This window comes from Flavobacterium sp. AK-301, assembly GCF_058310215.1.
Map to the genome: position 1 here is coordinate 1 of NZ_JBZEES010000009.1, position 98,205 is coordinate 98,205.

Sequence of the window (98,205 nt, forward strand, 5' to 3'; positions counted from 1 at the left end):
GTATGTATAAGTATTTCAATGAGAACAAAGGAGCTTTACCGTTTATCATTGATGTAATTGCAGATGTCGTTAACAACCTTAAGAATAGTACAGAGATTGCTAACGAGATCGTTAATAATTCTGATATCATTAACAAAATCGCAAATAGTTCAGAGATCATTAATCAGATTACAAACCTTGTTCAGGCATCTGAAACTGTTACCCGTATTGAAAACGGCGGACGAGACGGTATGTATAAGTATTTCAATGAGAATAAAAAAGCTTTACCATTTGTTATTGATGTAATTGCTGATGTAGTTAATAATATTAATAACAGTACCGAAATAGGAGGAGCTATTACTAATAGTACAGAGATTCTAAATGAAATCGCTAATAGTTCTGAGATAGTTAATCAGATCAATAAGCTTGTTAAAGCATCCGAGACTCTTACCTATATTGAAGGGCAGAAAGGTAAGTATAAGTATTTCAGTGAAAAAGCAATAAAAGAGGGAGCAGATGGATTTACTATTGATGTTATTTCTGATGTAATCCATAATGCGAGTGAAATATTGAATAGTTCTGAAGTAACAAATATTCTTAAAGGAAAAGAAGCTTTAACGGAGTTAAAAGTTGCTACTAGTGTAGGAAAAGATGAAAATGACGTGGATGTTACAGTATATACACTAACTTATAAAGATGAGAAAGGGAATGTTAACCCAATTGAGATTAAAGATTTAGTAGGTGATAAAGAAACAGTAACTAAATTGGAATCTGATCTTAATACCGTTACTCCTACTTTAACCTATTATCCTGAGAAAGGAGATCCACAGGTTATAAACCTTAAGGATGTAGCTAGGAGTGCTGAAACTAGGACAGAATTAAAGGTAGATGCTACTAATACTTATTTAGAATATATAAATGAGAAAGGAGATAATCCTAGGATAGATATTACTTCTTTAGTGAAAGAGCCATGGGTTAAAGCAGGTACTACAAATGTACCGGCAACTGAACAAAATGGAGATATGTGGGCTAAAGGTTGGGTTGGTATTGGAGTTGATAAACCAGCAACAATTGTTTCTAATGAGAAATTAAGAGTAGGTGGAGCAATAGTAACAACAAATAGCTACTATGCGGATTATGTTTTTGAAGATTATTTTGAAGGATCATCGGAATTAAAAGTTGATTATAAATTTAAATCATTAGATCAGGTGGATCAATTCATTAGAACTAATAAACATTTACCAGGTATTACACCAATTCATGAATTAGAGAAAACAGTAGAAGGATATTCTTTCAATGTAACTGAGTTATCTATTCAGTCATTAGAAAAAATTGAAGAGCTATATTTACACGTAATTGAGCAACAAAAATTAATTGATGCAAAAGACAACGAGTTGAAAGAGCTTAAAGATAGAATGGACAGAATGGAAAAGTTGCTTTTAGAAAAAATGTAATTATTAGAGAATTAATACTGATTAGTTTTACTGAAATATTAAATTAAAAAACTCGTATTTTATTATCTAATTTTATTCAAACTAAATATAGAATGAATAGAATAAATAAAAAGAGATAGAATACGAGTTTATATGATAAAAATTTTATCATATAAGTTTGGTAAATTAAGAAACTTATCATGTAGTATTTGTTTTAGGAGATTAGGATTATTAGTTATAATGATTTTAGAATCACTTAGAAATTGCAATTTGTTTGCCGAATATTTTTATAGGTGATTATTTACATTGTTCGTTAAAATAAATATTAATAAAATTAATAATATAATTTTTTAATTAATGTCTTTAAAAGGAAATAGAATTTAAAACTATTCTTTAAAAAGACTATTTAAAAGGGAGAGTAAAGTTGATATTAAAGATGGATTGGGATTTACTTTTTAATGAAAACGAGGGGAGCTCTCCCTCTTTAATAAAAAACATAATAAATATTTTATATGAAAATAGTATTCAAGCCAAAATTATTACTTTTTACATTCTTATTAATAGTTTGTAATATTTCTGCACAGATTAAGGTAATCAATGAAGGAGATGCTTATATTAGTCTGAATACGCCCGTAGCTATTATTGCAGACTTTAAGAATACCGGATCATTTATAAACGATGGAGATGTATATTTTCATTATGATTTTAAGAATGATGGAGTAGTGAGTTTTATTAAAGAAGATGTTGAAAACCCAGGTTATACTCGGTTTATAGGAGAAAAAATTCAAGAAATTTCAGGAACAGGATCTACTGAGTTTAAGGATGTATTATTTCAAAATCCAGGGTCTAATCTTACGGAAGCAGGGATTACTGTTTCAGGAAATGTAGAATTTAGGAATGGTATTGTGCATAATGAAATAGAAAAAGGAGGAGTTTTTTCTTTTACAAAAGTAGCTACTCACAGTCATGCTTCAGATGTTAGTTATATACAAGGGAGAGTTGATAATTTGGATGTGAATAATGATGATGAATTTGTTTTTCCTACAGGAGATAAAGATGGGTTTTATAGACCATCAAGAGTAGTTGGTTCTTCTTTAGAAAAGCACTTGCATGAAAGTGAATATTTTAATGAGAGTTCAGATATTGCTCCGCATTTACATTCTAAAAGAGATCCGTTAATAGATTTTATTGACAATCAGGAATATTGGAATAAAACAAGTTCTGTTGCAGAACCCGATATAGCTTTATCTCTTACTTGGGATTTAAGGACTACTTCAGCGGAAGTTCTTAAAAAGAAAGAAGGGACATCCTTAAAGATTGTTAGATGGGATGCTTCTCAAGGAATTTGGGTTATAGAAAAAAGTGTGGTAGATGTTGCCAATAAGACAGTAACGGCAGCAATTAAAGGTTATGGCATTTTTACGCTAGCAAGAGTGCTAAATGATGATGTAGAGGATAATATTATAGTTTATAATGGAGTTTCGCCTGATGGAGATGGTATAAATGATTATTTTTATATTAAAGGATTGGAGAGTTTTCCGAATAATACTTTGGAAATATATAATCGTTGGGGATCAAAAATATTCAAAACTTCGGGGTATGGTATAAACGGAAATTGGTTTAGAGGTATTTCAGAAGGTAATGGAACCGTTAATAAAGGAGAAAAATTGCCTACAGGTACTTATTTTTATGTTTTGGAGTATAAAACTCCGGGAGGTAAAAGAAAAGATAAAACAGGTTATCTGTATGTCAATTAGATTGATTAATTTGAATGTTTGGGGAAGTTTTGTAGGATTCAATTTGTTTGGTATTCTATGATCTTCAAAAAGAAAGAAGATGAAAAAAGTTATAGTTTTACTATTTATTATTGTTGGACTACCCTCTTTATACGCCCAACAAGAATCACAGTATACTCAGTATATGTATAATACAATGACCCTTAATCCCGGTTATACAGGAACAAGAGATGCGATTAGTATACTGGGATTATATAGAGCCCAATGGGTGGGATTGGACGGTGCTCCAAAAACGGCTTCCGTTTCTGTAGCTGCTCCGATTAATCCAAAAGGTGATGGTTTAGGATTAACAATTGAGAATGACCGAATTGGTCCTGCAGATGAAACCACTTTTGGTGTTAGTTATGCATACGCTTTGCATCTGCGTAATAATGTTATTTTATCTTTAGGTATCAAAGCAGGCGGAACCTCAATGAAAGTAGATTATAATAAGCTTACTATTTATGAACCAGATAATCAGTTAGAAGGAGTTTTAAGTAAATTTTCTCCAAATATTGGCACAGGAGCTTTTCTTTATACAGAAAAATGGTATGTTGGTCTTTCCGTGCCAAATATTTTGGAAACTAAATTTTATGATGATATAAAACGATCGGTAGCTTCCGAAAAGATGCATTTTTATCTTATAGGAGGTTATGTTTTCGATGTAACCGATGATATTAAATTTAAACCGGCAACTCTTATAAAGAGCGTTAGCGGAGCACCTTTATCAGTTGATTTATCAGCTAATTTTTATTTCAACGATAAGTTTACCTTAGGTGCTGCCTATAGAGTAAACGCTTCTTTAAGTGCTTTAGCTGGCTTTAATATTACAGAAGGATTACACATCGGTTATGCATATGATTATGATACTCATGATTTAGGAAGATATAATTCAGGATCTCATGAAATTTTCTTACGATTTGAAATTATGTCTACGGTTAGAAAATCTAGTTGTAATTGCCCTAGATATTTCTAGTAAATTTTATTTGAAGAATTCTCTTGTTTTTACCAAGGTTTGTATGTATAATATAGATAAAAGGAGTCTATTTTACGTAGTAGGTAATTCTTTTTTAGAAATTAATATAAGGTATTTATAAACTTGTTTGATTCTATAAAATAATAGAATAACTATTATTGAATTATAGGTTACTAAAGAAATATTTATAATGTTCAAAATAATAAAAATATAGATGAAAAAGATTATAGTAATACTATTTGCTGTTATAAGTGTTTCTGAGCTATATGCACAACAGGAGTCACAGTATACACAATATATGTATAACACAATGAGTATTAATCCCGGTTATACAGGAACAAGGGGTGTCATTAGTGTTTTGGGATTATACAGAACCCAATGGATAGGTTTAGACGGTGCTCCAAAGACAGCCTCTTTTTCTGCTCATACTCCTATAAATTCCAGAGGAGATGGAGTGGGAATTAGTATTGAAAACGATCAGATAGGTCCTTCGGATGAAACTAGCTTTAATGTAAATTATGCTTATGCGTTACCAATATCTTATAGTACGACTTTATCATTAGGTATAAGAGGTGGAGGGAATGCAATGAGAGTAGATTATAATAAACTGAATCTTACTGATCCGGATCCAAATATGGAAGGGGTACTTAATAAATTTTCTCCAAATATCGGTGCAGGAGTCTATCTTCATTCAGAGAAATGGTATGCAGGAATTTCTGTTCCAAATATTTTAGAAACTAAATTTTATGATGATGTAAAAAGATCGGTTGCTTCCGAAAAAATGCATTTTTATATAATGGGAGGTTATGTTTTTGATTTAAGTGAAGATATTAAATTTAAACCGGCAACTCTTATTGGAGCAGTTAATGGCGCACCTTTAAAATTTGATTTATCTGCCAATTTTTTATTTAGTGATAAGTTTACCATTGGGGGTGCCTATAGATGGGATGCTGCAGTAAGTGCTTTAGCTGGATTTCAGATTACAGAAGGATTACATATCGGTTATGCTTATGATTATGACACTCATAATTTAGGAAAATATAATTCAGGATCTCATGAGATTTTCTTAAGATTTGAACTTATTGCTTCTTCAAAAAGTAGGATGTTAACACCAAGATTTTTCTAATATTAAATTATACTAAATGATGATTCGTAAAAACTTAGTGCTAATTTTTGTTTTTTCATTAATAAGTAATTTTACTTATTCACAAAAGGAAAATAAAAAATTGATCAAAGCAAATGCAAGATATGAAGATTTTTCTTTTCTGAAAGCTAATAAATTATATAGAGAATTAATAAAAAATGGTCATATTTCAGCAGAAATATATGCTAAACTGGGAGATACTTATTATTTTAATTCGAATTATTCAGAAGCGTTAAAAGTTTATTCTGACTTGATTAACCTGAAAGAGCCATTTGCTCCGGAATACTATTATAGATATGCACAATGTTTAAAAACAGTAGAGAATTATACAGAAGCTTCAAAAATGATAGAGCTTTATTATAGCGCTATTGGTCAAACAGGAAAAAGTGATGAAATAAGGGATATTGCTTCAGCAAAAGATGGTATTAATAAACAATCAGGTAGATATACTATTGCTCAGGTAGGGATAAACACTCCTTCTTCAGATTTTGGTATTGTATTTAATGGAGATAAAAGTGTTATTTATACTAGTTCAGGTCGTTCTAATATATTTGTGAAGCGTAATCATAGCTGGAATGAAAAGCCTTTTTTGAAATTATTTTCAGCTGTTAATGCAAATGGGAATTTATCAAAACCTGTTCGGTTAAAAGGAGATATTAATTCAAAACTTCATCAAAGTACGCCTGCTATTACTAAAGATGGAGAAACGATTTATTTTACCAGAAATAGTTATTTAGATAAAAATCTTAAAAAAGATAATATTTCCGGAATTAATAAACTTAAAATTTACAGGGCTCGTAAAATAGGAAATAAATGGAGGAATATAGAAGAGCTTCCGTATCCGATTAATAGTGACGTATTTTCTTCAGGACACCCTGCTTTAAGTCCTGATGAGAAAAAACTTTATTTTGTGTCAGACAGGGATAATGAGCCTGGTAATACAGATATTTATGTTGTAGGAATTACTAAAGACGGTACTTTTGAAAATAATTTACAGGCTTTGAGTAATAAAGTAAATACAGTAGGAAGAGAATCCTTCCCCTATATAGATGATTACGGTATTTTATATTTTGCTTCAGATGGTCATGTTGGACTAGGAGGGCTAGATGTATTTGCAGCTGTAGAAGACAGGGAAGGAGAATATCATGTTTTTAATATAGGAGAGCCGATTAATTCTACAAGTGATGATTTTGGTTATATTTTTAATCATGATACAAAAAAAGGGTTTTTCTCCTCTAATAGAGAAGGAGGTGTTGGTGAAGATGATATCTATTCTTTTATAGAGACAAGATCACCTGAATATCCATTTGATTTAAGACCTGAAGTTAAAGGTGTTCTTAGAGATAGCATTTCAGGTGCACCTATTGTCGGAGTAGAGATGACTGTTCTTAATGATAAAAAAGAGAAGATTACAACTGTTATTACAGATGAAAAAGGTGAGTATTCAGTAACTCTAACACCTTTAAGAGATTATACTTTTGTTTTTGAAAAACATGGATATACTAAAGATGAGATTGAAGTTAAAGGTTTGAAAATACAGGCTGAAAAAGAGCTATCGGTTGCCTTGTTTAATGAATTAGTAGTTATTGTAGATGATTCAGTAGTTATATTGAAAGATGGGGATGATCTTACTAAAAAGCTGAAATTAAAACCGATTTATTTTGATTATGGCTATGCAAATATCAGAAAATCATCAAAATTGGAATTGGATAAAGTAATTGATATATTGAGACATCATCCAAATGTTACTATAGATGTTCGATCCCATACTGATAGTAGAGGTAAGCCTGAGTTTAACTTAAAACTATCCGAAAAAAGAGCTAAAGCTACTGTTGATTACATTATTAAAGAAGGAGCTGTTTCTCCAAGTAGAATTACCGGAAGAGGTTATGGACAGTCACAATTATTAAATGATTGTCAAAAAGGGGTAAGATGTACAGAAGAGGAACATCAGTTAAACAGAAGATCAGAATTTATTGTTAAAATAAATAAATAAGAATTTAGATTCCCGTTTGTTAGCATTGTTTTATGAAGAGGTCAGCTATTATCTATATTAGATAATAGTTGTTTTCTTCTTAAACAACAGGATTTTATTTAATGAAGTTTTATTAAATTTAAAATCTCGTGATCAGTACTAGAGTATTTTTTAAAGTACAGGTAGAGATATATAAGATTAATAAAAATAAGAAGATAATTTTTTAAATGGTAGTAGGCGTAAGTTTGCTACTATTTTTATTATATAAGTTCTCAGACAGAACAATATCAAAAAAAGTCGTCTCAAAATATAAATTGAGACGACTTTTTTATTTAATTTATTTTTCTTTCTAACAAAGCCATGTAAAAACCATCAAATCCGGATTGTGAGGCTAGTACTTTAGTTTCTTTTATAAAAGTGAATTCTTGTCCTATTTTAGTATTTTGTAGAAAATTCTGTATTTGCTCTTGATTTTCAGAAGGTAATATAGAGCAGGTTGCATATACTAATTTTCCTCCTGGTTTTACTATTCTAGAATAATTTTCTAAAACTTCGGCTTGTGTCTTTTTTATATTATCAATGAATTCAGGTTGTAGTTTCCATTTTGCATCAGGATTTCTTTTTAAAACACCTAAACCACTGCATGGAGCATCAATTAAAACGCGATCTGCTTTTTCATGAAGTTTTTTAATTACTTTAGTACTATCAATGATACGGTATTCAATATTAAAAGCACTATTACGTTTCGCACGTATTTTTAATTGCTTTAGTTTACTTTCATATAAGTCCATAGCAATCAATTGCCCTTTATTTTGCATTAAAGAAGCTAAATGCAGGGTTTTTCCTCCAGCTCCGGCACAAGTATCCACAACGCGCATTCCGGGCTCTACATCTAAGTAAGCGGCTACTAATTGAGATGAAGCATCCTGTACTTCAAAAAGTCCTTCTTTAAAGGCATCTGTCAGAAAAACATTAGCTCTTTCTGTTAGTACCAAGGCATTAGGCTGATCTTTTAAAAATTCAGTAGCAATATCAAGATCCATTAGAATAGCTCTCAATTTTTCTTTGGTTGTTTTTAAAGTATTAACTCTTAAAATAACTTTAGCTTGTTGGTTTTGTGAGGCGATTTCAGTAGTCCATAAGTCCTCACCTAATTCTTTAACTCCTAGCTCATCCATCCAGTCAGGAATAGATTCTCTGTATTTTCTGATTTTGGATAATTCTTCAAAACGTCCTTTTATTTTACGTGCAGGAGTTCCTTCAAGTTGTCTCCAGTCTGGTATTGGATATCCTCTTAATACAGCCCATACAGCAAATATCCTCCAAAGATTATCTCTGTCAAAAGGTTCTTTGACATCAGCTATTTCTGTATATAATCTTTTCCAGCGGACTATTTCATAGATGGTTTCAGCAACAAATTTCCGATCTGTACTTCCCCAACGTTTGTCTTTTTTTAAGGCTCTTGCTACTACTTTATCAGCATATTCACCTTCATTAAATATAGCATTTAACGAATCAATAGTAGTATAAACTAAATTTCTGTGTAATCTCATTTTTTGTAATTGAAGTGCAAAGGTAATTTTTTTTTAGTTATAAACTTATAGATGATACAGACCTTACTGTAAGAACTATACTTTTGTTCTTTTAATAATAGTTTAAAATAATAAAACACTATCCTAAAAGATAGTGTTTTATTAAATAATTTATAAAACTCAGGTCTTATCGTCTGCCACTATTTGTAGTAGATCGATTACTATTACTAGAAGTTGGCCTTGTTGTTGGAGCAGATACTGATCTTGTTGTATTATTATTTGTTCTGACAGAAGATTCTCTTGTTGTGTTTGTATTTCTTCTAGTAGAAGAAGTTGGCGTTTCTCTTGTGGTGCGAGTTGTCGTGTTACTATAATTTGTATTTGTGTTTCTTCTGTTGGAAGAAGTTGACGTTTCTCTAGTAATAGGGGTTGTTGTACTATTATAATTCGTGTTTGTGTCTCTTCTGCCGGAAGAAGAGCTTGTTTCTCTGGTTATAGGAGCTGTAGTATTGTTATAATTGGTATTTGCATTCCTTCTGCCAGAAGAAGAAGTGTTATTAGAATGATTTGTGTTGTTAGAAGAATTATTTCTTCTATTTTCGTTTAAAGCATATCTGTTGGTAATATTATTATTTCTTTCTGAAAAAGATCTGTTAGGATATTGTCTTTCGTAATCATTTCTACGATAAGAATTTTGTAATGTTACTGCTCTGCTGCTACTTCTTGTATTTACATAATTATAAGAATTATTCACATTAATATATACATTTACATTATTTCGGTATCTGTATGGAGAATAAGGTGTCCATGCATAATAATAAGATGGACGATGTCCCCAATGCCAAGGAGAATAATATGGGCGGTATTTTCTTACCCAAAAAACATTGTAAATTATAGGTGTATGAACATAAACAGGTTCATAGATATAGTTTGATCCATACATATAAACATTTCCAACGACCTGTATCTGAACTCTGTTATTTCTTCCTTTTTCAACTTCAATTGTTGCAACATCCTGAAATAAATCTCTGCCGATTACTGCTTGTATTGTAATTAAATGAGTACCACGATCCACGACTTCAACAACTCTTAAATAATCTACCTGATTATCATAGTTTAAGTCTAAATTTGAAATTTGTGTATTAGGATCGTTTAGTCTTCTTTCAAAATCCTCTAAATTACGAGAATCTCCAAAAATAGAAGCAACAGCTCTTAAGTCTAAATTATCACTAATTTCCTGATTTCTTGCTTCAACAATAGTTCTGTCTTGTGCAAATGCAGAGTAAGTTATTGTTAAAGAAAATAATATGAGTGTAAGTATTTTAGTTTTCATAAATATTGTTTTTTATTCTTTGTTACTACTTTTTAATTTAGTAATTAATTGTATTAACAGATAATATTCAATTTCTATGCCAATAAATTTTAAGCAACATGGTTTATTTGTAAGATCTTTATGTGTAGTTATTTATAAGATAAGTTATATTGAAATAAATTTACTTTTTATATTTACTAATTATCATTTTAAATTATATAAGATGACAAAGCAAATTGTTTTTTATTTGGCAATAACTTTTGGAATACTATAAACTAAAAGAGGCTGTTTCGCAATTAGCGAAACAGCCTCTTTTAGTTTATAGTATTCGGGCTCCTATCGGAGACTATGTCCCTAATATTCAATTCTCATATACTTAATTTTAGTTGTGAGACCTCCTCTTTGGTTTTATTTACAAATTTTTGGATAAATTTCTATAGCTTTATCTAGTTTTTTATCTTTTGCAATTTTTAAAAGGTTACATCCTTGTGTTTGTTTTCCTAAAGCAACATAGGCAACTCCTAAAAAGTATTCTACTCTTCCATTATTTGTAGTTTTAGATTGTTCTACTTGAGCTAGATAGTATGTTGCAGTCTTAAAATCAGATAGAAAAAAGTAGCAGACGCCCAAATCTAATTTTATCTGAAAGTTATTTTTGTCTTCCAATTCTGCTTTTTTAAAGTAGGGGATTGCTTCTTTAAATTCTTTTTTATCAAAATATTTATAAGCTTTGATAATAGATTCATTTTTTATTTTTATTTCTTTTTTTACATAAAGTTTGTATTTTTCAACTAATAAAATACTGTCGTTTGGAAATTTAGTTAAAGCAGTATCTATAAAATCTAATGTTTTGTCAGTATTATAGTTGGCTTGTGATAATGCTTTGGAGGTTAGTTTCCAGTTTTCTAATATTTTTGGATATTCATTGTGAATTTTCCATATTGTTGCTGTGTCTTTTTTTAATCCGGCAAAATATATTGCATTTTGAAAATAAGAAGAATTTCTTGGTCTTCTGTTGAAGGCTTCTTTATAATAGTAATAAGTACTATCGATCTCTCCCTTTTTTAATAAAATACTGGCTTTATACCAATCTGCTTCTCCTATATAGGGATTAATCTCTTTTGCTTTTTTTAAGTTTCTTAAGGCATCGTCATAGTTTTGCTCTTGTATATAATAGCGTGCAATTATTTCTGTTATAGGAATAGTATTACCATCTATGTTTGGTAAAAGAGGCATGTTTTTTTCTAAATCTTTAGCTTTAAATGAATACTTTTCTTTTCTAATATTATAATCTACTAAGGCAAGCCATTTATAAGTTTGATGAGCAAGGAAAGAGGAATAAATAGTAATACAGCTTAAGATCAATATTAAGATCCCTATTTTTTTGAAATGTGGTACTTCTTTTATTGATAGATTATTTTTAGAAGCATAAGAATTCACAACACTTAGTGCTAAAAAGAGAATAAATGACAATTGCATGGTAGGGCGATACATGGGGAAGTTAAAACTAGCATCAATAACATATCCTGTTAGAGATAATAGGATTATTAGGCTAATCATTTTAGAATATAAATTCTCTTCTTTTGAAAAAATATTTTTAATATTTGTAAAAAAAACAAATAGAAAAATGCATAAATAAATGATTCCATTTAATATTCCTGTTTCTGACATGATTTGTAAAAAATCATTATGTGAACTATGAGAAACTGTACTATTAGTTCCAATTCTTTTCTCATAAGGTATAGATTCAATTTTCCAATTTCCGGTTCCTAAACCAAGAAAAGGTTTTTCTTTAATTATTTGGATAGCATTTTTCCAAAATTGAAGTCTTAGTTGAGTAGAAGCATCTGCAGTAGCTTCAGTTATGGGAAGCTCTGTTAATCCTACACCAACAGATCCAAAACGACCGGTAACTTCTGTTTTACTTAAGATTGAATTTGAAATATTGAAACTAATAATAATTGGAAGAAGAATATAAAAGAGATTTAAAAGGTGTTTTTTTTCTTTATAAAATAAAAAGATAGAACCTGTTATAAAAATTAGTATTTCAAAAGTAAAAGCAAGAAGACCTGCTCTGGCATTGATTAGGAAAATAGTAATGGATCCAGCAGCAAGTGCTATCATAAAGAATATTTTTCTCCAGTTTTTAAAGACAAAAATCCCATATATTATAAATGGTAATTTAACGTTAAAACTAGAAGTTAAAATATTGATATTTCCTGCATTTCCTTTCATTTGACCTAAAAACTGCATTAATTTAGATCCTGTTAATTGTAACATCGATTTATCTAATACAGTATAAGCCTGTAAGAATACACTAATTGAAATTATAACAGCCAGTTGATTAAATAAATAAAGACGATTGTATAATAGAATACTGAAATTTAAAAAAGCAATTAATATAATTATTAGATAAGTAAGACTTAGTAAGCTTTCTGTGGGGTTTCGGGAAACAATTATAGATAAACAACATATTCCTATAAATAATAGATATAGTTTTGTAGGAGTATTTTTTAAAATTTTAGATTCAAATTTATTATAGAGGATATAGATACCAACCAGAGTGTTTAAAACTGCAAAATATAAATAGTGTAAACCAATGATGTTAGAACTTTTCATTACAGGTATAAAATCTACTGTAAAATAAGCTATAAAAATAGCCAGAATTATATAGTCAGTTCTTTTTAATTTTGGATTAGGTTTTGGTGTGAAATCTAATTTATTATCAATTGAATACATTGTTTTCTTTAGTTTTAATATCAGATTTTGTATAGATGCGATATTATTAGTTTAATAAAAATTTCTGCAAAAATAACTAAAATAGGTAGATGTTAGGAGTAATCAATCTAAATTTTCAATTTAAGATATATTTTGATCCAAAAAAGATTAATATTTTGAATTTTAAAACAAAATTATTGTTTAAACAGAAAAAGAGAGAAGATAAAACTATGATAAAGCAAAATCACTTTATCATAGTTTATAGAATATATTATTTTTTTAGTATTCTGGCTCTGTTGTATTCCCAGTTCATTCTGGCAATATTCAGAACGGATATATTTTGAGGGCATTCTACCTCGCAGGCTTCAGTATTAGAACAATGTCCAAAACCTTCTATATCCATCTGATAGACCATATTAAGTACTCTTTTTTCTCTTTCTTCTTTACCTTGTGGTAATTTTGCTAAATGAGAAATTTTTGCGGAGGTGAATAATGCAGCACTTCCGTTTTTACAGGTTGCTACGCAGGCACCACAGCCAATGCAGGCAGCAGAGTCAAAAGAGTCTTCGGCTATTTCATGGGTAATGGGAATACTGTTTGCTTCAGGGGCTTGTCCTGTGTTTACAGAGACAAATCCTCCGGATGCTATAATTCTGTCAAAAGCAGAACGATCTACTTTTAAATCCTTTTTAACGGCGAATACCTGGCTATTAAAAGGTTCTATAACAATCGTTTCTCCATCAGAGAATTCACGCATGTGTAGTTGGCAGGTAGTAACATGCTCAATGGGACCATGTGCCATTCCGTTGATCATAACACCGCATTGTCCGCAAATCCCTTCTCGACAGTCATGGTCAAATTCTACTGCTTCTTCGCCAAGTAAAACTAATTTTTCGTTTAATGTATCAAGCATTTCAAGAAATGACATATGTGGGTTTACATTATCTAATGTATAGTCAACTAATTTTCCTTCTGAAGAGCGATTTTTTTGACGCCATATTTTAAGATGTAGTTTCATAAGTGTCTTTTTGTAATTATTATTTTAATTCTATACTCAATTATAAGTTTACTTATAACTTCTCACGGTTGGCTTAACATATTCAAAATTGAGTGTTTCTTTATGTAAAATAGCCTCAGTATCTTTACCGGACCATTCCCATGCTGAAATAAAACTAAATTCATCATCGTTTCTTAACGCTTCTCCATCTGGTGTCTGGAATTCTTCTCTGAAATGAGCTCCGCAGGATTCATTGCGTGTTAGGGCATCTTGACACATCAATTCTCCAATTTCTAAATAATCAGCTACTCTTCCTGCTTTTTCCAGTTCGGAATTCATCCCTTCACTTTCTCCGGTAATGCGAACTTGTTCATAGAATTCTTTACGGAGTTTTTGTATGTCTGTAATAGCCTGTTTTAAGCCATTTCCAGTCCGTAATAAACCACATTGGTTATATAGTATCTTACCAAGTGTTTTATGGAAATAATCAACTGTTTTGCTTCCTTTGATTTGTAAGAGTTTATTCAGTTGTTCATTTACATTTTGTTCGGCATTGGCAAATTCCGGATGATCTGTACTAATTTTTCCGGTGTGTATCTCTGAAGATAAATAGTTGGATAAAGTGTAAGGAATAATAAAATATCCGTCTACACATGCTTGTAATAAAGAGTTGGCGCCTAGTCTGTTTGCGCCGTGGTCAGCAAAATTAGCTTCACCTAGAGCAAAAAGTCCCGGAATGGTAGTCATTAGTTCATAATCTACCCATAGTCCACCCATAGAAAAGTGAGCGGCAGGGGAGATCATCATAGGTTCTTTATAGGCATTAATATCTGTTATTTTTCGATACATATCGAAAAGATTACCGTATTTTTCCTTAATCTTGTTGATTCCTTGTTCTTTTATGGCTTTTGAGAAATCCAGATAAACAGCATTTTTTTGAGATCCTACACCGTAACCGGCATCTATACGTTCTTTTGCTGCTCTGGAAGAGATATCTCTTGGGGCAAGGTTACCAAAGGCAGGATATCTTCTTTCCAGGTAATAATCGCGTTCTTCTTCGGGGATGTCATTTGCTTTTCGGGTATCATTTTCTTTTAAGGGTACCCAGATACGACCATCATTTCGTAAAGATTCTGACATTAAAGTCAGTTTTGACTGATAATCTCCTGATTGAGGTAGAGAGGTAGGGTGGATCTGTGTCCAGCTTGGGCTGGCCATTAAGGCGCCTTTTTTATGAGCACGCCAAATAGCGGATCCATTGCATCCCATAGCTAATGTGGAAAGGTAATATATTTTACCAAAACCTCCGGTAGCTAGTATTACTGCATGAGCGGCGTGTCTTTCAATTTCGCCTGTATCAAGATTTCGGGCAATAATCCCTCTTGCTTTTCCATCAATAATAACTAAATCAAGCATTTCATGACGGGTAAAAATGGAAACGGTTCGTGCTGCTTGTTGTCTCATTAAAGCCTGATAGGAGCCTAGAAGTAGCTGTTGACCGGTTTGTCCGCGGGAATAGAAGGTACGGCTCACTTGTACACCTCCAAAGGAACGGTTGTTTAAATAACCTCCGTATTCACGACCAAAAGGAACTCCTTGTGCAACTGCCTGATCGATTAAACTGAGAGAACATTCTGCTAAACGATAAACATTTGCTTCTCTTGCTCTGAAGTCTCCACCTTTTAAAGTATCAACAAACATACGATACACACTGTCACCATCATTTTTATAGTTCTTTGCGGCGTTTACTCCGCCCTGAGCGGCAACAGAGTGTGCTCGTCGTGCGGAATCCTGAAAACAAAAACTTTTTACATTGTATCCCATTTCTCCTAAAGAAGCTGCTGCGGAACTTCCTGCTAATCCTGTTCCTACAACAATCACATCTAATTTTTTACGGTTTGCAGGGTTTACTAGTTTAGACTGACTTTTATATAGATCCCATTTCTCCTCTAGGGCTCCTGTGGGAATTTTTGCATTTAATTTCATATGGTAATATATAGTTTTTTAATGATCATATGGTATCGCCCTATCTTCATTGGTGTTTGTTTGCAACAAACTAGTTGTTAGTAGCGATTTCATAATATTAAGAGTTGGTTAGGTAGATATAGATAGGGATAACTGCAAATCCAATTGAGATTCCAATTGAAAAAACAACACCAAAATATTTAAGCCATTTAACATATTTTGGATGATAAATACCCAAAGTACGACAGGCGCTATAAAAACCATGTAATACATGGTATCCTAATGGGATCATACATACTGCGTATAATATTACATACCATATATTACTGTAAGCACTTACTACTATACTGTACAGATCTTTTCTGCCCCATTGATCTATAGGAATGGTACCAAATTTATAGACATACCAAAAATCTTTAAAATGTATTACTAAAAAAACAAGAATAATGGTTCCTAACATTCCCATATTTCTGCTGTACCATTTGCTGGCTCTTGAACGACGGTCTTTTTTAAAATTTCCGCCTGACTTTCTATTTTTTAATGTAATGATTAGTGCATAAAAAGCATGTGCCAGTATTGAAAGATAAAGTCCATAGGAAACTACTTTAATCAATAAATTTTTTGAAAGTAATTCTGAATAGTAATTAAACTGTTCATGAGCCTGTTCTGTCGGTAAGAATAACTGTGTATTTCCAAGAAAATGTATTATCAGAAAAAAACAGAGAAACAAACCGGTTAAGGTCATAATGATTTTGTGTATTAATGTTTTGTCTTTCATATTTTTATTATAATATTTTTTATTTACAACAAGTATTTTTTAATAATACACGGTTTGTAAATAATATTCAAAATAAGTTTTTTTATTTTATAATCTGGATTGTAGTTGTATTATAAATAGTTGGTTATTATATGTGGAGCTGTCGGCTATATTTCTTTTATATTTATCAATTTGTACTCCAACTTGTATACGGGCATTGTAATCTTTAAGAAATTCTAAGCTTAACATAGGTAACCAGGTTTGTCTTTCATTTGAATCTTGTCTGAAACTGGAATCAAAAACTTCATAACGACAGGAAAACTCAATAGAATTGATTCTGTTGGAATTAACTTCATATCTTATATTAGGTAATATATAAACTCCACGCATTAAGTACTGATTAATTTCAGGGAGTCTGTCTTCGGGAAGCATTTTGAAATATAAGTTATGGTTTGTTCCTTGTTTTGCTTCAACTTGTAGTTCAAAAAACAGATTTTCTTTTAAGCGAAAGTAACTTGTCATATCTAATCCTACAGCATAAACATCTTTATTGAAGACTCTTCCTGTGCCACCGTTTAAGCCTAGTCTTATGTTGTTAGCTTTTGATAGTTCCATTACGAAACGCCCTGCATATTGTTTACCGTTATCTTTATCAGATTTTTGATTTCGTCCATTTCCGTTAAATATGGAAAGTCCATAGGAAACAGGCATATTTTTTATTTTTGCATTTCCGGAAAAACCTATTCCAGTTTGAAAACTTTCCCAACCGTTATTTCCAAATTCATAATACTGATTAGAAAAATCCATTGATTTGATAATATCAACAGGGTAGGTGTTCTCTAATCCGAAGAAAGGACGGAACTGACCAACTGTGATCTTCATATATTTATTGAAAGTATATCCGATATAAGCATTTTCAAGGACTTTGTTTTTTGGATCAGATTTAAAATCCGCCAGATTCATTAATAGTACGGCTTCTGTACGATTACTGATAGCTGCTCTTACCTGAATTCGGGCACGTTTTATATCAAAAGAATTATTTACGGCATTTTCAGGATTGCTATGATGAAGTCCTTCAACATCAATATTTTTTTTAAATCCTTCTAAATAACGAGCCTGAAATAATCCTTTGAATGTTATTTTTGGCTGAGGAGGTTCTTTTGCTATAACATTAGCTGATACACTAAGACTGTCATTTTGAGCAAATATAGGAGAGGCTAATAATAACAATAATCCTATTGAGAGGTTAATAATCTTTTTTTTGTTTTTAGGCAGAAATTCTTTCATAGGTAAATATTTTAATACTATCTGGTTTATATAGGTAATTTTGTAAATAATCTTATTGTACTGTTATTGTAATGGAGGTGTTTTATTTTGTTAAAAATAACATAAAATAATATTTTAAAAATGGTTTTTATCAAATATTTTTTAATGGATAGTGAGTTCATTTGAAAGTGTTTTATATTAGGTGAAATTGCTGTTTTTAGTGTTAAAAAAGGGATATTAGTTTATTTTTTTACAATTAGAAAACACCTATAATTTTCATCCATCCACAACCAATAATCATATAAATTAGTAACAGAGCTATTCCGGTAATTAATCCTTTGATCCACCAGTTTTTCAGATCTACATAACCACTACCAAAATATACAGGGGCAGGACCGTGACCATAATGTGTAAGGGTTCCGTATAAAGAGCCACAGAATCCTAAGATAAAGGCTAATAATAGTCCGGGTATTCCGACAGATATTCCTACGGCAAGTAAAGCAGCATACATTGCAGCGACATGGGCTGTGGCGCTTGCAAATATGTAATGGCTCATGAAATATATTCCAACGATTATAGGAAAAGCAATTTGCCAACTCATTTCTCCAATTTGGAGTTTGATTAAATTGCTGAACCAGCTTATAAAGCCTAATTTATTTAAAGAACTCGCCATCATAACTAATGCTGAAAACCAGACAATTGTATCCCAGGCACCTTTTTCAGCTTTTACATCTTCCCAGGTTAGAACAGAGGTTAATAATAGAAGTACTAATCCTATGAAAGCGGTTGTTGTGGCATCAATACTAAAAATATCACCGGTAATCCATAAAAATAGTAGTATAAAGAATGCTGCCAGCATTAGCCATTCGTTTTTTGACATAGCTCCCATTTCTTTTAATTTTATTTTTGCTAATTTGGGAGCGTCTTTTGTGTTTTTTAATTCTGGAGGGTAAATTTTATACAATAAAAGGGGAATTGCTAAAAAGGCTACTAAACCGGGTACTATAGCGGCTTTAGCCCACGACATCCATGAAATACTGATACCTAAATCAGCAGCAAATTTTTGGCACATTGGATTACTTGCGGTACCTGTTAAAAACATGGAAGAAGTAATTAAGTTGATATTATAACTACTTAAGGTTAAGTAAGAACCTAGTTTTCTATGGGTTTCCGGTTTGTCAGGATCGGAGCCAAAGTTTAATGACATTGATTTCATAATAGGATAAATAATGCCTCCTCCTCGAGCTGTATTACTTGGTATAGCCGGAGCAAGTAGTAGATCTGCTAAACCTAGTCCATATGCTAAGCCCAGTGAGTTTTTACCAAATATTCTTATAAACAGATAGGCAATACGATTCCCTAATCCTGTTTTTATGAATCCTCGAGCAATAAAAAATGAAATTCCAATTAACCAAATTACTTTATCTCCAAAACTTTGTAATGCTAATGTAATTGATTGACCGGGTTTACCAGGTGCAAGTACTCCAGTTAGCGCAACCATAGCTATGGCTATCATGCACATGGTTCCCATACTTGCTGCTTTTAAGATAATGCCTAAAATAGTAGAAATGAAAATGACAAAAAGAAGCCAAGCTTCCGAAGTTAAACCTTCTGGTACTGGAATCATCCATACTATGGTCCCAAAAACAAAAGTAATGAGTAATTGAACTGGTTGAATTTCTTTCATAATGATTATAATTTAGTTTTATTTATTTAAATAATTGATTTTCAGTTATGTATTTTGTGTTCTTTATTTTTGAAGGCTTGTGTGTATACATTAAGTCAAAGTATTGATGTGGTTAGAAATATTAATATTTATTTAAAAATCATTTTATTATGTTAAATATAGTTAAAAATCATTATTTAATTACTGTTTTTTGATGTTTTATTACGATAAATAATAAATTTTCTTTTTTTAGATTATATTATTTTGTTTACTTCTTTTTTTATGTTAAAAAAAGAGGTATTTTAAAACTAAAAAATATTTACTGTAGTCATAGTATTTTCCTTTTTGGTATTTTAGCGGAATTAAATTAATAATAAGAAACATGAAATATTTTGTACAGAACACTTTGTCTTTGATATTATTTTTAAGTTTAGGAGGGTTGCTTTATGCTCAGGAAGTAGAGAAAAATAATCAGGATAAGTTTGATGATTTTATGTACCGTAGAGGTAATGTTTATCGTTCAGCATCAGGAGTACCGGGACCGAATTACTGGCAGAATTATGCTGATTATATGATTGAATCGGATATTGATGATGTTACTGGTGTATTGAAAGGTAAAGTAACCATTACTTATCATAATAACAGTCCTGAGGTTTTAAACTTTGTATGGCTTTATGTGGAGCAGAATCGTTTTACGCAAGATTCTAGAGGTACATTGACTACTCCAACGTCTGATCGTTATGTAGGTGATACAGACGGAGGTTTTAAGTTGAGTAATGTAGAAGCAAAAGCGGAAGGCAGAACTTCTTCAAAATATTTAATTACAGATACACGTATGCAAGTCTTTTTTGATACGCCAATTAAGGCTAATGGGGGGAAGGCTGTTATATCAATGAATTTTGAATTTAAGATACCTAAGGATGGTGTTGACAGAATGGGACAATTGAGAACAAAACAGGGAACGATCTATTCAATTGCACAATGGTATCCGAGATTAGCTGTTTTTGATGATGTGGTTGGATGGAATATTGAGCCTTATTTAGGGGCAGGTGAATTTTATTTGGAATATGGTAATTTCGATTATAAAGTAACGGTACCGTATGATTATATAGTAGTAGGGTCAGGAGAATTGATGAATGCATCTGAAGTACTTACAAAAGAACAGTTAAACCGATTGAATAAAGCTTCGCAAAGTGATAAAACCGTTTATATTATTTCACCTGAAGAAGTAGGGAAAACTTCTGTAATAAGACCCAAAAAATCCGGCAAGTTAACATGGCATTTTAAAATGAAAAATTCTCGTGATGTTGCTTTTGCCTTTTCAAAAAGTTTTATCTGGGATGCAGCAAAAATTAATATTCTAAGTGGAAAAAAGGTACTTGCTCAATCTGTTTATCCAAAAGAGAGTAATGGAAATAAAGCTTGGACACGTTCAACGGAGTATACAAAAGCTTCTATAGAGCATTACTCAAATAGATGGTATGAATATCCTTATCCTAATGCGGTTAATGTTGCTTCAAATGTGGGAGGTATGGAATATCCGGGAGTTTCTTTTTGTGAGGCTAATTCTGAAGGGGAATCATTATGGGGAGTAACAGATCATGAATTTGGACATAACTGGTTTCCAATGATTGTGGGATCTAATGAGCGTAGATATGCATGGATGGATGAAGGATTCAATACTTTTATTAATTATTACAGTACATTGGCTTTTAATAAAGGGGAATATTCATCTTATGTTGCTTCAAGTCGTGACGTAGTAAGTTGGTTAAAAATGAAAACACGTGAAGGAATTAATACTTATCCGGATGTATCTAAAGATTATAATTTAGCTTATACTGCCTATTATAAACCTGCTATCGGGTTAATTATGTTACGTGAATATATTCTAGGACCTAAACGTTTTGACATTGCTTTTAAAACCTATATCAAAACATGGGCTTATAAACATCCACAGCCAACGGATTTTTTTAATCTTATGGAAAATGTGGCCGGTGAAAATCTGAACTGGTTTTGGAAAGGGTGGTTTTATGGTAATGGAAATATTGATCTGTCAATAAAAAATGTTACAGTAAAAAACAATCTTTATCTGATTACTTTTAATAATTTAGGTGATATACCGATGTCGGTTCTTTTTGAAATTACCTATGATGATGGAACTAAAGAAAGAAAGACACTTCCTGTTGAGGTATGGGAAAGAGTTAATGAATGGGATTATATACTGAAAGCAACTAAGAAAGTCAAAAGTATAGAAATTGATCCGGACAAATTATTGCCGGATGTAAATGGAGCTAATAATAGTTGGATCAATCCTTGATTGATTTTTAGATGGTTCGATTGTTTGAAATAGAGATCAGATAAAATAATAGAATCTTTTTTGAGTTTTTATTCTTTTTATTATAGACGAAAGACTTATACGATAGAATGATCTAAAAATCGAACAATATCGCTATAAAAAAAATCAACCTTTTTTATAGCGATATTGTTTTAATAATTTTCTATTAAAGTCATCTTCTGCTTTTTTCAGTTTGATAATTTTGACAGAACCAATAATTGGTTTTAAATCTGTGGTCAGTTTCTTTCTGTTTTGATAAATATCATCTTCAACAGCTTCTAACTGACTTAAAAATACGGCGGCCTCTTTTTCGTTCATATTTTCTGTGGAGCCATCTTTTATTTTACGCATCAGTTGTTTCATTCTGTTATGTCTCATTTCAAACTGTCTGTCATCATAAGCTTTATAGATCGGCCAGAATTTTTCAGCCTGTTCCGGTGTAAGAGATAATTCAGTAGTAAAGAAAGCAGATTTAAGAGCCTGAATATTCTCTTTCTTTTCTTTATTCTGAGCAAAACTTATTACTGAAAAAAGAAACAGGAACAGAGGTAAAAGTTTTTTTAATTTCATATTTATTCGTTTAAATAAAGTTCAAGGTTATCATTTTCTACCAGGATATCTTCCAGATCGGAATCATTGATTTTCATGTCAATATTGATTTCCTGTATATCATTATTATTTAGTAAATTAATGATTTCATACTGACTTATATCAGGTTGGTAATTTAAATAGTTTTCTAAAGAAGCTAAGTCCATATTTTTACTTTCCTGAATCTGCTGATTGAAGAAAGGAACCATCAAAGCAACAATTAAAATTGCTGCTGCTACCATTATCCATTTCGTTTTGTTTCTGAAAACAGAAATAACCTTTGTTTCTTTTTCAGGAAGTTTTTGCATTAACTGCTCTGAAAAATGGTCAAAATAATTTTCCGGGACTTTAAAGCCCGATTTGATCTTTTTGTGGTTATTTAAATTAAAAGGTTCCATATATATTAGATGTCTTTTTTTATAAAAGGTTTAATTATGATTCATAAAATCTTCTATTTTTTTTACTGCATGATGGTAAGAAGCTTTTAAAGCACCAACGGAGGTGTCTAAAATTTCAGACATATCTTCATATTTTATTTCTTCAAAATATTTCATTTTGAAAACTAACTGTTGTTTTTCAGGTAGCATAGTAATTGCTTTCTGGAGTTTTATCTGGATTTCATTTCCGTCAAAATAGGTATCGGCAGCTAAATTAGTAACGATCTTACTTTGTAAAGCTTCAGTTGTTGTACTGTGTTTTTTAGCTTTCTGATTTATAAAAGTAATAGCTTCGTTTGTAGCAATTCGGTATATCCATGAAAACAGTTTACTTTCTCCTTTAAAGTTTTTTAAATTCTGAAAAACTTTAATAAATGTATTCTGCAGAACATCATGTGTATCATCATGATCTAAAACAATGTTTCTGATCTGATTGTACAAAGGTCTCTGATATTGGGATACAAGATTCTGAAACGCTTTATTCTGCGTTTCAGGTTCTAATAATTCCTTTATAAAAGCTTGTTCTTCCTGCAAGAAAATATGATTTATAAATAAGACTAAAGGTATTCTAAAAGGTTTAATAGGTACTGTATAAAAAGAGAAAATTATTTTATTCTGTTATTTTGAATTTTTCAGATTTCCCCAATATTCAAATTAACCTTACTTTTGCATCAAATAAAAAAAAGAAATGATAAAGACCGTGATTTTTGATATGGATGGTGTAATCGTTGATACGGAACCTGTACACCGATATGCTTTTATGGAACATTTTAAAGAATTGAATATAGAGGTAAGTGATGAACTGTATGCTTCGTTTACAGGAAATTCTACTAAAAATGTTTATGAAAAGATCAAAGCGATTTTCCATCTTGATCAGGATGTACAGGCTTTAGTGAATAGAAAAAGAGATATATTCAACGAGGCTTTTGATACAAAGGAAGATTTGGAGCTATTAGAAGGGGTAGAGAATCTGATAAAGGATTTACATGAGAATGGGATTCAGTTGATATTAGCCTCTTCTTCAGCAAAAGTAACAATAGACAGAGTTTTTCGTAGGTTTAATCTGTTTCCTTATTTTACTGATTTAGTAAGCGGAGAAGATTTTCCTCAGTCCAAACCACATCCGGCTATTTTTCTTCATGCCGCTTCATTATCCGTTGCTCCCAAAGAGAATTGTATTGTTATTGAAGATTCGACCAATGGAATAAAAGCTTCCTGTGCTGCCGGTATTTTTTGTGTTGGTTATAACAGTGAACATTCAAAATTGCAGGATTTGTCTCAGGCAGATAAGGTTATTAATCATTTCAGTGAACTGGATTTTAAAAAGGTTCAGAATATCAAATCATAATTTAGGGTTAATTATTGTACTTTGAAATGAACTACAGATGGATTTAAATAAATTGTCTTTATGAGAAATGAATCGATAATTATTGAAGAGATTTCAGACTGGGCTTTAAAAAATGAAGAAGTCAGGGTAGTACTGCTGACTAGTTCTCGTGCAAATCCTACTGTAGTTGCGGATAAGTTTTCAGACTATGATATTGAGTTAGTGATTCGTAATTATGATTCATTTATTAGAGATAAGGACTGGTTCTCTTTTTTTGGAGAAGTTTTGATTACAATTGACGGAGAAGAAGAGAACCATTATATGCGTATGGTAATCTATAAAGATCATATACGGATTGATTTTAGAATTTATTCTATAGAAAATTTCATACAAACAGTAAACCGGGAAAATTTAATAAAAGACTGGGATATAGGATATAAAGTTCTTCTGGATAAGGATAATTATACAAAAACAATGAAAGAGCCTACTTATATGGCTTTTATCATAGTTAAACCTTCACAGAAAGAGTTTACAGAACTAATTACTGATTTTTGGTGGGATATAACCTATGTTGCAAAAAGTCTTAAACGTGATGAACTATTCTATGCTAAATATATGTTTGATTCAGTGATCCGTTTTTCATATCTGCAAAAAATGGTTGAGTGGTATATAGGATCACAGAATAATTGGCAGGTTACTACTAATAAAAAAGGACGTTATTTTAAACAGTATTTAGATGCTGAAATTTGGAACAGATTAGAAGAAACTTTTGCAGGAGCAGCTATTGAGGAAAACTGGAAAGCCTTATTTTCAATGGTTACTGTTTTTAATGAGCTGACAGTTGTTATGGCAAAAAAGCTGTATTACACTTATTCGGAATCTCTGGAAACAGAGATAACAGATTATCTGAAACAGATTAGAGCCAGTTAACAGATCACTGTAAAGCTTCTTTATACACTTTGAGAACTCTTTCTCGTGCTTCTTTATGGTTCACCATCGGAATATAGTTCAGCTCTTGAAATTCAGGAACCCATTTTCGGGTATATATAAAATCTTTGTCAAATTTTTTTAGTTGTTCTGTGGGATTAAAAATTCTGAAATAAGGAGCAGCATCTACACCACTTCCGGCTGCCCATTGCCAGTTTCCTACGTTACTGGATTGTTCATAATCAAGTAACTTCTGGGCAAAATAAGTTTCTCCCCAACGCCAGTCAATTAAAAGATGTTTACATAAAAAACTAGCTGTGACCATTCGTACGCGATTATGCATGTGTCCGGTAGCATTAAGTTCTCTCATTCCTGCATCTACAAGAGGATAACCTGTAGTACCATCACACCATTTCTGAAATTCATTTTCATTATTGCGCCATTTGATATGATCATATTTCGGTTTGAAACTATTCATTACAGTATGGGGAAAATGCCAGAGGATTTGCATAAAAAATTCTCTCCATATCAGTTCATTCCAGAAAGTTTCTTTAGATCCGGTAATTACTTTAATCATTATTTTTCGAATACTGACAGCTCCAAAGCGCAGATAAGGTGCCAGCATGGAGGTACCCGAAACAGCAGGAAAATTACGAGTAGTATCATAATTATCAATCAGTGTATTCGAAACGTTATAAGAAGGAACCTGTATAGAAGAAGTTTTAAATCCTATATCTGACAGATTTAAAAAGGGATAAGAATGAGCAATACAATTCTGAATGAACTTTTCAGACGGATAATCCTGTATTGTGTCCTTTTTAAATGTTTCTTTCCATTTTTTCATATAAGGAGTATACACAACATAAGGACTATTATCTTCTTTAATTATTTCGTTTTTTTCAAAGATTACCTGATCTTTATACGTTTTGAATTCAATATTATTTTCTTTCAGTAAAGTCTGAATTTCCAGATCACGCTGAATGGCAAAAGGTTCATAGTCATGATTAGTATAAACCATGTCAATTTTATTTTCCTGTATCAGTTTTTTAAAAACGGTAATCGGTTTATCATAAAAAACAGCCAGAGATTTTCCTTTCGTCTGAAGCCGTTTCTGTAATTTATGCAACAGACCATGAATAAATGTGATTCGGGCATCATGTTCAGGTAACTGAGAAAGAATTGCAGGATCAAATATAAAAACCGGAAGTGTTTGCTTACTATTACTTAAAGCATGAAATAAACCAACATTATCTTCTAATCGTAAATCCCGTCTAAACCAGAATATATTCATTCTTTATTTTTTTACAGATTTATTTTTTGTTTTTAGGAAATTTATCAAAAAAGCGATTTTCATATTATTTCCGGATAAGGATATGTAAAAGTAAAGAGGGATTGTTTCGTTAGGAAATGAATAGTTATATTTAAAGAATAATTAACAGTATTAAGATGTTAAAATGTATAAATTCGTAGCAGTTATAAAAAAAAACATAAACATCTATTTTTATGAAAAAGATAATTATTTCATCAGCTTTTTTATTGGCTTCTTTTATTGGTTTTTCACAAGTAAAAGCACCGGCGGCCAGTCCAAGATCATTCTCAGAGCAAACAGTCGGATTGACTAATATAGATATTGAATATTCCAGACCTGGTACAAAGGGAAGAAATATCTTCGGAAATCTCGTACCATTCGGAAAAACATGGAGAACAGGAGCAAATGCTAATACTACTATCTCATTCAGTGATGATGTTGTAATAGACGGGAAAGTATTACCAAAAGGAAAATATGCTTTGTTTAGTGTTCCTAAAGTAGAAAAATGGGAAATTATTTTTTATAAAGATGTAAATAACTGGGGACTTCCTACAGAATGGAATGAATCAAAAGTAGCTTTAAGAGCTAATGCATCAGTTGAATTATTAAACAGAACAGTAGAAACATTTACAGTAGATATTAATTCTATAACAAATGATTCAGCTATTTTAGAAGTTATCTGGGATAAAACTTTAGTTTCTTTAAAATTTGAAGTACCTACCGATGTTCAGGTAATGGCAAGTATTAATAAATCTTTAGCAGGACCAACGGCAGAAGATTATTATGCAGCAGCACAATATTATTATCAGTCTAATAAAGATGCTGCTCAATCTTTAGTATGGATAAACAAATCAGTAGAGTTAGTAGGAGCAGATGTACCTTTTCATTGTCTGAGATTAAAATCATTAATCCAGTATAAAAATGGAGATAAAAACGGGGCTATAGAAACTGCTAAACTTTCTCTTGTAGCTTCTGAAAAAGCCGGAAATGCAGATTATGTAAAAATGAATAAAGATTCAATCTCTGAATGGAGTAAAAAATAGTCTCTGAGAGTATAATTTATACAACGGGGTTATCCAAAATAGTATGGATAACCCCGTTTTTTATGTTTATTTGTTTAGATTTAACGGATAAAGTATTGATAATATTGATATTTTAATGTGATGTCCTGCAAGGTTTTCAAAACCTTGTAGGTATTTCCTGTATCTGTATACCCCCTCAAACCTGTAAGCTTATTGTATTTTATAAACATTTTGTTCTTTAAGCATTTTCCGGAGAGGGTTCTTTATTGATAAAGAGCTGGAACAGTATAGATAATAGAATAGTAACTACTGCACCAATTATATTCAGCCACAGAAAACTAACTAGATCTAGCCAAAAGATGTAAAATATAAATAATTGACAGATAATAGCTGCCATAAAAATGGCTTTTGCTTTTACAAACTTAAAATAGAAAGCTACCAGAAAAACACCTAATATTGTTCCGTAAAATATTGATCCTATTATATTTACAAACTGGATCAGGTTTTCGAACAGCGTACCGAAACAAGCAAATAAAATAGCTATGATACCCCAGATAAGTGTAAAACCCTTAGTCGCCTTTACATAATGAGCATCAGACTTCTCTGTTTTTAAATTTCTTTTATAGATATCAATAGTAGTGGTAGAAGCTAAAGCGCTTAAACCGGAAGCGGTAGAAGACATTGCTGCTGATAATATCACGGCAATTAATAATCCAACAATACCTTTTGGTAAATAATTTAAAATGAAATGGATAAAAACATAGTCCTTATCGTTTGTTTCAGCATCTTTATCTGCTTTCTTTATTAGTTCTCTGGCTTCTTCTCTCAGTTCTTTTTCTTTGAGGCTTAGTGTAATGATTTTATGTTTTAGAACCTGATTTTCATAGTTCTGATTTAGCTGATTGGCGTATTGTAGTGTAAATTCTTTTTTATCTTGTGTTATTTCCTCTAGTTTGTTCTCCAGTTTGTGATAGTTCTCAGTATAAGGAGAAGCACTGATTGATCGGGCACTGTTTGGATTAAAGTTTATTGGAGAGGACTGGAATTGAAAAAAAATAAACACCATTACGCCGGTTAACAGTATAAAGAATTGCATAGGTACTTTTAGCAGACCATTAAAGATCAGCCCGAGCTGACTTTCACGAACTGATTTACCGGATAAATAGCGTTGTACCTGTGATTGATCTGTACCAAAGTAGGAGAGGGCTAAAAACAAACCACCAGTAATCCCGCTCCAGAAGGTATAACGACTTTTAGGATCAAAAGAGAAATCGATAATATTCATTTTATCATTAATTCCTGCGATCTGTAATGCATTTGTAAAGCTTATTTCTTCAGGAAGATTGTTTATGATAAAAAAGAAGGCAACAAACATTCCGGTCATAATTACAAACATCTGGTGTTTTTGAGTAACATTAACGGCATTAGTACCTCCGGTTACTGTATAAATAATAACCAGAATACCAATAATAATGTTTAATACATTCAGATTCCATCCCAGAATAGAGGATAGAATAATTGCTGGAGCATAGATGGTTATTCCTGTGGATAATCCTCTTTGTACTAAAAAAAGAAAGGCGGTTAGCGAACGTGTTCTCAGATCAAACCGTTGTTCTAAGAACTCATAAGCAGTATATACTTTAAGTTTGTGATAAATAGGAATAAAGGTAATACAGATTATAATCATGGCAAGAGGAAGACCAAAATAGAATTGTACAAATCCCATTCCGTCATGATAGGCTTGTCCTGGTGTGGAAAGAAAAGTGATTGCACTTGCCTGAGTTGCCATAACAGAAAGTCCTACGGTCCACCAGGGGACTTCATTATTTCCTAAAATATAATCTTTTACATTTTTGCTGCCTCTCGTTTTAAGAGAGCCGTAGATAACTATAAACAATAAGGTTACTACTAATATTATCCAATCAATACTCTGCATAATACTAAGAGAATAACTGCATTAAAATTATAAAAAATATAATATAGAGAGTATTGGCTATGATTACCAAACTGTAGCTTTTTTTCCAAATGTATAATTTTTCTTTCATAAATTAATTAACTGTCATTTGTACAGCATTATTGCTTTTTTCAGGTTGATTAACAGCAATCATATTGGCTATTAGTCGATAAGCACCCGAAACGCCTGCCGGTAGCTCTCTGAAAAAACTTAATCCAGTATAAATATAATAACCTTTTCCGTAAGGGGCTATTAAAATAGCACTATTTTTTGGATTTTCTCCTTTATCATTTGAAGAAATGATGGTTTCAAATTCTTTTGACCACTGGTTAGGATAGTATAATCCTTGTTCCTGTACCCAGCCTTCAAAGTCTTTTTTTGTTATTTTATTAGGGAAATTCAATATTTTATGTTTTGGTTTTAGAAAGCGAACTTCTGCATTTTCATCTGTAACACGATCACTGGAGATATGGAGTGGAAAAGGGGCGATTGTATTTGTAACCAGTCTTCCGCTTGTATTATACTGCACGATCATTGTACCACCTTCTTTAACATAATCAAATAAGATATTTTGTTTATAAGCTAATGTATTAACCGTATTATAAGCTCTGATTCCTATAATTACAGCATTAAAATGACGAAGATTTTCTTTTATGATTTCTTCTGGTTTTACCAGAGTAATCTGATAACCCATCTGAGAAAGACTTTCTGGAATATTATCTCCTGCACCCATGATATAGGCTATTTTTTCTCCTTTAGTTTTGATATCCAGTTTAATGAGTTTAGCTTCAGAAGGTTGTAATATCTGCTGACGTGAAATGTGGCTGTAGTCAATAATAATCTGTTCTTTTTCAAAAGTTTCATTATCAACTAAAGCAATACTTTTTACAGTTGTTTCACTGGCTCCTTCAGGAGGAGTTATTTCAAAATAAACGATTGTTTCACCTCCTTTTTTACTGATACTAAAAGGGATACTTTTCGGAGTTACTGACCAGTCCTTATTCACTTCTAAATGCAGTTCTCCTTTTACATTATTTTTACCTGCTTTGATTTTTACAGTCGTTTTTTTAGATTGTTTTGTGTTAAAAATAGTGACTTTGTCTGTTATTGTAGTGGTTACTATAGGAATAACATCAAAAGGTTCATATATTTCACCTTTTGCAGGATCATTGTATTTATAGACCAGATAACGTTCAAAAGGAATTGTAACTTCGTTTATTTTAATAAAGAATTCAGCTTTCAGTTGTCTGATGATATCAGGAGTCCCTATATTTTCCGGATTGTTTACTGTGTACATTCCGGTTGTACTTGGTTCATTAAGCCAGTAAGGAGAAGTATAATCTAAATTATGAGGAAGTTCGATTTCTGTTTCGATTTTGTGATCCGCATTGTTTTTTAAAGTTAGATTTTTAACAATAGAAGTTTGCTGAGGTAAAATAGTTACTTTGATCAGTTCCATTGGTATATCACTTCTGTTAATCGCTTCTAATTTCAGTTGTACAGTATCTCCCGGAGTTGCTGATTGATCTTTAGTGATAGCTTCCAGATATAGACCCGCACAGTTTGCTATTATTTTTTTAATTTCTTCTGATTTGATCTTTTTCCAGTGTTCCTCTTTTAAACTCTGAATTAAAGAATACGCTTTTAGCAGATCAGGAATACTGGCAGAAGGATTTTTGAAATTAAAATTTTTCTCAACTTTATTTAATAATTCTCCAATTGGTTTACCGTCTTTTACACGATTCCATGAAGTATCAATTCCTTCAAAAAGATCATTCTGATTTTTGGAGGGTTTACCTTCTATCAATTCAAAATATTCAACATCATCACCACGGCTTCCTGTACTTCCAAAGCCTTGTGACTGATGGCTGCTTCTGCTCAGAGCAGCTATTTCCTGATTGGATTTCCCTAAAGAGGAGTAATAGACACCTGTTGGAACATAAATCATATTTGATTTGTCTACTTTTTCAAACTGTTCCTGTCCGCCATAAAAAAACCACGAGATATTCAGAAATAATTTTTTAGGTTGCCATATTTCAACTTGTTTTAATTGTTCCGGAAAAACATTCTTATTATTAGCCAGATTAAAAGCTTCTTTGCTTAACATTGCTGAGGTAGTGTGATGACCATGTGTGGTTCCTGGGGTACGGTGATCAAAACGGTTGATAATAATATCTGGTTGAAAGTTTCTGATGATTTGGACAATATCGCTCATTACTTTGTTCTTATCCCAGAAATTTAGTGTTTCATCCGGTACTTTTGAATAACCGAAATCATTTGCTCTGGAGAAAAACTGTTCTCCTCCGTCAATTTTTCTGGCTTCAATTAATTCCTGAGTTCTTATAACGCCTAATTGTTCCCGTAATTCTGTTCCGATCAGATTCTGACCTCCGTCACCACGAGTTAAAGACAGATATCCGGTTCGTGCCTTTTTTTCATTGGACAGAAAAGAAATTAATCGGGTATTTTCATCATCCGGATGGGCTGCAAGATAAAGTACCGAACCTAGAAAATTCAGTTTTTGAATCTGATGATAAATTTCAACAGAATTGGGTTTAGCAGGCTGTTGTGCAGATAGGATTTGAGATGAGAATAATAAAAGGAGAAAGAATTTAAAAACAAACTTTTGCATCAGTATAATATTATTTAACTAAGATTTCAAATATACTAATTTATTAAGAATTTGTTTTTTGTTCTGTTGTTGTAAAATAAAAAAATCATCTTTTACAACAACAGAGACATGTTAGAGTCTCTGTTGTTAGGTAAAATAAAGTTTTTTGTAGTGTTAATCGTGTTTATTATGACCTTTGCCTTTGCCTTTATTATGATGTTTATTCCCACGTGTATAAATATTTTTTTTGTTACCATTATTGGGATGTTTATAATAAGTATATGGAGATGAACCATGGTAATTATCTATAACAACTTTAGGTCCGTTATATAAGTCATAGCTTCTGTATTTTCGTGGTAAATTTTTGGTTCTTATCCAGTTTCCTCCTGAACCGAGATATATAAAAACGGAAGAATTAATATCATAGTATGCCTCTATATCAGGTAGATAATAATAACGAGCGTTAGTAACAGTGGGACCCCATGCAGGAGGTGTGCCAATATTTACATTTACAGATACTTGTGAATAGATAGTATTTAACGAAAATAGTACTATTCCTACAATTATTAATTTTTTCATCTTTAAAAAGTGTTAAGTTGTTTGATTGGGTTTACTTTAGATAAATATACCAATAATTATGCCTTAATTTTTTATTTAAATAAAAAAAATGTTAATATTTTAGGGTATGAAGTTTAATCCGTAAAATCTTCGGGTTTGATTTTAGGCTCTGTATCCGTTTTATAGTTTACAATAGTGATTCCTTTTTGTAATAATAAGTTATTTGGATAGGTAATGAATTCACCTTCTGCTGTTTTTAAGTAAACATGGAAAGCTTTTATATCTTCAATTTCAGCTTCAATGGGGAAATCTTTATCATGAATCTTAATGATGTCGCCAATCTTAAATGGAAAGGAGAAAAATAAAATAACTCCTGCAGTAATATTGCTAAGAATAGACCATTGTGCGAATAAAGCCACTCCGACAAAAGCAAGAACAGTAGATAGGGCAAGATATATATTTTCCGGTTGTATTCCCCAGGTAATGAACAATGCTACTACTCCAAAAGAAGTAATAAAACCATTGATATATTTACTAACCAAATTGGCGCGCCGTTCAATAATTTCTGATACACTCGCAAAGCCTTTTACTAAAAAAGGAACAAGGAATCGTGATATGATCATTAATACAATAATGATTACAGAACCTATTATTTCTCTATGATAATCTTTGAGCATGTTATTCAGTCGTTTAATACAAAGCTAGTTAATTTTTCATAAACTTTTTGTACCGGTAATCCCGCTACATTGGTGTATGAGCCTTCGATTTTAGAAACAGCAATTAATCCAAACCATTCCTGAATACCATAAGATCCGGCTTTATCAAAAGGTTTGTAGTTTTCTAAATAATAATGGATCTCCTCCTCAGATAGTTTTGTTAGTGTTACCTTAGTAGTCTCATGAAACGTAAGTGTTTTTTCTGTTGTTTTGAAGCATACAGAAGTGATGACTTCATGTGTTGCATTCGATAAAGATTTTAGCATAGCAAAGGCATCATTATAATCTCTTGGTTTTCCCAGTGCTTTATCATTATGCCATACAATGGTATCACTGGTAACTAATATTTCTTTCTTTTTCAATTCTTTTTCAAGAGCAGCAGCTTTTAATTCTGCTAAAAAATCAGTTATTTCTGAACCGGAAAGATGATCGGGATATATTTCTTCTACTTCTTTTAACCGAATTTCAAAATTAATATCCATGTCTTTAAAAAATTGCTGTCTTCTGGGAGAACCGGAAGCTAATACGATGGTATGATCTTTAATAGCCTGTTTAAGCATAATATTCTTTATTTAAAGTTATAATAAGAATAGAGAGTATTCCTAAAATTAAGATCCCGTTCAGGATCAGACTTAATGTATTAAAATCTTTAGCTGTTTTAGCGATCCATGTTCTAATACTGAAAAGCAGGAGAGGACCTAATACAAACAGCATCAAATATCCTGTAACAATTTCCAGATTAAAAATATAGGTATAAATATAGTAGATAACCGCAGCAATAGAAATAATACTTAAAACAAAAACCAGTTTTGTAGTTCTTTTAATCCCCAGAATGATTGGTAAAGTGCTTTTTCCTGAGTTGTAATCCCGATTGCTGTTTTTGAGGTCTGTTACAATTTCTCTTAAAAAGAGGATCATAAAACAAAAAACAGAATAATCGATCATAATTTGAAAAAGAACAGATAGTAGAGGTCTGTTTTGTGGTTGTATCACCGGAAGCATATCAAAAACTCCAATAATAAGAATGCATAGTGGCAGGGTAAGAGACTGAATAAAGTTTCCGATCAGTAAGCTTTGTTTTAAACTTGAAGCGTAGACGTAGAAAGTAATTGCAACACTAATAAACAGAGCTGAGAATCCGGGTTTTCCAATTAGATTAGCTAAATAAAAACCAATTCCGACACCGATAATATTCAGAATAACATAATAGTTATAAGCTTTGTTCTCTGATATTCCTAACTCTTTGGTATCTGTGTCAAATACAGAGTTGATTAAATAAGCAGCTGCTGCAATGAACAGACAGGCTAAAACTAATAGCAGAAACTGCCAATTGTTTAAAGCTGATGGTATCCCCTGAAATTTCAGAAAACCGTATTTGAATAGTAATTGAGTAAAAAGTAATACGAATAGATTTTTAAACTTAATAAGTTTGAAGAAATGCAGCATATATTAAATAATCAGTTGTAGATTGTTAGTATTTTAATCTGTTTAGTTGGTATTTTAAAATATGAAAGGATTAGTCTGATTTAGCATCAAAATGTTCCATCCATTTTCCCTGAACTTTCATTACTTGTTCAATAACATCGCGAACGCATCCTTTTCCGCCGTTAACATGTGAAATGTATTTGCTGATACCTTTAATTTCCGGACTGGCATCTTGGGGACAGGTTGGTAATCCTACTAACTGCATGACATGATAATCTGGAATATCATCTCCCATATATAATACCTGTTCTGGTTTGATCTTATAAATATCGGTATATTCATCAAAGGTTTCAACTTTATTCGGTGTTCCCAGATGAATATCGGTAACGCCGAGCCCTCTCATTCTTACACGAACTCCTTCATTACTTCCTCCGGATATGATACATACATTATAACCGCTTTCTACAGCCGTTTTAATGGCATAACCATCTCTTATATTCATTGTGCGCAACATTTCACCGTTTGTAGTAACTGTTATTGTACTGTCTGTAAGAACACCATCTACATCAAAAATAAATGTAGTAATATCGTTCATTAATTCCTTATAGCTTTGTGCCATGATCTGTTTGTATGGATTGTGTTAGATTTTTGTAAATTTCTTTATAGAGCTTATTGTCTAAAAAGGCAATATGTTTATTAATAGTCTGTTGGTCTTTTCTTCTGGCAGGACCGGTTTGGGCTTCCTTAGGAGAGAGACTCATGATTTTATTCGTAGTTTCTATAATAAGGGGTTTTAAAATATTAAATGGGACCTCATTTTCAATACATATTTCATTGCCAATTTGATATAGATGATTCACAAAATTATTCACAAAAACAGCTGCAACATGTAATGCTTTCCTTTGTTCTGAAGAAATAGGATAGATTTTATCTGTAACAGCTTGTGCTGTTCTTTCTAAAATGATAAAGTCTTCTTTATGTTCGCTTTCCAGACAAATAGGGATTGTTTTAAAATCTACTGTTTTGTTCTTTGTAAAGGTCTGTAGAGGATAAAACACGCCTTTTCTGTTTTTATTGTCCAGTGCTTCCAGCGGAACACTTCCGGAAGTGTGAACCACTAAACGATTCTGAAAAGGGAGTTGAGAAGATATTTCGGCAATAGCATCATCACTTACAGATATAATATACAGGTCTGCCTCTGCTAGTTCATTAAAGTTATTCGTGATTTTTATTTCGGGAAAAACAGTTGAAATAGTTTCTTTATGTCTTGCATAGATCTGTACTACCTCAATAGCAGTACTTTTCATAAAGGCTGTTATCAAATGTTGAGCTACATTTCCGGATCCTATAATGCTGATTTTAATCATGGGGCTAAATTATTGAAAAAAAATGAGGATGAGATATTGTAAAGTTATAAAGTTAAAGAAGGGGAGAGTTTATAAAGATCATTTTTCTTAATTCTAAAGCATAAACTTTTGTTAAACCATTGAAAATGCTAGTAGATACTATGTTCTGTGATCTGTTAAAACCTCATTTCTTTAAAACTATTTTACTTACTTTTGCATGAGTTTTAAAAAATAACTTCCCACTCATGGATAAAAAAATATTTTCTCTTTTATTTTCTACCAGGTTAATGGCGTTCTTATTTCTAGCTTTTGCTTTAGCAATGGCAATTGGAACATTTGTTGAAGATGCTTATAATACAGATACTGCTCGTATCTGGATTTATAATGCCTGGTGGTTTGAAACCATTATGGTTTTATTTCTGCTTAATTTCCTTGGTAATATTAAAAGATACCAGCTATATAAAAAAGAAAAATGGTCTACTTTAATATTGCATCTTGCGTTCATTTTTATATTGATAGGGGCATTTATAACTCGTTATATCAGTTATGAAGGAATGATGCCAATCAGAGTAGGGGCAACAGAAAATCAGGTTTTTTCAGATAAGACCTATCTGACTGTTTTTGTTGATGGAGATTATAAAGGAGAATTAAAACGTAAATCTTACGAAAAACATTTATTATTATCTGCAGCTACTAAAAATGATTTTTCTATAAAAGATAAGTTCAGCGATACACCGTTTGAAGTTCAATATGATAATTTCATAATGGGAGCAACAGAATATATTAAGGAAGATCCAAATGGTATATTCTATTTTAAAATGGTAGAAGCGGGAGAAGGAAATCGTCATGAACATTTTTTAAAAGAAGGAGAAGTACAAAGTATCCATAATATGTTATATGCGTTTAATAAGCCTACGGAAGGTGCTATCAATATCACTAAAATTGGAGATGCTTATACTATTCAAACCCCTTTTGAAGGTAATTTTATGCGTATGGCAGACCAGTTTAAAGGAAGTGTTGCCAAAGATTCTGTACAGCCTTTAATATTGCGTTCACTTTATGATTTGGGAGGCGCTCAATTTGTTTTTCCAGAGCCTGCGGTTAAAGGAATTGTGGATTTTAAATCAAATAACGATTATAAAGATAAACAAACAGATGATGCTTTACAGGTAACAATAAAAGTAGGTAATGAACAAAAATTAGTTTCTTTATTAGGTGCAAAAGGTAAAATGGGACAACCGCAAGTCTATAAAGTGGGTGGTTTAGAATTCACACTGTTTTATGGAAGTAAGGTATATATATTACCTTTTGATATTAAACTGAATAAGTTTATTGCAGCAAAATATCCGGGAACGGAGAAAAGTTATTCTTCTTTTGAGAGTCAGGTAACCGTTGAAGATAAAGAAGAAGGAAACTTTGATGCGAGAATTTATATGAATAATATTTTAGACCACAGAGGGTATCGTTTCTTTCAGGCTTCTTTCGATCCGGATGAGAAGGGAACCGTGTTGTCCGTAAATCATGATTTCTGGGGAACCTGGATCACTTATATCGGTTATACTCTTTTATATCTGTCTATGCTAGTTATTTTGTTTGATAAAAATACCCGTTTTGGAGATCTGAAAGCAAAACTGAATAAAGTAAAAGAGAAAAAAGCGAAATTAATGACTATTTTGGTCTTATTGTTCGGATTTAGTGGTTTTGCACAAGATAATCATACAGCACATCAACTGCCTACAGAGAAACAACTGGATTCTATTATTACAAGTCTTTCTGTATCTAATAATCATGCGGCTCAGTTTGGAAGAATGATTATTCAGGATGATCGCGGAAGAATGAAACCGGTTAATACTTTTTCTTCGGAATTATTGAGAAAAGTAAGCCATGAGGATCATTATAAAGGACTGAATTCCGATCAGGTCTTTTTATCAATGACACAATTTCCTCAGGTATGGTATAATGTACCTTTGATTTATCTGAAAAGAGGAAATGACAGTATCAGAAAAATACTGAATCTGGAGAGTAAAGCAAAATATGCTCCTTTAGTAAGTTTCTTTGATGATAGAGGTAACTATAAATTGACAAAACAACTGGAGAATGCTTATAAGGAAGCAGTTCCGAACCAGTTTCAGAAAGATTTCATCGAAGCAGATCAGAAAGTAAATTTATTATACTCTGCTTTGAGTGGTAGAATATTAAAAATATTTCCGATTCCTTATGATGAGAATAATAAATGGGTTTCTTATTTAGAACTGAATGAAGCACCTATAAAAGGGATTGACTCACTGTATGTTAAAAATATTTTACCGATGTATGTTTCTTCTTTGAATGAAGCAAGAAAAACGAATGGTTATAAAACAGCAGATGAACTTTTAGGAAGCATTAGTAAATTCCAGATAAAGTACGGAGCAGAGGTACGACCTACTGAGAACAAAATAAAATCAGAAATACTGTATAACAAATATGATGTTTTTAAGAATCTGTATAAACTGTATCTTTTAGGAGGTATATTCATGTTTATCTTCACTATTCTGAGAATATTCAATGATAAGAATAAAGTACTAAAAATTACCATAAAAGTATGTCATGTAATTATAGGTGTTCTGTTTGTATTGCATACTTTAGGTCTGATTGTGCGTTGGTATATTTCAGGTCACGCACCATGGAGCGATGCTTATGAATCTATTATTTATGTGGGTTGGGCTACTATGCTGTTTGGACTTATTTTTGGAAGAAAATCACATCTTACTGTTGCTTCTACAGCCTTTGTAGCTGCAATTATTCTGTGGGTAGCACATCTGAACTGGATGGATCCGGCAATCGGAAATCTTGTGCCTGTACTGGATTCTTATTGGTTAATGATCCACGTTTCAGTAATTGTAGCAAGTTATGGACCGTTTACTTTAGGAATGATATTAGGTGTTGTTTCATTATTGTTAATGATCTTTACAACAAAAGAGAATAAAACAAGAATGGATCTGAATATTCAGGAGATTACTTATATTAATGAAATGGCATTAACTGTTGGTCTCGTTATGCTTACGATTGGTAACTTTTTAGGAGGACAATGGGCTAATGAAAGCTGGGGACGTTACTGGGGATGGGATCCAAAAGAGACCTGGGCACTGATTAGTATAATGATTTATGCTTTTGTAATTCATATGCGTCTTGTACCCGCTCTGAGAGGAAGATGGTTTTTTAATCTAATTAGTATTGTTGCTTTTTCAAGTATTGTGATGACTTATTTTGGAGTGAATTTTTATCTGACTGGTTTACATTCCTATGCAAGTGGCGATAAAGTAGTAACACCAAGTTTTGTATATTATTCGTTACTTTTTGTAGCCATATTAGGAGCGTTCTCTTATTATAAATATAAGAAGTACTATAAGAAATAAATTATTAGTTTTCAGTATACAATTAACAATTGATAGTTGATAGTTTTGGATGTCGAATACTTAATACTGAGAACTGTATACAGGAAGCTGTATACAGTATACTGGAAATTGAGTACTGAGAATTGGAAACTGATTTTTTTTTAATTAATTTTATATATTCAATTACAGACCTAAATACAATATATTTATGAAAAAAGTAGTAATTGGAGCTTGTGCTTTGATGATTTTAATAAGTTGTCAGAATCAGGCTCAGATCAAAAAAGATGTTGCAGTAACCAATGAAAAATCAATTCCTATGAGTAAACAAAATATCTATCAATTCAAAGTAAAAGACCTTTATGGAGAGGTTTTTGATTTTGCTTCATTAAAAGGAAAGAAAATTATGATTGTTAATACCGCTTCAAAGTGTGGTTTAACACCACAATATAAAGATTTACAGGCTTTATATGATTTGTATAAGAACAGTAATTTTGTTATTGTAGGGTTTCCGGCAAATAACTTTATGTCACAAGAACCTGGAACCAATGAAGATATAGCAGCTTTCTGCGAGCAGAATTATGGAGTAACATTTCCTATGATGAGTAAGATCTCAGTAAAAGGAGATGATATGGATCCGATATATCAGTTTTTGACCGAAAAGGTAAAAAATGGATTTAAGGATTCAGAAGTGGAGTGGAATTTCCAGAAGTATCTGTTAGATGAAAATGGAAAATTAGTAAAAGTAATCAGCCCGAAAACATTACCAGCGGATGCTGAGATTGTGAATTGGATTAAAAGTTGATTTTAAAATAGAATTGAATATACAAACCATCTTTTTAAAGATGGTTTGTATATTAGATACAGGAGTTTAATTTTTTTATTATTTATAAAGCATTGGCGTTATTTAGACAGAAAGTGAATAATGAACCATTTTTTGCTCCGTTATGTTCAATTTTTAACTCTGTAAACCATTCTCCCCCCACAGTAATATTTCCCCCCACCACAATCGTGCTTCTCTGGAAACTTAATATATTATCAGTTATACTGATTTTGTCTTGGCAAGAACTATTGCTTTTTAGTTGAATGGGTTGATTTCCTTTTGTCGTAAAGGTAAACACTTCCCCATTCTCTGCACCTCTAAAAGCAATTCCTATATTAGTTACAGGATGGGAAAAAGTAATAGTAAGAATGCTGGGTTTATTACTACGTCCTAACCATAAACTGTTATCTATTGTAGTCACATTACAGCTAAAAACTTTTTCAGTACGAGCAGTTACATTTGTAGAAGTATAAGTAACGGTCACTTCTTCTCCGTTTATTATATGTTTACCTTTTAATGTATCATAGTTTAATTGATTATTTTGATCACAAGTAAGATTAGTTATATCCGGTGCTTCAATTTCTGTATAATGCTGTACAGTAATAATAAACTCACAGTTTACCCCTGCTATACTCAAAGGAAATTTAGCTTCACCTTTGGCAGAAGGAGTTCCTGAAATAAAAAATATCAGATCTCCTGAACCCTTGTCAAGAGAACCCGGAATAAGAGTAGCTATCAATCCGCTTACACCCTCAGATTGAATAGTAGCTCCTTCATGCGCCAGAATCTCTCCTATATTAAAATAAGGAATGGAAACTATTGTTCCGGTAGAGATTGGGTAATTAACAATAATATTCTTATTCAGAACAGCTGAATTGCATTCCAGATTTAAAGGATTAGGAATAGATCCTCCTAATAAACATTTGCTCCACTCTGTACCATTAAAATATTTAATACACTTCTCTTTCAGGTCATAAACAATAGTTCCTTGTTTTATAGGTTTTCCTGTAGGATTTTCGGTATTCTCCGCCTGATCAACCTGAGGAAGAACTAAACCCCATTTATTATCAGGATAAGAGATGTCCAGAGCACCTTCAGGAATATGTGTGCCGATACTGGTCTGAGAAAAAACAGTAGTAAAAACAAATGGACTTAATAACTCCAAAAACATCTTTTTCATCTTAAAATTTATTTTTTTGAATTAATAGGGGTAAACTTACTACGATTAGGTTTTTTTATTAACAAAATACTAGTAAAATTAAATTTAATTCATTAAATGTGATAATTTGTATATAAAATAAAGACAAATTGTTATAGATAGTTTTTTTTGAAGCAGAGATGTTCTAGTAATAGGCTTGTTTTTAATTTTTTAAGTGTAGTTTTTTACGTTCCAAAGTCTGCATGACTTTGCCGGAAGAAATAAGGGGAAAGAATAAAAAAAACCACAAGTTTAGAACTTGTGGTTTAAAATATATTAATTATATTTTTTAGTATTTATAAAGTATTGGCGTTATTAAAACAGAAAGCGAATATAGCACCTAATTCTTTTCCGTTATGTTCAATTTTTAACACTGTAAACGATGTTCCGCCTACATTAATATCTCCTCCTACGAAGTTCCCCGGGAAGCTCATTTTATTACCATTTACGCTGATTCTGTCAGCGCAAGTACTATCAACTCCTAGTTTAATTGGTTTCGTTCCATTTGTCGTAAAGGTAAACACTTCGCCAGGTTGTGCAGATATAAAAGCGATTCCTACATTGGTTACAGCACGGGAAAAGGTAATGGTGATACTGCTGGGCGCATTATTATGCCCTAAATGGAAACCTTTATTTGGTGCCAGAAACGTACTACAAGAATTTCCTGAATTTGTATAATTTTTTACATTTGAAGTAGTATAAGTAACCATCACTTCTTCTCCGTTTATTATATGTTTACCATTTAGTGTGGCAGAGTTTAATTGATTATTTATGTCACAAGTAAGAGTAGGGGTAGGATTAGGATTAGTTGTTGTAGTACCCTTTACAATAATACTAAATTCACAATTTATTCCTGCTATACTCAAAGAAAATTTAGCTTCACCTTTGGCAGAAGGAGCTCCGATAATAAAAAGGACTAAATTACCTGAACCCTTATTAAAAGAATTAGAAACGGGAAAAGCTATCAATCCGGTTACACCCTCTGATTTAAGTTCGATAGACCCCCCATTATACGCCAGAATCTCTCCGTTATTAAAATAAGGAATGGAAACTGTTGTTCCGGTAGGGACTGGGGTGTTAACAATAATATCCTTATTCAGAACAGCTGCATCGCATTCCAGGCTAATAGGATTAGGAATAATCACTGTATCCTCCTTTACGGTAATAACAAACTCACAATGTACTCCTGCTATACTCAAAGGAAATTTAGCCTCACCTTTAGCAGAAGGAGTTCCTGAAATAAAAAATACCAGATTGCCTGAATCCTTTTCAAAAGAACCCGGAAAAAGAATAGCATTCAATCCGGTTATACCTTCAGATTGAATAGTCAACTTTTCGTAAGCAAGAATCTCTCCTTTATTTAAATAAGGAATAATAACTACTGTTCCATTAGGAATTGGGGAATTTGTAATAATATCATTATTTAGAATAGCAGAACTGCATTCCAGGCTAATAGGATTAGGAATAATCACTGTATCCTCCTTTACGGTAATAACAAACTCACAATGTACTCCTGCTATACTCAAAGGAAATTTAGCCTCACCTTTAGCAGAAGGAGTTCCTGAAATAAAAAATACCAGATTGCCTGAATCCTTTTCAAAAGAACCCGGAAAAAGAATAGCATTCAATCCGGTTATACCTTCAGATTGAATAGTCAACTTTTCATAAGCGAGAACATCTCCTTTATTTAAATAAGGAATTATAACTACTGTTCCGTCAGGGACTGGAGAGTTAGTAATAATATCGTTATTTACAATAGCAGAACTGCATTTTAGGTTTAAAGGATTAGAAATAAATTCTTCTAACATGCACCCGCTCCACTTAGAGCCGTTAAAATATTTAATACATTTTTCTTCTAGATCATAAATTATAGTTCCTTCTTTTACAAGTTTCTTTGTAGGGTTCTTGGTATTCTCTGCCTGATCAATCTGAGGAAGAACTAAGCCCCATTTATTATTAGGATAAGAGACGTCCAGAGCACCTTCAGGTATATGTGTGCCGATGCTGGTCTGAGAAAAAACAATAGTAAAAAATAATAGACTTAATAGTACGGAAAACAACTTTTTCATTTTAATTTATCTAACTTTTAGAATTTGAGAGTACGAACATAATAGATATAATTGATTAAAAGGTTGAAAAGAGGGGGCAAAAGGAGTCATAAATTATAAGAAAGAAATATTAGGTTTTTTTATAAACAAAAAACAAAATATTAGTTAAAATTAAATATATTAAATTTGATTTCTGGCATGTAAAATCAAGACAATCATCTAAATAGTAGAAAAAATAAAAAACAGTTGAAAAAAACCACCAAAAAAAAGAATTAATATATCCGGAAAAAGAGCAAAAAACCACAGGTTCTAAATCTATCTATGGTTTAAAATATATAAATTAAAATTTTTATTATTTATATAGTACTGGTGCTATTAAAACAGAAAGCGAATATAGCACCTAATTCTTTTCCATTATGTTCAATTTTTAACACTGTAAACGATGTTCCGCCTACATTAATATCTCCTCCTACGAAGTTCCCCGGGAAGCTTATTTTATTACCATTTATGCTGATTCTGTCAGCGCAAGTACTATCAACTCCTAGTTTAATTGGTTTCGTTCCATTTGTTGTAAAGGTAAACACTTCGCCAGGTTGTGCAGATATAAAAGCGACTCCTACATTGGTTACAGGACGGGAAAAGGTAATGGTAATGCTGCTGGGCGTATTATTATACCCTAAATGGAAACCTTTATTTGGTGCCAGACGCGTATTACAAGAAGTTCCTGAATTCGCATAATTTTTTACATTTGAAGTAGTATAAGTAACCATCACTTCTTCTCCGTTTATTATATGTTTACCATTTAGTGTGGCAGAGTTTAATTGATTATTCATATCACAAGCAAGAATAGGATTAGTTGTTGTATTATTCTTTACAGTAATAATAAACTCACAATTTATTCCTGCTATATTCAAAGAAAATTTGGCTTCACCTTTAGCGGAAGCAGTTCCGAAAATAAAAAACACTAAATTACCTGAACCTTTATTAAAAAAATTCGAAATAGGAGCAGCCATCAATCCGGTTACACCCTCTGATTCAAGAGTGATAGACCCATCATACTCCAGAATCTCTCCTTTATTAAAATAAGGAATGGAAACTGTTGTTCCGGTAGCGATTGGGGAATTAGCAATAATATCTTTATTCAGAACAGCTGAACTACATTCCAGATTTATAGGATTAAGAATAGATTCTCCTAATAAGCATCCGCTCCATTTTAAGCCATTATAATATTTAATACACTTCTCTTTCAGATCATAAACAACAGTTCCTTGTTTTATAGGCTTCCCTGTAGGATTTTCGGTATTCTCTGCTTGATTAATCTGAGGAAGAACTAAGCCCCATTTATTATCAGGATAAGAGATGTCCAGAGCACCTTCGGGAGTATGTGTGCCGATACTGGTCTGAGAAAAAACAGTACTAAAAAGAGATAAACTTAATAACCCTAAAAATATTTTTTTCATCTTAAATTTAATTTTTTGAATTAATAGGGGTAAACTTACTATAATTAAGGTTTTTTATTAACAATATACTAGTAAAAGGTAAATTTAATTCATTGAATTTTATATTCTGTATATTAAATAAATACATTTTATTATGAATGATTTTATTTTTTTGGACAGAGATATATTTATTTTTAACCTATTAAAGGTAGTTTTTTACTTTCCAAAGTCTGCATAACTTTATCTTTTGTAGGTCAGACAATGATTTGGTTATCTATAAATTGAATAATCTGATGGTGTCAGTTAATTTATCCATAATTTCGGTTTAACTTTGTTTGTCTTTTAGATTCTGAAAGCACACAAATTAAAATAAGTATTCAAAACCAACTTTAAAAGTATAATGATTTATCCTAAAATACCTTTGGCACAAAGTATAATTCAGATTTGTTTAGCTAAAGGAATCACTGATATTGTGATCTCTCCGGGTTCACGAAATGCACCATTAACCATAGGCTTTGTAAGCGATCCTAGTTTTAAATGTTACAGTATAGCAGACGAACGGTGTGCTGCTTTTTTTGCAATGGGAATTGCACAGCAGATTCACAGACCGGTAGTGGTTGTCTGTACTTCCGGTTCTGCATTATTGAATTATTATCCGGCTGTTGCAGAAGCTTTTTACAGTCAGATTCCGTTAATTGTCATTTCAGCAGATCGACCTGTTGAAAAAATAGATATTGGCGATGGACAAACGATCCGTCAGCAGAATGTATATCTGAATCACTCTCTGTATAATGCAAATCTGAAAAATGATATTGTATTTGAAAAAGAAAATGATATTAGAATAAATGAAGCAATTAATACGGCTCTTTCACAGAAAGGACCGGTACATATTAACGCTCCTTTTGAGGAGCCTTTATATGAAACGGTTTCTGAATTAGCAGTTCATCCGTCTGTTATTCCTTTTCAGGAAGAAGAAAAGACAGTTACTGTTTCAGATTTATCTCCTTTTGCAGAAAGCTGGAATAAAGCAACTAAAAAATTGATCTTGGTGGGTGTGAATGAACCGGATCAGATTGATAGGGAAATAATCAATCAACTGGTACAGGATCCTTCTGTTGTAGTAATGACAGAAATAACTTCTAATTTACATCACTCTTCTTTTTTAAATAGTATTGATACTATTATAACGCCATTTACATCACAGGATTTTGAAGCTTTTCAGCCGGAAATTCTGGTTACTTTTGGAGGAATGGTTGTTTCTAAAAGAATTAAGGCTTTTTTACGTAATTATAAACCGCAGCAGCACTGGCATATTGATATGCTGAGAGCTTATGATACCTATCAGTGTCTGAGCAAACATTTTGTAGTTACTCCTCAGTTATTTTTCAAAACCTTTTTGCCTCTGACTATTTTTGTAAAAAGTGATTATAAACTCAATTTAGAAGTGATCAACAAAGTCAGAAGGGAAAAACATAATCAGTATCTTGCTTCTGTTCCTTTTTCTGACTTTAAGGTGTTTGAAAAGATTCTTCCGGGTTTACCAAAGGGTAGTCAGCTTCAGTTAAGTAACAGTTCTACGATACGATATGCGCAGTTGTTTGATATTGATCCTTCAGTTGAGGTGTTTTGCAATCGAGGTACGAGTGGTATAGATGGAAGTTCTTCTACCGCAGTGGGGGCTGCCACAGTTAATGGAAAACAAACGATTCTGATTACCGGAGATATTAGTTTTTTCTATGACAGTAATGCTTTATGGAATAGTTATATTCCTGAAAATTTTAGGATCATACTGATTAATAATGGAGGAGGAGGTATTTTCAGGATTCTTCCCGGACATAAGGAAAGTCCTGTTTTTAATACTTATTTTGAAACGTCTCACCATCTTACAGCAGAACATCTGGCAAAAATGTTTGGGTTTAGCTATTATACAGCTCAGAATGAAGAAGAGATTAAATCAACCTTAGATATTTTTTATAAAGAAGAGCAACAGCCTGCTATTTTTGAAATTTTTACACCAACTAAAATTAACAATGATATTCTCATTAATTACTTTAAGAATCTGTCTTAATTTATTAGTCAAATTGTTCGCATATTGTATTTATTTTCCGTACATTTGGTAGAAGTATAAATCTTATTTACAAAATAAAAATTTAAAACTATGAGCAAAAGAGACGAATTAATTGTAAAGTATGCCGCAGATCTTAAGGATAAGTGTGGTGTAACTCCGAACATGGATCTGTTGACAAAAGTAACAGTTGGATGCGGACCATCTATTTATAATGCAGATTCTTCTACAGTTGCAGGAACTGACCAGAAAGAGTTAGACACTGTTAAAAATAACTTCTTAATTAAAAAATTAGGATTAGCTAACAGTCCGGAATTAGATAAAGCAATTGATGCGGTACTTGAAAAATACGGTCGTTCTAATAAAAATAAATATAGAGTGGTAGTATATTATTTATTAACAGTACACTTTAAAAAAGAAGCTGTTTATAATAAATAATTATCATCAAACAATAAGGATAAAAGCACTACAAACTGTAGTGCTTTTTTTATTTAATAGGTTTTTTGATCTTACAGCCTGAAACTTTGTAACTTTGCATCTTTGAAAATAAATAAGAAAGATGATTGAAATAGGGAAATATAATACACTTACCATTTTAAGAGACACTCAAGTAGGACTTTTTTTAGGTAACGGAAATGAAAATGAAGATATTCTTTTGCCGAACAAATATGTTCCGAGAGAATTTGAGATAGGGGATGAACTAACTGTTTTTGTTTATCTGGATCATGAAGAAAGACCTGTTGCAACAACGCTTGAGCCTTATATATTATTAAATGAATTTGCTTTGCTGAGAGTCAATTATGTCAATCAGGTAGGGGCTTTTATGGACTGGGGTCTGGAAAAAGACATTCTGGTACCTTTTAAGGAACAGGCAAGACCCATGGAGAAAGGAAAGCGCTATCTGGTTTATCTGTATATGGATGAAAAGACTAATCGTTTAGTGGCTTCAAGTAAAACGAATCAGTTTTTGAATAATGACCATCTTACAGTCGAAAAATTTGAAGAAGTCGATCTGATCGTTTCTCATATTACTGAAGTGGGTATTAATGTTATTATTAATGAACAACATAAAGGGCTATTATATAAAGATGAGGTTTATGATGATATCCGTACAGGTGATCGTATGCGAGGCATTATTAAGAATATCCGACCGGATAATAAAATAGATGTTTCATTGCAAAAGTTGGGTTATGAAAATATTGAGCCAAATGCAGAAAAGATATTGAATGAATTAAGAGCTAGCAGAGGTTTTTTAAGATTAAATGACAGTAGTCATCCGGAAGATATTAAAACGGTTCTTAAAATGAGCAAAAAGACATTTAAGAAAGCGATCGGATCCCTTTTTAAACAAAAGCTGATTGAAATAAAAGAAGATGGTATTTATCTGGTTAAAGAAAATTAGTTTTTTAGATCAAAGAGTCAAGAAACAAGAAGAAAGACATTTACGATGTTCTGTATATAAAATATATTCTAAATTTAGTTTCCTTTTTTACATTTTACATCTTTATGGATGGTCTAAAAGTCTTCTGTGATAATTTGCCTGTCCCAGATGATAGGCAAGATGGGTGATCCATATTGTTTTTTCATCAGAATTATAGGTTAATTTCTTCCTTTAGCTTTTCCAGATCTCTGGTAAAAAGGTTTTTTAAGATTTGTATCATCCTATTTTAGCTTTAGTTAAGCACTAATAAATTTTAAAAAAGAATTATAGTTGCTGATTATTCGTTGAAAAAGGCTTTGAATTCAGTAGAGATATAAACAATATCTTTTTTTAATAGCACTTTTAATTTTTTGTATAAATAATGCATCTTGGCTTCTTGTAAAGAGCTTTTGTAGATTATTCCTTCTTCTGTTTTATAAGTTGAATACAAAAACTGAAGGTCTATTAACTCATATATAATATTAGGATCTGTTACTTTAAAATATTCATCTTTAGGATTATATTTTATTTGGTTCTTAATTACATAAAATAGAAAATAACCTATAATACATGAAAGAATTACTATTAATAATACTATAATATACATTATTATTTTGTTTTTAAATTATATCTGCATTTAAAACATTTTTAAAATGTTCCAGAGCCCATTTATGCCCTGTAGAATTAAAACTTGCAACGGTGTTTTTATGAACGACTATTTTATACCCCAAATTATATGCATCTACTAGTGTGTGAAGAATGCAGATATCTGTACAGACACCGGATATATGTATTTCGGATATATTTCTTGCTCGTAAGAAAATATCCAGATCAGTGCCTGCAAAAGCACTGTATCTAGTTTTATCCATAAAATGAATAAGTGTATTGTTCTTATTCTGATTGTACCAGTCTGAAATTTTTCCGTAAAGTTCTCTTCCTTTTGTGTTTACAATATTGTGAGGCGGAAACAGTTTTGTTTCAGGATGGAAAGGATCATTTAGTTCGTGTTTGTCAGAAGCAATTATTATCTGCTCTTTTTCAGATCTGAATTTTTCTGCCAGATTAAGAATATCGATTTCGATTAATTGTCCCGGTTTTCCACAGGTCAGTTTCCCGTCAGTAGCAATAAAATCATAAGTATAATCTATAATTATTAAAGCTTTATTTTTCATAGATATTCATTTCAAATGTTATTTATTCTTAGACAAAGTTACTCTTTTTTAATAATTATTTCAAGTATTGTTTTAATCAAAGTTAATTAAAAATTAGATTGACTTGAAAAACACTTATATTGTGTGTTGAAATAAGATTTCTCCGTTTTCTGAGATCATAAAGGGCAATGTTTTAGTGTCCGGCACGAATAATAAATTGGAATTCATAAGTTTGTAAATAATCTGATAATACTGTATTTCTGAGTATAGCATCTAAGATTTTTTTTTTCATTACAAATTGAAATTAAGAATAGGAGTAGATTGTAAAAAATGCTTTAAATTTACCCTAAAATTAAGAATTATGACTAAACTGAATTGGAAAACGGTAAAGGAATACGATGATATTACTTATAAAAAGTTAGACGGTGTTGCAAGGATTGCTTTTAATAGACCAGATGTTCGAAATGCCTTTCGCCCTAAGACCACAAGTGAATTATTTGATGCGTTTTTAGATGCAAGGGAAGATACTTCAATAGGGGTAGTTTTGCTTTCTGCAGAAGGGCCGTCAAGTAAAGATGGTATTTATTCTTTTTGTAGTGGAGGAGATCAGAGAGCTCGCGGACATCAGGGATATGTTGGAGAAGACGGTATGCATCGTCTGAACATTCTGGAAGTACAACGTCTGATCCGTTTTATGTCAAAAGTAGTTATTGCAGTTGTTCCCGGATGGGCTGTTGGTGGAGGACATAGTTTACATGTTGTTTGTGACCTGACATTAGCCAGTAAGGAACATGCTATTTTTAAACAAACTGATGCTGATGTTACTAGTTTTGACGGAGGTTACGGGTCTGCTTATTTAGCAAAAATGGTTGGTCAGAAACGTGCCAGAGAGATCTTTTTCTTAGGAAGAAACTATTCTGCTCAGGAAGCTTTTGATATGGGAATGGTAAATGCAGTAGTTCCACATGCAGAATTAGAAGATACTGCTTTTGAATGGGCGCAGGAAATTCTTCAAAAATCACCTACTTCTATCAAGATGTTGAAATTTGCAATGAATGCTACTGATGATGGGATGGTGGGGCAGCAGGTTTTTGCTGGAGAAGCGACCCGTTTAGCGTATATGACTGATGAAGCTAAGGAAGGAAGAAACGCTTTTTTAGAGAAGAGAAAACCAAATTTTAAAGATATTAAGTGGATACCTTGAGTAAGTCTAAAGCCGAAGGTCCGAAAGTCTTATAGGAGGTTCAAAGGGACAAAGAAAATATGCAATATTGAAAACTATTAATTATCAATTGAAAAGAAACTATTAATTAAAAAATATATGAATAATACAAAAGCGTGGGTTGAAGCTGCCCGTTTACGTACATTGCCCTTATCTGTTTCAGGGATTATATTAGGAAGTTTCTACGCTTTGTCGCAATCCTATTTTAACTGGAAAATAGTTGGGTTTGCTTTATTAACGACTTTAGGGTTACAAATTCTTTCTAATTTTGCAAATGATTATGGAGATGGGGTGAAAGGGACAGATAATGAGAACAGAATAGGTCCCATGAGAGCGGTTCAGAGTGGTGCAATTACTGCTAAAGAAATGAAAAAAGGAATTATTGTAGCTGCTGTTCTGTCCTTTATCAGTGCTTTACTTCTGATCTATTTTTCTTTTGGAACTAAATATTTAGGATATAGTATTTTCTTTATGATACTGGGAGTTTTAGCTATTTTAGCCGCTATTAAATATACAGTAGGGAAAAACGCTTACGGATATAGTGGTTTTGGCGATCTGTTCGTTTTTATCTTTTTTGGTCTGGTAAGTACATTAGGGACTTATTTTCTTTTTGCAAAACATATTGATTATTTATTGATCTATCCTGCAGCAGCTATTGGTTTGCTAAGTGTTGGAGTTTTGAATTTAAATAATATGAGAGATGTTGTTTCTGATGCAAAAGTAGGTAAGAATACTCTGGTAGTGAAATTAGGTAGTACAACAGCAAAAAATTATCATTATTTTTTAATATTGGGAGCTTTATGTCTATTTCTGATTTTTGCTATTTTGTCCAAATTCAGAATTGATCAGTATCTGTTTGTTATTGCTTTTTTCCCTTTACTGAATCACTTGAGAATAGTTTATAATAATAAAGAACCGAGAGCATTAGATCCACAGTTAAAAGTCTTGGCTTTGAGTACTTTTACAGTGACATTTTTATTGTCAATTTGTTTAATCTTTTAAAAATATATTATGAAAATAACATTTTATGGGCATGCAAGTCTGGGTATTGAGGTAGATGATATTAATATTATCGTTGATCCTTATATCAGTGCAAACCCAAAAGCAGCACATATAGATGTAAATACTCTTAAAGCAGATTATATATTAGTAACACATGCTCATAACGATCATACATTTGATGTAGAGCAGATTGCAACCAGAACAGGAGCTGTTATTGTTTCTAATGCAGAAATAGCAGATTATTACAATAAAAGAGGGTATGAAACACATGCTATGAACCATGGAGGTAGTTGGGATTTTGAATTTGGAAGACTTAAATATGTTGTAGCAGTTCACAGTAGTTCTTTCCCTGACGGTTCTTATGGTGGTCAGCCGGGAGGTTTCGTTATCGAAGGAGAGCATAAAAATGTTTATATAGCAGGAGATACTGCTCTGACTATGGATATGAAACAGATTCCTTTACGTACTAAACTGGATCTGGCAATTCTTCCTATTGGTAATAATTTTACAATGGATGTAGAGGATGCTATTATTGCCTCTGATTTTGTTGCCTGTGATAAGATATTAGGATATCACTTTGACACTTTCGGTTATATAGAGATTGATCATGAGGCTTCAAAGCGTAAATTCTTTGATAAAGGAAAAGATTTGATGCTACTGGAAATAGGGAGTTCTATAGAATTATAGTTTACAGTTGATAATGTATAATTTATAGTTTTTTAAGAGGTGAAAAGTGAATTTAACTGCAAAGTTCGCAAAGGGATTTTTCTCACAAAGTTACAGAGTCGCAAAGTTTTTTGGGATATTGTGAACTGAGACTATCAACTATCAATTATATATTATCAACTAATTATGAAAGCATCTTATCATAAATATTTACTTAATTTTAAAAGACCAAGCGGTACTTCCAGAGGGGTGATGACTGAAAAAGAGACTTGGTTCATTCTTCTTGAAAAGGAAGGGAGAAAAGGAATAGGAGAATGTGGTATTCTAAGAGGTTTGAGTATTGATGATCGTTCTGATTATGAAGAAAAATTACAGTGGATCTGTGAAAATATTCATTTAGGAAAAGAAGTGTTATGGAATGTTTTACAAGAGTTTCCTTCTTTACAGTTTGGTATGGAAACAGCTTTTCAGTCTTTGGAAAGTGAAAATCCGTTTTTATTATTTCCTTCTGCTTTTACGCAGGGTAAAAAAACAATTCCGATTAATGGTCTGGTCTGGATGGGAGAGGCGGATTATATGAAGGAGCAGATAGAGGAGAAACTGGCAATTGGCTATAACTGTATCAAATTAAAGATAGGAGCTATTGATTTTGACGCAGAGCTTTCGTTATTGCGTTTCATCAGAGAAAATTTTACTTCTGAACAAATAGAAATAAGAGTAGATGCTAACGGTGCTTTTAAACCAGAAGATGCACTAGATAAGCTGAATTGTTTAGCAGAATTTAAAATTCATAGTATAGAGCAACCTATTGCTAAAAATCAGCGAAAAGAAATGTCTTTATTGTGTAAAAACACACCAATTGATATTGCACTTGATGAAGAACTGATAGGTGTGTTTGGAATCAGGAACAAAGAAGCAGTATTACAAGAGATCCGTCCACAGTATATTATTTTAAAACCGAGCTTGGTAGGAGGTTTTAAAGGAACAAAAGAATGGATTGATCTTGCTGAAAAGCAGGGTGTCGGATGGTGGGTCACTTCCGCTTTGGAAAGTAATATAGGGTTAAATGCGATAGCGCAATGGACCTTTTTACAAAACAGTCCAATGCCTCAGGGACTTGGCACAGGAGGTCTTTATACGAATAATTTTGATGCTCCTTTAGTGGTCAAAAACGGAGCTTTGGGTTATGATACTTCGTTATTCTGGAAAGTAGGATTATCTGATTTTTTAAAATGATATAAAAAATGAATCCTTATAAAAGTTCTGTAAGAGGTATTATTGATATTTTTCTTTCCATTCTTTTGAAGTGATTCCGGATACCTTATTATCCTCATTCATGGTTACTCTTATTTCTTTTGGTATTGCTGTTTTTTCATAAGTAGCTTTAAATCGGTATATTGTACTTTTTTCTCTTTTATCATAGATTGCTTCGATAAAGACCATTCCTTCAAAATCACCATTTCTTTTATGTATGCTTTTACATATTTTAGATAGTTTTTCCGAAGTTATATTATTAATGACTTCTTCTGTCGCTTCTGCTGTTGTGTACCTTTTTAATTGAGAAGTATTACAACTGGCAGGCATTCTCTGACCCAGTTCATAAGCTTTTTTCTTCTGATTAGTATCGACTTCATTTGTTTCAAGTACTGTAAATCTCTTAAAACTTAAAAAACTGTTTTTAGAGTTTGCAGTTGATTTTTTTGATGAACCGGTCTGAATACTTTTACAGGAAAATAACAGACTCAGGCAGGATAATAAAAATATTTTTTTCATTTTATAATAATTGTATTGGTAATAAATACTTTTGATGGGTTATGATGAATAATTATAATTCTATTAAAAATAAATAAAATGTTTGATATATATCTTAGAAATAAAAATAATCTTATTGTAAACTTGAAATATTTTTTTATTTCTAAATTAAGCGCTAACGATACGTTAGTAATTACTAAAGATAAAGATTTTTTTAGGTTTTTTAACCTAGAAATACTATATTTTTTAGCTTGTTTTCTTATAACTGTAAATTGCCAGTATATTAAAAAAGAAAGCAAAACCGATAGTATATAGTAATTGAGGAAGAATATCGTTCAGATTACTTCCTTTCATATAGACTAGTCGCATGACTTCGACAAAATAACGAACGGGATTAAATCGGGTTACAATTTGTGCCCATTCCGGCATACTGCTTATGGGAGTATACAGTCCGCTCAAAAGGAAAAATATGACAAACAGAAATAAACAAACAAACATTGCCTGTTGTTGAGTATCTGAGTGATTTGAAATTAGTAGTCCCATTCCTGAGAATGTTAAAAGATAGAAGAAAGCAAAAAAATACAGGTTTAAGATATTTCCTAAAGGGAATAAACCATATACAATCCATGCAATTCCCATTCCAACTGTAAGGATAAAAAAACCGATTATCCAGAAAGGAATTAGTTTTCCCAGAATAAAAACAGGTTTAGAAATGGGAGTTACATTAATCTGTTCTATTGTTCCGATTTCTTTTTCTTTTACAATATTAAGAGCAGACAGCATTCCTCCAATCAGTGTTAACAACATTACTAAAATACCCGGAACCATATAATGCACATAATCCATTTTAGTGTTATATCTGTAGTAAGGAACAGTATTGATCTTTTTTATACTGTTTATATTCGGGACTGCATTTCCCGTATTCAGTAATTCGCTGTTATAATTCAGCAGTATTTGTTGTAAATAGTTTAGTCCCAGCCCTGCTTTTTGTCCGTTAACAGCATCTATAGAGAGCATTAAAGAAGTATTGTTTCCCTGTTGCAGGTCTTTTTCAAAATAAACAGGGATTTCTATAATTATATCTGCTTTATTGGTTTCGATTGCAGTGATCGCTTTAGAATAAGAATCTGAATAATCTGATAATTGAAAGTATCCGGAGGAAGTGATCTTTTCGATTAGTTTTAAAGAGGAACTGCTACGATCATTATCTACAATACTCAAAGCGATATTTTTCTGTTCAAAAGTAGCTGCCCGCGGAAGTATCAATAACTGTATCACAGGTAATAGAATAATCAGTCTTAGGATCATTTTATTCCTGAATATCTGAAGGAATTCTTTTTGAAGTAAATATGGTAATGTTCTCATAGTCTGAATACTAGTGTTTTCCTGAAAAAGTAGAACTGTTTTATAATCGTTCTCTAAACTGTTTGATACTAATAAAAAGTAATAGGATTGTCATTGCCAGAAGGATCAGGCATTCATTTAGAATGGAATAAAAATCCAGACCTTTAATCATTATATTTTTTATGGCTGTAATATACCATTTAGCAGGGATAATATTTGAGATCATACGCAATATCCAAGGCATATTTTCAATAGGAAAGATTAGTCCGGATAATAACAGGGTGGGAAGCATGAGACCTACACCGGATATCATCATAGCAGTTTGTTGTGTCTGTGTGACAGACGATATTAGCAGACCGAGTGATAAAGCTGAGAATGTAAATAATAAACTTAAAAGCAATACTAAAAAGATATTGCCAATTACTGGTACATCTAATACAAAAACGGACAGGAGAAGGATGCAGACTACATCTGTCATAGCAATAAGTAAATAAGGAATCACTTTTGCCAAGATAATAAATATTGGCTTAATAGGAGAGACCAGCAGAATCTCCATGGTGCCCTGTTCCTTTTCTTTAACGATAGAAATAGAGGTCATCATGGCGCAGATAAGCATTAGTATTAGTCCCATGATACCGGGAACAAAATTATAGGCGCTTTTTAACTGTGGATTATATAGCATTTTGATTTCAGGCTTTATTGTCGGAAGGGTATTTCCATTTGATAACTTCTGCTGATACAATATGATAATTTGTTCTGCATAAGACCGTATTGTTGAGGCTTCATTTGGATCTGAGGCATCTATGAGTATCTGTACATCCGCAGTATTCAGTTTGTTCAGGTTGGTGTCAAAATCAGAAGGAATAATTAAGATCAATTTTACTTTTCCCTGCTGAAACAGCTTTTCAGTTTGATTGGAGGAAGAGATACTGGTTATCAGACTAAATCGGCTATTTTTACTTATCTTTTCGATCAGTTGTGCAGAGGTAACTGTCTTAGACTGATCCAGTACAGCAAAGGGAGTGTTATTGATTTCAGTAGTAATGGCAAACCCAAAAATAAGGAGTTGTGCTATAGGCATTGCCAGTAACATAAGCATTGTTCGTGTATCCCGAAAAATATGCAGGAACTCTTTTTTTACAAAACTTTTAAATTGGTTCATAGGTTTTGAGTATTCTATTTTCAAATTATTACATTACTTTACGGGCTAATGCCTGAAAAACATCATCTATAGTATCTGCCTGAAATTTTTTCTTTAAATGAAAAGGAGTATCAAGTTCTTTGATTTTGCCATCTACCATTATAGATACTCGATTACAATATTCAGCTTCATCCATATAATGTGTCGTCACAAAAACAGTAATATCTTTTTCTGCTGCCTGGTAAATCATTTCCCAGAATTTTCGTCTGGTAATAGGGTCTACTCCGCCGGTAGGTTCATCCAGAAATACGATTTTTGGAGTATGGAAAATTGAAACGGTAAAGGATACTTTCTGTTTTATACCAAGAGGTAGTGAGCTTATCAAAGTGTTTTTTTCAGAGACCAGCTCCAATTCCTGTAAAGATTCTTCTGTTTTTAACTGAATCTCTTTTTTATTCATTCCGTATATTCCGCCAAAGAGTCTCATGTTCTCCTTTATGGTAAGATCTTCATAGAGCGAAAACCGCTGACTCATATAACCGATATTTTGTTTGATCTTATCCGTTTGTTTATAAATATTAAACCCTGCGACAGAAGCTTCTCCTGAAGTAGGGGAGAGCAGACCGCATAACATGCGCATTGCGGTTGTTTTTCCTGCTCCGTTAGCTCCCAGAAAGCCAAAAATCTCTCCTTTTGATACTTCAAAAGAGATAGCGTTTACAGCTGTAAAATCACCAAAGGTTTTTGTCAGATTATGGATTTGTATGATCTTTTCCATTATTTACTCATTAATTGTATAAAACAATCTTCTATACCCGGCTCAATTATTTTTGTTTCTAAATCTTTATATTCTTCTGCCAGCTCTGTTTTTAGTAAAGTGATTGCAGTATCTTCATTTAATGTGACATGGAGATATTCCCCGAAAATATAACAGGAATGTACTGCCGAATTTGTTCTTAAATGGTTTAATAACAGATAGTTTTTAGAACAGCGAAAGGAGTATATGGTCTTTTTATATTCCTTTACGATAGTAGCAGGAGTATTAACAGAAAGTATTTCACCGGATTGTATCAGTGCGATACGGTCACATAATTTTGCTTCATCCATATAAGGCGTTGATACCAGAATTGTGATTCCTTGTTGTTTTAGTCTTTTGAGCATTTCCCAAAATTCTTTTCGGGATACGGGGTCTACTCCGGTAGTGGGTTCGTCCAGGAATAATACTCTCGGTTTATGGATCAGTGCGCAGCATAAAGCTAGTTTCTGTTTCATTCCTCCGGATAATTTTCCTGCTTTACGTTCTTTAAACGGTTTGATCTGGTCATAAATATCTTTGATCAGATCATAGTTTTCCTCAACAGAGGTATGAAACAGCTGAGCGAAAAAATCAAGATTTTCCTGTACTGACAGATCTTGGTATAAAGAAAATTTCCCCGGCATATATCCTATGATATTGCGAATTTCTCTAAAATTCTTTACAATATCGAAGCCTTCAACAGATACGGTTCCTTCATCAGGCAGAAGTAGAGTGGTCATGATCCTGAACAGACTGGTTTTTCCTGAGCCGTCAGGACCAATTATACCAAATATCTCTCCCTTGTTAATGGTCAGAGAAATTCCGTTTAGAGCCTTAATAAAAGTTTCTTCTTTATAATTTTTAGTAATGTTATTGATTAAAATTGACGTCTCCATACATTCCTATTTTGATTAATCCGTCTGTATTTTCGACAGCTATTTTAACAGCATATACCAGATTTTGTCTTTCATCCTCTGTCTGAATAGTTTTTGGCGTAAATTCTGCTTTATCTGAGATCCAGGTAATTTGTCCTGGATAACTTCTTGCTTCTCCTTTAGAAGGAGTGATAAAAACAGTCCCTTTTTGTCCTGTTCTGATATTATCCAGCTGTCCTGAAACAATATATACCCGAAGGAACAAATGTTTAGTATCAGCTATTTTATATAAAGGCTTGCCCTGAATGATGAATTCGCCGGCTTCGGCATATTTACCTAAAACTGTTCCGTTGATTGGGTTGATGATTTGGCATTTTTTTAGCAGATCATCTGTTTGAGCGACTTGTATCTGATAAGCATCACTTTCTTCATTTAGACTGTTTACAGAAGTAGAAAGAGTATTGATCTGTGCATTCAGGGTTTGCTCTAATACTTTTAACTGAGAGTCGATATCATCCAGTTGTTTCTGTGTAGCAGCATTTGCTTTTAAAAGATTAGCGATCCTGTTTTTTTCAAATCGGGCTTTTTTAATCTGTTCTTTTGTAGCAGCTATTTGTACGGTAATATCCGGTCGGCGGACATTTACGGACTGTTTTGTTTTTAACAACTGTAATTTTTTCAGATATAGCTGGATACTATCAATAGAGCCGACTTTTTGGTTTTTTATCAGGACCATTCCTTCCGTAATATCCAATGTTTCCAGCTTTCCTGATGTTTCACCGGAAACAATGATTTCGGTTGCTTCAAACATACCGGAAGCATCATAATTTGTTTTATTCTGTTTACAGGAGGTTACTATTATGGAGCAGGTTAAAATAAGTAGATTACGAATCATAAGTGATAGTTTTTAATTTCCCTGAATATTTTTATAGTTATAGATACTTAACAGTAATTGTATCTCATGTATTATTTTAGTCTGTAATGCCTGATTTTCCATATTAATATCTCTGATAAGATCATTAATAGTATATATTCCGTTTTTATATTTATTTTCAGAAGCGGTTTTAATTCGGTTTCGAAGAGTAATGATTTCAGTATCTTTTTGGATTAGTTCATTTATTTTTTGAATTTCCTCATTAGACTGAATCAATTGAAGATTAGTATTGAACAGAAAAGTTTCTTCCTGATTCTGAATTTGGTCTTTTTTATTTTTAATCAGTTTTATTTCTGTTTTTTTGGTGTACAGATTTCCAAAGTTCCAGTGTAGTCGGATACCGGCAAGATAATAAGTGTCAAAATCATTAGATAGCATATTTAGCCCGGGGTTTCCGTATCCTCCTTGTGCAAAAAGGGAGAATTGTGGATTGTTCTTACCCGAAATATAACTTTCCTGTGTATCAAATAAATTTCTTTGCTCCTTGAATAAGGATAGTTCGGGACGATTGATCGAAGGTATCAGATTTATTAATGGTTGTATCGGTTTTTTAAACTGGGTGTTTTCTGTAATTGTTTCATTGATAAAAACAGAAAGCATTTTCTTATAAGCCCGAAGCGCTGATGTCAGTTCTGTTTTTCTCTGTTCAGTATTTAGGATTTCTACCTGAACAATATCTATATCAGACTGCATTACAGTACCGTTAGTAAAGAGGGCAGAAGCTGTTGTATAACTATTTTGGAGATCATCCTCTAAATATTCCAGTTGTTTTAACTGTTCTTTGATACTGAGAATACTAAAATAAAGCTGATTGATCTGTTCTTTTATAGTATAAAACTGTACCTCTGTATTCTGTATTTCCACTTTATTCTCTGCTTCTGTTATTTTCTTTTTAGAAGCAATATTTCCGCCGTCCCAGATCCTTTGTGTCAGGTCTATGGTAGCTTTATACTGATCTTTATTGATTTCAGGAATACTGATTCCCGGTAGATGTATTGGAAACTGAATTACGTCAGACTGATAGCTGATCTGAGCATTGACGGCGATTTGTGGTAAATAACCTTTATTCAGACTGGACAAATTATATTGGCCGGATTGTTTCAGCAGATCATATTGTCGAATTAACGGATAATTGTCTGCGGCTTTTTTTTGACAGTCCTCAATAGTTAAAAATATTTTACTTTGTGAGAAAGCAGAAACACTACTGAAAATAAAGCACAGAACCGGATATAATATTTTTCTTTGCATGATCTTCTCAGTTAATTTTTAAAATGGTTTTAATCCATAACGGAATTAAGATTCTTCGCTCTTCTATAAAAGTTTCAAAACTGAAATTAGCTGAATCAGAGATGATTTTTAATACAGAATCCAGCAATAAATGGAAAAACAGAAAGTGAAATAATATTTATTAATATATGAAGAGGGTTTATGGTTGGTAATCAAAAATAATTAAATAATATGATTAAATCAAATAATTAAATCATTTGATTTAATTAAAATAATTATATATTAAACATCTGATAAACAATTTATTAAATAGGAGTTGTGTTATGGGATATTTTAGAGGAGTTTTCTTTTTTACTGTTTGGTATGGAAACGGCTTTTCGGTCTTTGGAAAGTGAAGATCCGTTTCTGTTATTTCCTTCGGCTTTTAGGGTGATTAGCTTATTATAGCAAAAGATTTTTAGGTTTGAAATACTTTTTTATTCTGTTTCATGATGAATATCATTTTATAAATAGCTCTTTTATTTCTATGTTTGTGAAATTATTAAATAGTAATAGAATTAAGAATGAAAACAGAGATTTTATATCAGGGATCAATGCCCATTCTGGAGGTACATCTGGAAGCAGGGGAAACTTTACGGGCTGAAGCGGGAGCAATGGTTTATATGGCTCCAACAATTGAGGTGAAAGGAAAAGCCCAGGGAGGATTAATGAAAGGAATGGGACGTATGCTTACAGGAGAATCTTTTTTTCTACAGGATTTGACAGCTTCTCGCGGAGCAGGAAAAGTAGGTCTGGCACCTGTTTCAATCGGGAATATTGTAGAAATAGAAATGACCGGTAAGCCATGGATATTACAAAAAGGGGCTTTTTTATGCTCAGAAACTACTATAACAACAAGTGTTAAAACACAGAGTCTGGCAAAAGGTCTTTTCTCTAAAGAAGGTCTTTTTATTATCAGAGCAGAAGGAAAAGGAAAACTATTCCTGAATTCTTTCGGTTCGATTCATAAAATAGAGCTAAACAATGAAGAGATTGTTATTGATAACGGACATATGGTTGCATGGGAAGACTCATTGACTTACAGTATGGAAAAAGCCAGCAAAGGTATTCTGTCAAGTATAACCAGTGGTGAAGGACTAGTAGCCCGATTTAAAGGTACGGGAACGGTATATATTCAGACTCGTAGTTTTGATGGATTTCTGAGTCATATAGGAAGTATAAATGGAAAAAGTACAGGTCTTATCGGACGTTTACTGGGATAATAAATAAAAACCTGTTTGGGAAATAAAAACGACTTCTGAAAAGAAGTCGTTTTTATTTAAGGATAGATGGGTTCTCGTTTTTATTGCGATTTAAGGTTTTTTATTCTTCCAAATATACAAGCTGTACCAAAACAATAGAGCTTTTTACTTTTTTAGTGACTGTAAATTCATATCCGTCAAAGCTTATTTTCTCATTGGTGTTCGGAATGCGTCCGAACTTCTGCATCAGATACCCTGCTAATGTTTCATATTGTTCATCTATCTGTATAGGACGGGGAATGAGGTCATTGATATCATCTAATGAAGCGGAAGCTAATACAGAGAATGTTTTATCGCCTGTTTGTGTAACAAAAGGAATTTCATTATCATATTCATCCTGAATTTCTCCTACCAGCTCTTCCAAGATATCTTCCATTGTAATAATACCCTGAGTTCCGCCATATTCATCCACTACAATTGCGATCTGTTGATGTTTTAATTGGAAGTCTTTCAGTAATTGCCCGACTCTGTTAGTTTCCGGTATTGTTAAAATCGGACGCATCAGTTCGCTGATATTTATGTCCTGATTTTTTCGCATTTTGATTAGAATATCTTTTAAATACACTACACCTACTACATTATCCAGATTATCTTCATAACATGGAATTCTGGAGTAGTTTTCGTCAATCACTTTTTCAAGTGTAGCTTCATTGAAATCATTAATATCAATTGCTGATACCTGTGTTCTCGGAACCATTACTTGTTTTGTTGTTCTTTCAGAGAAATCGAATGCATTTTTAATAATGTCATAATCGGTCTCTTCGATACTTCCTGTTTCTTTTCCCTGCTGAACCAGATATTTTAATTCATCATTACTGTGAATTTCTGTTTCGTGTACAGCTGTTATACCGAATAACTTAAGGATAGAGTTTGCTATTCCGTTCAGAATCCATATAAAAGGTCTGAAAAGAATATAGAAGAACTGTAAGGGATAAGCAATGACCATTGTTGTTTTTTCAGATCTCTGGATAGCCAAAGATTTTGGAGCAAGTTCTCCAAAAACAATATGTAATATAGTGATAATAATAAAGGCAATAGGAAGTGCAATATTATGGGCTAATGTATCATCAATCTGAATTCCGACAAGATCCATTGTATTGATTACAATTTTTGAAACTACGGGTTCACCGATCCATCCTAATCCTAAACTGGCAAGTGTTATACCTAACTGAGTGGCTGCCAGATAGCCATCTAAATGGCTGACGATATGTTTGGATAGTATAGCAACACTATTACCGGATTGTACTTTTATCTCCAGTTGTGATGAGCGGACTTTGACAATTGCAAATTCTGCTGCAACAAAAAAACCATTAATAAAAACAAGTAAAAAAGTAATAAATAAGTCGAGTGCCATGTTATTTTTAATGTGCTACAAATTTATTATAATATTAATTGTTGTATAATTTATTTTAGGATCATTCTATTGTTTTGTAGCGTTACCAATGATCCCGAATCTTGCGTAAAGATATAGAATAAAAAAATCACTTTTTAATCTGTGCTTAAATTATTAAATAAAATTATTAATTTAAACTGAAAAGGGCATTGTTTAGTTATAAACAGTGCCCTTTTGTATTATTTTGGTAATCTTTTTTTAATTGTTTATTTTTTACGAATCTTTAATCAATTATAACTTCTTCTTTTTCCCAGGCGATTACTTTAACACCATCTGAATAATGAACCAGATCGACTGTTTCATTATCTAAGATCAGGTCTCTTATTTTATAATTGACCTTAAATTCTTTAATGCCTATATTTTTGATTTCCCACTCTTTATGGTGAATGTCATATTGGAATACTTTATCTTTTTCATCCAGAAAAAGGCAATATCGTTCTGTTAGCCATATATCCAGATCGCTTTTTTCGGTAATGATCTTATTGACTTTAAATCTGGTATTCAGATGGAAATCTTTTGCTTCATTAACAGAATGGTAGCTTGTTGATGTACGTTGGATCGTTGCTTTTTCATAAGGAAGTCTGGATAGTTTTTTAGCGATAAAAGCAGACAGTTGTTTTTCTGCTTCAATATTTAAAAAATAAACGCCCTGTTTACCATCATGATTTATATAGGTTCTCAAGTTGATCTCATGAAAATTAGAAACAGGAGCAAAAGCCGGTAGATTCTTAGGTCTTATTTTTTCCATAGTAAAGGCAACCAGAGAAACCCAGGCAGTATCATTATAAGTATCAATAGTCAGTCCCTCAGGAACCAACGGTCTCAGTATTTCTACAGGGATTTCCCAGTGAAAGAAAAGAGCATTATTCCATTCCTGATAATATTTCCATTCCTTAGTAGGTAATTTCCATGGTCTGTGGTTTGTGGATTTTAATATAGCTTTGATCTTACTCATAGTCGTTTCATTTAGATATTGTTATTCTATTCAGGCGAATCCGGTATAGTATACTAATATAAGACATTATAAGCAAATTAAAAAATTTAAAAACCGGATATTGAGATTATATACTTCTTTCCGGAATCTTTAAATCTTCTAACAAAACGTAAGATTTTATACGCCTTCGATCTGAATTTTTCAATCTTTTTCTCAAAGAAACATTTCTGCAATTAATCGGTAAGATTCTTTTCGGTCTTCAAAATCTTCTGCGGTAGTGGCTATTACAATTTCATCTGTATCATAATCAGAAATTATTTTTAGTAATTTTTCTTTTACTTGTTCCGGAGTTCCTGCTATAAACCGACCACGATTGTACATAATCCGTGCTTTCTGGGCTTCGTTGTACTGAATGGAGCTAATTTCTTCAAAAGAAGGGAGTGGTTCTGTTGTGCCGGATTCTATATGTAACATTCTGTAATCAAATTCAGTGCGCCATCTTTCGATTTTTTGTTCGTCTTTTGAACAGAAAGCGAAGATACCCACATTTACTTTTGGTTTCGTTAATTCGGCAGAAGGTTTAAAACTATTTCGGTATTCTGCAGCGACCTGAGGACCTCCGTTTGGGTTAATGAACTGAGCAAAAGAAAGTGCCATACCAAAATGGGCTGCAAACTGAGCGCTTCCTCCACTGGAGGTCAGAATCCATAGTTCAGGAATAGTTTCTGCTATCGGGATAGCTTTTATTTTCTGATGCATGGTTCCCTCAGTATCATCACCTTTTAGAAATGCCTTGATGTCAATCAGTTGTTGAATAAATTCTTTCTCTTCAAAATTATTGGACGGATTCAGTAAATAAGCACATAGACGGTCTCCACCGGGAGCACGACCTATTCCCAGATCAATTCTGCCCGGAAACATAGTTGCCAGAAGCCCAAAATTTTCAGCGACTTTCAGTGTACTGTGGTTGGGCAGCATAATGCCACCGGAACCCACCCGAATATTTTTTGTATGACTTGCCAGAAAAGGAATAAGCACTTCAGGAGCTGAACCTGCTACCATTTTAAAATTATGGTGTTCTGAAACCCAGTATCGGGTATATCCTAAAGTGTCGGTATATTGTGCTAACTGAACGGATTCCTGTATGGCTTCCCGGGCATTACTGTCTCGGCGAATTTGTGACTGATCTAATATACTTAGTTTTATTTTTTTCATTTTAGATTCTTACTGTTATTAATGAGGAGTAGGGTAGTGTTTCTTAAAAGAGAAAACAATCTTTTAAAGGTACAAAATAAATACAGTTTTCAGTTTTCAGTTTTCAAAGTTACAAAGATTCAAAAGTTAGCCGAGCAGTAAGTAAGTTTTCAGTCTCAGTATTCAGAAACTATCGGCTATAATAAGGTTACAAAGACTCAAAGTTATAGAAGTTCAAAGGTTAGCTGAATAGTGAGTAGTGAGTAAGTTTTCAGTCTCAGTGAGTAATCTGATGTTATGAGATGTAAAATGTTATCTGTAAAAAAACACCACACTATTCTTTGAACATCTGTCAAAAGAGTAGTGTGGTGTTTTAATGAATTGTACTCCTAATTAAAAGAGCGATTTTATATTTTAAAAAAAAGGATCAGCTTTTTGAAACAGGTAAATTAACCGTAATTCTACCAAAGAAATAAGCTCCTAATGTACCCATTTGTACCGGAGCATATTTAAAGACCCCAAAATAACTGTTATCATAGATTTGTTTATCCATAAATACATCAAACAGGTTATTTGCTCCCAGTGTAAATGTAGTATTGGTCAGTGTGTAACTTAGTGACAGATCGGTAACTATTTTACCACCGTGTTTCTGTACAGAACCAAAAGGGAAGGAGTTACGGGATACCTGACCGAAATAAACATTATTTAGGGTAGCACTTATCTTTTTATAACTGTACGTTATCGAAAGGTTTGCTTTTGTTTTCGGGTTTCCTTCTTCGATTAGAGTACGATCATTTGGAGAAAAGAAAATATCTTCTTGTCCGATCAGCTGTTGCGGGATATGAACGCTTCCTCTTATACTGTTTTTGTTCATATTAAGACCTAAAGCAGTCTGGAAGGTATGTTGTCCTGTTTTGACAGTATAATCTGCTACAATATCTACACCAATCGTTCGGGTGTCTACCGCATTACTAAAGAAACGGGCAGAACTTACTCCTAACGGTTCAAGGATTTGCTGAATTTCCGGTATTGGATCTCCAAAGCTGTCAAAGCCAAAGCTTCCGGTTAGTACAATGCGGTCTTTGATGTCAATTAAATAACCGTCTACGGATACATTAAAATTTTGTGTTGGTTTTACTGTAAATCCTAAACTGTAGTTTAGGGAAGTTTCCTCTTTGAGAGTAGGTATATTCAGCGCTTTTGCAACAGGGCTGTCATTAGTGAAAAATCCGGATTGCCCTACTTTTCCGTTTGGTAAAATATCAGTACTTGTGGAACTGAAATATTGCTGATGCAGGGAAGGAGCTCTGAAACCGGTACTAATAGCACCTCGAACGGTTATTATAGAGCCGATTTTATAACGGGAAGCCAATTTTCCGTTTATGGTTGATCCAAAATCACTATAGTTTTCAAAACGCACGGCGGTATTGATCAGCCATTTTTCAGTAATGTTCAGCTCTTCATCTGTATAGATACTAAAGTTATTTCTGGATTTGTTTGTTGCATTTGTTGGAGAGAAACCATTGAAGGACTGGGAACCACCTGTTAAACTTAACTCATCGGTAATGGTTCCGTCCGGATTCTGCTTCCATCCGTAGTTTTTCCACGAAGCCTCTTCGCCCTCACGAATATGATAATTATCTATCCTGAATTCACTTCCAAATGCAACATTCAGACCCGCTGCAATGGAGCTGAAATTTCTGCTGAAATCAAGATTGGTTGTGTTTTGTAAAAATTCATGTCCTCCTGCTTCAAAGCGGGTAGGGGATTTATCCTGTAATGAAACATTGACGGTATTGTTCACAATATAATCAAAACGGTTATCTCCTAATGTATTACTAAGGTCTGCTTTCCACTCTCCTAATTCATAGTTTATTCCAACAGCTAGAGAACGATCATGAATATGTGATGTAGTGTTAGGCTGAAAACCGTATGGGAAAATAGAAGGTACGTTATTTCCTGTTTCACTGGGAAGACGTCTGAATCCATATCCTTCACCTTGACGGAAACTGTATCCTCCAAAGGCGTAAAAACTTCCTTTGTTGTTCTGAAAAGGAAGACCGAGATTAAAGAAACTATTTATATTTTTTATTTTGGCGTCACCGATCTGAAAATTAAAATCGTCCCGGTCAAAGCCATGAGCAGCCAGTTGTTCATCATCGTATTTTCTTGAGGCTGCGGGATCATCTGCAAAATCATAGGAGAAAAAATTCCCTAAAGCAGACTGGTCAAAAATAATAAGGTTATGATTTTGGGTGCGGGTTGTTTTATCTCTAAAATAGGCTTCGGCGGTTAGATTGATATACCCTCCGTTTTTACCAAGATTGGTACCATAATTTGCGTTTAGTTGCCCCAGACCGCCATCATTTCTGGATGAAATACCGCCGGTTGTTGCTATCTGTAATTCGTTTGTGTTTTTCTTCAGAACGATGTTAATAACACCTGCAATGGCATCGGAACCGTATTGGGCGGCGGCTCCATCACGTAAAATCTCGATACGTGCAATAGCAGAAGCCGGAATTGCGTTCAGGTCAGTTCCTACTGAACCGTTCCCGATAGTTCCCTGGTTGTTTACCAGTGAGGTGGTATGTCTTCGTTTTCCATTGATTAATACCAGTAACTGATCGGGACCTAATCCTCTGATACTAGCAGGGTCAATATGTTCTGCTCCGTCAGAAGAGGACTGTCTGTTTGAATTAAAGGAAGGTGAAGCATATTGCAACATCTGGTTTAGATCTGCTTGGGGACTCTGTGTTTGTAATTGAGAAATATTAAAAACATCAACCGGAACAGGACTGTTTAAACGGGTGCGACCTGTGCTGCGTGTGCCTACTAATACGACTTCATCCAGATCAGTAAGAGAGGTGTGTAATTGAATATTATAATGGACATCGTTAGTTAACGGAATAACGGTTGTTTCATAGCCTATTGAACTAATACTTAACTGAGTATCATTATTAGCAACATTTAAAATAAATGTACCGTTTTCCAGAGTCTGTGCCGTAGCATTAGAAGGTTTGGATGCTATTGTTACTGCAAATATAGGCTGACCGTTATTTTCGGTAACGGTACCTTTGATTGTTCTTGTTTGTGCAAAACCGGTAAGGGAGATCAGAACAAGAAACAGATATAATGATTTTTTTAACCACATGATAAATTGAGATGTTTAGTAAGAGATGTTTTAAAAGTGTATCATTTTTTTAAATGAGTTCTTTTCTATTTCTTAATAGTTGCTTTTTTGATCTCAACACTCCATTCATTACCGGCAGCAATTTTATGAACAGCAGCAAAGCTATCCTGATTCAGCGCTAATGAAACTTCCATCAGACTATTGAGATAGACAAGGGGCTGTCCTTGTGGGACATCTCCAAAAGTGTGTGAATAGGGCATGTTAGCTTCATACACTTTTACTCCTTTATTGAAAATAGTCACCTGTAATTTATCACCAAATGTAATATTCATTTTTTTGTACAGTTCAGCAGGGATGTTGGTCCAGATATTACCATACTGAATGTCTAATATGACGATAGTTCCTTTTAGTGTTTTACCATCAAATATTGCTTCCTGAAAGGAAATATCTACTACCTGATTAGGTAATTTAGATCCAATTTGTTCAAATGTGATCACTCCGGCAGCTAAACGGGCTCCTGTATAAGCATAAACATCACGACCATGGAAAGTATATGATTTTTCAGAATCTTTACGACGGTTCGTTACTTCATCGATCTCACGCATTTCTGCTATTCCCAATGATTTTGCAATAAGGGTAAGTGTACCGTTATCAGGAGTAACAATAAAGTGACCTGAGTTCGTTTTCAGTACAACGGATTTGCGGGTAGTTCCTACTCCTGGATCCACAACGGAAACAAAAACAGTTCCTTGGGGCCAGTAAGCTACTGTCTGTGCTAAGCGATAGGCACTTTCCCAGATGTTATAAGCTGGTATTTCATGAGTAACATCATATAACTTTAGATCCGTTGAAACTCCGCTGGCAACTCCTTTCATAGCAGATACTGCTCCGTCTTTTAAACCAAAGTCAGACTGAAAAACCACAATGTTATTTTGTGCATTAACAGAAGTTACGGTAAATTGTAAAAGGAGATAAAATACAAAGAGTAAATTTTTATTCATAATTGTTAGGATTTAATAAATTTGTTGTAAAAATAAGTAGGTATTAAACCCTCAAAACTAAAATTTTATTTCCACAATTAGTCTATTGGTATTTGACTATTTTGTTTTTTTCTTAACTTTGGTTTGTGTTTATTCGTTTTAACACATTAAATATTTTACTTACCTTGTTTACTCAGGATTTTACAAATGAATTATTATAATATGAAAAGTACAGCAATTATTATTATAACCTTTATTGTTTTTGCTTCAGTGAAAGTGGATGCTCAGAACATAGTGTTTTCACAAAACAGACCTGAAGCAGTTAATACATTCATATCGATTGATATGCTAGACGGAAAAGAAGTTATAAGAGTGGTAAAAGACTCTTTAATAAAAGAATTTGATGAGCCTACATTTGTTAAGTTTAGTAATTTTAATTTCACGAATGGTACAATAGAAGTTAAGGTGTTAAGCAGATTGCTGAAAAATGCTCCTGATTTTTCACGTGGATTTATCGGAATTGCTTTCCGTATTAATGAGGATAATTCGAAATATGAAAGCTTCTATCTGCGTCCAACAAATGCGAGAGCTGACAATCAGGTTCGCAGAAATCATAGTATCCAGTATTATGCCTATCCGGATTATAAGTATGATAAGTTAAGGCAAGAAGCTCCGGAAGTTTATGAGTCTTATACCGATATGGGATTAAATGAATGGATTACCATGAGGATCAAAGTAAATGGAAATAAGGCACAACTATTTATCAATGATAACAAGCAACCATCATTAATAGTAAATGACTTAAAACTGGGGTCTAATATACAGGGAGCTATTGGTCTTTGGGTAGATGTTGGTACAGAAGGTTATTTTAAGGATCTCAAAATTAATAGAGAATAAAAGCATAGTTTTATTTAGCTTTTTTAAAATTACTCTTATTTTTTTGGATAGGATATGATGTAAAAGAAAAACCCCAATCTGATCAGATTGGGGTTTTTCTTTTACATTTCATTTTTCACATCTTACAAAAAACTAATACAGGTTTGGATATTTCTGAGGGAAAGCTTCGTTCATAATAGCATAAACTTTTTCGTAAATATCTTCGGCAGATGGTTTAGAGAAATAATCTCCATCCGTTCCGTAAGCCGGACGATGTGCTTTAGCCGTTAATGTTTCCGGTTTGCTGTCCAGATGCTCGTAAATACCTTGTATATCTACAAGTTGTTGTAATATATAAGCAGAAGCTCCTCCCGGAACGTCCTCATCAATCACGAGGATGCGGTTGGTTTTTGCTATACTCTTAACAATATCGTGATTAATATCAAAAGGTAGTAAAGACTGAATATCTATTACTTCAGCATCAATACCTACTTCTAAAAGTTCTTTTGCAGCCTGTTCTACTAATCGTAGTGTGGAGCCATAGGAAACTAACGTGATATCTTTTCCTTCTTTTATCGTTTCCACAACGCCGATAGGTGTTTTGAACTCACCGATATTATTTGGTTTTTTTTCTTTTAATCGGTAACCGTTCAGGCATTCGATTACCAAAGCGGGTTCGTCTGCTTCTAATAATGTGTTATAGAAACCGGCAGCTTTAGTCATGTTTCTGGGTACAAGGATATGAATTCCTCTCAATGCATTTATAATCACTCCCATAGGTGAACCGGAATGCCAGATACCTTCTAGTCTGTGGCCTCGGGTTCTGATGATTAGTGGTGCTTTTTGTTTTCCACGTGTTCTGTATTGCAGGGTAGCCAGGTCATCACTCAGGACTTGAATAGCGTATAGTAAATAATCTAAATATTGAATCTCAGCAATGGGACGCAGACCTCTTAAAGCCATTCCTATACCTTGTCCTATTATGGTTGCTTCACGGATACCGGAATCGCCAATGCGTGTTTCTCCGAATTTTTCCTGTAGTCCTTCGAGTCCTTGATTAACATCTCCGATGGTTCCTACATCTTCTCCAAAAATGAGTGCTTCAGGGTGCTTGCTAAATAAAGCTTCAAAATTATCACGGATAATTATTCTTCCGTCAACTTCTTCTGATTCTGCATTATAAGAAGGTTTTACTTCTTGAACAGAGAATACGTTTTTATCAGATTCTGAATATAAGTGGGAGCTGAAGTCGGGTTGGATTTTTTCAGTATAACAGGTAATCCAGGTTGCTAATTCTTCTCGGTTGTTTTCATTAACAATGAGACGTAGTACTTTACGAGCTGTTACGAGAATATCTTTTCGATTAGGTTCTTTAATTTCTTTTAGATCAGCTGAAAACTTATCGATAGCTATTTTTTTATTACTTGAAGCAGCTATTTTTCCTAATAAAGAAAGTAATTCTTGTCTTTCTTTTTTAATAGGATTTAGATAAGCATTCCAGGCAGTTTCTTTACCTTCAATTACTTCTTTTTTAGCGACAGAGTTTATGGTTACGATTTCTTCTTCGGAAGCAATATTATTAGTGATCATCCAGGTTCTCATCTGTACTAAACAGTCAAACTCTGTTTCCCATTCTAAACGTTCTTTACTTTTATATCTTTCATGTGATCCTGAAGTAGAATGTCCTTGTGGTTGTGTTAGTTCATTTACATGAATCAGAACCGGAACGTGCTCTTCGCGAGCAATTTTTGCTGCTTTTTCGTAGGTTGAGATCAGTTCAGGATAATTCCATCCTTCTACTCTCAGTATTTCATATCCTTTGTTGTCTTCATCACGCTGAAAACCTTGTAATATTTCAGAAATATTTTCTTTTGTGGTCTGGTGTTTTGCGTGTACGGAAATTCCATACTCATCATCCCACACACTCATTACCATTGGCACCTGTAAAACACCTGCTGCATTAATGGTTTCAAAAAACACACCCTCGGAAGTACTGGCATTTCCAATAGTTCCCCAGGAAATCTCATTACCATTAATAGAGAAGTTGGTTTTATTTGGAATACCTGTAATATTTCTGTATATTTTTGAAGCTTGGGCTAAACCTAATAGTCTTGGCATTTGCCCTGCAGTAGGGGAGATATCGGCACTTGAGTTTTTTTGAAGTATTAGTGATTTCCACGATCCGTCCTTGTTTAAACTATGGGTAGAAAAATGTCCTCCCATTTGTCTTCCTCCTGTCATTGGCTCCAGTTCCATGTCTGTATGACCATATAAACCGGCAAAAAATTGTTCTACAGTCAGTAAGCCAACTGCCATCATGAAAGTCTGATCACGATAGTAACCGGAACGGAAATCCCCGTTTTTAAAGGCTTTGGCCATTGCTAATTGCGGAACTTCTTTCCCATCTCCAAAGATTCCAAACTTTGCTTTTCCTGTCAGTACTTCACGTCGTCCTAAAAGACTACATTCTCTACTGATAATAGCTATTTTATAGTCATTAAGAACTTCAGTTTTAAAATCTTCAAAAGAAAGCGTTTGCTTTACGTCTGTATTTGTCATGTTGTAGAAAAATCTATTGTTCCTGACAAATTTAAATAAAACAATGAAATAAAGCAATAACTAAAAAATATTGTTTTTAATTATTACTAACAGTTTGGTTCTATGGTGTTATTTTATTAGAAAAAAAATATGATTTAATGAACAAAATTATTAAAAATATAATTATTATTAAAATAATTGTTTTAGGTATTTTTGTAATATTCTAACAAAAAATAAAGATTTTTGATTTACTTATTTCATTTTTATTACATAAAGAAAGATTAAAACCATTTTCTGGTAAATAAATTGATCAATATTTTAGGGCTTAGTGTTATGATAAAACGAATCTTTTCGTTATAATGGGGTTGAGCTATTTCCCATCCGTTATTTGACGATATCGGAAGGTATAATTCAAAAAAATCAGGTACTAAGTTGAATCGTATACCACTGTCGTATACAAATTTCCCGTTTTGAGATCTATTTTTTATAAAACCGGCATCTCCATAAACTTCTATCCAGTTCCAGATATTGAAACCTGCATTTATGGTCGTTATCCACTGATTTGCATAAGGGGTATCCAGTTTTGATTTAAAACCTCCTTCAGAAATAATAAGCTGCTGGCTAAACAAACCGGTACTTTCGGAACGTCCGTAGTAATTATAGTCGAACATATAATCTGTGGGACGATCTAGCGCAAAACTAAAATAATCTGAAGTAGTTGTGTTTCGGTATAAAAAATTTCCAGCGAAGAGGCGAAGATTGATCTGTCTGTTGTTATCAAACAGTTTTCTGTATTCAATTTCTGCTGAAATTTTTCCGAAAGAATTAGAGATTTGTAAATCGGTAGCCAGATTAAAATGTTGTGTGATTTCTGTCTGAGTATTAATGTATTTAGCATTAAAAATACTGTAATTTTGATTTTTTTCATCTGTAATTATCAATGATTTATCTCTGTTGACAATTACTTGACGCAGTTGTATCAGTTCTTTTTTATTTTCTCTGAAATTTTCATCCCTGATTCTTAGCTGAATGGCGGGAGCAAACTTTAAATAAGCAGCATTAGGAGCATAATGATAATAGGTTCCGTTAATAAGATATTTTATATTATAAAGGGATCCGTCTCTTATATTTTGATTTATTATAAAAGCAGCAGAACCGGTTAAAGAGCTGGTTTTAGTAGAGTAGGTAGGCTTTATATCAAATATAAAAGGTTTTTCCAGCATGGATTTATTATGTAAACGAATAGCGGGCGATATGCCGTCATATAAGTTATAAACGATTGCCGGAACATAGAAGATCTGATTGTAATCCGGATCTTCTATATCTTTCAGAAAATTAAATTTTATAGGACGATTCATATGTAGAAAACCATTTAAAGACCTGGAATTGTTCCGCAAATTGTATTCCGGTACTTCATTTTGATAATTTAAAACCACTTTGTCTGCTTGATTTCTGCTTATTGTAAAGGTACTGTCTGTAGTTATGTTGTCATACCATTTTTTAAAAATTACGGTATCATTCTTTATACCATACAGAGATATAGGAACAGTAATATTTGCTTTATTTTTAACGGTTACTGTAATACTGTCTTTTGTCTTTGTTATTTTTTTGAATTTATAATCCACAATATTTCTGGAATCAATAACATCATGGAAAAACCAGTTGAGGTTTTTATTTGTATGTGATCTTAAAATAGATTCAAAATCATTTCTGGTAGTCTGAGTCTGTTGGTTCACAATATAGAACTCCCGAATACTATTGGGTACAATCTCATTATCAAGATAATTATCAAGATAGTTAAAACTAAGACCGGCTTTATATTTCCCTGCTATCTGTTCGTTGAATTTAATAAACGTATTTTTTGGATTTCCTATAGGCTGATCAAGATTTTTACGCACCATTAGCATGTACAGATAATTATACTGTTCGTTAAAATCAATTTTTGTAATATGATAACCTTTTAATAATCTCCAGGCGGATATTTCCCCCATCATTTTACTGTCAGGGTAAAACTTATCCATGTATTTCATCATGGTGTATACCTGTATACCGTCATAAATCCAGTTATCCTTTCTCGGATCCAGACGCAGACTGGTCTTTAGGTAATTATTTAAATAGGCTTTTAAAAATTTAACCTCAAACAGAAAGTCATCCTGAAATGGACTCATGAAGGAAGGAAGCTGATTGAGTCCATAGAATGGATTTCGTTCATAATCTGCCTGAGTTACGATAATTTTTTCATGAGGGTATTTACCTATGTTCTCATTCACAAAGTGTGTGATCTTATTGATTATGGCAACTTTTACAGAATCCGCTGTTTTATCAGACCTTAAATTAGAAACAACTTCGATACTATCACTCTTATAAACCTTAAAAGTATTGACCGACTGAACAGCCAGACTGAAATCAATTCGGTTTTTTCCTTCCAGATTATAAATAAAAGAACTGTCTGTTGGGATAGCCGTACTGTTCAGATCTGTATTCAGATTGATTTTTTCAGTAGCAGAAAATGAAATATCAAAATCTGAAACGGCATTCGCAATATCATCCAGATTTTCATTACTGTATTTTGCAAATTGGTTGTTTTCATATCTGGCAGGAGTAAGGAACCAGTTTTTAAGATAGAAAGAACCATCATTATCATAACCGTATTTTGTAAATCGGTTGCTTGGTACTTTAACAGTATAGACAATCCGAATATCAAATCGATGATTAGGATAAATAGGGTTATTAAGCTGTATTCTAATTAGATCGGGCGCTTTATTTAATCTTTCCCATTTCAGATCTAAAGTATTAGCATCTATTATATATGCAATAGTTGTATTTCCTCTTTCACTCTGACCGGCAAAGTGGTATGTTCTATTGAATTCGTTAGAAAATCGACGACCCAAAGGTGTATTTCCGGAACTGTATGACTGATTCCAGTCATTTAATACAATAGAGTTTAAAGTATCCTGTGATTGGTTAAAATAGGTGAGTGTTTGCGCTACATGCAATGTTTTAGATTCATTATCAAGAATAACCATCATTTTAGAATGATGCTGTGCATATTGTTTGAATGAGAAAAACAAAACAGAAATAAGGATAAATATTTTATATATTTTTTTCAATTACTTTTTTATAAATTTTAAAGTTATATCTGAATAATCCTGTAATCTAATATAGTAAATTCCTTTTGGAAAAGACTGAATATTTATTTTTAAATCATTACTATTATTATTAATATTTATTGACTTTATATTCTGTCCCAATATATTAAAAAAGTCTAATCCGGTGTTTGCTGTCAGTTCAGTTGTATTTATTTTTAAATGAATATGATCTTCCACTATGTTACCCGATACAAACGATAATAAAGGTTGCTTATTTTTTTCTTTCGGAATGGGAGGTGAATCAAAAGATCTGAATTCCTGAATCGTCTCAAATTCCATAATTACAGGCAAATGATCACTCATATCATGAAGGTCTTGTCTTAGTTTTAAATTATAAAACCCTCCGCAATCTTCATGATTAATCCTCTGATCCATACAATTCCCGTTATTTCCAAAAGATTTATAACTACCATCAACATAATAAAAATCTACACTATTATGAAAGTTTTCTGACATCATAATAAAATCAAACCGATCATCCAGCCCGCCCGTTGCACCACCCGAACCAAATCCCATTGCAGAAGTTCTTGTTGCCTGTGTGTGTATTCCTGAAAAATCAATATTATTATGCCATCTCCCCGGCATATCTATAGGATCAACCATAACAATAGAATTCGTTGTGTCGATAAGCCTCTGATAACCGGGCTCTTTATCCGAATTGTAAAAATTGAAGTCACCCGAAAACAAAACATAATGTTCCTTTGGGATGTTTTCTAAAGCTGTAAAAAAGGTATTTACCATTCTCAGTCTCTTCGTTCTGTTAGCAGGTCCCTGACTCGATTTTAAATGAGAAACAAATACTTCCAGATAAATTGGTTTAATATCCGAAACAGTAGTATTTAACTTAAAAGTATAATGATTAATGTCCCTTGTATAAGTAGGTAAAACCTTTTGCTTAGTCAATGTGAGTTTATCTCTGTTGTAAAACACCGTTTGTTGTAGCTCTGCATCCTTTTCCGGATTCTTTATAGACCGAATAGGCTCAAATACAGCTCTGGCAAAATTGTTCCATGGTGTTTGGATTGCCGTTTTCAAAATTCTTTCAGCGCCCTCTTCCGAATCCAGTTCGCAAACCATAAACAGATCAGGATGATATTCCTTCAGAATATTTTTTAGAATAAACTCCCTGTTAGCAGGAGGATTTGTAGGAAATCGGTATAAGTTGTAAAACATCGCTTTTATAGAATTCTGACTAAATCCAAAGTTAAAACTGAATACCAAAAACAAGAGAACGTATTTTTTCATAAGGCTTAAAATGCTGTTTATTGCGTAGAATAGTAAGAGTTAACCTTTGTCTTGGTTTATGATTTTACTAAAATATTAAATTTATTCTAATTATAAGAGTGTTGCTGTTAATAAATTTGTTTTTTTTATATAACTTGTGACAAATAAAAAAAACCTTTTTTTTCAGTAACAAAAAAAGATTTCTTTGTTATCCCTCAGGCAAATTCAATAAATACTATTTCACCAAAAAAGAATCACAAAAAATACACTTATTTTTGTTTCACAATAACTATCGTCCCCATGAAAAATTCCATTGCTTATCTGCCACAAAAAAACAAAGAGACCTCCTCCGTTTTGTAGAACAAATAACTACTAGACTCCCAAAAACTCAAATGATTATCCTCTACGGAAGTTATGCCCGGAACGAATACATAGACCGTGACGAAAAACTAGAATTTGGCATTCCCACCTCCTATAGAAGCGATTATGATATACTCGTAGTAACCGAAAAAGTAACTGAGCAAAGAGCAACAAAAATCCTTGATGCCATCGATAATATGTATTATCAGGATCCGGACTTACAAACTCCCATTGAGTTTATTCATGAAAACATTAATCGGTTAAATGAAAATATTGATGCGGGCAGATATTTTTATACCCAAATCAAAGAAGAAGGGATTGTACTTTATGATACCAAAAAACACACCCTTGCAGAACAACGCCCACTTCGTTTTGACGAAATAAAACAACAAGCAGAAGAATATTTTAAAGAGAGATTTGAAAGTGCTAATGAATTTTTATTAGGTGCTCAGTTTTATTATGAACAAGAATTATATAAAAAAGCATCTTTTCTTCTCCATCAAGCCTGCGAAAACAGCTTTCAGGCAATTCGATTAGTTTGTACGTTAACCAATCCAAAACAACATAATTTATCTAAACTATTTTCTTTTATAAGAAAATATTCATCCGATTTACCGTCTGTTTCCCCCAATGATACCCCCGAAGAAAAACGATTATTCGAACTCCTCAAAAGTGCCTATATCGAAGCCCGATATAATCCAAAGTTCATAGTAACCAAAGAAGACATAGATTCTCTGTTACCCAAAGTAAAACGACTGCTTGAGATCACCCAACAAATAAGCAAAGATAAAATCGCCGAATACGCAAAACAGATTTAGTTTTATAATCTCCGAACAGTTTTTTTAATCTGTTGGGTGGTAGTATAGAACTATTCTTGCTTTATTTCCTTTTGTTGCTTTTCTGTTGAAGGAGGTGACGAACCCTCTTTCTATTTGAAAAATATTTTTATTGGGTTTCGCTTTTGTCGAAAGCAGAAATTAATATTATTTTTTTATACTTTTTTATCTAAAAGTAAAGTGTAATATTAGAAGTATGTTTAAAATAAATTCTTATTTTGCGAGAGATAAAGTTAAAATATAATAAATGGAATATGGGACTATAACCCGTAATGTATTTGGATTATCCGAAAAGAAAGCAAAAGAAATTATTATTCGGGCTACTAAAGGCAACTATACAATAACATCAGCTCAGGAAATTATTATACACGGAAAAAACGGAGGAGTAAAGTTTGGAGAATTTGATCCCGATAAAATAGATGAAGATGCCGTTCTGGTTACAAGGCTGGAAGGTCCTTTTAATGATAAGTATGAAAAAGTAGAGAAACCGATACCCGGAACAAAATATTGGTTTAAAGCCTCCTTTAACAGAAAAGCAAGAAAAGGAGAAATAAAACGTCTCAAATGGGAAATGAAAATAGACGGAAAGATTTATGAAATCCTTGTTGATTATTCTCCAGTAAAAGAAAGCAGAGAGAATATTGCTATTTCTTTACCGTATAGAGAAATGCGAATCTATGCTTATTTTATCAAACCGATTGATTCAGTCAGTTTAAACTGTAAAGGAATAACAATACCTCTTCCGGTTGTTATTGATCGTTATAAAATGCCCGGATTAAATGAAGAGGGTACTGATATTGCCGAAGATATGAGTTACGGGCAAGGACTCAGAATGCCTGGAAAAAGAGTTTTCCCACTTAAAATAGTTGAGAAATATATTGATGAATATGAAGAAAGTGGTTTTGATGTTCAAAAGCATGCTCTTTTTTCGAATACAGAACCATTACCCGGTTTTGTACATCCTGCTTTTTATGATCGGGAATTAATCCTTAATTTAGGGAAACTAATGCGATTCAATGCAGAGGATTCTGATGTGGTTTTATTTGCAAATTTCAGAGCTTTAAAAGGCGTTTTGGTCTGGGGAGCTTTATCTTCGGTACTGGATGAAATGATCACAAAATTTCAAAACAATGAAGGAGGGATCTATGAAAACGAAAAATTAACGGAGTCGATAAAGGGCAATCCCAGTACCCAGCGCTACTGCATTCAGGTAGAAAACTATATGGCTCAAAAAATAAAAGAGTATTTTACTGATGCCAAAAAAATAGAAGATATAGAAGCTGATTTTTTGGGTTTGGCAAAAAGAAGAGGAAAAAATAAAGTTATTGGGAAAAAAGATAAAGAAGGGGAAGAGGCTATTTTTACAAATCCATTATATCCTTATACCCGGGATAATAATTTACTGGAAGGAAGAACCTTAGCATTAAATGATATCTGGGCAACAGAAGTAGTTCTAAAAACCATACAATTTTCCGGTGAAAACTATACAGCAATCTATCAGGTTATCCTTTGGGATCATTTTGGACTGGATTTATCGGATATGGATTCTGATAAGGGGTTTTATAATATTGCCGGTTTTCGATCCTGGTTTATACTACAACACCTTAGAGGGTATAAACCTTTTTTAACTAAAATGACTTTTGAAAAAACCTTTACAGGTAGCCTTAAAGAAGGATTACAGGAACGCTTAACTCAAAAATAATGAAAAAAATAAGTATACTATTGATTGTTTTTCTATTTCTTTCGTGTCAACAAAAAGAACTGGAATTTATTTATTTACCGAAGTTAAGCGGTAAAAAAACCTCTACTTATAGTAGTAAAAGAGGAGGATATATATATATATATATGGAAACTGGTTTGGTTGATAACGTCTATAAAGATCGGAAATTAATGACTCAGGAAATCGTGGCGTATTTTAAAGAGAATCATATTGATTTTTGTTGTTTACCATTAAATTTTGAAGCCTATAGTTATCATTTTTATAAAAAAACCCGTTGTACCAGTTATTTTATAAATAAAGCAGAAGATCCGGGAGGATTTTCCAGTAAGATAATATATAATGATTGTACTGATGATGGAATCATTGATATTGTATATTGGAGAGATGAACAGGATCCCTGTAAATGGATTGCTAATGTAAAAAATTATAATATTCACTATCAGGATACTATTTATTGTGAAGGTTGTAAGGATAAAATCTATAATGAGAAAATTAAATGGAGAGGGGATAAGCAATGGGAATAGTTATAGAGCATTTTAAAGAAGGATTAGAAGAACGTTTAAAAATAAAAAAATAATGAAAAAAACAAGTATACTATTTCTTGTTTTTATATTTCTTTCATGTCAGCAAAAAGAACTGGAATTTATTTATTTACCTAAATTAAGCGGTAAAACAACTTCTACTTTTGATGATGAAGGAAGGAATATATATATATATAGAGAGACGAGTTTAGTTGATAATACTTATAAAGACCGGAAATTATTAACTCGAAAAATTATAGATTATTATAAAGAAAACAGGTTTGATTTATGTGAACTACCACTAAATTTTGAAGCCTATGGTTATATTTTTTATGAAAAAACCCGTTGTACCAGTTATTTTATAAATAAAGCAGAAGATCCGGGAGGATTTTCCAGTAAGATAATATATAATGATTGTACTGATGATGGAATCATTGATATTGTATATTGGAGAGATGAACAGGATCCCTGTAAATGGATTGCTAATGTAAAAAATTATAATATTCACTATCAGGATACTATTTATTGTGAAGGTTGTAAGGATAAAATCTATAATGAGGATATTAAATGGAGAGGAGATAAACAATGGGAATAGTACAGATTAGAAAATAATATATTTGATTATAATACCAGTAAGGTCTTTTTGTGACCTTGCAGGAGCGATAAATAGAAATAAAAAAACCTGTTCGGCAAAGGAACAGGTTTAATAATTTATGACAATATAGAGTTTATACTATTTCCAATTAGAAATTTGGACTCAGATTATATTTCTTATAGAAAGTATCCAGAACTTCCAGAACTTCATCTTCACTATCTACGAGTTTAATCAGATTCATATCCTCGGCGTTTATATTGCTGTATTTTTCTAATAATACGGTTTTGATCCAGTCTATTAGTCCGGACCAGAAATCAGTGCCGACTAATATAATAGGGAATTTTCCAATTTTTTTAGTCTGTATCAGGGTCATTGCTTCAAACAGTTCGTCTAAAGTTCCAAAGCCTCCCGGCATTACTACGAATCCCTGTGAATACTTAACAAACATTACTTTTCTGACAAAAAAGTAGTCAAACTGTAAGTTTTTGTCATGATCGATATAGGGATTAAAATGCTGCTCAAAAGGTAGCTCGATGTTTAAACCAACAGATGTTCCACCTCCAAAATGAGCTCCTTTATTTCCGGCTTCCATAATTCCGGGACCACCGCCTGTTATGACGCCATAACCTGCTTTAGTAATTTTATAAGCAATTTTTTCTGCTAGTAAATAGTATTTTTCATCCGGTTTTGTTCTCGCTGAACCAAAGATGGTAACGCAGGGTCCCATTCTTCCCATATTCTCAAAACCATTTACAAGCTCGGACATAATCTTGAAGATAGCCCATGAATCATTGGTTCTTATTTCTGTCCACGTTTTCTGATTAAATCGAGCTTTGATTCTCTCGTCATCATTTTCATATTTCTCTTTTGACATTTTTATTCTGATATTAATTGTACATACATACTAACTCAGTTCTTTTTTCAGAAACTGAGCTGTATAACTTTTTTTATTTTTTATAATTTCTTCAGGAGTTCCTTTTGCAATTAATTGTCCTCCGTTTTTACCGCCTTCATATCCAATATCGATAATATAATCGGCTAGTTTAATCACATCCATATTATGTTCGATGATTAGTACTGTATTCCCTTTATCTACCAGTTTATCAATTACTTCCATCAGAACGCGAATATCTTCAAAGTGCAGACCTGTGGTAGGTTCATCAAGGATATAGAAAGTATTTCCGGTATCTTTTTTAGATAATTCGGTTGCGAGTTTAATACGCTGTGCCTCTCCGCCGGAAAGGGTTGTACTTTGCTGACCAAGGGTAATATAACCTAAACCAACATCTTGTATCGTTTTTACTTTTCGATATATTTTAGGAATATTTTCAAAGAAAGGAACTGCTTCATCTACGGTCATATCCAATATATCGGATATTGATTTTCCTTTATATCGTATTTCCAGTGTTTCTCTGTTAAAACGTTTTCCCTGACAGGTTTCACATTCTACATATACATCCGGCAAAAAATTCATTTCGATCACACGAACACCGGAACCTTCGCAGGTTTCACAACGTCCTCCTTTTACATTAAAACTGAATCTGCCCGGTTTGTACCCTCTGATCATTGCTTCAGAGGTTTGTGTATACAAACTTCTGATCTCAGAAAAAACATCAGTATAAGTAGCCGGATTTGATCTTGGCGTCCGTCCAATAGGGGACTGGTCAATATCAATTACTTTATCAATGTTTTCCAGACCTTCTATTTTTTTATAAGGTTGAGGTTTTTTGACTGCATTAAAAAAATGAGTATTTAAGATAGGGTAAAGTGTTTCGTTAATTAAAGTAGATTTACCACTACCGGAAACTCCTGTAACACAGATCATTTTTCCGAGAGGAAGTTCAATGGAAACATTTTTTAAGTTATTACCGGTTGCTCCGGTCAGTTTTAATATTTTCCCGTTGCCTTCACGTCTCTTTTTCGGGATCTCGATTTTCTTTTCCCCATTTAGATAAGAAGCAGTAAGCGTATGGTGTTTCAGTATTTCGGCAGGTGTTCCGATACTGACGATTTCTCCGCCAAATCTTCCGGCAGCAGGACCAATATCGATTACATAATCCGCACGTTCGATCATATCTTTATCATGCTCGACTACAATTACAGAGTTACCGATGTCTCTTAGTTGCTCTAAAGAATGGATCAGTTTTTCATTATCTCTCTGGTGCAGACCGATACTCGGCTCGTCCAGAATATAAAGAACTCCGACTAATTGTGAGCCGATTTGTGTTGCTAATCTGATACGTTGTGCTTCACCGCCGGAAAGTGATTTTGAACTGCGGTTCAGTGCTAAGTAATTTAGTCCGACATCAAGAAGAAACCCTAATCTAGATTTTATTTCTTTAATGATTTCGCTAGCGATTATTTTTTGTTTTTCAGAAATATGCTGCTCTAAAGTTTCAAACCATTCTCCTAATTCGCTGATGTCCATTTCTGATAATTCAGCGATATTTCTTTCATTGATCTTAAAGTATAAAGCTTCTTTTTTTAAACGTGTACTGTTACATTCAGGACAACTAATTTCATCCATGAATTCTTTTGCCCAGCGTTTGATCGAAGTAGAACCACTTTCATCAAACTGGTTTTTAATAAAACTGGAAATTCCTTCAAAATCAATTTTATAATCCCGGGTAATTCCCAGAGTTTTTGATTCTACAGAGAATTTTTCTTTACCGCCATTCAGAATCATTTCCATTGCTTCTGCGGGAATAGTTTCGATAGGATCATTGATCGTAAAACTGAATTTTTCTCCAATAATTTCAAGCTGTTTGAATATCCAGGTATTTTTATATTCTCCCAAAGGAGCAAATCCACCAGCTTTAATGGATAGTTTTGGATCTGGAATGATTTTTATTATGTTGATCTCATTAACCGTTCCCAGACCATTACAATGATCGCAGGCTCCCTTTGGAGAGTTAAAAGAAAAATTGTTTGGTTCAGGATTAGGGTATGATATTCCTGTAGTAGGGCACATTAAATTTCTACTAAAATAGCGTACTTCGTTGGTATCCTGATCTAATATCATCAGAACATTATCTCCATGATGCATGGCAGTATTGATACTTTCCGTAAGACGTTTGTCATTGTCAGGAGTATCTTCAATGATCATTCTGTCAATGACTGTTTCTATATCATGTGTTTTGTATCGGTCTAATTTAAGTCCGCTTTCTATATCTTTGATTTCTCCATCAACACGAACTTTTAAAAACCCTTGTTTTGAGATCTGTTCGAATAGCTCACGATAATGACCTTTTCTGGATCGTATAATGGGAGCTAAGATATTGATGCGCCTACCTATATATTCCTGTATAATAAGTGCCTTAATCTGGTCGTCACTGTAACTGACCATTTTTTCTCCGGTATTATAACTGTAGGCATCTCCTGCACGGGCAAAAAGCAAACGGAGAAAGTCATAGATTTCTGTAATTGTACCTACTGTTGATCTAGGACTTTTACTGGTTGTTTTCTGTTCAATAGCAATAACAGGAGAAAGCCCGTCTATTTTATCAACATCAGGACGTTCCAGACTTCCAAGAAACTGACGTGCATAAGCAGAAAAAGTTTCTACATATCTACGTTGTCCTTCAGCATAAATAGTGTCAAATGCTAAAGAAGATTTACCACTTCCTGAAAGACCGGTAATTACTACCAGTTTTTCACGGGGAATAGTTACATCTATATTTTTAAGATTGTGTACTCGTGCACCTAATACTTCAATATTATCCTCTGACTGTATCATAATTTTTGGCAAAAGATACAAAGGTACTATTTTGATTTGAAGTGAAGAGTTTTTGATTTAAAGTTTGAGGTTAATAAGTCGAAAGTCCAATGTCGAAAGTCTTAAAATGAGGTTCAAAGGTTTAAAGGAACAAAGAAAATATTGAAAACTATTAATTATCAACTATTAACTATCAATTGAGAGGAAACTATCGACTAAAACACCACCCCGCCCTTTGGGCACCCCTCCAGAGGAGGGGAAGCTGTATTGTCATCTTACTTTTCACAAAAACTATCAACTATCAATTATCCATTATTAACTATACTTTCACGGTCCAGCCAAAAGTATCTTCGGCTAGTTTATATTGTATGTTGTTTAATTTTTCTTTTAGTTGTAAAGCAACGGAATCTTCTGTTTTTGGGACATCAAAATATTCTTCTTTATATGAGAATCCTGATATTGGACTTATTATAGCTGCGGTACCTGCTCCGAATATTTCTTTTAGAGTGCCATTTTTTGCAGCTTCAATAATTTCTGTAACAAGTATTGGTCTTATTACAATATCGACTCCGTCTCTTTTTGCAAGATCAATTAAACTTTTTCTGGTAATACCATCTAATATTCTTTCACTTGTAGGAGCTGTATAGATCGTATTATTAATTCTGAAAAAGACATTCATTGTTCCGGATTCTTCGACAAGAGTATTATCGGAGTTGGTCCAGATAACTTGTTGGAATCCTTTTTCATTTGCTAATTTTGTAGGGTAAAACTGAGCGGAGTAATTACCGGCAGCTTTTGCAGCACCAATTCCACCATCAGCAGCTCTACTGTAATATTCTGATATAATTACTTTTACATCACCGGAAAAGTAAGATTTAGCAGGTGATAAGATGATAGCAAAACGATATTCGTTAGATGGAGAAGCAATTACTCCTGTTCCTGTGGCAATCATGAAGGGTCTGATATATAGAGAACTTCCTTTTTCTTTCTTAACCCATTCTCTTTCCAAATTTAGTATTTCGTGTAGTCCACCTAAAAATATAGACTCAGAAATCTCGGGCATTGCCAGTCTTACAGCAGATTTATTGAATCTTTTAAAATTTTCATCTGGTCTGAAAAGCCAAACATCATCATTTGTGTCTTTAAACGCTTTCATTCCTTCAAAAATAGCTTGTCCATAATGGAACACTCTGGAAGAAGGATCCATTAAAAAAGGCTCATAAGGTTTAATTTGTGGTTTCCCCCAAACACCATCTTTATAATCACAAATTAGCATGTGATCTGTAAAAGTACTTCCAAAAGGAAGGTTCTCAAAATCTATAGTATCAATTTTTGAAGCTGGAACTTTTGTTATTTCAATTCCATTTACTGTGCTGTTTGTACTCATTATGGGTTTTTATTTATAAAATATAAATTTTAGGAGTTTATAAAATAAATCACTGAAATTTATATTTTACGATAGTTAATAACTGGGTCTATTATTTCCGCAAAAATAATAAAAAATAGAATGTTTCTGAGTTCTAATTATGAATAATATAATTTAAAACCGATTTTAAGATTTTTTTTTGATTAGAGAAAATAGTCACTTTGATATTGTTTAACCTAAAAAGGTATCAAAATCCGAATCTTAAGTAGTATCTCCTATGAAAAAAGAAGTATTAAGTTATTAATCTTAGAAGAAAATAACTGTTTAAAATTAATAATGAGGATAAATTAATTCTGTTTCTTAGTTGTATTTTTGTTTTTGTAAAATAAAAAGATCAAATCGTTGTTTCATGGTAAGTAATATAAAAGATTTTGATCCGGATATATAAATAAAAATATTTTGAAAAGAGAAATTATAACGACATCAGATGGTTCAACAACAATCTTTCTGCCGGAATGGAATGAGAGTTATCATTCTAAATTCGGAGCGATTCAGGAAGCCTATCATGTGTTTATCAAAAATGGATTGTCTTTGTTTTCTGAATCTCCGGTTTCAGTTTTGGAGATTGGTTTTGGAACAGGATTAAATACTTTTATTACTTTTTTAGAAGCAAAAAAAAGAAATATAGAGATACAGTATGTTGGAGTAGAAGCTTATCCTGTTGCATTAGAGGAAGTTTCTTCTTTTAATTATGTAAAAGAATTAGAAGCAGAAGAGTATCAGGATGTTTTTGATACTATTCATCAATCAGAGTGGGGAAAAGAAATTGTATTGGATTCTCTGTTTCGACTTATTAAGAAGCAACTTTTTTTTCAGGATATAAAAGAAGAGAATACATTTGATCTGATTTATTTTGATGCTTTTGGGTTTCGGGTTCAGCCTGAATTATGGAGTCCGGCTATATTTTTGATAATGTATAAAGCATTAAAACAGGAAGGAATGCTTGTAACATATGCAGCCAGAGGAGCTATTAAAAGAGCAATGCAAGAAGCTGGTTTTGAAGTTAAAAAGGTGCCGGGACCACCAGGGAAGAGAGAGATGATGGTCGCTTTTAAAAAAGCTATTTAACAATTTATAAAATGTAAATTAACTTTAAATTAGGAGTATGTGCCTTTTTATTGAGTATTTTTACAATACGTTCTTATTGAGAAAATGTCTAAACAATAAACAAAGATATATTATGTCACGACCAATGTTTACTTATACAAAAGCAATACTTGAGAGAGTAAGTTTTGATCCTTTGTTGTTTTTCAAGGAGTTAGAAAAAGCTGTAAAATCATTATTACCATATGAGATTGAAGAATTAAAAGATTGGTTATTAAATTATACAATCGGAAGACCGGAATTAAAAAAATGTCTGGTAATTGTTAATCAATAAAAAATAAAAAGGAGCCTAAACAGCTCCTTTTTTTGTTTTTTGAAGTGGGCTGATGATCTTTACATCCTGAAAAGCAATTGCTCCTCTAACTACACCGGATATTGTAGTTTTTAAAGCTTCAATAATATGTATTTTTAATTCACTTTTTGGATAAATGATACTTACTTCCCGGGCAGGAACGGGTTCATTGAATGAGCGTAGTTTGTTTTTCCCCTGTTCATTTATATCTAAAGTATGCAGGTAAGGGAGTAAAGTTATTCCTAAACCTTCATCTGCCAGTTTAATAAGTGTTTCAAAACTGCCGCTTTCTATCTGAAAATTATTAGTTGTGGCATTATTTGCATTTTTACATAAATTTAGAATTCCTTCTCTGAAACAATGCCCATCCTGTAACAGTAATATATTATCCGTATCCAGATCAGATACGTTAATTTTTTCTTTTGAATAATTACTGCTGTTTTCAGGAATATAAGCTACAAAAGGTTCATAATACAGAACAATCTCTTTAATATTATCTTCTTCCAGAGGTGTTGCGGCAATAGCAGCATCTAAGTGACCATTTTTAAGCTTTATTATGATATCTTCTGTATTCTGCTCTTCAATGATTAGTTTTACTTTTGGGTATTTTTTTACAAAGTTATTTAAGAACATAGGGAGTAGAGTAGGCATTACCGTTGGAATTATTCCTAATCTGAATTCTCCCCCAATAAACCCTTTTTGCTGATCTACAATATCTTTGATTCGATCGGATTCGTTGACTATATTTTTAGCCTGATTAACAATTTTCTGACCTATTTCTGTTAACTGAATTGGTTTTTTAGTTCTGTCAAATATCTGAACTTCAAGTTCTTCTTCAAGTTTTTGGATCTGCATGCTTAATGTGGGCTGTGTAACAAAACATTTTTCTGCAGCCAGAGTGAAATTTTTATTTTCTGCTACAGCGAGAACGTAATATAATTGCGTAATAGTCATGGTATAAATATTTTCGATAAAGATATAAAAACTATCAATTTCTTTTATGGTTAAACGGGTGAATTTTTCTTAAATTTGAAGTATTAATATAAATAAAATATGCATTATGAAAAATAATAGTATAGGATTGCCTATTAAAGAATCAGAAGTATTAGTTATACAATTAAATGAGTTGCTATCTAATTTCCAGGTTTATTATCAGAACATGAGAGGTTTACACTGGAATATTAGAGGTAAACGTTTTTTTGAATTACATGCTAAGTTTGAAGAACTGTATATTGATGCACAAACAAAAGTAGATTCAATCGCTGAGCGTATTCTTACTTTAGGAGGAACTCCGTTACATACGTTTGAAGATTACATTAAACATAATAAACTAACTGTTGGTAAAAATATTTCCAATGATGAGAAAGCAGTGCATCTGATAGTAGAGTCATTAGTCTCTCTTTTGGATATTGAAAGAGTAATTTTAGATAAATCAGATGAGGTAAATGATGAAGGAACAAACTCTATGATGAGTGACTTTATTCAGGAACAGGAAAAAACGATCTGGATGATGAAAGCATGGTTAGAAGAGGGAGTATAAAACTTTGCTTTTAATTATATAATCGGGTATTTAATTTCATTAAGTACCCGATTTTGTTTTTATATAAATTGGTGTAAAATGAGGTGTTAAAGCATATTTTGTCAGATTTTAGCTTAATTAAGTGCGTTTTGTAGCTTAATAGCATGTTAAATTTACATTAAATCTATTTATAATATTTTTAATTAAAAAAAGAAACAGTTATTATTGCACCATGAAATTTGCTGTGAAAATAGTATTATTGATGTTTATAACATTTCTTTCGACTCCTACCATAGTAGGAGTGCTGTCTGATGATGTTAATACTTCTATGGTTTACAGTATGAATGAAGAGAATTGTCATCATAAAGAAGTAAAAACTGAGGCACAGTCTATTATTTCAGATATTTTCTTTCTTGTTTTTTCTACAAAAGCACCTCTTATATTTTCTAACTACTTATTAAAGTATGATAATATATCGAAAAATATAGTATTACCCCCTCCTAACAGAATTTAATTTAAACGCTGTTTTGCGTATTGCAAAATGTATCAATTTGTCACTTTTTTTATAGTGATACTCATGTTTATTTTAAATTTTAAAAGGTATTGTAATGAAATCAATCCATCTTTTTTCCAATATTAAATCGGATTTTGCTTCTGGTTTAGTAGTTTTCTTAGTAGCTCTTCCTTTATGTTTAGGAATTGCGATGGCTTCAGGAGCCCCTTTATTTTCTGGTATTATTTCCGGTATAATAGGCGGTATCGTAGTAGGATATTTAAGCCAGTCCCATATTAGTGTTTCTGGTCCGGCAGCCGGATTAACAGCAATCATATTAACAGCAATTACAGATTTGGGAGCTTTTAATATTTTTCTTACTGCTGTATTTCTTGCAGGGTTAATGCAATTAGCTCTTGGTTTTCTCAAGGCAGGAAGTATTTCTAATTATTTTCCTACGAATGTAATTGAAGGTATGTTAGCCGGTATCGGAATTATCATTATCTTAAAACAAATCCCGCATGCTGTTGGTTTTGATAATGATTATGAAGGAAGTCTTTCTTTTGTAAACGCAGACGGATCAAATATATTCAGTTCATTTGTTGCTCTTTTTGAGCATTTTCAGCTTGGGTCAGTGATTATAACTTTAGTTTCTCTGACAATATTGATTTCTTGGGATAAAGTTCCTTTTTTGAAAAAACTAAAATTGGTTCCGGGAGCTTTAATTGCTGTGGGAATCGGTATTATACTGAATGAGATTTTTATTAGTACAGGGAGTTCTCTGGCTATTTCAGAAGAACATTTGGTTTCACTTCCAATGCCTGGTTCTATTGAGGAATTTAAGGCTATTATTGTAACTCCTGATTTTTCAGGGATACTAAATCCTCAGGTATGGGTTATTGCAGTAACAATAGCAATTGTGGCATCTATCGAAACATTATTATGTATTGAGGCGGCAGATCGAATGGATCCTCAGAAACGTTATACAGGTACAAATAATGAATTAAAAGCTCAAGGAATTGGTAATGTAATAAGTTCTTTGTTAGGAGGACTTCCAATGACTTCTGTGGTTGTACGTTCTTCTGCGAATGTAACTGCAGGTGCAAAAACAAAAATGTCAGCAATCATACATGGTCTATTACTTTTAATAAGTGTACTGGCTATACCGATGTTATTGAATAAAATTCCGTTGGCAACACTGGCAGCTATTTTACTATTAGTAGGGTATAAACTAGCAAAACCATCAGTTATAAGACATTTTTGGGAAAAAGGAAAGTATCAGTTTATTCCTTTTATTGCTACACTTTTAGCAGTCGTATTTACAGATTTACTAAAAGGAGTTGCTTTAGGAATAGTAGTAAGTATTCTGTTTATTTTGAGAGGAAATTTAAAGAGAGCCTACTATTTTAAAAAAGAAGAATACGTTGATGGAGATCTTATTACTATAGATCTGGCACAAGAGGTTTCTTTTCTGAATAAAGCAGCAATAAAAATGACTCTAGCTCATTTGCCAGCTGATTCAAAAGTGATTATTAATGCTTCTGATACGGTTTATATTGCACATGATATATTGGATCTTATAAAAGAATTTGGTACTGTCAATGCAAAAGAAAAGAATATAGAGCTGACATTAGTTGGTTTTAAAGAGGCTTATGAAATGACAAATACGGATCATAATCTGAATCATGTTGTAATAGAACATGAAAATATAGCAACCATAAGAAAGAATGCTATTTCATCTTATAAAGAAGTTATAACAGAATTAGAAAAAATACAAATTACAAAAACAGAAAAAAATTGTTAATTTTTCTTCTCGGAAATGAAATGACAATAATAATTTTACAATAATATATATAGTATATGAAAGCACATACAGCAGAAACACAGGCAACAATAACTCCGGCAAAAGCGTTACAATTTTTAAAAGAAGGAAATCAGCGTTTTATAAATAATTTAAAAGTAAACAGAAACTTATTAGAACAGGCAAATGATACTAAAGATGGTCAGTTTCCCTTTGCAATTGTTCTTAGTTGCATCGACAGTAGAACTTCTGCAGAATTAATTTTTGATCAAGGTCTTGGAGATATTTTCAGTGTCAGAATAGCGGGGAATGTTTTAAATGAAGATATTCTCGGGAGTATGGAATTTGCCTGTAAATTAGCCGGAACTAAATTAATTGTTGTTTTGGGACATAGTAATTGCGGAGCGGTAAAAGGAGCTTGTGCAGGAGAGGAATTAGGAAATCTGACGGGGCTTTTAGACAAAGTACAGAATTCTGTTGAAGAGATACGTATTGAAATGCCTGAAGCACCTTATAATGATCCAGAACTGATAGAAGCAGTGACAAAACATCATATTATAGATACAATGGACCAGATATTACTGAGAAGTCCGGTTCTAAGAGAACTTTTTGAAGAAGGAGAAATAGGAATTGCCGGTGGTTATCAGAATATTGAGACCGGAGAGGTTCTATTTATGAAAGAGGTTTTACATGATTGATTACTAGATTTTTAGATTATTGGATTTTTTGATAATCGAATATCAAGAAATATATATTTTATCCTAACAGGTTTTTTAACCTGTTAGGTATAATTTAAAGAATATACGATTTACGATTATCTGTTTTATTCTTCCTTATCCAGATTCTCATTAAATGCAGAAGGAAGCATCTGTGGAATGAATTTTATTAAAATAGGTAGTAATAAACTGCCCCCGGGTAGTAAGAAAATAGTTAATGACGGAATGGTTTTACAGATATCCAGTAATTGTTTTTTTACTTTTTTCTTTTCTTTTTCATCCAGATCTCTTCGGGTTGAATTAGCTAAAAGCACCATTAATTCACCACTTTCTGATATTTCTTTTAATAGTCTGTTCTTATTTCTTTTTATGAGCAGTATAACATTCTGAGTGGTCTGATCATAAAAATGTTTTACAGGATTAGAATAATTGAAATACGGAATCTCGTCTCTGTATTTACTAATAAATGTGGCTACAGCAGTTATACTATCGTCAATGCTGCTTTGGTCAACAGACATCAGGTCTCCTAACAGATATAAAAAGAAAGTTTCTGTTTTTTCCAGAACGGTATCACTCCACATTGCCATACCTGCGAGATCAATCAAATAGTATTTTTCCAAATCGGAAGTAAAATAATCAAGTTCCAGGTTTTCCAGATTCTGGGTGTCTACTTCAGAAAACTTAGTGAAACGTACAGATGCTCCGAACAGTTTAATTAACAGATCATCATATCTTGATTTATTGGTTTTTGTGGTTAGAGCCAGAGTTACAATACTCAGAATGGTTTCTTCTGTTTTTTTTAGATAGTTTTCCGGGATTTTATTATTTAAGATATATTGTCGAAAAGCCAGAATGTCAACAAATAATAAGGCATTTGTCAGAATATGAGAAAAGTTTTTACTAATGATATTATCATTGGTCTTAATCCGTTCTGCTATCATTTTTTCTAAAGCAGTTTCCAGGGCTTCATTCGGTAATATTTTTTTTAAAAGATTAAAACCGGAAGGTTGTAATTCTTTATAAAAAGCAACTACTTTTTTCATGAAATTTTCTGTAGCAGAATCCTGAGTTACTAATTGATAAACACCTAATAAACTGTTTAATAAAGCAACTTTAGAGAACTCTTCAGAAGTCCAGCCTTTTGTTTCAATTGAATTAAAGTTGTTAAAAGCAACTACATATCCATATACAAAACCGGTTTTTCTCACTGCTGTGTAGAATTCTTTTGAGGATGTATAAGGCGTAGGTAGAGAAGTCTGTTCTGATAACAATTTATCAATCCAACCGTTGGCAGAAGGGTTTATAATTATTTTATTCATAGTGTAAAATTAATCAAGATTTTTCGATTTTCAGATTTTTGGATAATTAGATTTTTCGAACGATCTAACACCCAAAAAATCCAATAATCGATTCTAGGCTGGTAATTAAAATTTCTGTAATTTTGTATATAGAAAAGCAATACCCATTTTTAAACTATTTATATGGATGTAAAGTTAAGATTAGCTGTTTTTGAAGATTTAGAATATATACTGGAAATAATAAATGATGCTATTATTAATACAACTGCTTTTTATCAGTATACCCCCCGCACTTTTGAAGAGCAGAAATTATGGCTGGATACAAAGCAAAAAGAGGGTTTTCCTGTTATTGTAGCTGAATATGATAATAAAGTGGTAGGATATGGGACATACGGATTATTTAGACTGCATGAAGGGTATAAATTCACGGTGGAGCATTCTATTTATATTTCTGACAAATGCAGAGGAAAAGGTATCGGGAAACAAATCTTAAAAGCATTGATTGAATCAGCTAAAGAAGAAGGGTATCATGTAATGGTTGCCGTTATAGATACAGATAATACAGGAAGTATTAAGTTTCATCAGGATTTTGGTTTTGAAGTAACAGGGGAATTAAAAGAAGTAGGATTTAAATTTAACAGATGGCTTAGTATTACTTTTATGCAGTTACTATTGGAGAAATAATATATTTTTAACTATTTGATAATCAGTTATAAAATAATTATATTTGTTAGAGTTTTTATTTTTTATACCATTTTGATATGCAAATTATTCCGGCAGTTTTAGACGATGTAACTATTCTTTTTAAATTATATGATGCAGCGATATTGTATCAGAAAACCAAGTTTGATAAATATTGGCAGGGATTTGAGCGTTCATTAATAGAAAGGGAAATTAATGAAGGGAGATTGTTTAAAATAGTTATAGAGGGAGAGATTGCCTGTATTTTTTCTATTGATTATCAGGATCCGTTAATATGGGGAGAAAAGGATAAAGATCCGGCTGTATATTTACACAGAATTGTAACTAATCCCAAATTTAAAGGCAGAGGTTATGTGACTGTTATTGCTGGCTGGGCTAAACAATATGCTTTAACGACAGATAGAGAGTATATCCGAATGGATACTTTTGGAGATAATAGAGAACTGGTTGATTATTATATTAAATGTGGTTTTGATTTTTTAGGCTTTTTAGATATTCAGAATACAGAAGGTTTACCAAAACATTATGAAGGAGCCCGACTGGGATTGTTTGAAATGGAAGTTTAGGACTCAGAAAGTAGAGTACTATTTTTCTTTATAATTGCTTTTGTCATAAAAAGTATTTATTTTTAATACAAATTTATTTTTTAGTTTGGTAATTATTAATTTAATAAGTAAGATGTATTGTTAATTTATAATTGTTTTTTGAAAATATATGTAATCCCAAAAACCCTATTATATGAAAATTCTAAAAACTTTTATTTTTGCTTTGCTTGGTATTATTGTTCTGATTTTAATTACAGGGCTATTTGTTAAGAAAGAATATGCTGTAGAACGTGAGGTTATAATTAATAAGCCCAGTTCTGAGGTGTTCTCTTATATAAAAATGCTGAAAAATCAGGATAATTTCAGTGTCTGGTCACAAGCTGATCCTGCTATGAAAAAAGATTTCAGAGGAACAGACGGATCAGTAGGAGCTGTTTTTACATGGGACAGTGCTAATAAAGAGGTAGGAAAAGGAGAGCAGGAAATTAAAAAGATTACAGAAGGAGAACGCATTGATTTTGAATTGCGTTTTATAAAACCTTTTAAATCAACAGATAGTGCCTATATGACAACTACAGCAATTGATTCTACTCATACTGAAGTAAAATGGGGCTTTAATGGTACGATGCCTTATCCTATGAATCTGATGCTTCCTTTTATGGATATGCAGGATATGCTGGGTAGTGCATTACAACAAGGTCTGAATAACCTTAAAACGACTTTGGAAAAGTAGCATCATATCCTAGCAGGTTTTATTTAACCTGTTAGGATTGAGATATATGATTGTTATAATTATGGATTAAATCTGTTTTGCATATTCAGAGATTTTATTTTCGCTTATTTGCTTTGTGATTTCAAGTAGTCGTTTTACTTTGGGCAGTAAAGCATCAATATCTTCTTTTGTTACTATGAATTGCGGATTGTAACGAGCCTCAATATAAGCGCTTTTCAACAGGTTAAACAATCGTTTTTCTTCTACAGTATCATTGGGGAAAATAGGAGGTAAGTCTGCTGAATATTTCTTTACAAAAGAAAATAATTTGGATAAATTATGCTGTTTAGGACTGGTTAACGTACAGACTAATCTAATAGTTTGAAAACTATTTTCACAGGCTTGATGAAGATTAAAAGATGTCATTTTATAATTCCCTCTGTTATAGGAATCGGTTGCACTATATAAAAAATTATTAGCCCATTCGTATTTGTCTTTAAAATATTCTTCTGCTTGTTGTTTTATTTCATCAAAACGAAGTTCACGTTGTTGGGCAAGAGTAAATTTTTCACTGTCATAAAGTAGAATTCCTTCTTCCATTATTTGGGTATAAAAATATCTTCCTTCATCAAGATGTTGGTTTAATCTTTTAATGTTTTCATGAATAAACTGAACAGGAGTTTGTCTTTCCGGGTCTTGATAATAGCTATTGTCAATTGCCTCAAGGTTTTTTTCGGTTTTTTGTTCCGTTATTCTATCCGTTACAACCAGAATATCATAATCACTTCTGTAAGAAGTAGGAATTCCAAATTCTACTTTTTCGTCATGATCTACATATTCATTTCTTGCATAACTTCCATAGAGAATAATCATTTGGGCTTGTGGTAATCTCTTTTTTATTTCTTCTACAAAACGATTGAGATCTCTTTGTTTTTTTTGTGGCAGATAAGCTATGGAATTCTTCATGGAGTGATTTAGGGGTTACAAAACAAAAATACTTCTATTTTTTGAGATTTATTTTTTACTAAAGTAGTTAAAAAATAAAACATTTCTTTAGTACCGGGGATAAAAATCCTTTTTAATTCGGATGGTGGAAAACGTTAAAGGTACTGAGAATTATTACTATGTATTTATTCTTTATTTTGTAAGGGACTTAAATTTTTTATATGTTATTGAATATATACTTAACAGCTTTCTAGGTATAGTATTTTTTACTCTTCTAAATTTTAGTTTTAACTAATTAATATAATGTTGTTTAATTGTATCTAATTAAATTAAAAAAAGCTGTTAGGAATATATTTATTGTAAGTAATTTCTTTCTTATGACTCCTTGTGCTCCCTCTTTTTAGTTTCCATATTAATTGTATTGATTAAATTTGTCTTCTAAAAATTAAAAGAATATTATATAATTACAATGAAAAATATATTTATTATATCAAGTTTATTATTTTTTAGTATTGTTTTTTAGTATTGTTTTTTCTCAAACCAGTATTGGAACACATACTCCTGAAGGCGCTTTGGATGTCTCTTATCCTAATAATAAATGGGGCTTAGTTCTTCCTCAGATTGATCGGGCGGAGAATACTGTGAATCCTGCAGGAAAACTTATAAAAGAAGGGACTATAGTTTATGATCTAGAAGAAAAATGTATTAGATATTTTAATGGCTCTAAGTGGAGCGGATGTTTATTAGCACTTAATCCTTTAAACCTGGAATGCAGTTCAGCTATTGTAAACAAGAATATTATTATAAATTCCGCAACTCCTGACGGAACAGTAGTTATTATTCCTTATTTTAATAAAGGAGATGTTTTAGCTTATGAAAAGTCTACTATTCAATCAGAGGGTGTAACCGGATTGAAGGCTATACTTTTTCCGGGTTCTCTTAAAAAGGGTTCAGGCGATCTGGTATTTTTTATTTCAGGAACTCCTTCTGCCAAAGGTGAGGCTAAATTTCCTTTGAGTATAGCAGGGGTAAACTGTGAGTTTATTATTCCCGTGAAGCATTATACAGAGATTGAAGCTCCGGCTATAACTAATTTTACTTGTGATATAAATGATCAAGTAAACTTTACTACACTAAATGGTAAGCATATAATAAACGGAGAAGAAGTAACCGCCACTTATACTTTTACAAATGTAACTGCTCTTATTGAAAAAGCTCCTAACTGTGGTGTGACTACAACAGATAATAGTTTCTGGTTAGGGAAGACTGCGAGTAGCAGTATTACTATTACTTTTTCCCGTCCTGTAACGAATATAGGAATTGCTTTTAGAGGTACAAATACTGGTGAAGCGTTTACCTTTACAACAAATGGAAAGCAATCCGTTCAACTAAAAGTTAATAGTGTTTGCCAAGACCAAATGAGCATTACTAATAATACAATGACATTTCCAGGAACGATTGTTTCTGCAGGTGTAGGTGGGAATATTACTGTAGGTGGAGAATGGTTTACAGAGTTAAAACTTGAACATAATGGAAAAGCATCACAAAACGGTGCTGTATTTACTTTCTGTTTAAATAATGCTGTTGCTCTGTAAATAATAAAAAAATTAATTTATATATTTTAAACCGTAAGTTCTAAACCTGCGGTTTTTTTATTCTTTT

The 98,205-nt window shown here is 32.5% G+C and carries 79 protein-coding genes and 1 pseudogene; 34 read left to right on the top strand and 46 right to left on the bottom strand.

What is annotated here, in order from left to right; genetic code table 11:
- From AC4FQX_RS11690 to AC4FQX_RS11710, 5 genes and pseudogenes are all read left to right on the top strand, one after another.
- Nucleotides 1-1,433, top strand: a pseudogene (locus AC4FQX_RS11690) (hypothetical protein); the annotation flags it as partial.
- Nucleotides 1,434-1,924: 491 nt separating this feature from the next.
- Complete coding sequence (locus AC4FQX_RS11695) at nt 1,925-3,169, top strand: T9SS type B sorting domain-containing protein (RefSeq protein WP_491167885.1); 1,245 nt, start codon at nt 1,925-1,927, stop codon at nt 3,167-3,169.
- 79 nt (nt 3,170-3,248) lie between these two features.
- Nucleotides 3,249-4,163: a PorP/SprF family type IX secretion system membrane protein gene (locus tag AC4FQX_RS11700; RefSeq protein WP_491167886.1), complete on the top strand. Its 915-nt coding sequence runs from the start codon at nt 3,249-3,251 to the stop codon at nt 4,161-4,163.
- 214 nt (nt 4,164-4,377) lie between these two features.
- Nucleotides 4,378-5,289, top strand: a complete 912-nt coding sequence (locus AC4FQX_RS11705) for a PorP/SprF family type IX secretion system membrane protein (RefSeq protein WP_491167887.1) — start codon at nt 4,378-4,380, stop codon at nt 5,287-5,289.
- 16 nt (nt 5,290-5,305) lie between these two features.
- Nucleotides 5,306-7,303: an OmpA family protein gene (locus tag AC4FQX_RS11710; RefSeq protein ID WP_491167888.1), complete on the top strand. Its 1,998-nt coding sequence runs from the start codon at nt 5,306-5,308 to the stop codon at nt 7,301-7,303.
- A 311-nt stretch (nt 7,304-7,614) separates the two neighbouring features.
- Here the strand turns inward: AC4FQX_RS11710 and AC4FQX_RS11715 are convergent, their stop codons facing one another.
- The 8 genes from AC4FQX_RS11715 to AC4FQX_RS11750 form a co-directional block, all read right to left on the bottom strand.
- On the bottom strand, nt 7,615-8,835 hold the full coding sequence (locus AC4FQX_RS11715) for an RsmB/NOP family class I SAM-dependent RNA methyltransferase (protein ID WP_491167889.1): 1,221 nt from the start codon (nt 8,833-8,835) through the stop codon (nt 7,615-7,617).
- Between the two features lie 166 nt (nt 8,836-9,001).
- Nucleotides 9,002-10,147, bottom strand: coding sequence for a hypothetical protein (locus AC4FQX_RS11720; protein WP_491167890.1), 1,146 nt, complete (start codon nt 10,145-10,147; stop codon nt 9,002-9,004).
- A gap of 387 nt (nt 10,148-10,534) precedes the next feature.
- A complete protein-coding gene (locus AC4FQX_RS11725) occupies nt 10,535-12,361 on the bottom strand; it encodes an O-antigen ligase family protein (protein WP_491167891.1) in 1,827 nt (608 codons plus the stop codon).
- Nucleotides 12,362-13,115: 754 nt separating this feature from the next.
- A complete protein-coding gene (locus tag AC4FQX_RS11730) occupies nt 13,116-13,862 on the bottom strand; it encodes a succinate dehydrogenase/fumarate reductase iron-sulfur subunit (RefSeq protein WP_491167892.1) in 747 nt (248 codons plus the stop codon).
- A gap of 48 nt (nt 13,863-13,910) precedes the next feature.
- On the bottom strand, nt 13,911-15,827 hold the full coding sequence (locus AC4FQX_RS11735) for a fumarate reductase/succinate dehydrogenase flavoprotein subunit (protein ID WP_491167893.1): 1,917 nt from the start codon (nt 15,825-15,827) through the stop codon (nt 13,911-13,913).
- A gap of 97 nt (nt 15,828-15,924) precedes the next feature.
- Complete coding sequence (locus tag AC4FQX_RS11740; RefSeq protein ID WP_491167894.1) at nt 15,925-16,584, bottom strand: succinate dehydrogenase cytochrome b subunit; 660 nt, start codon at nt 16,582-16,584, stop codon at nt 15,925-15,927.
- Between the two features lie 87 nt (nt 16,585-16,671).
- Entirely contained in the window at nt 16,672-17,850 is a 1,179-nt protein-coding gene (locus AC4FQX_RS11745; RefSeq protein WP_491167895.1) for a porin, read from the bottom strand.
- 235 nt (nt 17,851-18,085) lie between these two features.
- The gene (locus AC4FQX_RS11750) at nt 18,086-19,516 is read right to left on the bottom strand and encodes an anion permease (RefSeq protein ID WP_491167896.1); all 1,431 of its coding nucleotides are present in this window, start codon (nt 19,514-19,516) and stop codon (nt 18,086-18,088) included.
- A gap of 361 nt (nt 19,517-19,877) precedes the next feature.
- Here AC4FQX_RS11750 and AC4FQX_RS11755 point away from each other — a divergent pair, with 361 nt between their 5' ends.
- The gene (locus tag AC4FQX_RS11755; protein WP_491167897.1) at nt 19,878-21,812 is read left to right on the top strand and encodes a M1 family metallopeptidase; all 1,935 of its coding nucleotides are present in this window, start codon (nt 19,878-19,880) and stop codon (nt 21,810-21,812) included.
- Between the two features lie 144 nt (nt 21,813-21,956).
- Here AC4FQX_RS11755 and AC4FQX_RS11760 read toward each other — a convergent pair whose 3' ends face one another.
- The 3 genes from AC4FQX_RS11760 to AC4FQX_RS11770 are packed head-to-tail and all read right to left on the bottom strand — an operon-like array spanning nt 21,957 to nt 23,389.
- On the bottom strand, nt 21,957-22,400 hold the full coding sequence (locus AC4FQX_RS11760; protein WP_491167898.1) for a sensor of ECF-type sigma factor: 444 nt from the start codon (nt 22,398-22,400) through the stop codon (nt 21,957-21,959).
- A gap of 2 nt (nt 22,401-22,402) precedes the next feature.
- On the bottom strand, nt 22,403-22,816 hold the full coding sequence (locus AC4FQX_RS11765) for a hypothetical protein (RefSeq protein WP_491167899.1): 414 nt from the start codon (nt 22,814-22,816) through the stop codon (nt 22,403-22,405).
- Nucleotides 22,817-22,846: 30 nt separating this feature from the next.
- The gene (locus AC4FQX_RS11770) at nt 22,847-23,389 is read right to left on the bottom strand and encodes an RNA polymerase sigma factor (RefSeq protein WP_491167900.1); all 543 of its coding nucleotides are present in this window, start codon (nt 23,387-23,389) and stop codon (nt 22,847-22,849) included.
- 154 nt (nt 23,390-23,543) lie between these two features.
- On the opposite strand from AC4FQX_RS11770, the gene AC4FQX_RS11775 reads away from it, so the two are divergent.
- On the top strand, nt 23,544-24,203 hold the full coding sequence (locus AC4FQX_RS11775; RefSeq protein ID WP_491167901.1) for an HAD family hydrolase: 660 nt from the start codon (nt 23,544-23,546) through the stop codon (nt 24,201-24,203).
- A gap of 60 nt (nt 24,204-24,263) precedes the next feature.
- Nucleotides 24,264-25,112, top strand: coding sequence for an aminoglycoside 6-adenylyltransferase (locus AC4FQX_RS11780; RefSeq protein WP_491167902.1), 849 nt, complete (start codon nt 24,264-24,266; stop codon nt 25,110-25,112).
- Nucleotides 25,113-25,116: 4 nt separating this feature from the next.
- Here the strand turns inward: AC4FQX_RS11780 and AC4FQX_RS11785 are convergent, their stop codons facing one another.
- The gene (locus AC4FQX_RS11785) at nt 25,117-26,400 is read right to left on the bottom strand and encodes a cryptochrome/photolyase family protein (RefSeq protein WP_491167903.1); all 1,284 of its coding nucleotides are present in this window, start codon (nt 26,398-26,400) and stop codon (nt 25,117-25,119) included.
- Between the two features lie 212 nt (nt 26,401-26,612).
- Here AC4FQX_RS11785 and AC4FQX_RS11790 point away from each other — a divergent pair, with 212 nt between their 5' ends.
- Nucleotides 26,613-27,461 carry a DUF2911 domain-containing protein gene (locus tag AC4FQX_RS11790; RefSeq protein WP_491167904.1) on the top strand — a complete coding sequence of 283 codons (849 nt, stop codon included), beginning with the start codon at nt 26,613-26,615 and terminating at the stop codon, nt 27,459-27,461.
- A 217-nt stretch (nt 27,462-27,678) separates the two neighbouring features.
- Here AC4FQX_RS11790 and AC4FQX_RS11795 read toward each other — a convergent pair whose 3' ends face one another.
- From AC4FQX_RS11795 to AC4FQX_RS11830, 8 genes are all read right to left on the bottom strand, one after another.
- Nucleotides 27,679-29,376: a sodium:solute symporter family transporter gene (locus AC4FQX_RS11795; RefSeq protein ID WP_491167905.1), complete on the bottom strand. Its 1,698-nt coding sequence runs from the start codon at nt 29,374-29,376 to the stop codon at nt 27,679-27,681.
- A gap of 112 nt (nt 29,377-29,488) precedes the next feature.
- Nucleotides 29,489-32,026 carry a PIG-L family deacetylase gene (locus tag AC4FQX_RS11800; protein WP_491167906.1) on the bottom strand — a complete coding sequence of 846 codons (2,538 nt, stop codon included), beginning with the start codon at nt 32,024-32,026 and terminating at the stop codon, nt 29,489-29,491.
- A 153-nt stretch (nt 32,027-32,179) separates the two neighbouring features.
- Nucleotides 32,180-32,584 carry a hypothetical protein gene (locus AC4FQX_RS11805; RefSeq protein WP_491167907.1) on the bottom strand — a complete coding sequence of 135 codons (405 nt, stop codon included), beginning with the start codon at nt 32,582-32,584 and terminating at the stop codon, nt 32,180-32,182.
- Between the two features lie 113 nt (nt 32,585-32,697).
- Nucleotides 32,698-33,240, bottom strand: a complete 543-nt coding sequence (locus tag AC4FQX_RS11810; protein ID WP_491167908.1) for a mechanosensitive ion channel domain-containing protein — start codon at nt 33,238-33,240, stop codon at nt 32,698-32,700.
- A gap of 5 nt (nt 33,241-33,245) precedes the next feature.
- A complete protein-coding gene (locus AC4FQX_RS11815; RefSeq protein ID WP_491167909.1) occupies nt 33,246-33,839 on the bottom strand; it encodes a Maf-like protein in 594 nt (197 codons plus the stop codon).
- Nucleotides 33,832-34,725 (bottom strand): geranylgeranylglycerol-phosphate geranylgeranyltransferase, encoded by an 894-nt coding sequence (locus AC4FQX_RS11820; protein WP_491167910.1) that lies wholly within the window; start codon nt 34,723-34,725, stop codon nt 33,832-33,834. Before AC4FQX_RS11820 ends, AC4FQX_RS11815 begins: the two co-directional genes overlap by 8 nt.
- A gap of 70 nt (nt 34,726-34,795) precedes the next feature.
- Nucleotides 34,796-35,323 carry a KdsC family phosphatase gene (locus AC4FQX_RS11825; protein WP_491167911.1) on the bottom strand — a complete coding sequence of 176 codons (528 nt, stop codon included), beginning with the start codon at nt 35,321-35,323 and terminating at the stop codon, nt 34,796-34,798.
- A complete protein-coding gene (locus AC4FQX_RS11830; protein ID WP_491167912.1) occupies nt 35,307-36,071 on the bottom strand; it encodes a Rossmann-like and DUF2520 domain-containing protein in 765 nt (254 codons plus the stop codon). Before AC4FQX_RS11830 ends, AC4FQX_RS11825 begins: the two co-directional genes overlap by 17 nt.
- A 224-nt stretch (nt 36,072-36,295) precedes the next feature.
- On the opposite strand from AC4FQX_RS11830, the gene AC4FQX_RS11835 reads away from it, so the two are divergent.
- Both AC4FQX_RS11835 and AC4FQX_RS11840 read left to right on the top strand, forming a co-directional pair.
- The gene (locus tag AC4FQX_RS11835) at nt 36,296-39,445 is read left to right on the top strand and encodes a cytochrome c biogenesis protein (protein WP_491167913.1); all 3,150 of its coding nucleotides are present in this window, start codon (nt 36,296-36,298) and stop codon (nt 39,443-39,445) included.
- Nucleotides 39,446-39,632: 187 nt separating this feature from the next.
- Nucleotides 39,633-40,226 (top strand): glutathione peroxidase, encoded by a 594-nt coding sequence (locus tag AC4FQX_RS11840; protein WP_491167914.1) that lies wholly within the window; start codon nt 39,633-39,635, stop codon nt 40,224-40,226.
- Between the two features lie 82 nt (nt 40,227-40,308).
- Here AC4FQX_RS11840 and AC4FQX_RS11845 read toward each other — a convergent pair whose 3' ends face one another.
- The 3 genes from AC4FQX_RS11845 to AC4FQX_RS11855 all read right to left on the bottom strand — a co-directional run bounded on the left by AC4FQX_RS11845 (nt 40,309) and on the right by AC4FQX_RS11855 (nt 44,950).
- A complete protein-coding gene (locus tag AC4FQX_RS11845; protein ID WP_491167915.1) occupies nt 40,309-41,424 on the bottom strand; it encodes a phage tail-like protein in 1,116 nt (371 codons plus the stop codon).
- Nucleotides 41,425-41,738: 314 nt separating this feature from the next.
- Nucleotides 41,739-43,511: a phage tail-like protein gene (locus tag AC4FQX_RS11850; RefSeq protein WP_491167916.1), complete on the bottom strand. Its 1,773-nt coding sequence runs from the start codon at nt 43,509-43,511 to the stop codon at nt 41,739-41,741.
- Between the two features lie 335 nt (nt 43,512-43,846).
- Nucleotides 43,847-44,950 carry a phage tail-like protein gene (locus AC4FQX_RS11855; protein ID WP_491167917.1) on the bottom strand — a complete coding sequence of 368 codons (1,104 nt, stop codon included), beginning with the start codon at nt 44,948-44,950 and terminating at the stop codon, nt 43,847-43,849.
- Nucleotides 44,951-45,329: 379 nt separating this feature from the next.
- On the opposite strand from AC4FQX_RS11855, the gene menD reads away from it, so the two are divergent.
- The 3 genes from menD to AC4FQX_RS11870 all read left to right on the top strand — a co-directional run bounded on the left by menD (nt 45,330) and on the right by AC4FQX_RS11870 (nt 48,396).
- Nucleotides 45,330-46,997 (top strand): 2-succinyl-5-enolpyruvyl-6-hydroxy-3-cyclohexene-1-carboxylic-acid synthase, encoded by a 1,668-nt coding sequence (menD, locus tag AC4FQX_RS11860; protein WP_491167918.1) that lies wholly within the window; start codon nt 45,330-45,332, stop codon nt 46,995-46,997.
- A 90-nt stretch (nt 46,998-47,087) separates the two neighbouring features.
- On the top strand, nt 47,088-47,432 hold the full coding sequence (locus tag AC4FQX_RS11865) for a DUF2853 family protein (protein ID WP_491167919.1): 345 nt from the start codon (nt 47,088-47,090) through the stop codon (nt 47,430-47,432).
- 121 nt (nt 47,433-47,553) lie between these two features.
- On the top strand, nt 47,554-48,396 hold the full coding sequence (locus AC4FQX_RS11870; RefSeq protein WP_491167920.1) for a CvfB family protein: 843 nt from the start codon (nt 47,554-47,556) through the stop codon (nt 48,394-48,396).
- A 316-nt stretch (nt 48,397-48,712) separates the two neighbouring features.
- On the opposite strand, the gene AC4FQX_RS11875 is transcribed toward AC4FQX_RS11870, so the two are convergent.
- Nucleotides 48,713-49,021, bottom strand: a complete 309-nt coding sequence (locus AC4FQX_RS11875; protein ID WP_491167921.1) for a hypothetical protein — start codon at nt 49,019-49,021, stop codon at nt 48,713-48,715.
- Nucleotides 49,022-49,034: 13 nt separating this feature from the next.
- Entirely contained in the window at nt 49,035-49,586 is a 552-nt protein-coding gene (locus AC4FQX_RS11880) for a cysteine hydrolase family protein (protein WP_491167922.1), read from the bottom strand.
- A gap of 340 nt (nt 49,587-49,926) precedes the next feature.
- On the opposite strand from AC4FQX_RS11880, the gene AC4FQX_RS11885 reads away from it, so the two are divergent.
- From AC4FQX_RS11885 to AC4FQX_RS11900, 4 genes are all read left to right on the top strand, one after another.
- The gene (locus tag AC4FQX_RS11885; protein WP_491167923.1) at nt 49,927-50,769 is read left to right on the top strand and encodes a 1,4-dihydroxy-2-naphthoyl-CoA synthase; all 843 of its coding nucleotides are present in this window, start codon (nt 49,927-49,929) and stop codon (nt 50,767-50,769) included.
- 117 nt (nt 50,770-50,886) lie between these two features.
- The gene (locus AC4FQX_RS11890; RefSeq protein WP_491167924.1) at nt 50,887-51,789 is read left to right on the top strand and encodes a 1,4-dihydroxy-2-naphthoate polyprenyltransferase; all 903 of its coding nucleotides are present in this window, start codon (nt 50,887-50,889) and stop codon (nt 51,787-51,789) included.
- Between the two features lie 9 nt (nt 51,790-51,798).
- Nucleotides 51,799-52,476 carry a metal-dependent hydrolase gene (locus AC4FQX_RS11895; RefSeq protein ID WP_491167925.1) on the top strand — a complete coding sequence of 226 codons (678 nt, stop codon included), beginning with the start codon at nt 51,799-51,801 and terminating at the stop codon, nt 52,474-52,476.
- A 165-nt stretch (nt 52,477-52,641) separates the two neighbouring features.
- Entirely contained in the window at nt 52,642-53,691 is a 1,050-nt protein-coding gene (locus AC4FQX_RS11900) for an o-succinylbenzoate synthase (protein WP_491167926.1), read from the top strand.
- Between the two features lie 39 nt (nt 53,692-53,730).
- On the opposite strand, the gene AC4FQX_RS11905 is transcribed toward AC4FQX_RS11900, so the two are convergent.
- The 7 genes from AC4FQX_RS11905 to AC4FQX_RS11935 form a co-directional block, all read right to left on the bottom strand.
- On the bottom strand, nt 53,731-54,228 hold the full coding sequence (locus AC4FQX_RS11905; protein ID WP_491167927.1) for a hypothetical protein: 498 nt from the start codon (nt 54,226-54,228) through the stop codon (nt 53,731-53,733).
- A 225-nt stretch (nt 54,229-54,453) separates the two neighbouring features.
- Nucleotides 54,454-55,572, bottom strand: a complete 1,119-nt coding sequence (locus AC4FQX_RS11910) for an ABC transporter permease (protein ID WP_491167928.1) — start codon at nt 55,570-55,572, stop codon at nt 54,454-54,456.
- Nucleotides 55,573-55,612: 40 nt separating this feature from the next.
- The gene (locus AC4FQX_RS11915; RefSeq protein ID WP_491167929.1) at nt 55,613-56,713 is read right to left on the bottom strand and encodes an ABC transporter permease; all 1,101 of its coding nucleotides are present in this window, start codon (nt 56,711-56,713) and stop codon (nt 55,613-55,615) included.
- A 28-nt stretch (nt 56,714-56,741) separates the two neighbouring features.
- On the bottom strand, nt 56,742-57,470 hold the full coding sequence (locus AC4FQX_RS11920) for an ABC transporter ATP-binding protein (RefSeq protein WP_491167930.1): 729 nt from the start codon (nt 57,468-57,470) through the stop codon (nt 56,742-56,744).
- The gene (locus tag AC4FQX_RS11925; RefSeq protein WP_491167931.1) at nt 57,470-58,384 is read right to left on the bottom strand and encodes an ABC transporter ATP-binding protein; all 915 of its coding nucleotides are present in this window, start codon (nt 58,382-58,384) and stop codon (nt 57,470-57,472) included. The genes AC4FQX_RS11920 and AC4FQX_RS11925 overlap by 1 nt, the downstream gene beginning before the upstream one ends.
- Nucleotides 58,359-59,258, bottom strand: a complete 900-nt coding sequence (locus AC4FQX_RS11930; protein ID WP_491167932.1) for an HlyD family secretion protein — start codon at nt 59,256-59,258, stop codon at nt 58,359-58,361. Before AC4FQX_RS11930 ends, AC4FQX_RS11925 begins: the two co-directional genes overlap by 26 nt.
- A gap of 12 nt (nt 59,259-59,270) precedes the next feature.
- A complete protein-coding gene (locus AC4FQX_RS11935; RefSeq protein WP_491167933.1) occupies nt 59,271-60,545 on the bottom strand; it encodes a TolC family protein in 1,275 nt (424 codons plus the stop codon).
- Between the two features lie 542 nt (nt 60,546-61,087).
- Here AC4FQX_RS11935 and AC4FQX_RS11940 point away from each other — a divergent pair.
- The gene (locus tag AC4FQX_RS11940) at nt 61,088-61,786 is read left to right on the top strand and encodes a TIGR00266 family protein (RefSeq protein ID WP_491167934.1); all 699 of its coding nucleotides are present in this window, start codon (nt 61,088-61,090) and stop codon (nt 61,784-61,786) included.
- Between the two features lie 100 nt (nt 61,787-61,886).
- Here the strand turns inward: AC4FQX_RS11940 and AC4FQX_RS11945 are convergent, their stop codons facing one another.
- The 5 genes from AC4FQX_RS11945 to AC4FQX_RS11965 form a co-directional block, all read right to left on the bottom strand.
- Nucleotides 61,887-63,179, bottom strand: coding sequence for a hemolysin family protein (locus AC4FQX_RS11945; RefSeq protein ID WP_491167935.1), 1,293 nt, complete (start codon nt 63,177-63,179; stop codon nt 61,887-61,889).
- A 262-nt stretch (nt 63,180-63,441) separates the two neighbouring features.
- The gene (locus tag AC4FQX_RS11950) at nt 63,442-64,173 is read right to left on the bottom strand and encodes a YqjF family protein (RefSeq protein WP_491167936.1); all 732 of its coding nucleotides are present in this window, start codon (nt 64,171-64,173) and stop codon (nt 63,442-63,444) included.
- 192 nt (nt 64,174-64,365) lie between these two features.
- Nucleotides 64,366-65,367, bottom strand: coding sequence for an LLM class flavin-dependent oxidoreductase (locus AC4FQX_RS11955; protein ID WP_491167937.1), 1,002 nt, complete (start codon nt 65,365-65,367; stop codon nt 64,366-64,368).
- Between the two features lie 406 nt (nt 65,368-65,773).
- Nucleotides 65,774-68,497: a TonB-dependent receptor gene (locus AC4FQX_RS11960; protein WP_491167938.1), complete on the bottom strand. Its 2,724-nt coding sequence runs from the start codon at nt 68,495-68,497 to the stop codon at nt 65,774-65,776.
- Between the two features lie 65 nt (nt 68,498-68,562).
- Entirely contained in the window at nt 68,563-69,477 is a 915-nt protein-coding gene (locus AC4FQX_RS11965; RefSeq protein ID WP_491167939.1) for an SAM hydrolase/SAM-dependent halogenase family protein, read from the bottom strand.
- A gap of 201 nt (nt 69,478-69,678) precedes the next feature.
- Between AC4FQX_RS11965 and AC4FQX_RS11970 the strand changes: the two genes are divergently transcribed.
- A complete protein-coding gene (locus AC4FQX_RS11970) occupies nt 69,679-70,353 on the top strand; it encodes a 3-keto-alpha-glucoside-1,2-lyase-like domain-containing protein (protein ID WP_491167940.1) in 675 nt (224 codons plus the stop codon).
- 132 nt (nt 70,354-70,485) lie between these two features.
- On the opposite strand, the gene AC4FQX_RS11975 is transcribed toward AC4FQX_RS11970, so the two are convergent.
- The 3 genes from AC4FQX_RS11975 to AC4FQX_RS11985 form a co-directional block, all read right to left on the bottom strand.
- Nucleotides 70,486-72,891 (bottom strand): alpha-ketoacid dehydrogenase subunit alpha/beta, encoded by a 2,406-nt coding sequence (locus AC4FQX_RS11975; RefSeq protein WP_491167941.1) that lies wholly within the window; start codon nt 72,889-72,891, stop codon nt 70,486-70,488.
- 260 nt (nt 72,892-73,151) lie between these two features.
- The gene (locus tag AC4FQX_RS11980; RefSeq protein ID WP_491167982.1) at nt 73,152-75,899 is read right to left on the bottom strand and encodes a gluzincin family metallopeptidase; all 2,748 of its coding nucleotides are present in this window, start codon (nt 75,897-75,899) and stop codon (nt 73,152-73,154) included.
- Between the two features lie 81 nt (nt 75,900-75,980).
- Complete coding sequence (locus tag AC4FQX_RS11985) at nt 75,981-77,264, bottom strand: T9SS type A sorting domain-containing protein (RefSeq protein WP_491167942.1); 1,284 nt, start codon at nt 77,262-77,264, stop codon at nt 75,981-75,983.
- A gap of 371 nt (nt 77,265-77,635) precedes the next feature.
- Between AC4FQX_RS11985 and AC4FQX_RS11990 the strand changes: the two genes are divergently transcribed.
- From AC4FQX_RS11990 to AC4FQX_RS12005, 4 genes are all read left to right on the top strand, one after another.
- Entirely contained in the window at nt 77,636-78,421 is a 786-nt protein-coding gene (locus AC4FQX_RS11990) for a HEPN domain-containing protein (RefSeq protein WP_491167943.1), read from the top strand.
- A gap of 265 nt (nt 78,422-78,686) precedes the next feature.
- A complete protein-coding gene (locus AC4FQX_RS11995; RefSeq protein WP_491167944.1) occupies nt 78,687-80,141 on the top strand; it encodes a DUF3289 family protein in 1,455 nt (484 codons plus the stop codon).
- On the top strand, nt 80,141-80,683 hold the full coding sequence (locus AC4FQX_RS12000) for a hypothetical protein (protein WP_491167945.1): 543 nt from the start codon (nt 80,141-80,143) through the stop codon (nt 80,681-80,683). The genes AC4FQX_RS11995 and AC4FQX_RS12000 overlap by 1 nt, the downstream gene beginning before the upstream one ends.
- Before the next feature lie 52 nt (nt 80,684-80,735).
- On the top strand, nt 80,736-81,275 hold the full coding sequence (locus tag AC4FQX_RS12005; RefSeq protein ID WP_491167946.1) for a hypothetical protein: 540 nt from the start codon (nt 80,736-80,738) through the stop codon (nt 81,273-81,275).
- A gap of 148 nt (nt 81,276-81,423) precedes the next feature.
- On the opposite strand, the gene AC4FQX_RS12010 is transcribed toward AC4FQX_RS12005, so the two are convergent.
- The 3 genes from AC4FQX_RS12010 to AC4FQX_RS12020 form a co-directional block, all read right to left on the bottom strand.
- Nucleotides 81,424-82,149 (bottom strand): LOG family protein, encoded by a 726-nt coding sequence (locus AC4FQX_RS12010; protein WP_491167947.1) that lies wholly within the window; start codon nt 82,147-82,149, stop codon nt 81,424-81,426.
- Between the two features lie 30 nt (nt 82,150-82,179).
- Complete coding sequence (gene uvrA, locus AC4FQX_RS12015; RefSeq protein WP_491167948.1) at nt 82,180-85,011, bottom strand: excinuclease ABC subunit UvrA; 2,832 nt, start codon at nt 85,009-85,011, stop codon at nt 82,180-82,182.
- A 298-nt stretch (nt 85,012-85,309) separates the two neighbouring features.
- A complete protein-coding gene (locus AC4FQX_RS12020) occupies nt 85,310-86,377 on the bottom strand; it encodes a branched-chain amino acid aminotransferase (protein ID WP_491167949.1) in 1,068 nt (355 codons plus the stop codon).
- Between the two features lie 438 nt (nt 86,378-86,815).
- Between AC4FQX_RS12020 and mnmC2 the strand changes: the two genes are divergently transcribed.
- Together mnmC2 and AC4FQX_RS12030 are read left to right on the top strand one after the other, a co-directional pair.
- Complete coding sequence (gene mnmC2, locus AC4FQX_RS12025; RefSeq protein WP_491167950.1) at nt 86,816-87,484, top strand: tRNA (5-methylaminomethyl-2-thiouridine)(34)-methyltransferase MnmC2; 669 nt, start codon at nt 86,816-86,818, stop codon at nt 87,482-87,484.
- A gap of 112 nt (nt 87,485-87,596) precedes the next feature.
- Nucleotides 87,597-87,794, top strand: a complete 198-nt coding sequence (locus tag AC4FQX_RS12030) for a hypothetical protein (protein WP_491167951.1) — start codon at nt 87,597-87,599, stop codon at nt 87,792-87,794.
- Between the two features lie 15 nt (nt 87,795-87,809).
- Here the strand turns inward: AC4FQX_RS12030 and AC4FQX_RS12035 are convergent, their stop codons facing one another.
- Nucleotides 87,810-88,766, bottom strand: a complete 957-nt coding sequence (locus AC4FQX_RS12035; RefSeq protein ID WP_491167952.1) for a hydrogen peroxide-inducible genes activator — start codon at nt 88,764-88,766, stop codon at nt 87,810-87,812.
- Between the two features lie 106 nt (nt 88,767-88,872).
- Here AC4FQX_RS12035 and AC4FQX_RS12040 point away from each other — a divergent pair, with 106 nt between their 5' ends.
- From AC4FQX_RS12040 to AC4FQX_RS12055, 4 genes are all read left to right on the top strand, one after another.
- A complete protein-coding gene (locus AC4FQX_RS12040; protein WP_491167953.1) occupies nt 88,873-89,352 on the top strand; it encodes a Dps family protein in 480 nt (159 codons plus the stop codon).
- Nucleotides 89,353-89,593: 241 nt separating this feature from the next.
- A complete protein-coding gene (locus AC4FQX_RS12045) occupies nt 89,594-89,845 on the top strand; it encodes a hypothetical protein (protein WP_491167954.1) in 252 nt (83 codons plus the stop codon).
- A 94-nt stretch (nt 89,846-89,939) separates the two neighbouring features.
- A complete protein-coding gene (locus AC4FQX_RS12050; protein ID WP_491167955.1) occupies nt 89,940-91,628 on the top strand; it encodes a SulP family inorganic anion transporter in 1,689 nt (562 codons plus the stop codon).
- Nucleotides 91,629-91,684: 56 nt separating this feature from the next.
- A complete protein-coding gene (locus AC4FQX_RS12055; protein ID WP_491167956.1) occupies nt 91,685-92,323 on the top strand; it encodes a carbonic anhydrase in 639 nt (212 codons plus the stop codon).
- Nucleotides 92,324-92,448: 125 nt separating this feature from the next.
- Here AC4FQX_RS12055 and AC4FQX_RS12060 read toward each other — a convergent pair whose 3' ends face one another.
- Nucleotides 92,449-93,648, bottom strand: a complete 1,200-nt coding sequence (locus AC4FQX_RS12060) for an LETM1-related biofilm-associated protein (protein ID WP_491167983.1) — start codon at nt 93,646-93,648, stop codon at nt 92,449-92,451.
- Between the two features lie 174 nt (nt 93,649-93,822).
- Between AC4FQX_RS12060 and AC4FQX_RS12065 the strand changes: the two genes are divergently transcribed.
- The 3 genes from AC4FQX_RS12065 (at nt 93,823) to AC4FQX_RS12075 (ending at nt 95,619) form a co-directional block, all read left to right on the top strand.
- Nucleotides 93,823-94,323 carry a GNAT family N-acetyltransferase gene (locus tag AC4FQX_RS12065; protein WP_491167957.1) on the top strand — a complete coding sequence of 167 codons (501 nt, stop codon included), beginning with the start codon at nt 93,823-93,825 and terminating at the stop codon, nt 94,321-94,323.
- Between the two features lie 77 nt (nt 94,324-94,400).
- Nucleotides 94,401-94,907, top strand: a complete 507-nt coding sequence (locus AC4FQX_RS12070) for a GNAT family N-acetyltransferase (protein WP_491167958.1) — start codon at nt 94,401-94,403, stop codon at nt 94,905-94,907.
- A 172-nt stretch (nt 94,908-95,079) separates the two neighbouring features.
- Nucleotides 95,080-95,619 carry an SRPBCC family protein gene (locus AC4FQX_RS12075; protein WP_491167959.1) on the top strand — a complete coding sequence of 180 codons (540 nt, stop codon included), beginning with the start codon at nt 95,080-95,082 and terminating at the stop codon, nt 95,617-95,619.
- Between the two features lie 66 nt (nt 95,620-95,685).
- Here AC4FQX_RS12075 and AC4FQX_RS12080 read toward each other — a convergent pair whose 3' ends face one another.
- Nucleotides 95,686-96,564, bottom strand: a complete 879-nt coding sequence (locus AC4FQX_RS12080) for a HEPN domain-containing protein (RefSeq protein ID WP_491167960.1) — start codon at nt 96,562-96,564, stop codon at nt 95,686-95,688.
- 491 nt (nt 96,565-97,055) lie between these two features.
- Here AC4FQX_RS12080 and AC4FQX_RS12085 point away from each other — a divergent pair, with 491 nt between their 5' ends.
- Complete coding sequence (locus AC4FQX_RS12085) at nt 97,056-98,138, top strand: phage tail-like protein (protein WP_491167961.1); 1,083 nt, start codon at nt 97,056-97,058, stop codon at nt 98,136-98,138.
- The last annotated feature ends 67 nt before the right edge of the window (nt 98,139-98,205 follow it).

Bases quoted from the DNA above. Each gene is read 5' to 3' on its own strand.
- AC4FQX_RS11945 (WP_491167935.1), bottom strand. From the start codon at position 63,179: ATGGCACTCGACTTATTTATTACTTTTTTACTTGTTTTTATTAATGGT.
- AC4FQX_RS11715 (WP_491167889.1), bottom strand. From the start codon at position 8,835: ATGAGATTACACAGAAATTTAGTTTATACTACTATTGATTCGTTAAAT.
- AC4FQX_RS11775 (WP_491167901.1), top strand. From the start codon at position 23,544: ATGATAAAGACCGTGATTTTTGATATGGATGGTGTAATCGTTGATACG.
- AC4FQX_RS12030 (WP_491167951.1), top strand. From the start codon at position 87,597: ATGTCACGACCAATGTTTACTTATACAAAAGCAATACTTGAGAGAGTA.
- AC4FQX_RS11885 (WP_491167923.1), top strand. From the start codon at position 49,927: ATGACTAAACTGAATTGGAAAACGGTAAAGGAATACGATGATATTACT.
- AC4FQX_RS11845 (WP_491167915.1), bottom strand. From the start codon at position 41,424: ATGAAAAAGATGTTTTTGGAGTTATTAAGTCCATTTGTTTTTACTACT.
- AC4FQX_RS11915 (WP_491167929.1), bottom strand. From the start codon at position 56,713: ATGAACCAATTTAAAAGTTTTGTAAAAAAAGAGTTCCTGCATATTTTT.
- AC4FQX_RS11875 (WP_491167921.1), bottom strand. From the start codon at position 49,021: ATGTATATTATAGTATTATTAATAGTAATTCTTTCATGTATTATAGGT.
- AC4FQX_RS11750 (WP_491167896.1), bottom strand. From the start codon at position 19,516: ATGAAAGAAATTCAACCAGTTCAATTACTCATTACTTTTGTTTTTGGG.
- AC4FQX_RS11965 (WP_491167939.1), bottom strand. From the start codon at position 69,477: ATGAATAAAAATTTACTCTTTGTATTTTATCTCCTTTTACAATTTACC.
- AC4FQX_RS11970 (WP_491167940.1), top strand. From the start codon at position 69,679: ATGAAAAGTACAGCAATTATTATTATAACCTTTATTGTTTTTGCTTCA.
- AC4FQX_RS11765 (WP_491167899.1), bottom strand. From the start codon at position 22,816: ATGGAACCTTTTAATTTAAATAACCACAAAAAGATCAAATCGGGCTTT.
- AC4FQX_RS11920 (WP_491167930.1), bottom strand. From the start codon at position 57,470: ATGGAAAAGATCATACAAATCCATAATCTGACAAAAACCTTTGGTGAT.
- AC4FQX_RS11790 (WP_491167904.1), top strand. From the start codon at position 26,613: ATGAAAAAGATAATTATTTCATCAGCTTTTTTATTGGCTTCTTTTATT.
- AC4FQX_RS11995 (WP_491167944.1), top strand. From the start codon at position 78,687: ATGGAATATGGGACTATAACCCGTAATGTATTTGGATTATCCGAAAAG.
- AC4FQX_RS11755 (WP_491167897.1), top strand. From the start codon at position 19,878: ATGAAATATTTTGTACAGAACACTTTGTCTTTGATATTATTTTTAAGT.
- AC4FQX_RS11695 (WP_491167885.1), top strand. From the start codon at position 1,925: ATGAAAATAGTATTCAAGCCAAAATTATTACTTTTTACATTCTTATTA.
- AC4FQX_RS12070 (WP_491167958.1), top strand. From the start codon at position 94,401: ATGCAAATTATTCCGGCAGTTTTAGACGATGTAACTATTCTTTTTAAA.
- AC4FQX_RS11830 (WP_491167912.1), bottom strand. From the start codon at position 36,071: ATGATTAAAATCAGCATTATAGGATCCGGAAATGTAGCTCAACATTTG.
- AC4FQX_RS12075 (WP_491167959.1), top strand. From the start codon at position 95,080: ATGAAAATTCTAAAAACTTTTATTTTTGCTTTGCTTGGTATTATTGTT.
- AC4FQX_RS12000 (WP_491167945.1), top strand. From the start codon at position 80,141: ATGAAAAAAATAAGTATACTATTGATTGTTTTTCTATTTCTTTCGTGT.
- AC4FQX_RS11980 (WP_491167982.1), bottom strand. From the start codon at position 75,899: ATGATGGTTATTCTTGATAATGAATCTAAAACATTGCATGTAGCGCAA.
- AC4FQX_RS11730 (WP_491167892.1), bottom strand. From the start codon at position 13,862: ATGAAACTACATCTTAAAATATGGCGTCAAAAAAATCGCTCTTCAGAA.
- AC4FQX_RS11720 (WP_491167890.1), bottom strand. From the start codon at position 10,147: ATGAAAACTAAAATACTTACACTCATATTATTTTCTTTAACAATAACT.
- AC4FQX_RS11820 (WP_491167910.1), bottom strand. From the start codon at position 34,725: ATGCTGCATTTCTTCAAACTTATTAAGTTTAAAAATCTATTCGTATTA.
- AC4FQX_RS11785 (WP_491167903.1), bottom strand. From the start codon at position 26,400: ATGAATATATTCTGGTTTAGACGGGATTTACGATTAGAAGATAATGTT.
- AC4FQX_RS11870 (WP_491167920.1), top strand. From the start codon at position 47,554: ATGATTGAAATAGGGAAATATAATACACTTACCATTTTAAGAGACACT.
- menD (WP_491167918.1), top strand. From the start codon at position 45,330: ATGATTTATCCTAAAATACCTTTGGCACAAAGTATAATTCAGATTTGT.
- AC4FQX_RS11900 (WP_491167926.1), top strand. From the start codon at position 52,642: ATGAAAGCATCTTATCATAAATATTTACTTAATTTTAAAAGACCAAGC.
- AC4FQX_RS11990 (WP_491167943.1), top strand. From the start codon at position 77,636: ATGATTATCCTCTACGGAAGTTATGCCCGGAACGAATACATAGACCGT.
- AC4FQX_RS11815 (WP_491167909.1), bottom strand. From the start codon at position 33,839: ATGCTTAAACAGGCTATTAAAGATCATACCATCGTATTAGCTTCCGGT.
- AC4FQX_RS11735 (WP_491167893.1), bottom strand. From the start codon at position 15,827: ATGAAATTAAATGCAAAAATTCCCACAGGAGCCCTAGAGGAGAAATGG.
- AC4FQX_RS12005 (WP_491167946.1), top strand. From the start codon at position 80,736: ATGAAAAAAACAAGTATACTATTTCTTGTTTTTATATTTCTTTCATGT.
- AC4FQX_RS11745 (WP_491167895.1), bottom strand. From the start codon at position 17,850: ATGAAAGAATTTCTGCCTAAAAACAAAAAAAAGATTATTAACCTCTCA.
- AC4FQX_RS11960 (WP_491167938.1), bottom strand. From the start codon at position 68,497: ATGTGGTTAAAAAAATCATTATATCTGTTTCTTGTTCTGATCTCCCTT.
- AC4FQX_RS11940 (WP_491167934.1), top strand. From the start codon at position 61,088: ATGAAAACAGAGATTTTATATCAGGGATCAATGCCCATTCTGGAGGTA.
- AC4FQX_RS11805 (WP_491167907.1), bottom strand. From the start codon at position 32,584: ATGAAAAAATTAATAATTGTAGGAATAGTACTATTTTCGTTAAATACT.
- AC4FQX_RS11725 (WP_491167891.1), bottom strand. From the start codon at position 12,361: ATGAAAGGAAATGCAGGAAATATCAATATTTTAACTTCTAGTTTTAAC.
- AC4FQX_RS11895 (WP_491167925.1), top strand. From the start codon at position 51,799: ATGAAAATAACATTTTATGGGCATGCAAGTCTGGGTATTGAGGTAGAT.
- AC4FQX_RS11835 (WP_491167913.1), top strand. From the start codon at position 36,296: ATGGATAAAAAAATATTTTCTCTTTTATTTTCTACCAGGTTAATGGCG.
- AC4FQX_RS11930 (WP_491167932.1), bottom strand. From the start codon at position 59,258: ATGATTCGTAATCTACTTATTTTAACCTGCTCCATAATAGTAACCTCC.
- AC4FQX_RS11880 (WP_491167922.1), bottom strand. From the start codon at position 49,586: ATGAAAAATAAAGCTTTAATAATTATAGATTATACTTATGATTTTATT.
- AC4FQX_RS11705 (WP_491167887.1), top strand. From the start codon at position 4,378: ATGAAAAAGATTATAGTAATACTATTTGCTGTTATAAGTGTTTCTGAG.
- AC4FQX_RS11825 (WP_491167911.1), bottom strand. From the start codon at position 35,323: ATGGCACAAAGCTATAAGGAATTAATGAACGATATTACTACATTTATT.
- AC4FQX_RS11950 (WP_491167936.1), bottom strand. From the start codon at position 64,173: ATGAGTAAGATCAAAGCTATATTAAAATCCACAAACCACAGACCATGG.
- AC4FQX_RS11760 (WP_491167898.1), bottom strand. From the start codon at position 22,400: ATGAAATTAAAAAAACTTTTACCTCTGTTCCTGTTTCTTTTTTCAGTA.
- AC4FQX_RS11800 (WP_491167906.1), bottom strand. From the start codon at position 32,026: ATGCAAAAGTTTGTTTTTAAATTCTTTCTCCTTTTATTATTCTCATCT.
- AC4FQX_RS11910 (WP_491167928.1), bottom strand. From the start codon at position 55,572: ATGAGAACATTACCATATTTACTTCAAAAAGAATTCCTTCAGATATTC.
- AC4FQX_RS11710 (WP_491167888.1), top strand. From the start codon at position 5,306: ATGATGATTCGTAAAAACTTAGTGCTAATTTTTGTTTTTTCATTAATA.
- AC4FQX_RS11850 (WP_491167916.1), bottom strand. From the start codon at position 43,511: ATGAAAAAGTTGTTTTCCGTACTATTAAGTCTATTATTTTTTACTATT.
- AC4FQX_RS12010 (WP_491167947.1), bottom strand. From the start codon at position 82,149: ATGTCAAAAGAGAAATATGAAAATGATGACGAGAGAATCAAAGCTCGA.
- AC4FQX_RS11925 (WP_491167931.1), bottom strand. From the start codon at position 58,384: ATGGAGACGTCAATTTTAATCAATAACATTACTAAAAATTATAAAGAA.
- AC4FQX_RS11905 (WP_491167927.1), bottom strand. From the start codon at position 54,228: ATGAAAAAAATATTTTTATTATCCTGCCTGAGTCTGTTATTTTCCTGT.
- AC4FQX_RS11795 (WP_491167905.1), bottom strand. From the start codon at position 29,376: ATGCAGAGTATTGATTGGATAATATTAGTAGTAACCTTATTGTTTATA.
- AC4FQX_RS12040 (WP_491167953.1), top strand. From the start codon at position 88,873: ATGAAAAATAATAGTATAGGATTGCCTATTAAAGAATCAGAAGTATTA.
- AC4FQX_RS12035 (WP_491167952.1), bottom strand. From the start codon at position 88,766: ATGACTATTACGCAATTATATTACGTTCTCGCTGTAGCAGAAAATAAA.
- AC4FQX_RS11740 (WP_491167894.1), bottom strand. From the start codon at position 16,584: ATGAAAGACAAAACATTAATACACAAAATCATTATGACCTTAACCGGT.
- AC4FQX_RS11840 (WP_491167914.1), top strand. From the start codon at position 39,633: ATGAAAAAAGTAGTAATTGGAGCTTGTGCTTTGATGATTTTAATAAGT.
- AC4FQX_RS11855 (WP_491167917.1), bottom strand. From the start codon at position 44,950: ATGAAAAAAATATTTTTAGGGTTATTAAGTTTATCTCTTTTTAGTACT.
- uvrA (WP_491167948.1), bottom strand. From the start codon at position 85,011: ATGATACAGTCAGAGGATAATATTGAAGTATTAGGTGCACGAGTACAC.
- AC4FQX_RS11955 (WP_491167937.1), bottom strand. From the start codon at position 65,367: ATGAAAAAAATAAAACTAAGTATATTAGATCAGTCACAAATTCGCCGA.
- AC4FQX_RS12020 (WP_491167949.1), bottom strand. From the start codon at position 86,377: ATGAGTACAAACAGCACAGTAAATGGAATTGAAATAACAAAAGTTCCA.
- AC4FQX_RS12055 (WP_491167956.1), top strand. From the start codon at position 91,685: ATGAAAGCACATACAGCAGAAACACAGGCAACAATAACTCCGGCAAAA.
- AC4FQX_RS12080 (WP_491167960.1), bottom strand. From the start codon at position 96,564: ATGAAGAATTCCATAGCTTATCTGCCACAAAAAAAACAAAGAGATCTC.
- AC4FQX_RS11985 (WP_491167942.1), bottom strand. From the start codon at position 77,264: ATGAAAAAATACGTTCTCTTGTTTTTGGTATTCAGTTTTAACTTTGGA.
- AC4FQX_RS11890 (WP_491167924.1), top strand. From the start codon at position 50,887: ATGAATAATACAAAAGCGTGGGTTGAAGCTGCCCGTTTACGTACATTG.
- AC4FQX_RS12050 (WP_491167955.1), top strand. From the start codon at position 89,940: ATGAAATCAATCCATCTTTTTTCCAATATTAAATCGGATTTTGCTTCT.
- AC4FQX_RS11780 (WP_491167902.1), top strand. From the start codon at position 24,264: ATGAGAAATGAATCGATAATTATTGAAGAGATTTCAGACTGGGCTTTA.
- AC4FQX_RS11935 (WP_491167933.1), bottom strand. From the start codon at position 60,545: ATGCAAAGAAAAATATTATATCCGGTTCTGTGCTTTATTTTCAGTAGT.
- AC4FQX_RS11700 (WP_491167886.1), top strand. From the start codon at position 3,249: ATGAAAAAAGTTATAGTTTTACTATTTATTATTGTTGGACTACCCTCT.
- AC4FQX_RS11975 (WP_491167941.1), bottom strand. From the start codon at position 72,891: ATGACAAATACAGACGTAAAGCAAACGCTTTCTTTTGAAGATTTTAAA.
- AC4FQX_RS11810 (WP_491167908.1), bottom strand. From the start codon at position 33,240: ATGCTCAAAGATTATCATAGAGAAATAATAGGTTCTGTAATCATTATT.
- AC4FQX_RS12045 (WP_491167954.1), top strand. From the start codon at position 89,594: ATGTTTATAACATTTCTTTCGACTCCTACCATAGTAGGAGTGCTGTCT.
- AC4FQX_RS11865 (WP_491167919.1), top strand. From the start codon at position 47,088: ATGAGCAAAAGAGACGAATTAATTGTAAAGTATGCCGCAGATCTTAAG.
- AC4FQX_RS12065 (WP_491167957.1), top strand. From the start codon at position 93,823: ATGGATGTAAAGTTAAGATTAGCTGTTTTTGAAGATTTAGAATATATA.